Source organism: Streptomyces sp. NPDC002588 (genome assembly GCF_040295925.1).
Taxonomy (GTDB): domain Bacteria; phylum Actinomycetota; class Actinomycetes; order Streptomycetales; family Streptomycetaceae; genus Streptomyces.
Genome location: NZ_JBEOWF010000001.1, coordinates 512,364 through 596,048, shown reverse-complemented (window position 1 = coordinate 596,048; position 83,685 = coordinate 512,364). Strand labels below are relative to the sequence as shown.

Sequence of the window (83,685 nt, the reverse complement as noted above, 5' to 3'; positions counted from 1 at the left end):
AGAAGGGCTACTACGTCCCCTCCGACCTGATGGCCTGGTCGGGCGCGTTCCTGAAGCACCAGTTCGCATCGCTTGCGGATCCCGCGAACTCGTAGGCGGGCGGCGACACGCCACGGGCATGTCGCCTCAGCGGGATGGCGGTCCGCTGGGGGTTCTGTCTCCGCTGCCGGCTGGACCGCCTGGCGTGAGCCGACCCGGGAGGCGACCGCCCTCTCGCACCAGCGCTTGAGGTAGCCGGTCGGCTCCTCCACCATGGGCTTATGGGGCATATCGACTCGGTGGCGATCGTCGATCAGGGCGGCATCATCACCGGGTGGAGCGACGCGGCCCGACGGCTCACGGGTTACGCGGCCGAGGACGTCGTGGGGCGTGAGGCGAGGGAGCTGCTCGCGGACGATCCTCCTTCGGCGCACGCGGTGGCCCGATTGCACGGTGTGGTGGGCGTCCGGCACAGAGATGGGCACACCATCGAGCTGGCCTTGCGAGCCTTTCCCCTGCGGGACGCTCGAGGCGGGGCGAGGGCCTTTCTCGTCACCGCGTCGATGCCCGGCCGGCCGGAGCCCACGGTGGCGGAGCAGGTGTTCCAGCAGGCGTCGCTGGCGCTGTCCGCCTTCGACACCGAGCGCCGCGTTCTGTGGCTCAACGCCGCGGCCCAACGATTGGTGGGCCATGCCGAGGACGATCTCGTGGGGCGAGACCTCGTCGACTTCATGCCGGATGACGACAACATCGAAAGATACCTGCGTCATCAGGAGCAGGTGGTGCGGACCGGCGCCGCCGTGCACTACGAGGGCTACGGCCGTCCGGCCCCCGGCGGCCGGGAACACGCCTGGAACGTGGAGATGTGGCCGGTGCGGGACGCGTCCGGCGAGGTGGTCGCCGTCGGCACGGCGGCGTTCGACAGCAGTGAGCAGCACTGGGCCCGGCAGCGGATGGTCCTGGTGAACGAGGCCGCGGCCGCCATCGGGACCACTTTGGACGTGGTGCGGACCGCGGAGGAACTGGTGGGGCTGGTCGTGCCGCGCTTCGCTGACTTTGCGAGCGTGGACCTGTTCGACTGGGTCGTGAGGGCGCAGGGAAGCGACCCGGTCGCGGGGGAGGCCGGCATCGCGCTGCGCCGGGTCGCGCACCGGTCCGGCACCGCGGGGACACCGGAGACGGTGGCCGGCCCGGGTGAGGTGGACGCCTATCCGCCGTACTCGCCGCCGATCCGGGCGCTGAACGACGGCCTCGCGGTGCTCAGCGGGGCCGGGGAGCCGGAGTTCGACCGGTGGGTTGCCGAGCACCATGCGCGAGGCGCCGCGCTTCGGGAGCGCGGCGTCGCCGTCCACTCGCTGCTGGCGGTGCCGCTGCGGGCCAGGGGCACCACGCTGGGCGTCGCCGTGCTGGCCCGCGCCCTGCGCCCGGACGCGTACGCGGCTGACGATGTGGCCCTGGCCGAGGAACTGGCCAGCCGCGCCGCCGTCTGTGTGGACAACGCCCGCCGGTACGCCCGTGAGCAGGCGACCGCGCTGACGCTCCAGCGCAGCCTCCTGCCGCAGCGGCTGCCCGGTCAGTCCGCCGTGGCGGTGGCGCACCGTTATCTCCCCGCCGACTCCGTGGCGGGGGTCGGGGGCGACTGGTTCGACGTGATCCCGCTGTCCGGCAGCCGTGTCGCCCTGGTCGTCGGTGACGTGGTGGGGCACGGCCTGCATTCGTCGGCGACCATGGGCAGGCTGCGTACTGCCGTACGGACCCTCGCAGACGTGGACCTGCCACCGGATGAACTCGTCACCCACCTGGACGATCTCGTGGTCACCCTGGCGACGGAGAAAGGCGGTGGTGAGGAGATCGCGGAGCTGTGCGCGACCTGCCTGTACGCGGTGTACGACCCCGTCTCGCGGCTCCTGTCCCTGGCAGCCGCCGGACATCCGCCGCCGGCCGTCAGGCGCTCCGACGGCACGGTGGAACTCGTCGCGATGTCCGCGGGCCCCCCGCTGGGTGTCGGCGGCCTGCCCTTCGAAGCGACGGAACTCGTGCTCGACGAGGGCTCGGTGATCGTCCTGTACACGGACGGACTGATCGAGGACCGTGACGTCGACGCGGACCGGGGCACCGCGGAGCTGCTTCGTGCGCTCGGCGACCCGATCCACTCCCTCGAGGCCACGTGCGACGCGATGCTGAAGTCCCTGCTGCCCGAGCGGCCTCGCGACGACGTGGCACTGCTGCTGGCCCGCACCCGTGCCCTGGGTGCGGACCAGGCGGTCGACTGGGACCTGCCCCGGCATCCCGGGCACGTTGCCACTGCTCGGCGGAACGCCACCGAGCAGTTGGAGCGGTGGGGACTGGACGACATGGTCTTCGTCACCGAACTGATCGTCAGTGAACTGGTCACCAACGCCATCCGCTATGGTGATCCGCCCATCCGGCTGCGGCTGATTCGCGACCGCGCACTGATCTGCGAGGTGGCGGACGGCAGCTCCACCTCACCGCATCTGCGCCGTGCGCGGGTGGACGACGAGGGCGGCCGCGGTCTGATGCTGGTCGCCCAGCTCACGCGGCGATGGGGCAGCCGGCAGACGCGCACGGGGAAGACGATCTGGGCCGAGCAGCCGCTGCCGCCGGGGCAATAAATCCTTCCGCTGACCGGGACATGACTTCCTGCACCTTCGACGGCGGCCTGATCGCCGCCCTCGCGCACCGGACGGCAGGATCAGCGCTGGTTCAACGATTCATCTTGTTCTCGGGAATGGGTGGCTTCTATCATCAAGGCGCCGGAGATCCAGAAGTCACCCCTTGGGCAGGAGTTCCGCATGAGCACGATCCGCCGTGTCCTGCTGCCACTGCTCGTCGTGTCGGGGCTGGTACTGGGCGCGTCGTCAGCCGCGCCACCCGCGGTGGCGGCCGGTGCCGGCAGACCCTGGACGATTCCCGCACTGAAGCAGTGGACCACCTCGGCCGGCTCCGCCGGATCCTTCACCGCCGACGCCTCGACCCGCGTGGTGACCGACGATCCCCGGCTCGCCGCCACCGCCCGCACCTTCGCCACCGACCTCGGCGACCTGCTGGGCCGGGAGGTCGACGTCGCCAAGGGGCATGCCCGTCCGCACGACGTCGTCCTGCGCACCGATCCGGCCGTGCGGCCCGAGGCCGAGGGCTACCGCCTGTCCGTCGCCCCCACCGCGGTGATCAGCGGCGCGACCGACACCGGAGTGTTCTGGGGTACGCGTTCCGTGCTGCAGATGCTCACGCAGAACCGCACCCTCCCGGCCGGCACGGCGAAGGACTGGCCGGACTATCCGTACCGCGGCATCTCCCTGTGCAACTGCAGCAAGTTCTTCTCGGTGCCGTGGCTGGTCCGGCTCATCAAGGACATGTCGTACCTGAAGTACAACCAACTGCACCTGGAAATGCGGATCGCCAGTACGGCGCACCCCGAGAACGACTCCGCCACCGGTCCTGTGTACTCACCCGCGCAGGTCCGCCAGATCGTCAGCGCGGGCAAGCGCTACCACGTGCAGGTCGTCCAACAGGTCGGCACACCGGGCCACATGGACTACTACCTCGCCGCCCACCCCGGGCTGCAGGCCGCCGACGCCTCCGGCACCGCCAACCCGTCCAACCTGGACATGGCAGACCCGAAGGCGCTGCCGTACGTCAAGTCCCTCCTAGACGAGCAGATGCCGCAGTTCCCGGGCAGCGACTGGTACGGCGGCGGCGACGAGTACCTGAGTTCCGCGGCCGCCTACGAGCAGTACCCCTCGCTGGTGAAGTGGGCCCGCGAGCAAGCCGGTTCCGACGCGCCCGCCGCCGACTCCTGGGTGCTGTGGCAGAACCGGATCCACGACTACGCCGCGAGCAAGGGCCGTACCCTGCACGTCTGGAACGACCAGCTCTACGAGGGGATGCCCACCAAGCTCGACCCGGGCGTCGTCGTCGACTACTGGATCCACCAGGACGGCCGGACGACCCCCGCCGAGATCGCCGCGAACGGCAACGACCTCGTCAACGTCTCCGACTCCCTCTACTACGCCAGCGGCGGCCCGCCCAACGCCCAGTGGATCTACGAGACGTTCACCCCTTCCCTCTTCAGCGGCGGCCTCACCCTTCCCGCCGACGACCCCCACCTCCTGGGCGCCGCCATGGGCGTATGGCCCGCCGCCTACGGCGACAGCCAACACACCGTCGAACAGGGCATGTTCGGCCCCCTCCGCGCACTCGCCCAGAAGAACTGGGGCGGCACCCCGCTCGTCTCCTCGTACACGGACTTCCAGCCGGTCGAGCAGGCGATCGGTCACGCCCCCGGCTACCGGACCTCGGGCGCCGTCGCGGCGGACCGCGTCTACACCCTGCGGGCGGGCGACGGCTCGTACACCGTCGCGGACGGGGCCGAGGACCGCACCGGCTCCCTCGTCACCGCGACCGCCCCCGGCTCGGCCGGAGGCTGGCTGCTGCAGGAGGACGCCGAGGGCGTGTACACCCTGCGCTCACAGGCGGACGGACGCTGCGCAGAGGTCGCCGGTCAGTCGTACGCGGACGACGCGCGCATCGTCACGGCCGACTGCGCCGCCGACTCGGACGCCCAGAAGTGGCTCGCGGAACCGACGGCCGGCGGACTGGTGCTCCGCTCCGACCTCAGCGGACGAGTGCTGACCGCCCCGTCCGGGGAAGCGGGTACGGGGCTCGTGCAGCGCTACGACACCGGCGGCAGGGGCCAGCGGTGGACGGTGGCGGCGGCCGCCTCGCAGGTGACGGGCGCACTGACGATCGACGACCCGGTCGTCCCCGCGGGCGGCCGGACCGGCGCCACCGTGTCGCTCACCAACCACGGCAGCCGCCCGGCGGCCCTGTCGGACGTGTCACTGCACACCCCCGACGGCTGGACGGCACAGCCCGAAGGCGACGCACCGGCCCGGCTGGACGCGGGCGCCACCGCCACGCTGAAGTGGTCCGTGGCGGCCCCGGCCGACGCCGCCACCGGCTTCGCGCAACTGCGCGCCGTCGCCGTCGCGGAAGCCGGCGCCGCGGGTGCCACCGGCTCGGCGATGACCACGGCGCCGAGCCTGAAGGGAGCCACCGCGTACGACGCCGACTTCGTCTCGGGCACGGTCACCCCGATCGACCTGGCCACCGGCACCGCGCAGGACGCCATCACCGTCGGCAGACTGCCCGGCACGATCGTCGCCGACCCCTCGGGCACGACCCTGTACGTCGCCAACCAGGGCTCGGCGTCGGTCAGCGTCATCGACACCGCCACCCGCAAGGTCACCGCCACGGTGCCGGTCGGCACCACCCCGGCCGGCCTGGCGCTGTCTCCGGACGGCAGGACCCTGTGGGTCTCCGCCTACAGCGACAACGCCGTACAGCCGGTCGACCTCGCCACCCTGACGGCGGGCCCGGAGATCACCGTCGGCGCCGGGCCGGAGAACCTGGCCATCAGCCCGGACGGCACCACCCTCTGGGTCGCCTGCCGCACCGGCAACCAGGTCGTCCCCGTCGACACGGCCTCCCGTACGGCGGGCACCGCCGTGCCGGTGCCGGACAACCCCTTCGGCATCGCGATGGACCCGGACGGCGGCACGGTGTACGTGGGTGAGCAGACGGCGAGGACGGTGCTGCCCATCGACACCGCCACCAGGACCCCGGGCACCCCGATCGACGTCGGCGGCGCGCCCTTCGGCCTGACCGTCAGCCCGGACGGCAAGACCCTCGCCGTGGGCGTGAACGACACCTACACCGCGGCCTTCGTCGACCTGGCCACCGGCAAGGTCCGCAGCAGCGTCCTGCTCGGTCTGCAGCCCACCCAGATCGCCTACACCCCGGACGGGACGGTGGCGTACGCCGCCGTGGGCGCCGACGGCACCGTGGTGCCGATCCTGACCGCCGACGGCGAGACGGGCCCGCCCATCCGGGTCGGCAGCTACCCGATCGGCGTCACGGTCGTGGGCGCGTCGTGAGCCTGTCCATCGGACTCGTCGTGCACGCAAGCCGCCGTGGGGTCTTCGAGGAGGCTGTCGAGCCGCTGTCCGGAATCTCACTGAAGTGGGTCACCTACGGGCACGAGCGGGAGATCCGGCCCCGCGTGCAGAGCCTCGTTCACGGGCATGCCCTGGACGGACTGCTGGTCGGTGCCGTTCCGTATCGCGCCTGTCGCGACGTCCTCTCGCACGCTCTCCCCATCGCGGTCACCCGCAGCTCCGCCCTCGACCTGGCGCTGGCGTTGGCCCAGGCGCAGGCCCGCGGCTGGCAGGCGGCCGCGGTCAGCATCGACACCTTCGACCACGAGGTGGTCTCCGAGGTGACGGAGGCACTGCACCTCGACCGCACCCGTGTCACCTGCCTGCCGTACGCCGACGACCAGACCGTCGACGAGATCTGCGCCTTCCACCGGCGCTCCCTCCACGGCGGCGACGGTTACGTCATCACCGCACGCACCGCGGTGCTGCGGCAGTTACGCGGGGCGATGCGGGTGCTGAACGGCTCTCCCACACCGTCCAGCATCCGCTCGGAACTGCACGAGCTGCTGTTGCGCATCCGGTCCGAGCGGGCGGGTGTCGCCGGGTTCGCCGCGGGTGTCTTCTGCGTCAGCAGGCACGGCTGCCCCGGTGATCCGGAGCGCAGCCGCATGGACCTGCTGCACCTGCTGCGGGCCACGCCCGAACTCACCGACGCCTGGATCGAGAACCGCGGCCGGCGCGGCGTGGTGGTCCTCGGGCGCCGGACACTGTTCGAGCGCCTCAGCCGTGACTGGCACGTCGTTCCGGTGCTGGACCGGGCCCGGGAGTCGCTGGGTGTGGGGGTGGCAGCCGGCTTCGGCGTGGGACCTTCGGCCCGCACCTCGGTGGTACTGGCCGAACGGGCCGCCGTCCGCGCCGAGTCGGAGAACCGGCCGTGCGGCTATCTGATGGAGGACGGCGGACTGGTCATCGGACCGATCGGGCCGGGAGGGGACTCGGCAGGACGGCCGGGAGACCAGCCGCCGGTCCCGCCCCGCCGCGATCAGGGGGACCGTATGCGGGAACTCGCGCGCGCCGTCGGGCTGAGTCCGGCAACGTTGTCCAGGCTGGCCGCGATCGAGCACGACATGGCCGGACGGACCGTCACACCGAGCGAACTGGCCGACGCCATGGCCATCACCGATCCCAGCGGCCGGCGCCTGGTCCGCAAACTCCACGCGCACGGTCTGGTCATCTCCGAGGGATGTGCCCAGCCCCGTCGGAAGGGGCGGCCGACAGGGCTGTACCGCCTGGCGATCGTCGCGGCCCTGACCGGTTCGGGCGACGGACCCGCCCTCGACACCATGTGAACCCCGGGACGCGGTCCGGTCAGAGCAATGCCTCGGCCACGGCTCTCAGGTTGGCCCGGCCCCGCCCGTACGCGCACAGCCCGTCCGCCGCCTCCGTCTCCGCGTCCGGCATGCCGGTGGCGACAAGGAGCGCGTCGGGGCGGCCGGTGAGCAGGGCGGTGCGGGCCGCGGCCTGCCACGGGTGCAGGTCCGCGTCCTCGGTGGCGATCAGCAGCGGTCGCCCCTGGGCGCGCCGCAGGATGCCGGCCACGTCCACAGGGCCCTGCGTGGCCACCACGCCGTCGGTGCCGGGCATGGCCTCGCGCAGGAGCGCGACGAGGTCCGTGCGGGCCCATTCCAGCGCGGGGTGCGGGGGACGGTGGAGGTCGACGACGAAGGGATCGAGGACGGGACCGGGCAGCGGCTTCCACCGGACGGCCCGGCGCGCGGCGAACAGCCCCACGTCCCCGGAACCGGGGTTGAGGCCGGTGGCAGGCGGCTGAGCGAACCGCTCGGCCAGGGCGTCGACGCGGCGGGCGGCGTCGAGCACCCGGGCGGGGTCGAGCGCGCCGCACGCCATCGCGTCGAGCAGGGCGTCCCGGCAGCGCAGCCACAGCTGAGGCTCCGGGCGCGCGATGACGACCTGGTCGGCTCCGGCGGCGATCGCCGCGACGGCGCCGGCCGCCTCTCCCACCCCGCCGGCGATCGCCTCCATCTCCAGGGCATCGGTCACGATGACGCCCTGGAAACCGAGTTCGCCGCGCAGGAGGCCGGTGAGGACACGGCGGCTGAGGGTGGCCGGGGCTGCGGCGTCGAGCGCCGGGTAGACGACGTGCGCCGTCATGACGAGCGGGACGCCCGCCGCGACGGCTGCCTGGAAGGGCAGCAGATCGATCTCGCGCAGGACTCGCTCTTCCCTCGCGTCGAGTGCGACGCTCAGGTGGCTGTCCACGGTGGTCGAGCCGTGGCCCGGGAAGTGTTTGACGCACGGGGCGACGCCGGCGGCCAGTGTGGCCTCGATCCAGGCGGTGACGTGCCGGGCCGCGTGGCCGGGATCGGCGCCGAAGGCGCGGGTGCGCACGATGGGGTTGGCGGAGACCCGGTGCACGTCGGCCACCGGGGCGAAACTCACGCCCACTCCGCACTCGGCCAGGTGCCGGGCGAGCGCGTTCGCCACGGCGGCGGTCAGCGCGGTGTCGTCGGCGACGCCGAGCGCCCAGGCCCCCGGGGTCTCCGGAGCTCCGGCCCGGGCCAGATGGCTGATGCCGCCGCCCTCCTGGTCGACGGTGACGAGCAAGCCGGGCCGTATTGAGCGCAACTCGTCCGTGAGTTCACGCAGCCGGGCTCGCCCGGCGACGTTGCGGGTGTGCAGGATGACGCCGCCGAGCCCGGTGTCGGCCAGCCGTTTCAGCTCGCCGGGGAGCGTCGTGCCGTCGAAACCGAGGACGAGACAGCGGTTCGCGGCCTCGACCAGATCATCGGGCAGGGCGGTCACGGGGTCATCTCCGCAGTGGTCGTGTGGCCGTAGGTGTCCTCGTCCGGTTCCAACAGCAGTACGCAGCGAGCCCAGTGACGATCCGTCATGTCGACGCGTGGCGGTGGCTCCGTGCCGCAGGCGGGCCGTGCGAGGGGGCAACGGGGGTGGAAGCGGCAACCGGACGGGGGGTGGACCAGGTCCGGTGGTTCCCCGTAGTCGTCCGTGGCCGCGTCCGGCGTCGTGCCGTCACCTCGGCCCGTGCGGTCCGCCAGGAACTCCATCCGGTCGGGATCCGGCGTCGAGTCCAGCAGCAGCCGGGTGTACGGGTGGGCCGGGGACTGGGTGACGTCCTCCGCGGTGCCGTACTCGACGATCTCCCCCGCGTACATCACCGCGATCTCGTCGGCGAAGTACCGGGCGCCGGCGATGTCGTGGGTGATGTAGAGCATGGCCAGGTGTTCCTCGTCGCGCAGGATGGCGAGGAGGTTGAGGATCTCCAGCCGGATCGAGACGTCCAGCATGCTCACCAGTTCGTCGCCGAGCAGCACCTCGGGTTCCACGGCGAGCGCGCGGGCGATCGCGACGCGCTGCCGCTGGCCGCCGGAGAGTTCGTGGGGGAAGGCGTCCAGGAAACGCTCGGGCGGGGTGAGCCGCACGCGTTCCAGCAGGGCCCGCAGGCGCCGCTCCAGGTCGTCACGGTCCTTGACGGACCCGTGCAGCCGCAGCGGCCGTTCCAGCAGATACCGCACGCGGTGCAGGGGGTTGAGGGAGCCGAACGGGTCCTGGAGCACCATCTGGACCCGGCGGGCGTAGGCACGGCGCGCCCGTCGGCCTCGCGCCGAGGCCGGTTTCCCGTAGAGCAGGACGCTGCCGCCGGTGGGCTCCTGGGCTAGGGCGAGTGTCCGGGCGAAGGTGGACTTGCCGCTGCCGCTCTCGCCGACCAGGGCCACGGTGCGGCCCGGACGCAGGCTCAGCGAGGCGTTCTCCAGCGCGTGCACGGTCTCACCACGTGATCGGTGCACGGGGTAGTGGACGGTGACGTCCACGGCTTCCAGGACGGGGGCCGGCTCTTCGGTCATGCTCGCCCTCCAGCTGTCGGCGCGGGCAGTTCGTCGGCGTGCACACAGGCCACCGAGCGGCCGGGGCCGTGCTCGGTCAACTCGGGAGGTTCCACACCGCACTCGGGTGTCGCATGCGGACACCGCGGTTCGAAGGGACATCCCGGCGGGAGGCCGCGCAGGTCGGGAGGGTTGCCGGGGATGCCGTTCAGCCGGCGCATCGGCCCGCGCAACGGCGGAAACGAGTCGCGCAGCCCGCGCGTGTACGGATGTCCCGGATCCCGGTACAGGTCTCCGGCCGGCCCGCTCTCCACGATCCGCCCGCCGTACATCACGGCGATGCGGTCGGCGATCTCGAGCAGCAGTGACAGGTCGTGCGTGATGAAGACGACGGAGAACCCCAACTCCCTCTGAAGCCGGATGACTTGGCGGAGGATCTGGCGCTGCATGACGACGTCCACGGCCGTCGTGGGCTCGTCCATCACCAGAAGGTCGGGCTCGCAGACCAGGGCGAGGGCGATGGTGGCCCGCTGCCGCATTCCGCCGGAGAGCTCGTGCGGATAGCTGTCCAGCCGGGCGGCGGGAATGCCGACGAGTTCGAGCATGCGCGCGGCGCGTTCGCGGGCCTGGGCCCTGGGCATCCGGCGGTGGGCGCGCAGGACGTCGGTGAACTGGGCACTCAGCCTGGACACCGGGTTGAGGGCGTTCATGGCGCTCTGGAAGACGACGGCGGTGTTCTCCCACCGGGTCCTGCGGAGTACGCGTGGCTCGGCGTGGAGGAGGTCGACGGGGTCACCGGAGTTCGGATGGAGGACGGCGCTGCCCGAGCGGACGACCGCGGGTGGGCGCAGCAGTCGTAGCAGAGCGTTGATCAGAGTCGTCTTGCCGCTGCCGCTCTCGCCGGCGATGCCGAGGATCTCGCCGCGGTGCAGTTGCAGGGAGACCCGGGACACGGCCGGGAGGGGTTCGGTCTCCGTGCCGTAGTCGACACTGAGGTCTTTCACGTCGAGCAACAGGTTCACCGTGCCCCCTTGCGGCGGGCGCCGCGCAGCCGCGGGTTGGTCAGTTCGTCGATGCCGAAGTTGACGAGCCCGGCGGCGGCGCCGAGCACGGTGATGGCGACCCCGGGTGGCACGAACCACCACCAGGCGCCGGAGACCATCGCCTGCCGCTGCTGGGCGAAGTAGAGCATGGTGCCCCAGCTGACGGCGTTGATGTCGCCGATGCCCAGGAAGTCCAGGCCGGAGACGGCGAGGATGGAGGTGACGAGCGAGAGCATCAGTGTCGCCGAGATCACCGGCAGGAGGTTGGGCAGCACCTCCACGAGCATGATCCGCAGATTGCTCTCACCGAGCAGCCGGGCGCCCACGACGAAGTCCCGGTTGCGCAGCGACAGGGTCTGCACGCGCTTCGAGCGGGCGCCCCAGGCCCAGCCGGTCAGCCCGATGACCAGCGCGACCGCGAAGGGCCCGCCCCGCCCGCGCAGATACCCGGCGAGGATGATGACCAGGGGCAGTCCGGGCAGGACGAGGAAGGCGTTGGTGAGCGCGCCGAGCACCGAGTCGACCGTGCCGCCGTAGTAGCCGCCGATCAGTCCGACGGCCACCGAGAGCGTGGTGGAGACGACGGCCGCCAGTGCGCCCACGAGCAGAGAGGTCCGGGTGCCGACGACGAGCTGTGCGAGGACGTCGGTGCCGTCCTGGGTGGTGCCCAACGGGTGGGCGGAGGAAGGAGGTTGGAGGACCGCGCCGGTGAGTTCGGTGGGGGAGAGGCCCATCGCCGACTGCACGATCCACGGGCCGACGGCGGCGACGAGAACGTACCCGGCGATGATCGCGAGCCCGACGCGGGCCTTTCGGTTGGCGGGGATCAGCTTGCGCAGTGCGGTCCGCCAGGTCAGCCGCCCGGCCGTGGGGGTGAGCGGAGCGGTGAGCGTCATGCGTCCTCCCGGGTGCGCGGGTCGAGCAGGACGTAGACGGAGTCGGCGATGAAGTTGGCCACGAGCACGGACAGCGAGATGATCAGGAACAGCGCCTGCATCAGCGGATAGTCGAGGTTCACCACGGCCTGGTAGAAGAGGTAACCGATGCCGGGATAGGCGAAGACCGCCTCGGCGAGCAGCGAGCCGCCGACGACCGTGCCGATGGCGATGGCCAGGTTCGCCACCTGGGGAAGCATGGCGTTGCGGGCGGCGTACGCCAGCAGGATCCGCCCGCGGCCGAGTCCCTTGGCCTCGGCGAGGCTGACGTAGTCCTCGGCCACGGTGGTGATCATCATGTTGCGCATGCCGAGCAGCCAGCCGCCGACCGAGGAGACGACGATGGTCGCGGCGGGCAGGAAACCGTGCGCGATCACACTGGTGACGAACGCGAGGCCGTAGCCCGGTTCGAGGTTCAGGTCGTAGCCGTTCTGCGAGGGAAAGACCGGCAGGCTCACCGACAGCAGCAGCAGAAGCATGGTGGCGACCCAGAAGTACGGCATCGAGCCGAGGAAGGTCGCGAGCGGTGCCAGCACGCTGTCCAGACGGCTGCCGGGCCGGGAGCCGGAGACGATGCCGAGTCCGGTGCCGAGCAGGAAGGCCAGGACGGTGGTCAGGCTCACCAGCCCCAGCGTCCACGGCAGCCCCTGCGAGATCAACTCCCTTACCGGCTGCGGGAAGTAGGCGGTGGACACCCCGAAGTCGAGGTGGGCGAGTTGGGCGAGGTAGTGCAGGTACTGCTGCCACAGGTTCTGGTCGGGGACGCCGAACAACGCCCTGATGGACTTCTCGGTCGCCGGGGTGACCTGTGCGCGCTGGGCCAGCTTGTTCAGGATGACGGAGGCCGGATCCCCCGGCATGAGCCGGGGGATCACGAAGTTCAGGGTGATGGCCACGGCGGCGGTCCCGAGGTAGAAGCCGAGGCGGCGCAGCAGGACCCGGGCCCGGCCGCCGCGACGGCGGCGGGCGGGGCCGTCCACGGCCGCCGCCGGCCCCGAACCTGCCTCGCCGACCGGAAGCGTCGCCGCCGTCATCGGGCGGACTCCTTGGACATGGCCATCACTTCACCGGCTTCAGATGCGCGAGCACGTTCTCGAACGCCGGTCCGCCGTTCCAGGGCGCGCAGATGTCGTACGGGTCGCTCTTGCTGGGGAATCCGGTCCAGTTGCGGGCGCTCCACGCGCAGCCGGCGGTGATGTTCGACAGCGTCACGTACGGCACCTGGTCGACGATGATCTTCTCCAGCTTCCGGGTGAGATCGATCTGGGTCTGCTCGTCGCCGGTGTTCGCGAGCTGGTTCAGCAGGTCGTCGGTGCTCTTGTCGCGCCAGCGCAGGTAGTTGTTGGTCTGCGCCTTGCCGCCGTTCGGCGTGCCGGCGAACTCGCTGTTCAGCAGCGGGTTGTAGACCTGCCACGGCACCGCGCCGTACGCGAGTCCGTACGCGGCGAGATCGAAGTCGCCCTTCTCCCGGGTGGTGGTGTAGGTGCCGCTGGCCAGGGGCTGCACATTCACCTTGATGCCGATCTTGCCGAGCTGGTCGGCGATGATCCGCGCCCGCTGCACCGAGTCCGCGAACTCGGAGACCTCGATGTAGTTGAGCGTGAGCTGCTTGCCGTCCTTCACCGCCTTGCCGCCGCTCAGGGTGTAACCGGCCTGCTGGAGCTGGGCCTTGGCGGCCGCGAGATCGGTCTGGACGGCCTCCTTGTAGGCGGGGTCGAGCCACTTGCCCTGTGTCGCGGCGTCCAGGCCGGTCTGGCTGATCGGGTCGGCGCCGAGCTGGGTGACGAGTTGGATGAGCTGCTTGCGGTCGATCGCCAGCTCCACCGCCTTACGGACATGGACGTCCTTGAGCGTGCCCCGGTCGTGGTTGAAGACCAGGACCAGCGCTCCGTACGTGGGATAGAAATAGCCGTTCTTCGCCGGGTCCTTGTCGACGTACTGCTTCTCCAGGTTGGGTATGGCGCCGCCGCTCAGGTCCTCCTGGCCGCTGGTCAGCTGGGAGATCTCGGTGACGGAGTTCACCACCGGCAGCCGGATCTGCTTGACCTGGATCTTGCTGCGCCAGTAGTCGCCGCGCAGCGCCAGCGAGATCTGCTGCGGGTCGAACCGCTTCAGCGTGTACGGGCCACTGGCCACGGGGTCGGGGTTGGTGAAGGTGAGCGGGTTCTTTCCCGCCCAGTACTTCTCCGGAACGATGTACTGCTGGAGAATCGACGCGACCTGGGTGAAGGCGGGTTTGTCGAAATGGAAGACGACCGTCTTATCGCCCTGTGCGGCCACCGAAGCGAACGACACTCCGGACGAGTTGAGCGCCGGGTTCTTCTTCACCAGTTGGAAGGTGAACACCACATCCTTGGCGGTGACCGGTTTACCGTCGCTCCAGGTGGCTTTCTTGTCGATGTCCACGGTCAGCGTACGGCCGTCCGAGGACAGTTTCTGGCCTGAGGCGAGCCACGGTTCGAATTCGCCGCCCTTGAGGACGTCAACCCCCATGAGTGACTGGTACATGTAGATCCTGGTTCCCGGAGAAGCGTCCCCGGTGCTGGTCAGCGGGTTGAAGTTGCGCTGCAGCACGGTCTTTCCGGATGCGTAATTGATCATCATCGAGCCGCTGCCCGAACTCGCGGAACCGCTGTCCTGGCAGGCGGTGAGCGCAAGACTCATCACCACCGCGAGTGATACCGGACCGGTTCTGATGGACCATCTGAGCCGCACGGCTGACCTCCCGTCTCGGATGCCGCATTCTGTGAGCGGAAAATGTCGGCTGTCAAGGAAAGCGCGGAAATCCTCGATAAACGAACCTGGTTCCACAACACAAAAGAACCTGGTTCGTATGTCGCCGGCGTGTTCCATTCGGCGCCGTGGGAGGGGAAGAATGCCTATCGGTCGAAGCGGAGGGAATGAGAGGGAATGAATTGACGGAGATGCGTGGGGCGCCATCGGTGACCGGCTGGATGCGCGAGGCCAGGTTCGGCCTCTTCGTCCACTTCGGCGTCTACAGCATGGCCGCACGGCATGAATGGGTGCGCAGCTATGAGGAGATCGGGGACGCCGAGTACCAGAGGTACGTCGACCACTTCGACCCCGACCTGTTCGACGCGGCCGACATCGCGCGTACGGCGCGTGCGGCCGGCATGCGCTACGCCGTACTGACCACCAAGCACCACGACGGCTTCTGCCTCTGGGACTCGGCGGTCACGGACTACACCTCGGCCAAGGTCTGCGGCCGGGACCTCGTCGCCGAATTCGTCGCCGCGATGCGCGCCGAAGGGCTCAGGGTCGGCTTCTACCACTCGCTCATCGACTGGCACCATCCCGACTACGTGATCGACGGCATCCACCCGCTGCGGGGCGCGCCGGACGTGTCCGCCCTCAACTCCGGCCGTGACATGGGCAGATACCGCGCCCATCTGCATGCCCAGGTCCGGGAGCTGCTCACCTCGTACGGCCCTGTCGACCTGATGTTCTACGACTTCACGTTTCCCTGGAAACGCGGCGGAATGCCGGGCAAGGGACCCGAGGACTGGGACTCACCGCGGCTCCTGGAGATGACCCGCGCCCTCCAGCCCGGCATCGTGGTCAACAACCGCCTGGGCGTCCCGGGCGACTACGTGACCCCCGAGCAGTACCAGCCGGACCGTCCGCTGACCCAGGACGGCGTCGAGGTGATGTGGGAGGCGTGCCAGACCCTCAACGGCTCCTGGGGGTACCACCGGGACAACCTGGAGTTCAAGGACCCCGGCGACGTCGTGCGCATGCTCGTCCAGTCCGTGTCGAACAACGGCAACATGATCCTCAACGTGGGTCCCGACGGCCGCGGGAACCTGGAGCCCCGGGCCCGTGCCATCCTGCGCTCCGTCGCGGAGTGGATGCGGCTGCACGCCCGCGCCGTCCACGGGGCCGGTCCCGCGCCGTTCGCGCCGCCCGCCCACGGCGTCTACACCCTTCGCGGCAACCGCCTCTATCTGCACCTCTTCTCCTGGCCCTTCAAACACGTCCACCTGCCCGGTCTGGCCGGCCGGGTGGAATACGCCCAACTGCTGGGCGACGGCAGCGAAGTCGGACTCAGCCTCCTCGACAGCACCCCGCAGCCGCACGCCCACCTCGCCCCCTTGCCGCAGGCCGCCGACACGCTGACCCTGACGCTCCCGGTCACCCGCCCCGACGTGCTCGTGCCAGTCGTCGAGCTGTTCCTGACGGAGCCGTGAGCCGTCCGTCGCCACTGTTCGTCGGTTCGCGCGGAGCACATGTCATGTCGTCCTGGTGGGGCGGCCGTTCACACGACGAGCTCCTTGGTGATGCGGTCGAGCATGAAGGACGAGGACTCGCGGGCGCGTTCCTCCCAGGCGAAGACGCAGGCCGTGGCGACGCCGTCGAAGTGCAGTTCGCGCAGGGTGCCGAAGAAGGCGTCCCAGTCGACCTCGCCCTGGCCGATGTCGAGGTGCTGGTGGATGCGGGCGGTGGTGCCTGGCGGGTTGAGGATGTAGCGCAGGCCGGAGGAGCCCTTGTGGTTGAAGGAGTCGGCGATGTGGACGTGTCGGAGCTTGTCGCCGGCGTGGCGCATCATCGCCGCGATGTCCGCCGTCGGATCCGATCCGGAGAGGTGGAAGGAGTGCGGGGCGCAGTAGAGGTAGTTCACCCAGGGCTTGTTGATCGCGCGGACGAGGTCGACCGCCGGGGTGTTCTCCTCGCAGAAGTCGTCCGGGTGGGCCTCCAGGTTGAGCGCGATGCCCTCCCGCTCGAACAGCGGCAACAGTTCCTCCAGCGAGCGCCAGAACGCGGCCTCGCTCTCGGCGGCGCGCTCGGGACGGCCGTTGAACTCCGAGTTCATCAGCGGGCATTCGAGATCGGAGGTGATCTCGATCATCCGCCTCCAGTACCGGACGGCGGCCTGCCGCTCGGCCTCGTCGGGCGACGACCACTTGTACAACGGCAGCACGGACGACAGCTTCACCCCGTGCGTGCGCAGGGAGTTCTTCAGCCCGGTGATCCGCCCGTCGTCGGCACGCGGGTGCAGGAAGAACGGCATGAAGTCGTCCCGGGGCGACAACTCGATGTACTGGTAGCCGAGTTCGGCGACCGTGCGCACCATGTCGTCGATCGGCAGGGCGCGGAACATGTACGGGTCGAGGGCGATCTTCATGCGGCACCTCCGTAGAAGGCGGGGCGGGGCTTGAGGTCGGTGGCGACGACACGGCCGGACTCCAGGGCCTCGACGGTCGCGCTGGTGATGACGGTGGCCGCGTAGCCGTCCCAGGCCGAGGGGCCGCAGGGCTCGTCGCCGGCGGCCACGCAGGCGATCCACTCGCGGAACTCGGTGTCGAAGGCGTCCGCGAACCGGCCCACCCAGTCCGTGAGCACCTCCGTGCTGTGCTGTCCGGCGGTGCGCACGCCGGCCGAGGCCGGGTCGGGCAGCCGGACGAGACCCTCCTCGCCGACCGCCTCGCACTGGATGTCGTAGCCGTACTGGCAGTTGACGAAGACCTCCAGGTCGATGCGGACGCCCTTGGCGGTCTCGAAGAGCATGATCTGCGGATCCTTGAGGTGGGCGAACCGCTTGCTCGTGGCGCGCGGGGTGACCACCTGGGTGGAGACGATCTCGTCGTCGAGCAGCCACCGCAGCACGTCCACCTCGTGCACCGCGGTGTCCAGCGCGGCCATCGCGGAGGTGTACGCCTCAGGGACGGTCGGATTGCGGTGGGCGCAGTGCACGATCAGCGGCTCACCGATCCTGCCGGAGTCGATGACCTGCTTCATCTTCCGGTAGCCGACGTCGTAGCGGCGCATGAAGCCGATCTGGACCAGGCGGCGGCCGAGCGCCGTCTCGGCCTCCACGATCCGCAGGCAGTCCTCGGCCGTCGTGGCCAGCGGCTTCTCGCAGAACACCGGCTTCCCGGCGGCTGTCGCGGTCAGCACGTGCTCGGCGTGGGTCGGGCCCCAGGACGTCACGAGGACGGCGTCGACGTCGTCCGCCGCGATCAGGGCCGCACCGTCGGGCAGCACCCGGGCGCCGACCGGCGCCGCCGCCTCCTGGGCACGGGCGGCGTCGATGTCGGTGACCGCGGTGACACGGGCACCGGTGACGGTCTCGGTGAGCCGCCGGATGTGCTCCTTGCCGATCCAGCCGGCGCCGATGACGCCTACGCGCACAGTCATGGGTGGTGGTCCTTTCGAAGAACTTCCTGGAACAGGGGAGGTCAGGAGAAGCGCGTGCGGAGTTCGGCTTCGAGGGTCTCGAGGGTGCGGCCCCTGGTCTCGGGGACGTAGCGCTTCACGAAGGCGAGGGAGACGACGCCCGCCACCACGAAGAGGAAGAAGGTGTTGGAGATCCCGATGCCGGAGAGCAGGGACGGGAAGACCAGGCCGATCAGGAAGTTGGTCAGCCACAGCACCACCGCCGCGACACCCATGCCGAAGCCGCGCATCCGCATCGGGAAGATCTCCGACAGCATCAGCCAGGTCACCGGCGAGATCGCGCCCTGTCGGAAGGCGAGGAAGGTGACGGTCATGGCGAGCACCACGTACGCTCGGCCGTCGCCCGAGGGCGGCGCCAGGGAGAACACGCCGATCAGCAACAGGGCTGCCGTGGTGCCGATCTGACTGGTCATCAGCATCGGGCGGCGGTCGGCCCGGCCGAGCAGCCAGATGCCGACGAGGCCTCGCGCACCGGCGGGGCCGCGACGAGGAAGAACACGTACACCGCGACCGCGCCGAGGGAGACACCCACCTCGGGGCGGGCCAACAGCCTTAGCACCGGCAGGCGTTGCGAGGTTCGCCCATCGGTCTCCTTCGGGCCGGGGGCCGGCGGTGCGGACACCGCCGGCTCAGCCCGCTGGGTCATGCTCATCACCGGGTTCCCTTGGCGGCGAACGCCGCGACCGTGTCGACGTTGGTCTTGTCGATGAAAGCCGGTCCGGTGAGGACGGGCGCGGTGCTGCCTCCGCTGAAGTTCCCGTTGGTCCTGTAGAGCCACAGGGCGTCGACGGCGAGATAGCCCTGCAGGTAGGGCTGCTGGTCGACGGCGAACTCGACCTGGCCGTCCTGGACGGCCTTCACCAGGCTCTTGTTGAGGTCGAAGGTGGCGAGCTTGGCCTTGCTGCCGGCGTCGGACAGCGACTGCACGGCGGTCAGCGCGATCGGGGCGCCGAGGGTGACGACCTGGTCGACGGAGGAGTCCTGCTTGAGCTTGGCGGTGATGGTGGACTTCACGGACGGCATGTCGGTGCCGTTGACGTAGAGGATGTCCGTCTTTCCGCTGAAGCCCTTCTTCAGGCCGGCGCAGCGCGCCTCAAGGGCGACCTGCCCCTGCTCCTGGATGACGCAGAGGGCGTGCTTGGCGCCGAGTTGGTTCAGGCGCTGTCCGAAGGCCTGCCCGGCGATGTTCTCGTCCTGGCCGAAGTACTCCAGCATGCCGAGCTGCTTCCAGTCGTCCACGCCGGAGTTGAAGCCGACGACCGGGACGCCCGCCGCCTTGGCCTTGGTCACCACGTCCTTCATGGCGTCCGGCTTGGCGGCGGTGAGCGCGATGCCGTCGACCTTCTGGTCGATCGCGTTCTGCACGAGGTTGGCCTGGTTGCCGGCGTTGGGGTCGCTGGAGTAGACGAGCTTGACGTTGTCCTTGGCCGCGGCGGCCTGCGCGCCCTTGCGGACCAGGTCCCAGAAGGTGTCGCCGGGCGACGCGTGGGTGACCATGGCCACCGTCATACGCGGGGTGGTGGCCTTGCCCGCCGCGGCGTCCGCACCTCCCTCTTCGGACTTCTTGCCGCCCGAGCTGCTGGAACAGCCGGCGGCGAGCAGGGTTCCGGCGAGGACCGTGGCGGTGAGGATGGCGGCTCGGTGGTGTCTGTGCATGTCCCTTGCACCTCGCTGTGCTGGTCGGGATGGCGTCTGTGGTGGGGCGGGAGCGCGTCTGACCTCGGTGACCGGAGCGCGATCATCGAGCGGGTGACGCATCGCGCGCGGGGTGCGTATGTGCCACGTGGCGGCGCGTTGTCCGCGGTGGCCATGGGTGCGGACCACCTGTCTGTTCCACTGGAGCGCTTTAGTAGCGCGCTCTAGTTTCAGAGACTATGGAGCCGCCCCAGGGAGATGTCAACAGCTATGTCAGGACGTACCTACAAAGTGCTCGGAATGGGACCGAGTCGTGGATCCGGTCGCCGGAAGAGGGGCGCTGGGATGCGCGAACAACGGGAATCCGCCGGTGAGGCACCAGCGTCCGTCGGCGGGAGCATCGACCGGTGACCGGCCTCTGGACCTGACGTACGAGGACCCCGTGGTCATCCGCCTGGCTGACACACCTCGAACGTCGTGACCGGCCAGGGCCGGGGCTCAGTGCACCGGGAAGCCGAAGGCGTAGCCCTGCTCCTTGAGCCAGGGGAGGATCCGGCGCAGAGCTTCGACGGTCTGGGAGCGGTCGCCGCCCGCGTCGTGGAAGAGGAGCGTCGGCCCGTTGGGCAGTTCCCGCTCGACGGTGGCGACGATGGCGTCCGCGCCCGGCCGTTCGAAGTCCTTCGAGTCCACGTTCCAGCCCAGCGGGCGCATGCCCCGGGAGGCGGCCAGTTTGCGGCTGTAGGGAGTGAAAGCCCCGCCGGGCGCCCGGTAGTACATCGGTCGTACGCCCCCGGACGCCTCGGTGATCATGCGCTCGGCGTCGAGTATCTCCCGCGACTGGTAGGCCTGGGACTTGGTGTCCATGGTGGTGTCGTGCGACACCGAGTGGTCGCACAGCCGGTGCCCGGCCGCGACCACCTTCTTCACCAGGTCCGGGTGCGCCTGCGCCTGCGTCCCCACCATGCAGAAGGTGGCCTTCACCCCGTACTCCCGCAACACGTCGAGCACCTGAGGGGTCCACACGGGGTCGGGGCCGTCGTCGATGGTGATGTTGACGCCGCGCGCCCCCTTGTCCGAGGCGTGCACGATGGTCACCGCCACCGGCTTGACGCTGCCCGGCGTGGCCGACGCGGCCGTCCGGGGCGACGAGCCGCCCACGGCACCGGCCCGCGCGGCCCACACCGAGGCACCGGCGGCCAGCACCGTCACCGCGAGCGCCGCCCCGACCACCTTGACGTGCCAGCCCCGCACGCCGCCGTGCCGCGCCATGTCCGCCCCGCTTTCCCGCAGTTGCTCGCCCAACCTCTGGTCGTCCTCCGACCATTCGGCAGGACGACGGGCGGCGGCCACGGGATGCGTCTGTTACAGATCGCGGACAATTCCGGGACCGTTCGCGGACAACTCGGCGAGCGGCGGCCGGAGCGGACCGGTCGAGGCGAAGGGTTCCGCCTGTGCTGTTCGTGGAGCCGAGGGGCCGTAGCGGGCGGTTCTCCGCCCTTCACCGCACGACATCTTCGAGATGGGGCACCACACGGGTCAGCCGGAGTACGCCCCACAGGATCAGCAGCACACCGATCGCCTCGGGCAACAGCCACCAGCCCGTGCGGATGCTCTCCTCGAACAGCACGACGCCCAGCAGGAGGCTCACCGCCGCGTCACCGATGGTCAGCGCAGGCTGGGAAGCGGCCAAGGGCCCGGCCTGCAGGGCGTTCTCCAGCAGCAGGAGTGCCGTGACGCCGGTGAGCGCGAAGCCGTAGGTCTGCCAGGTGGTGAGGAAGGCCGGCAGCCCGGCGTCGGCGAGGCGTCCCATGGCCGACTTCATGAGCGCGGCTGTCAGGGCGTTGCCGACCGCGGCGGCCGACGCCAGCGTGGCCGCACGCAGCAGCGGCGAGCGCGAGGAGCGAGCGAGGAGCACGGCTGCCGCCATCGCGCCCAGAGCGAGCGCCAGTACCGGAATCCACCGCTCCATCGCGGCCTGCACCCGGGTCCCGGAGGGGTCGGCCGAGGCCAGCAGCAGGGCGAGTCCGGCCATCACGCCCCCGACAGCCCACCAGCCGTCGGCCGCCAGCCTGCGGTGCATCAGCGGCACCGCGACGAGCAGAGCGAACGGCAGTTCGAGAATGAACAGGGGCTGGACCAGTGCCATGGGGCCGTTGACCAGGGCCAGCGCCTGGCACACCGCGGCGCCCATCACACCGGCGATGCCGATCGCCCAGGCGGGCCGCCGCACGAGGGCGAGCAGCAGGCGAAGGCCGCCGCCCCGCGCCACCGTGGAGGCGGCCTTGCGCTGGAACGCCGTACCCACGGCGTTGCCGGCGGCTCCCACGACGGCGAAGAGGACGGCGAGCTCGATCATCACTCACCATGCTCCCGGACATGATCTCCCCCCGCACCGCGGGCGCCGCGGCTGTGCTCAGGAGCAGTTGAGCGCCGTGAGGTCGACGGCGTCGGCCATCGCCTGCATCCCCTTGTCGTTGGGGTGGATGTGGTCGCCGCCGTCGAGGAAGGGCAGGATGCGCTCGGGGTCGTAGGGACTGCGCAGAACGCGGTCGAAGTCGGTCACGGCGTCGAACTCGCCGCTGCCCCTGACGAAGGCGTTGACGTCCTGTCGTACGGCCTCGGCGGCCGGGTCCCATTCCGGCCAGCCCTTGAACGGGGCCACCGTGGCGCCGACGACGCACTTGCCCGCCGCGTGCACCCGCCGGATGATCTCCCGGTAACCGGCGATCATGTCCTCGGCGGTCACTCCCGTGTGCGCCTTGATGTCGTTGACGCCCTCGAAGAGGAACACCGTGCGCACGCCGGGGTGGGACAGCACGTCCCGCTGGAGCCGGTTCAGCGCGCTCTGGCCGGCTCCGTCCGCCAGCACCTTGTTGCCGGACACCCCCGCGTTGGCCACTCCCTTGACCGCGGTGTCCGCCTGCCCGAGCCGACGGGCGAGGTAGTCGGGCCAGCGGCGGTCCAGGTCCGCGGTGGACTGCCAGCCGTCGGTGATGGAGTCACCGAGCGCGACCACGGCGCCGGTCGCCGCGCCCGTCCGCACGGACACGGCGTCGAGGTAGAACCACGAGCCGGTCGTCCCGGTCCAGTGCTCGGCGCTCTCCTCGGCGGTGTGGTCGCCCTGAGCCGTGTATGACGTCTGCATCGCCATCCCGTGACCGCTCGCGGGGCCCGCCGCGTCCGGCGAGTGCAGGCTCACCACCAGGTCGGTCGCCGCGGGCAGCCGCCCGGGCAGCGGGTCGCTGAGCGCGGTCCCTCCCGCCGGGACGGTCACAGAGCCGGCGCCGCCGAAGCCGAGCCGCCGGTTGCTGCCCGGCACCAGCTCCGCCCCCTGCCGCCGGACGCCCGCGTAGACGCCGTCGAAGGTCACCGGCCGGTCGCCGAAGGCGTTCGTCAGCCGGATCCGCAGATCGCTCCCGCCGACGCTGGTCCGTACGACGAGGCGGTAGCCGCGGTCGGTGACGCCGTCCCCCAGCCGGTCGGCGGAGGCCGCCCAGGTCACGACGTCGTGGGGGGAGTCCGCGGCCTTCACGGCCGTCGCCGGGAGGGCCTGGAGCAGCGTGGCGGCGAGCAGTACGGCGACGAGCCGGCGCATCCGCGCCCGACGGGCCATCATCGGGTGAACCCCGTCAGCGTCACGGACCGTCCCGGCCGCAGGTCCACCGTCCGGGACGTCCCGGCGAACGTCACCGTCGTGGTCCGGCCGCCGACGCTGCGCACCCGCGCCGAGGTGGGCATGCCCTCCCGCCAGCGCAGGTCGACGACGAAACCCCCGCGCGCGGGCAGGCCGCTGACGTGTCCGGAGGCGGCCCAGGCATCGGGCAGGGCGGGCAGGAGCTCCAGGTGCCCGGGGCGGGAGTGGAGGAGCATCTCGGCCATCGCGGCCGGGGTGCCGAAGTTGGCGTCGATCTGGAAGATACCCCTGCCCCGTTCGGCCTCGTAGATGTCGAAGAGGTTGAAGGCGGTGCCGTTGCCGCCGCCGGTCGACGGGCGCAGGTTTGTCACGACCAGTTCGTAGGCGTTCTCCGCGTTCTTCAGGCGCGCCCAGCACAGCGCGCGCCAGGCGTTCGCCCAGCCGAAGCTGTTCATGCCGCGCGCGGTGAGGAGCGCGGTGGCGCCGTCGACGATCTCCTTCGGGGTGGAGCCGTCGGGGCGGATGCGGTCGCCGGGGAACAGGCCGACGAGCGGGGAGAGGTGCCGGTGGGTGGTCTCCCCGAGGTTGTCGGGGGACATCCACTCCTCCAGCCAGCCGGTACGCGGGCTCACCTGCGGCAGGTACAGCCGCTCGCGCAGGCCGGCGACGGTGTCCGCGTAGGCGCCGTCCTTCCCGAGTTCCGCCGCGGCGGTGCCGTAGTGGCCGAACAACTCCCACACGAGTTCCTGCGCGTAGGTGATGCCCTTGGCGTCGAGCGGGCCGTGCTCGGGGGACCAGTCGCTGTCGGCGACGAGGACCTCGCGTGAGGTGCCGGGAAGAGTCGTGGTGAGCAGCCGTGCCTCCCAGAACTCGCAGGCCCCCTTCAACAGCTGGTAGATCTTCTCCAGATGGGTGCGGGATCGGGTGAACTCGTAGTGCTCCCACAGGGTGTTGGCGATCCAGGCGTTGGCCGCGGGGTGCCACCACCAGCCCATCCCGCCGTGCGGATTGGTGGAGATCGCGACCGTCCAACCGGCGTTCTTCCCGGTGGAGTTGCGGTAGCGGTTGCGCGGATCGTTGAACAGGGACCGGGTGAGCGCGGTCCAGGACGGCAGTTGCGCGAGGCAGTAGTCGGTGAGGGCGTCGAAGCACTGCGACAGACCGGTGCGGTCGGCCATCCAGTAGTTCATCTGGATGTTGATGTCGGTGTGGTAATCGCCCATCCAGTCCGGGTCGTTGCCGTCGAGCCACAGCCCCTGCAGGTTGAGGGGCAGACTGCCCCGCGAACCGGAGATCATCAGGTACCGGCCGAACTGCAGGTAGGCCGCCTCGAGTTCGGGATCCGGCGTCCTGTCGCGGGCGCGTGCCGTGAGCCGTTCCCAGGTGTCCAGGGCGCGCTGCTCGGCGCTCGACGTGCCGAGGGAGAGGTCCAGTCGGCCGTAGAGGGCGTGGTAGTCGGCCGTATGGGTGCGCAGCAGGCCGGCGGCCGGGTGGGCTGCGGCCGCGCGGACCTTCGTGCGAGCCAGCTCCTCGGGGTCGAGGGACGGGTCGCGGTACTTCGCCTCGGCGTCCGGCGCGTAGTTGGTGCCGCCGCTGACCACCACGGTGAGCTCCGCGCAGCCGGAGAAGTCGATGCGTGCCCCGTTCACCCGGACCCGGCCGCCGGTCCCGCGCGCGGTGACGGCGGCGCCGTAGCGCAGGCCGTTGGGCAAGGACGCGCCGAACGACTCCGCCCCTGTCCGGGTCTCGCCGTGCGTGCCGTCCAGCGTTACGGACCCGGTGTAGCTGCCGCCGCCGCTCTGGCCGAAGTGCAGGACGATCACGTCGTCGGGCTTGCTGGCGAAGATCTGCCGCCGGTACGTCACCCCGGAGCGGACGTACGTCGTCGTCAGCAGGGCCTGGGAGAGGTCGAGGGTGCGGCGGTAGCCGTTGACGCCGGCCAGGTCGTGGTCGGGGATGTCGACGGTGAGCCGGGCGAGGAGGGTGAAGGAGCCGAAGTCGGCGCGACCGTAGGGGAACTGGCCGTCGGAGTCCAGCGTGTCGTTGAGGCCGCCGGTCCACATCGTGGCGTCGGTGATGAGCAGCAGTTCACGGCCGGGGTCGTTGCTCGCGAGGGCGCCGAGGCGGCCGTTGCCGACGGGCAGCCCCTGTTCGATCATGGAGTTGTCGTCGGCGGGGGCCTGCCACCACAGCGTGTGGCGCGAGGCGTCGGTGGGCGACGTCGAGTCGGTGGGGCGCTCGGGTGCGGCGGAGGCGGTGAAGGCGGGCAGCCCGGCGAGGGCCGCGGTGAGCGAGGTGGCGAGGAGGGCGCGTCTGCCGGGGTCGGTCGGGCGGGGGGTCATGGCGGCTCCGGAGGTCTGCGGGCCCGGCGCGGTGCCGGGCCCGGTGGGGTCAGTTCGCGGCCGAGGACTTCGGTACGTCGATCCGGTCGATGTCCGGCGCGTAACCGGAACCGCTGTCGAAAGTGATCGTGTTGGCGCCCGCCTTCAGCGTCACCGGAACGTGGACACTGTCGACGGTTCCCCAGTCGCCGGTGGCGGGGAAGACGTGGCGGGTGGCGCCGCCGCCGTTCGCGGAGATGTCGGCCGCACGGGAGTCACCGCTGATGTACGCGACCTTGATCTGGTAGGTGCCGGGCTTGTCGACCACGACGCCGGTGAAGGTCAGCTTGCCGCCGAGGTAGAGGTCGCCGACCTTGCGGGCGCCGGAGCAGGACGGGCAGTCGGTGACGGAGGCGTTGCCGGCCAGGGTGTTGGCCGGAGCTTCGGCCTCGTAGCCGGTCCGCTCCAGCGCGCTGCCGCGCGGAGTGACGGCGAACAGACGGGATCCGTGCGCGGGCAGCGCCTGAGTGATCCTGTTCTGGTACGTGCCGAGGTTCTCGTGGTTCCACAGATCGCGGACGGACGCCTTGCCGGTGAAGCCGAGCATGCTCCAGTCGGCGCTCACCGAGGCCGGCGCGTCGGACAGGTTGAACAGGGCCACGGTGTGGGTGCCGTCGGGATTCTCCGCGGCCCACACCCGCTGGGGGCCGGACGTGGTGAGCGGGTGGGCGGGCGGTGCGTCGCTCTGGTCGACAGCGATGACCTCACGGTTGGTGAGCAGGGACAGGCCGTAGGAGTCCAGGCGGGTGAGGTCGTCGCCGGTGTAGAGCGGGGACTTCGCGATGGCCCACAGGGTGGCGTATGTCTGCCGCTCGGCCTTGGTCAGGCCGTCCATCCCGCCGTTGCCGACGTCGAGCGAGTCGAGGTCGTTCCAGCCGCCGGGGCCGGCGTGCCTGGTCCAGGCCGGGGTGTCGTCGAAGCGGTCGTCGACGGAGTTCTCCCAGGAGACCAGGGTGTTGCAGTAGCACTCGACATCGGTGTCGATGCGCCAGCCATCGGAGTATCTCCTCCAGTCGGCGGCGTGGCCGATGTCGAGGGACCAGGACACCTCCAGATGGATCGGGCGTCCGGTGGCGGCGATCGCCTTCTGCCAGGCGGCCACGTCGGCGATGTTGTCGTAGTTGTCGCCGCTCTTGAAGGAGCCGGGGCCGACGCCGTCGAGCTTCAGGAAGTCGTAGCCCCAGTCCGCGAACAACCGCGCCTGCGAGTCGATGTACTTCTGAGCGCAGGGGTCGGAGAAGTCGATCTTGTACGCGCTGTCCCAGCCGTTGGTGGTGCGCAGGTCGGCGTAGACGATGTCGGCCGTGGTGCAGCCTTCGGCGTTCCAGATCGGGGCCTTGCCGTCGGCGTACGCCTCCTTCTCCAGCCCGGCCGGCAGATAGATGCCCGCCTTGAGGCCCTTGGCATGGACGTGGTCGGCGACGGGCTTCATACCCCGAGGAAAGCGCTGCGGGTCGGCCTTCTGACGGGCGTACTCGTCGAACCCGGGCTTCCAGGTCTTGTCCCGCCACCAGCCGGCGTCGATGTTGACGTACTCGTAGCCGGACTTCTTCAGCTTCGCCGCCAGGGCGTCGGCCTGCTTCAGGACGTTGGCCTCGGTGAGGTAGCTGTAGTCGCCGTCGGGGTTGAGGCCGGGATACTTGGACGACTGCATGCTCCAACTCGACCAGCCCATGTACGGCTTGGCGGCGAGGGCGGGAACGACGCTTTCGGCACGGGCCGCGGAAGTGACGGTCGCGGTGCTCCCGGCGTGCGCCGCCGGGGTGAGAGTCGAGGTGCCCGCGGCGAGAACCCCGACGGCCAAGGCTCGCAGGGCGCGTGGGGGCAGGACGGAGAGCGAGGGTGACCGCATGGGTCGTACCTCCTGGGGTGGGGTGGGTGCTCCTCGTACGATCAGTTCGGGGCGGTGATGAAGGACTGGATCGCGGTGGCCGCGGCACCACGCGCCCACTCCTCGAACGGCAGCGGCCGCGTCTGCACGTCGCACTGCGCGGCCGAGCCGAAGGCGGCCGCCGTGAAGGCGTCCCGGATCTGTTCGGCGAACAGGTCGTAGGCGGCCAGGCCCTCGCCGGAGATGAGCACCCGCTCCGGGCCGAGCAGGTTCGCCACGGTGGCGATGCCCCGGCCGATCGCCTCCCCGGCCCGCGCGTACGCCTCGCGCGCGCCGCTGTCACCCCCGCGGGCCAGCTCGACGGCCTCGGCGGTGTCGGCGACCTCGACGCCGGTCGTCTCACGGATGCGGGCGAGGATCGCCGGATCCGCGGCGATCGCCTCGACGCAGCCGCGGTTGCCGCAGTGGCAGAGCGGTCCGTTCGGATCGACGGTCACATGACCGATCTCCCCGGCGACCCCGTGGGCCCCGGCGACCACCCGTCCGTGCACCACCAGACCGCAGCCGATGCCGGCGCCGACGGTCACCACGGCGAAGTCCGACAGGCCCACGCCCGCGCCGAACCACTGCTCGGCGACGGTGAGGGCCCGTACGTCGTTGTCGACGGTGACCGGCAGGCCCGTGATGGTGCCGGCGAGCCCGGCGAGCGGCACGTCACGCCAGTCGAGGAACGGCGAGTAGCGCACCACACCCTCGACCCGGTCCACGTCACCGGAGGCGGCGATGCCGAGCCCCACGACCCGCACGCCGTAGCCGTCCGCTCCGGTCAGCAGCTCCAGCACGACCTCTGCGGCCGAGACCAGGACCGCTTTGGGGTCACGACGGGCGAGGGGCACGTGCCGGGCGAGCAGGATCCGGCAGCACAGGTCCGTGAGCACCCCGATGATCTCGTCGCCCGTCAGCTTGAGACCGATGAAGAGCGCGCGGCCCCCGTCGACCCGCACCAGGTTCGCGGGCCGCCCGAGCGCCGGCCGTGTCCCGGCGTCGGCGTCCTCCACCAGATACCCGGACTCGATCAGAGGCCGGACCGCCTTCGTCACGGCCGCGGCGGACAGACCGGCCCGCCGGGCCAGCTCCAGGCGGGTCAGGGGTCCTTGGGACAGGACGGTCGTGAAGACCTGCGAAGCGGCCGGCGTACCGGCGGGGAACGTCTCGGCAGGCGGCGTGGGGGAGGGCGAGGGCATGGCCGGGAACCTAGGGCTCTTATTTTCCGCTGTCAATGAAAGAAGCAAGGATTCCCTGAACACTTGCTGTGTGTCCTGATGGGCTTTCAAGAATCCGCCAGGCGTCGGGTGTTGTCCATGAAATCGAAGGATGTGTCGCACGGAGGCCGGTGGGGTGCCGTTCGTGAGAGCGGCTTTGCAGGTCAGTGACGGGGCACGGCGCCGAGTTCCGCACCGGCCCGACAGGCGGCGCCGATCGCCACGGCATCCCCGTCCAGGGCGGCGGGGAGCACCCGGACCGGGTGGCCGCTGACCGGGGGTTCGGCGGCGAGGGTGCGGTGGATCGGCGGTTCCAGCAGAGCCCAGGCGCGGCTGACGCCCCCGCCGATCACGACGGTGGTGACGTCCAGCAGGCCCGCCGTGAGGAGGATCGCGCGGGCCACGGCGGCGCCCGCGGTGTCGTACACGGCGAGCGCGTCCGGGTCCCCGGCGGCCGCCGCCTCGGCGACCCGGCGGGCGGTGAAGCTCCGCTCCGGCTGTCCGGTCCGCTCGGCGTACCGGGCGGCGATCGACCGGCCCGACGCCAGGGTCTCCAGATGGCCGCGGCCCCCGCAGGTGCACCGCAGATCGCCGAAGCCGGGTATGTGGCCGATCTCGCCGGCCGCGCCGTGCGGACCGTCGTACAGGGCGCCGTCCAGCCACAGGGCGCCGCCGACCCCGGTGCCGAGGGTCATCCCGAGCGCATGCGCCTCGCCCGCGCCCGCGCCCCGTCCGACCTCACCGCGCAGGAACGCGTTGACGTCGTTGTCCAGGTACGCCGGTACGCCCAGAGCCTCCTCGACCGTCGCCGTCACGGGGAAGCCCGCCCACTCGCGGAACGAGTCGCTGGCCACGAGGATCCGCCCGGCCTTCGCGTCCACCAGGCCCGCCGCACCGATCCCCACGCCCAGCAGCCGGCCGGGCGTGCGGTCGAGGAGGAGGCGCAGGGCGTCGAGCGCCGCCCCGACCATCGCCGCCCCGCCCTCGGCCGCCGGGGTGGGCACCCCGAGCCGGTCGAGCACCACGAGGTCGGCCGTGCACAGCACCACCTGGGTGGTCGTCCCTCCGATGTCGACACCGGCGACCACCCCGGGAGCGGCCCTCACGCGGTGGCCTCCACCCCGGGCTGGGCCCGCCGCCGGCGTTGCAGCACGGGGTCGGGCACGGGCACGGCGGCGATGAGCCGGCGCGTGTACTCCGTCTCCGGACGCAGCAGCGTGGTCATGGTCGGCCCTTCCTCCTCGACGGCCCCGGCCCGCATGACGACGACCCGCTGCGCGAACTCCTGCACCACAGCCAGGTCGTGCGACACGAACAGACATGCGAAGCCCAGCTCGCGCTGCAACTCGGCGATCACCTCGAGCACCGTCCGCTGCACACTCACGTCCAGCGCGCTGGTCGGCTCGTCCGCCACCAGCAGCCGGGGTTCGAGGACCAACGCCCGTGCCAGGCTCACGCGTTGCCGCTGCCCACCGGACAGCTCGCGTGGCCCGCGCCGAGCCAACTCCTCGGACAGCCGCACGAGTTCGAGCACCTCCGCGACCCGGGCCCGCCGCTGGGCCGCGGACATGCCCCGCCGGTGCACCCGCAGCGGCTCCGCCACGCACTCCGCGACGCTCATCCGCGCGTCCAGCGAGGCCACCGGATCCTGCAGGACCACGCCCACACCGGACAGCAGAGCGCGCCGAGCCCGGCCACGCGCCCGGGCGAGGTCGCTGCCGAACAGCGCCGCCGAACCGGAGCCCGGCCGGACGAGCCCCAGCGCGACCCGGGCCGCCGTCGACTTGCCGGAGCCGGACTCGCCGACGAGGCCCACGGTCTCGCCGGGCCGGACCGTGAGGGACACGTCGCGCAGTGCCTTGACGGTACGACGTCCACGGCCGAAGTCCACCGAGACGTCCCGGAGTTCGACCACCGGCGCCCCGTCGGCCGACCCGGCCGCCGCGTCCGCGCCCGCCGGCTCGCCCACCACCAGCCGGGGCACCGCCGCCAGCAGCCGCTGCGTGTACTCGTGCGTCGGCCGCAGCAGCACCTCCTCCACCGTCCCGGTCTCCACGACCCGGCCCTCCAGCATCACCGCGACCCGGTCGGCGAAGTCCGCGACCACGCCCATGTTGTGGGTGACCAGCAGCACGCCCGTGCCCGAGTCGGCCGCCAACTCCCTGAGCAGGTCCAGGATCTCGGCCTGTACGGTGACGTCGAGAGCGGTCGTCGGCTCGTCGGCGATCAGCAGACCGGGCGAGTTGGCGATCGCCATGGCGATGACGACCCGCTGCCGTTGCCCGCCCGACAACTGGAAGGGGAACGCGGACGCGCGCCGCTCCGGCTCCGGAATGCCGACCCTGCGCAGGAGTCCGACCGCCTCGCGGGCGGCCTCGGCGCGCGACACCGGCCGGTGGTTGCGGACGACCTCCGCGATCTGCGCGCCGACCCGGGTCAGCGGATCCAGCGCGGTGGCCGGCTCCTGGAACACCATCGACACCGTACGGCCGCGCAACCGCGCGAGCTCCGCCTCCGGGGCATCGACGACCTCGGTGCCGTCCACCGAGATCCGCCCCGACACCCGGGCGTGGCCCGGCAGCAGCCCCATCGCGGCGAGCGCCACCGTCGACTTCCCGGAGCCCGACTCGCCGACCAGCGCGAGCGTCTCGCCGGGCCGTACGTGCAGGGACACCTCCCGTACGGCGGGCACCTCGCCCGTGTCCGTCGAGAACGTCACCCCGAGGTCCTCGATCTCCAGCACGGTCCCCGGCACGCTCATCCGCGCCCCCTCACGTCGAAGGCGTCGCGCAGCCCGTCGCCGATCGCGTTGAACGCGCACACGACGAGGATGATCGCGAGGCCGGGCGGAACGATCAGCCACCAGCGCCCGGAGTACGCCGCCGTCAGACCGGCCGACAGCATGCCGCCCCAGTCGGTCGACGGCGGCCGGACGCCCAGGCCGAGATAGGACACGTACGCCACGAGCAGGATCGCGTCGGCGACCTGGAACGTCGCCGCGACCACGATCGTCGACACCGAGTTCGGCAGGATGTGCCGCCCGATCGCCCGGCCGTGCGTGCCGCCGATGGCGCGCAGTGTCAGCACGTAGTCCCGGCTCTTCAGCGTCAGCGTCTCGGCCCGCACCAGCCGGGACGGCACCAGCCAGGACACCAGGCCGAGCACGATGATCAGGCCGATGGTGTCCGGGGTGGTGATGGCGGAGACGACCAGCAGGATGAACAGCGCCGGAATGGCGATGCCGGCGTCGACGATCCGCATCATCACCGCGTCCACCCAACCGCCCGCATAGCCCGCGAGGGCGCCCCAGAGCGTGCCGATGACGGTCGCGAGGATCCCGGCGGCGAGCCCGACGAGCAGTGAGACCTTCCCGCCGTACATGAGCCGCCCGAGCTCGTCGTGGCCCACGGCGTCCGTGCCGAGCGGGTGGGAGCCGGCGGGCGCGAGGTTGACCTGGGAGAGGTCGGTGTGGGTCTGGTCCGTCGAGTACAGCAGCGGGCCGATGAAGGAGAACAGCAGGAAGAGGACGACCACCACGAGCCCGGTGACGGCGAGCCGGTTGCGGGTGAACCGGCGCAGGGAGAGACGCCCGGGCGACACGGTGGGGACGACCTGGAGTACGGCGGTCATGTCCGGCTCTCCTTCACTCGCGGGTCGACGATCCGCTGGACGACGTCCGCCAGCAGCGTTCCCACGACCGTCGCGACGGAGATGACGAGGACGCAGCCGAGCAGCACCGGATAGTCGGAGGACTGCGCGGCGCTCCAGAACAGCAGCCCCATGCCCGGATAGTTGAAGAGCTGCTCGACGACGAGGGCGCCGCCGAAGAGCACCGGCACGTAGTAGCCGAGCATGGCGATCACGGGTGTGAGGGAGTTGCGGAAGACGTGCCGCCACAGGATCGCTCCCGGCCGGGCGCCGCCGGCCCGGGCGGTGCGGACATAGTCCTCGTCCAGGTTCTCCAGGGTCGCGGCCCGCATGTACCGGCTGAACACGGCGATCATGGACGCGGCCCCGGTGACCACCGGCAGGACCAGCGCCGCCGGATCCGCGAACACCTGGGTCAGGGTGTCGCCCTGGGGCGCCTGCGAGGGGAACCAGCGCAGGGTCTGGGTGAACAGCAGGATCAGCAGGAGCCCCAGGAAGTACACCGGCGTCGCATACGCGACGAAGCTCAGGGTCGTGACGGCGTAGTCCACCGGCTTGTTGCGCCGCACCGCCTGCCACATGCCGAGCGGGACCGCCAGCACCAGACCGACGAACGCGGACAGCACGGTCAGCACCAGGGTCTTCGGCAGCCGCTGCTCGATGAGCCGGGACACGGCCTCGTTGAGGGTGTACGAGGTGCCGAGGTCGCCTCGCAGGAGGGTGCGCAGGTAGTAGAGGTACTGGACGGGAAGCGGCCGGTCGAGGCCCTGGGCGTGGTTGAACGCGGTGATCTGCTGGGCCGTGGCCTGCGGGCCGAGGATCCCGCGTGCGGGACCCCCGGGCAGGGCGTGCAGCAGACAGAAGACCACGACCGTGACGATGAGGATCACGGCCAGCGCCTGGAGGAGCCGCCGGGTCAGGTACAGCGTGGTGTCCATGCTCAGCCGGTCCACTTCCACTGTGCCGGGTGGAAGTTGGCGAGGGAGTCCTGGGAGAAGCCGCCCAGACCGCTGCGCAGGACGGAGATCTGGTAGACGGGCTCCGGCAGCCAGATCACCGGCAGGTCGCGGGCCAGGGCCGCGCTGTAGTCCTGGATCGCCTGGTTCGAACTCGACGTCGTGGACGCGGAGACGAGCTTGTCGACGGACCCGTTGGAGTAATTGCCGAAGTTGGAGCCGCCCTTGGACTGGAACAGTGAGTCGCCGGTCGGGAAGGCGTTGAAATACCAGCTGCCGGCGGTTCCGAAGAAGGACAGCTGCCACTTGCAGATCGACTGGCTCGCGGTGCACTGCGGGGTCTGCGAGAGCACCGAGTTCACCGGCGCCGTCCTGATCGAGAACTTGATCCCGGTCTTCGAGAGCGACGACTGGATCGCGCTCATCATGTTGTCGGTCACCGTGGAGCCGGACTGCGACAGGACCTGCATCTCGAACTTCGTGCCCTTGGCGACGCCTTCACCGCACTTCGCGGGTTCCGCGCAGGTCATCACCCCGCCCTGCTCGGTCCAGCCGTGGTCGGTGAGCAGCGTGCGCGCCGCGTCCGTGGAGAACGGATACGGGTCGCTCTTCTGCGCGGACGACAGGAAGTCCGACGGCTGTCCCTGCGGGATCGGACCATAGCCGGGCACGGCCGTCCCGTTGAAGACGACCTTCGCGAGGCTCGCCTGGTCGATCGAGCGCTGGACGGCCTGCCGGGCGTAGAGCTGTTTGAACACCGCCCCCATCGCCGGGTTGTTGAAGTTGTACGGCATGTAGGTGATCGCCCAGCCCGACCACGGCTCCACCTTGTAGCCCCGCGCGGTGAAACTGTCCTTCTGGTCGAGGTCGGTCGCCTCGATGTACCCGTAGTCGACACTGCCGGACCGCAGGGCGTTCTTCTCGGCGTCCGCGGTGGTGAAGGGCAGCAGGTTCACCGTCGGGATGTTCGCCTTCTCGCCGCCGTCGTACTTCTTGTTGGCGGTCAGAACCACTTTGCCGGCAGTGGAGAAGGACTTGACCGCGTAGGGGCCGCTGATGGTCTTCCAGAGCGCGTTCGAGGCGTAACCGGAGATGTTCTTCGCGGCGTTGTTGAGGTAGGTCCAGGTCTTCTTCGCGTCACCGCCCTGGTCCCAGGCGTGCTGCGGCAGCGGGTTGATGGCGCTCAGCTCGTTGGCCAGCATCCACTGCGGGTTGTACGCCTTGTCGAAGGCGATCGTGAAGTGACGGTCGTCGACCGTCTTGAAGGACGTCCAGTTGTCGGGCGCCTTGCCCGGGTTGTAGCCCGCCCACTCCGCCTTGTTCGCCTTGATGAGGTCGAACCAGAACTTCACGTCGGCGGAGGTGATCGGCTTGCCGTCACTCCAGTGCCGGTCGCCCAGAGTGATCGTCACGCTCTTGCCGTCCGCGGCGAAGTCGGCGGCGGTGGCCACCGAACCGGCCTTGTTCCAGGCGATCTTGCCGGTCGAGCCGTCGTACGCGACGAGCGGCTCCCACAGAGTGTTGGCGATGGAGATGTTGTTGGTGTTCAGGTGCGCCGCGGTGCCGATCGGCAGGATCCAGTTCGGGGTGAAGTTCGCGGGCAGCGCGTAGTTGATCGAGTCGTGCGAGGACGAGGACGTACCGGTCGACCCCGAACAGGCGGCGAGCAGCAGGGTGCCCGCGCTGAGAGCGGCGGCACCGGCAAGGAGTCTCGTGCGGGCAGGGGACATGGTTCTCTCCAGAGAGCAGCAGCGGGGGTGCAGCAAGTGAACGCCCCGTCTGTTGGAGAAAACAGGCGTGCCGTCGTAAAAAGCCTGTTTCTGCTGTTCTGAAAAAACCTCAGAAGCCGTCTCCGGGATTAGGCTCGACGCCCGGATCGCCGATTTCGGGGGTAACTTCGGCCATGATTGAAAAAAGTCCGCCTCATTTCCGGAGGAACGGCACGGGATTCTCCTCGCTCGCCGAGGGAGTCCTCGAACTCCTCGCCTCCGGGCAGGCCTCCACCCGTACGGAGCTCACCGCACTGCTCGGCGCCCCGCCGTCGACCGTGTCCTTCGCGGTGGGACAGTTGCTCGCCCACGGCCTGGTCGCCGAGGAGGGCACCCAGTCCTCCACCGGTGGACGGCCGCGCAAGGTGCTGCGGGTCGGCGGCCACGACGGGTACGCCGTCGCGGCCGACCTCGGCGGGAAGCACGCCCATGTGGGGGTGGTCCGGCCCGGCGGGAGGCTCACCGACGTCTCGACCGTGCCGTTCGCCACGGCGGACGGTCCCGAGGCCGCGCTGCCCGGACTTGTCGAGACGCTCCAGGCGCTCGTCGGCCGGTACGGGCGGGAACAGTTGCGCGGTGTGGGCCTGTGTCTGCCCGGACCGGTCGACGTCGAGCCGGGACTGGTGACACTGCCCGCGCGCATGCCCGGCTGGAACCGGTTCCCGGTGCGGGACTGGCTGGAGGAGCGGTTCGCGGTGCCGGTGGCCGTCGAGAACGACGCCAACTGCATGGCCGTCGGCGAGCACAGTGTCCGGCCCGCCGAGCACCGGCAGTCGATCATGGTGAAGGCGGGCTCCGGGATCGGTGCGGGCGTCATCGCCGACGGGCGGCTGTACCGGGGCGGGACCGGAGCGGCGGGGGAGATCACCCACGTCCGCGTCGAGGCCGCCCAGGACACGCCGTGCTCCTGCGGGAACACCGGCTGCCTGGAGACCGTCGCCTCGGGGGCCGCGCTGGTGCGGATCCTGCGGGAGCGGGGCCGCCCCGTCACCTCCACCGAGGACGTCGTACGGCTCGCCGGCGACGCCGACCCCGAGGCCACCCGCGCGGTCCGGCAGGCCGGCCGCTATCTCGGCATGGTGCTGGCCGCGAACGTCAACTTCTTCAACCCCGACGCCGTGTACCTGGGCGGGATCCTGTCCACGCTGGAGCCCTTCGTCGCCGCCGTACGAAGCCAGCTCTACGAGGGCTGCCACCCGCTGGTGACCGAGCACCTGGCGATCGAGCGGGCGAGCCTGGGCGCCGACGCCGGACTGGTCGGCGCGGGCCAGTTCGCGCTGCAACGGGCGTTCGCCGAGGCACTGCACGAGGTCACCGGCAACCACCACACCCCGTGACACACCCTGACTCACCTTGTCGACCTGTGGAGGAACCATGCCAGCCACCCGTCCCGTGATCGCCGTCGCCGGTCTCGGCATCGAGTCGTCCACGTTCTCCCCGGCCCGCACCGAGGCGCCCGCCTTCCACCCGCAGCGCGGCACCGACGTCCTCACCCGCTACCCCTTCCTGGCCCCCGGGCAGCCCCTGCTCGCCGCCGCCGACTGGCGCGGCGCCCTGGTCGGCAAGGCCCTGCCCGGCGGCACCGTGACGGCGTCGGCGTACGCCGCGCTCTCCGCCGAACTCATCGACCGGCTCAAGCAGTCGGGGCCGGTCGACGGCCTCTGGTTCGACATCCACGGCGCGATGACGGTCGAGGGCATGGACGACGCGGAGGTGGAACTGCTGGCCCGCGTCCGCGAGACCGTCGGCCCGGACGTCATCGTCTCCACCTCCATGGACCTGCACGGCAACGTCTCCCGCGAACTGGTCCATCTGACCGACCTGATCACCTGCTACCGCATGGCCCCGCACGAGGACGCCATGGAGACGAAGGAGCGCGCCGCCCGCAACCTCGTCGGCCACCTGACGGGCGGCGGACCCCGCCCGGTGAAGGCCTGGATCCCGGTGCCGGTGCTGCTGGCCGGCGAGCAGACCTCGACCCGGATCGAACCCGCGAAGAGCGTGTACGCGGCCGTCGAGGACGTGGCGGCGGCCGAAGGGGTGACGGACGCGGCGATCTGGGTCGGCTACGCCTGGGCGGACGAGCCGCGCAACCGGGCCGCCGTGGTCGTCACCGGCCCCGACGAGGCCGCCGTCGCCGCCGGCGCCGAACGGCTCGCCCGCGGCTTCTGGGACGCACGGCACGACTTCGCCTTCGTGGCCCCGACCGGCACCCTCGCCGACTGCCTCGACGAGGCACTCGCCTCCACGGCCCGGCCCTACTTCATCAGCGACACCGGCGACAATCCGACGGCGGGCGGCGCGGGCGACGTCACCTGGAGCCTGCGCGAGGTACTGGCCCGCCCGGAGCTGCGGGACCCGTCCGGCCCGACCGTGCTGTACGCCTCCCTGCCGGGGCCTGCCGCGGTCGAGGAGGCCGTACGGGCCGGTGTCGGCGCGACGGTCACCGTCACCGCGGGCGCGGAGGTCGACGACCGGCACTCCGGGCCGCTCACCCTGACCGGCGTGGTGCACGCGGTCCGGCACGGCGACCGGGACGCGCAGACGGAGGTCGTCCTGCGCGTGGGCGGCGTACACGTGATCCTGACCCGGCTGCGCAAGCCGTACCACCACGAACACGACTTCACCGACCTCGCGTTGGACCCGCGTACGGCCGACGTGGTCATCGTCAAGATCGGCTACCTGGAACCGGAGCTCTTCGACATGGCCGCCGACTGGAAGATGGCGCTCACCCCCGGCGGAGTCGACCAGGACCTCACCCGCCTCGGCCACCACCGCATCCGCCGACCGATGTTCCCCTTCGACCCGGCCATGCCCGACCCGGACCTCACGGCCCGCATCATCCCTTCCCCGGACCGCCCGCTCGGCGGGGCCGAGGAGTGAGACGGCCGGCCGACGTCTTCCGTGAGCAGGCGCGCGCCGGAGATCCGCTGCTGTTTCCGGGAGTTCCTGAGAAGCCGTGCGGAGTTCCTACCAGGCGCGACGCGTGAACTGCGGCTGGAGAGCAGCATCGACGCGCTGGCAGGCGAGAACCGGCCCCCGGGCACGACCGGTTGGATGTGCGGTGACGTCCGTTCCGACCGCTGGAGGCGTGAGTGGCCGAGCCTGCGCGGTCTGGCGGTGTATGCCATCCGAGGGTAAGTACCATGCCCAGCCATGGACTATCACCAGCAATTCCATCGCGCGGCGATCGAACGGGGCATCCCGGAGGATGAGGTCGGCAGGTTCGCCGAGTTCCTGCGATTCGCGATCTGGGCCAGCGAGCGCCCCAACGGCGTTCCGGTCGGGCGAAGCGGCGGGTTGCCCCGGCTGCCGGTGGGCATGGAATGGCCGTCCTCCCAGGACGGGCCGCTGCCGTTCGTCGCCTCCTTCGACTGTGCGGCGCTTCCCAGAGTGGACGGCCTCGCCCTGCCGGCGGACGGCTCGCTGCTCCTCTTCTTGCACCACGAGTGGGCCCACGACACCTATTCCGTCCCAGACGAGCAGCAGTTCGCGCGGATTGTGTATGTGCCGGCCGGCACCGACACCGCAATAGCGGAGGAGCCCGACCACGACGAGGACATGTTCTGCAACATCACGCTCGACTTCGTCGGCCGGGAGTACGATCTCTTCGCCACGGTCAACGCGGAACTGCCCAGCTGGTTCGAGGACGACGATGAGGCCTCGCAGTCCGACGACCAGGAGCACCTTGCTCGCAACCTGGCACACAGAGAGGAACTCTGCGCCCTGGCCAGAGAGCTCTGGCCGGAAAGCAACGGCGCCGCCGTCTATCTCGGCGGGTACTCCGCGGGCATCGGCGAGCTTGCCACCGCCAACATGTACACCACTCCGGAGACCAGGATGGCGGAGGACATCCTTGAGGCACGCGAAAAGGCCGGCGAACTCGTCGTCCCGCCGGGCGAGTGGGGTCTGCGCCTGGAGGAGGAAACTCTTCGGGTGATGCGCGAGTGGGTGCCGCTTGCCCAGTTCGTGCCGGACGAGGTCTACCAGGCGCGTTTCCTGATCCGCCACGACGACCTCGCCGCCGGTCGATTCGACAAGGCACTCTCCTTCACGGCATTCACCGAATAGGCGGCGCGTCGTCGTACGTCCCGCGACGCACGCCGATCGCCTCCTGAAGGACCACGCCGACACACACCCTGCCCCTCAGAGGGGGCAGGGCGAACCTCAGCGGGGCTGAGGCCGACACCGGCCGCAGCCCCGCTCCCGTTTTCATCCTGGACAACCTCCCAGCCCACAAGGCAAGCAAGATCCGCCGGTGGGCGGCCAGGAACAAGATCGAGCTCTGCTTCACACCGGCCAACGTGGCCTGGGCGAACCCGGTCGAGGCGCACTTCGGGTCGCTGCGGCAGTTCACCCTCGCCAACTCGAACCACCCCAACCACACAGTCTCCGCAGCGAGAAAGGCATCCGCTGGGGCGGCCGCCCTCTCAACCCAGCGGTCCGACCGCCCGCCCCGTGATCGTCGGCGGTCCAGCCGCGCGGCCTCACCCCGGGGACGAGCCCCGTCAGGACGTTTCCGGCTTGCGGGCCAGGAGGCAGGCGTGCGGTCTGTTCACGCGTCCGCCGGGCTCCTGTTCCAGCCTCGCGGTGACGACGAGTCCGGCCTGGTCCAGCAGGTCGACCATGCGGTCCAGGGGCAGGAGGTACGACTCGTAGGACACCGGACGGCCATAGCCGTGGGTCGGCTGCAGCCGCTCATCGCCGACATGGTCTCCCCAGAGCAGGTAGCCGCCGGGCGCGAGCGTGCGGTGGAACTCGGCGAACACATCCGGCAGCCACTGCGGGGGCGTGTGATGGGTGGAGTACCAGGCCAGGATGCCGCCGAGCTCGTCGTCCCTCATCTCCAGCGCGGTCATCGAGCCCTCGGTGAACCGCAGGTTCGGATAGGCGTGCCGGGCCAGCCCGACCATCTTCGGCGACAGATCGACGCCGAAGACGGACACTCCCAGCCCGGCCAGGTGCGCCGTCACGCGTCCGGGGCCGCACCCCAGGTCCGCGACCGGCCCCGGACCGGCCGTCCGCACCAGTTCGGCAAATCCCGCCGGCATCGCGCGTGACAGCGGGTCCAACTCGGCTGGAGGCGGGACGCGTTCGACGTAATCGGCGGCGACCGTGTCGTACGACTCGCGGATGGCGGTCAGAAAGGAGGGCTCAGCCATGCGGGCGACCCTGGACCAGGCAACTGACAGACCATGGCACGACCTTCAGCTGACCGGTGATCGTTTGCGTCATGGCACTAATGTCTGCCCTCATGGAGACCACGGGAATCGTTCGCCGCGAGACGGCGGAACGTAAGCACGACGCTCTGGAGCGGCTCGTTGCCGAGCGGGATGTGTGGGTGTCGACGGCTCACCCTGATCACGGGCCGCACCAGGTGCCGCTGTGGTTCTTGTGGGATGGGCGAGCAGTGTGGATGTGCACCAGCGCCACTTCCGTGACTGCGCGCAACGTCCGCGAAGAGCCGCGCGTGCGCCTGGCGCTGCCGGACACCTTCGACGTGGTGCTCCTCCAGGGGGAGGCGGAGTGCTTCCCGGACCAAGAGGTGTCCGGAGGCGCAGCGGAGGCGTTCGCCGACAAGTTCGGGTGGGATCCGCGCGTGGAAGAGGGTTCCTTTCTGTATGTACGAGTGGTCCCGAGGACTGTGCGCGCTTGGCGCGGCGAGCCGGAACTACGGGGGAGAGTCATCATGCGCGACGGGATGTGGCTGGAGTAGGGACCGTCCGTCGCCGCCTCGCCTCGCCTGCCCCGGATGCACGCGGTTGGCCGCCGTGTTGAAGATCTGCAAGCCCCTAGGCGCCGTATGCCCCGATGAAGGCGATGGTGCCGGCCAGTCCGATCGTTCCAAGGATGACTCCAGCAGTGGCGACCCACAGGCGGCCGACACCGCGGCTGGCACAGTAGATACCTGCTATGCCAAAGGTGACAGACAGGGCGCCGGCAAGGATTGACCAAGGCAGTGTGACGAAAAGAAGCGCAGGCCATGCACCCAACGCGGAGATGGCCCCGAGGACAAGCGCGGTCGGGCCCAAGGCTACGGCGGGCGTGTCGTTTCGGTCGGGCGTGGTCGGCTCAGCCATCCGGATCTCATCCTCTTGAACGCGTTCAAATCCTGCACCTGATCGTAGCAGGATGCGGCGGACCGGCTGGGATCAAGGGGCATGCCGAAGCACCCAACAAGCTCACCCCGGTTGGCGGTTGGTTGGGACAGCCGATGCGGACATGCCCAGCGCTGAAGGAGCGTAGGTGTAGGACGCACTCAGGCGGGGGTGCAGGGTTCAAAAACGCGTTGCCAAAGAGCGTTTTGCTCCGGTAGGGCTGTTTGGTAGCGATTCGGGAGTCGGAGGTTAAGGGGCTGCTGTGGGAGCAGTGGCGATGCGCGCTGGGACTTGATCGGGCCCACGCTGAAAGCCTGGCGCGCCGAGCGCAGAGGCAAGGGCCTGGACATCGGGCGCCCGCCCCAGCATGACCTGCGCCGGATCATGGGCGCCATCCTGTGTGTCGGCCGGACCGGGATGCCGTGGCGCTACCTGCCGCACGACTTCGCGCCCTGGGAGACCGTCTACGGGTATTTCGCAGCCTGGTAGAAGGACGGTCTCTTCGACCAACTCAACTGCAGATTTGTCCGCCAGTAGGCGGCGACCAGGAGCACACGGTCCTCCAGAGACAGGCTCCACGGCCTGCCCTTGCGCACCGGATCCGCACCCTCACGCCGCAGAGCGGTGATTAGCTTGCTGAACTGACGAGGGCTCATCCCGGAGAACGGGGCTATCCAGGGCGGCTCGGACGCCGTGATCACACCAGCCACACCAAGATCATCTCATCGGTGGTCTACGGGCGGGAGAAGGCTTTCACTTGTGCCCAGTGCCCAAGAGCGCGTTGCTCTCCGAGCGGATCCAGCACTGCTCGGCCAACATCTCAGCCGCGTCACCGCGGACGAGAAAAGTCGCCCATGGCTCGGTGCCTTGCCTGCCGAGGCGTTCGATGCGCGCGGCCTCGCGGGACTGAAGGGCGTCCAGCGCCTCGATCACAGCTACTGGCTGTTCCCCGTAAGCAGTACAGAGCACATGAAGGCGGGCCTGCAGGGTGCTGGAGCCAGTGACCGACGCCCGTCGCTGCTGCTCCATGGGCCGCAGCGGGACGGCGTACCAGGCGAGTTGGGCCAAGTCGTCAATGGCGTGGCCGGGCGCCGCGAAGTCCCAATCGATGAAGCCGATGAGCTGGCCACCGTCCCAGATCGAGTTCCATGGCCCGAGGTCTCCGTGCCGGATCACCATGCCTGGCTGCCACTCTTCTTCCTGGCCCTGCCAGTGGGCATCGACCGGCGGCCGGAAGGTCCGCACGGCATCGTGGTATCCCCGCAGCCAGCGGCCCAGCTCACCAACTCCATGTGAGGAGCGCAAAGCTTCTGGCCAGGGCGTGTATGCGGGCTCGCCATAGAGCATCGACAACACCTCGTCGGTGCCGTCGGTGCCCAACGCGCGGGGTGCCCTGCCAAATCCCACCGCCTCCAGGTGGCTCAGCAGGGCGTGTACGGCAGGTGTCCACGCACCTGTCGGCCTACGGATCGTCGCGCCGATCCGTCGCACCGTCGTGACACTGCCGCGGTCAGTGGAACCGTCCTCAATCACTCGGCCAGCGTAGTCCGGCTACCTCAGTAGGCGCCTTGAATATCGGGCGCGCCAGACCCGCGTCCCACGTCCGGCTGACAACCTATATGGTCATGCCGCCAGTTACGGGACAGCCCTTAGTGGTCCGTTCCGGAAATCCTTCAGGGGTTGATCACGCGGTGAGACGGTCGGAGGATTCTCCCTGTCGATCGGGTGCGTGCCGGTCGAGTCTGGCCAGCAGATCGTCCAGGTCGCAGGTGGTGAACCTCCACTGGAACGGCTGTGCCGTGGCGTTGTAGCGGTCTTCGAATGCTCTGAGCCGGTCTTGGACCTCGCGGAGGTCGGTGAAATTGTTGGGCGAGACCACCTTGCGCTGGACGATCGAGAAGAAGATCTCGATCTGGTTCGTCCACGAGGCGTGCACAGGGGTATGAACCATGGCAGCGTTCGGAAATGCCGCGGTCAGTCGGTCGATGGCCTTCTTCCCCCGGTGAGAGGAGCCGTTGTCAACGATCCAGAAGACGCGTCCGGCGCTGGCGTAGGGCTCTGTGGTCATGACCTGCTCGACCAGCTTCATGAACGGCACGATGCCGGTGCTTGGCTCGCAGCGGCCGAAGACGAGGGCGCGGTGGACGTCGTAGGCCGCCAGGTAGGCCAGGGCGCCGCCGCGCTCGTACTCGTGGTTGACGCGCATGGCCCGGGCCTGCCCGGGTGCCAGGGTCGGGTGGCAGCGGCAGCGGGCCTGGATGGAGTTTCCTCGTCCGCGCTGATGACGTACTCGTTGTCGTGGAGCGGTGTGCCCTGCCAGGTGCGGGCGTACAGGTCCATTACGCGGGCGGCCCTGGAGCGGAAGTCCGGGTTCCGGATGAAGATCCAGGATTGGTACCGCCAGGGCTTGAGCGCGTCGTTGGCCAGCCGGCGCCGCACGGTGGAGGCGGAGATGGACCCGGCGATGGCCCGGGCGATCACCTCGCGGGCCAGTTCCGGACATGACCAGCGTGATAACGGCGTGCCGGTCTCGGTGGGCAACTGGCACGCCAGCGCTTTGACCTCGGCGACCTGCAACGCGGTGAACGACGGCGGTCGGCCGGACCGTTTGCGGTTGGACAGCCCGGCAAGGCCCCGCTCGGCGAAGCGGTCCCGCCAGGTACGGACCGTGTCCAGGTGCAGGCCCGTCTCGCGGGCGATGCGTGCGTTGGAGCGTCCGCGAGACGCGTGGAGGACGATCTGGGCGCGTACCCTCAATCGGTGCTCAGTCCTGTGACCGTAGGCGGCCTTCTTCAACCGTGCGCGTTCGGAGGCGGTCAGGCCTATCGGGCGGGCGGCGCAGACCGGCATGGCGGGCAGAGTGATCAGCAGAATCGGAAGAGGGCGTGGTCGTCTGTCGGCTCAGGCGGTTTCAGGCCGTCGGAACGCGTCGGCGTTACGCGCGCACCAGTCCGCGAAAGTCCGCGGCTTGCGTCCGAGCAGTCGCTGGACGGTGTCCGTCCGGAACCCGACGGTGTCGGCGCGCATGAGGTTGAGGCCCTCGGTGACGGCGTCGGCGAGTGCCTGGGGCGCTCCGTTGGGGAAGCGGAACCGTACGGCCTCGTCCGGTGTGGTCACTTCTCGGACCTCGATGTCACGGCCGATCGTCTCGGAGATGACGCGTACCTGCTCGGTGACGGTGAACGTCTCGTCGCCGGTGAGGACGTACTCCTTGTCCTGGTGGCCGGCCTCGGTGAGGACGAGGGCGGCGACCGCGGCGATGTCCGCGGGGTCGATCGGCGCGTAGCGGCCCGGGCCGACCGGGTCGAGGACGTGGTTTCCCTCGCGGATGGTGGGCAGCCAGTCGAAGGCGTTGGTCATGAAGCCGCCGGGCCGAAGGAATGTGGCGGGTATTGCGGAGGCGCGGATGATCTCCTCGCGTTCATGGTGCCAGCGGGCCATGGAGGGCCGCGGGTCAAGGGTGACGTGGAGGGAAGACAGGTGCACGATGTGGCTCACCCCGGCGGCCTCGGCGGCGGCGATGGCGGCGGCGGTGTGGTCGGTGCCGATGCCCTGGGTGAGCAGGAAGAGTTTGTCGACGCCGGCGAAGGCCGGCGTCAGCGTCGAGGGTTCCCCCAGGTCGCCGACGGCGCGCTCGGCGCGGTCGGAGAGTCCGGCAGCGCGGGCGGGGTCGCGGACGAGGAGACGTAACTTCGCGCCTTTCGTGTCGAGTTCGCGGGTGAGTTCTCGGCCGATGTTCCCGGTGGCTCCGGTGACCAGTATCATCGTGGCTCCCCAAAGTCGTTTGCCGTCTAACGAATCACCGGGAACGTTAGCCGGTGAATGATTAGCCGTCAATCGGCTTGCTTGCGGCTCGGGCAGCCGCTTCCCCACATCACCGAAAGGACCCGATGGCTGAGTTCCTGGACCTGCACGGCAGAACGTCGAAGGCCCTCCGGGCCCTGGCCGACGCGGCCATGCGACGCCATGGGCTGCACGTCGGCCAGAACTACCTGCTCGCGATGCTGTGGGAGCAGGACGGCAGCACACCAGGCGAGGTCGCCGCCGCGCTGAACGTCACGACGCCTACCGTCGTCAAGATGGCTGACCGGATGACTACGGCCGGGCTGCTCACCCGTCGCCGTGACGACCGGGACAACCGTCTCGTCCGGCTCTGGCTCACCGACGCTGGGCGTGCGCTGCAGAAACCGGTCGAAGCCGAGCGGCGATTGATCGAGGAGAAGGTCACCGCGGATCTCACCGAAACCGAACGCGAATCCCTCTTGAGCGCCCTGGCGAAGGTCCATCGGGCGGCGAGCGAGCTACTGAGCGAGCCCATCGATTACGGCGACTCGGGCCGCACCTGACACTCCCACGCCCCTCTCTGAACAGATCCGACGAGCGCCAGGACGGCTTCCTGCCCACCGACGACTTCCTCGATCCCCCGAGGATGCCTTGGACTGCGCGACGGGCCACTACCTCGCCACCCGAGAACCCACACGCAATCTGGCTCACGTCAACCCCCGAAGGACTTCCGGAGCCGACCACTTAGGCAAGGCGATGTGCGCGCGGTCCGAATGCGCCAAGGCACCGGACGTGCGAGATCGGCCACTCGGTGGTTCCTCGACGGTGCGCAGGTTGCGGTTGGCCTTGTCTGGGTTGCGGTGACTGGTCCAGCCGCAGTCGGATCCATCGAAGCCCTCGAGGCGGGTGGCATCTGCCTGCGGAGCTTGTCCAGCTGTCCGCGTTGTGCCGAACCAGGCCGCTGCATCCGAGGTGTTGTCTGACGAAGGATCTTGGGACTTCGGCGGCTTGGTGGACAGCGAAGTCGGCCTGGGAGATTGGGGACCTCACCTAGTAGGAGGAGAGCCCCCCTGTGATCCGTGCAAAGTGGCACGCCTGGCGCACTGGCCACCGGCTCTGGAGCGAGGAGATGATCTGGTCTGGCGAGAGTGGGACTGTCTACTTCTGCTCCTGCGGTGAACAGTTCTGGCCGCTTACGAAGGAGGGGTCATACCCCGACTGGCGCGACATCCCGGTGCGCAGGGAACCACCTTGGTCAGATGAACCCTAGGGCCCGCGGCCTGTATGTCGCAGGGCCTTACGTATGGGACTTTGTGCCCAAGGGCTCAGGATGTGCTGGGGGCGGCCACGGTCGGTGGGGTTGCCGCCGAGGTTCTTGCCAGCTCTCGGCTGGAAGCTTCCACCATGGCGCGCACCATCTCGTCTGCGGATGGTCCGAGGGGCTCGCACAGGGAATCGATGCTGTAGCCGTTCGGCGCGAGTTGCAGGAGGGTGTTGGCGATGTGGTGGCGGTGTTCTGCGAAGGCCGCGTGGTAGTCGGCGTGGTGGCCTTGAGCGGGTTGTGATGCCGGTTCGGCGGTAAAGGCGTCGAGGTGGTCCTTGGCGCCGACGGCGGAAAGGACCTCGCGGAAGGTCTCGGCTTCGGACTGCCCGAGAGCTGCCAGTTTGGTCGTCAGATCGTCGGAGACCGGTGCCTTGCGAATCCGGCGTGCTTCCTTGAGGTAGCGGTCGAGGATGAGGTGGAGGAAAGAGCCGGCCGGGGGAGGAGCCTGATCCATGGCATCCAGGATGGCGTTGAGCCAGTCGACCATGCGTCGGCCCGCGAAGTTGGTGTCCCTGACGAACCGCGCGCCCGCGCAGCAGTGTCGCGGTCGTCGAGCGTCGGCGTCTCGCACTGAAGTTCACTCTTGCTGGTGTCACTGATCTTCTCTGCACCATGTCGGCCTTCGCTGTTGCCCGATGAACGCTCGCCCTGGCAAGAATGCGAGTTCCTGGGCCGCTATCTGTTCAACATCAGGGCCAGCGGCTCCGGCCAGGGCCAGCGGCCCCTTCCGGGACCCTGCCGCCGTCGAAGCCGACGAAGGTTGACGGCCGGCACTCCACCCCTTCCGGGCACGAGCTCAAGCGGGCGGCGTGACCGGGGACCGCAGGCCGATGAGCATGATGCCGTCGGGGACAACAGAATCAACATCACGCTGATAAAACTCGACGCTGTGTAGACTTTCTGACCGAAGGGGCAGTCCAGCTCCTGGCGAGACCTTTCTGGAGGAGCAGTGCAGCAGCAGAAGTGGCTCATCACCGGCGTCAGCACGGGCCTTGGGCGTGCCTTCGCCCAAGCCGCCCTGACCGCCGGGCACACCGTCGTCGGCACGGTCCGCTCCGAGGAGGACCTGCGGGCCTTCGAAGGGCTCAAACCCGGGTACGCTCACGGCCGCATCCTGGATGTGACGGACGGCGACGCCGTCTCAAGTGTGATCACGGAGGTGGAGCAGAGCGTCGGCCCCCTGGATGTCGTCGTCGCCAACGCCGGCTACGGCCTGGAGGGCACCTTCGAGGAGACGCCGCTGGCCGAGGTGCGGCGGCAGTTCGAGGTCAACGTATTCGGGACATTGGCCACGCTGCAGGCGGCCCTGCCCCGCATGCGCCGGCGCCGCCGCGGACACCTGATGGCGGTCACCTCCATGGGCGGGCTGATGGCCGTGCCCGGCATGTCCGCCTACTGCGGCAGCAAGTTCGCCCTGGAAGGCATCCTCGAGGCGCTGGGCAAGGAGGTCGCGCAGTTCGGGATCCACGTGACGGCGATCGAGCCCGGGTCCTTCCGCACCGACTGGGCCGGACGGTCCATGACACGCGCCGCGCAGTCCATCGACGACTACGACGAGCTGTTCACCCCCATCCGTGAAGCGCGGCAGAAGGCCAGCGGGAACCAGCTGGGCAATCCGGCCAAGGCCGGGGACGCCGTCGTGCACATCGCGTCGGTCGACCAGCCGCCGGCCCACCTCGTCCTGGGCTCGGATGCGCTGCGACTGGTCACCGCCGCGCGCACGGCCGTGGACGAGGACATCCGCGCGTGGGAGACACTCTCCCGTACCACCGACTTCGCCGAAGGCGCTCAACTCTGATGCCCGGCCACCACCCCGCGCGGAGCCGACGCACCACCGAACGCAAGGGTGACGTCCGGGAGCGGGCCATCCTCGACACCTGCGAAGCTCTGCTGGCGCAACAGGGCTATGACGCCATGACCGTTGGCGACATCGCGCAGGGCGCCGGCATCACACGTGGCGCCCTGTACTTCTACTTCGGCTCCAAGCAAGAAGTGGTCACGGCGCTCGTGGCCCGGACCGTTGAGCACCTGTGGGAGCGGTCCCGGGCCACCGCGCAGACCGACGAGCCGCGCCAGGCCATCGCCGCAGCCATGCGGCGCACGGTCGAGCTGTGGAACGAGCACGGCCTGGTCATGCGCACGGCGATCGACCTGTCGTTGACCGTGCCGGAGATCGGCGAGCTGTGGAGCCACACAGCTGACTTGTTCATCACAGCCATCGCCGCCGTCCTGGAACGAGCCGGCGTTGAGGCCGGCACCGAACCAGAGCAAGCGTCGGCGATGGCACGCGCCCTGTGCTGGATGATCGAGCGGACTTTCTACCACGCCTCGCAAGAGTCCCCTGAGGAGTTGCAAAAGGCATCTTCGACCTGCGAACACATCTGGCTGATCAGCGCCGGCCTGATCACCTGACGCATCTGGTGTGGGCGGTGAGGCGCGAAACCGCACCCCCTGACTGGGGCCCACCGTCCAGGCACTCCGCCGGCGGAAATCCCGCGAGGCACGACGTCCTCTCCCAGCCCGATCAACGGGAGCTGGCGTCCACAACTCCCGTGTATGGGCCTTCCGAATCAGGTTGCGAGACCTGAAAGGTCACTTACGGGACGGCCCTTAGGGCGTGCATTGGAAGTGGATCAAGTCGTAGCGGCGAGTTCGACGAGGTGCCGGGCGGTGCCGGCAGGATCGATGATCTGATGGAGGTGTGCGCCGGGCAGGTGTGCCACACGCCAGCCGCGTTCGCGCGCCTCGGCGGCGAGGTCGTCATAGGGAGGGCCGAACAGCAGGTAGGAGCAGGGGTGGTCGTCCCAGCCGTCGGGGACCGGGATGTGCTGCTCGTAGTAGGACAGCGGCAGGGTGGGCTGCTCCTCGATGACTGTCTCCCGCATCGTCGGATCAGAGAACATGGGGGCGACGTCTGCCTCGTCCCACCAATCGGTCCAGCGTGGCAGCCTGCCGTTCACCGCCATCGGCCGGAGGAACTCCAGCACCTCGGGTGAGGCGACAGGGGTTCGCCCGGTCCGGGCCGGCAGCGCGGCATCGACGAAGATCGAGCCGGTCACCGGATGGTCGAGGGCCGAGCGAATCACCGGTACGAACAAGCCCGCGTTGCTGTGAGCCACCAACGTGACGGGGCTGCCGGCCGAGACCTGCTGGAGGTCGTCGCGGACGGCGCTGACAACGCGGGGCCAGAACGGCGGGGCACCGGTGCCGATGTGCAGCACGGACGGCACCCGTACCTGATATCCCGCCGCCGTCAGACGTTCGGCCACCGGGTGCCAGGTCGAGGGACCCACCGACGGACTGTGCACGAGAACGAAGATCGGCTGCATGGGACGATCCTGGCGCCCATGCCATCGGAGTCGCGACAGTCTTGGCCGACAGCAGAACGCGTTGCTTCGAAGAAGCTCACGCGCCGCCACAACCCGGCCGTTCACAACCACTGGTCAATGGCCGCGATGAGGACGGTGACCTCGTAGCGGACGGCGAGCTTGTCGTATTGCGTGGCCACGGCCCGGTGCCTCTGTCGTACGAGGTGGCGTTGGGGGTGCTGGGCGGCCCTACCGGTCGGAGTGATCTTGCACTCCGTGTCCAGCCTGGGCGTGCTGCGCGGATGCTCGTGTCGGCCAGGCGGAGTGTCGCGGGCGACGACCCGCCCGCGACAGTTCGGGACTCCGCGTGGCGGGGTCAGAACTGGTTCTCGCCGCCGTTGACGTGCAGGGTGGTGCCGAGCATGAAGCTGCTGTCCGCGGAGGCGAGGAAGGCCACCGCGGCGGCGACCTCCTCCGGGCGCCCCCTGCGACCGATCGGCACTCCCGCCGCGAGTTCCGCCTTGACGGCGGCCGCGTTCTCCTCGCCGATGGCGATGTCGACTCCGGGGGTGTCGATCGCGCCCGGTGCGACCGTGTTGACCCGGATGCCCCTGCCCTTCAGCTCGTTGGCCCAGGTCCGCGCGAGGGACCGGATCGCGGCCTTCGACGCCGCGTACAGGCCGAAGGCCTCCCGGCCGTCGTCGGCGCGAATGGAGTCGTTGAAGATCACCGAGGCGCCGTCGTTGAGCAGCGGCAGCGCCTTCTGCACGGTGAGCAGTGTGCCCCGGACGTTGACGCCGAAGATCTGGTCGAACTGTTCCCCGGTGGCCTGCGCCAACGGTGCGAGCGTGGCCATGCCCGCGTTGGCGAAGAGCACGTCCAGGCCCCGGCCGCGGTCACGGATCGCGTCGTACAGCCGGTCCAGGTCGGCCGGCTCCGATATGTCGCCCGGCACCGCGGTGACCGCGGAACCGATCGACTCGACGGCCCTGTCGAGCGCATCCTTGCGCCGGCCGGTGATGAACACATGGGCGCCCTCGGACGCCAGCCGCGTGGCGGTGGCCAGGCCGATTCCTGTGCTCCCGCCGGTGACGACGGCGGTCTTGCCTTCCAGCTGTCCCAATGCTTGAACTCCCGAAACTTAGATACCGATCGGTGCAGAATGGAACGGTAACACTTCTGCACCGATCGGTATCAAGGCCGTAGGATGGAGCCGTGGAGATCACCCGGAAAACAGCGATCGGCCGGCCGAGAGGCTTCGACGCCGACGAGGCCCTGGAGCGGGCGATGATGGTCTTCTGGGAGCAGGGCTACGAAGGCGCCAGCCTGACCGACCTGACCCGCGCCATGGGCATCACCCGCAAGAGCATGTACGCGGCCTTCGGCAACAAGGAGGAGCTGTTCCGCAAGGCCCTGGAGCGCTACACCGAAGGTCCCGCCGCCTATGCGGCCCGCGCACTGGAGAAGCCGAGCGCCCGGGAGGTGGCCACGGCGTTCCTCGCCGGCTCCGTCAGCACGACCACCCGCCCCGGCTGCCCCGCCGGGTGCCTGGGCGTGCAGGGCTCGCTGGCCGCCGGCGATTCCGGACGGGTGGCCCAGGATGCCCTGACCGCCTGGCGCGACGACGGCCGTGCTCGCCTCCGCCACCGGTTCCAGCAGGCCGTCGACGAGGGTGATCTGCCCCCCGGCGCGGACCCGGAACTGCTCGCCCGATACGTCATGACCGTGGCGAACGGCATCGCCGTCCAGGCTGTCGGCGGCGCCACCCGCTCCGAACTCCAGCAGGTGGCCGACGCGGCGCTGCGGAACTGGCCACCCGTCTGACAGTAGATGCCCCGCAGGCGCGTGGTGGCGTGCACAGCAACCGGCCACGCTCGTCGGTGAGCGCGAGGAAGAGCCGGCCATGGGCCGCGTGTTTCCCGCTGTAGTTGCGGCGGTTGTCCTTCCCGGTGCGGCGCCGGGTGCGGATCAGGGTGCCGTCGGCCAGGACGACGTGGCCGCCCTTCTCGGGTGACTTTCTTCAACGCGCGCTCCAGGCGCTCGGCCGGGCGGCGAGCAGGCTGACCGCTTCCGGCACCCAACGGGGCGCCGGGGCAGCGGAGATGCGGTTGCCGCCCGCCATGCCGGCAAGGCGCTGGTCATGGCGCAGGACGGCAAGAACGATCGTCGCGATCCTCCCGGCCGGGAGCGTGCGCCACCGCGAGCGGATCTTCTTCAGGTGGCTGCGCGGCAGGTCGCCGAGGAAGGTGAGGGTGGCCGTGGACAGGTGCAGGCTCGGCTGGTGGACAACCGTCTCAGTGCCCCCGGCGGAGCTGGTTTCCTTTGACATGAACCATCAACTGCCGCCGAGGACACGGACGTTACGGCCCGATCCGCACGCGTGACCCTTGCGGCGGCCGGCGGGTGGCTTCCATGCCGGGTTGCCTGGAGCACAACGAAGCCTCCAGGCAACCGACTTCAGGCTCTAGAAGAAGCCCAGCTTCTTCGGCGAGTACGACACCAGCAGGTTCTTCGTCTGCTGGTAGTGCTCCAGCATCATCTTGTGTGTCTCACGGCCGATCCCCGACTGCTTGTAGCCGCCGAAGGCGGCGTGGGCCGGGTAGGCGTGGTAGCAGTTCGTCCAGACGCGGCCCGCCTGGATCGCCCGGCCCGCGCGGTACGCGGTGTTGATGTCACGGGTCCACACGCCCGCCCCGAGGCCGTACAGCGTGTCGTTGGCGATCTTGATGGCGTCGTCGAAGTCGTCGAACGAGGCCACCGAGACGACCGGTCCGAAGATCTCCTCCTGGAAGACGCGCATCCGGTTGTCGCCCTCGAAGATCGTCGGCTGGACGTAGTACCCGCCCTTCAACTCGCCGTCGAACTCAGCGCGTTCACCGCCCGTGAGCACCTTGGCGCCTTCCTGCCGGCCGATGTCGATGTACGAGAGGATCTTCGACAGCTGCTCGCCGGAGGCCTGCGCGCCGATCATGGTCTCGGTGTCCAGCGGGTTGCCGGGCTTGATCAGCTCGGTCCGGGCGACCGCCGCCTCGAGGAAGTCGCCGTAGTTGCCGCGCTGGATCAGCCCGCGCGACGGACAGGTGCACACCTCGCCCTGGTTCAGCGCGAACATGGTGAACCCCTCGAGGGCCTTGTCGCGCAGCTCGTCATCCTTCTCCCACACGTCGTCGAAGAAGATGTTCGGCGACTTGCCGCCCAGTTCCAGCGTGACGGGCTTCAGGTTCTCGGCGGCGTACTGCATGATCAGCCGACCCGTCGACGTCTCGCCGGTGAAGGCGACCTTGGCGACCCGCGGACTGGAGGCGAGCGGCTTGCCCGCCTCGGGGCCGAAGCCGTTGACGATGTTGACGACGCCCGGCGGCAGCAGGTCCGCGACCAGGCTCATCCAGTAGTGCAGGGACACCGGGGTCTGCTCGGCGGGCTTGATGACCACCGCGTTGCCGGCCGCGAGCGCCGGGGCCAGCTTCCACGTGGCCATCAGGATCGGGAAGTTCCACGGGATGATCTGCGCGACGACCCCGAGCGGCTCGTGGAAGTGGTAGGCCACCGTGTCGTCGTCGACCTCGCTGAGCGAACCCTCCTGGGCGCGCACCGCGCCGGCGAAGTAGCGGAAGTGGTCGATGGCCAGCGGGATGTCCGCCGCCAGCGTCTCGCGGACCGGCTTGCCGTTCTCCCAGCTCTCCGCGACCGCCAGCGGCTCGAGGTAGGCCTCCATGCGGTCGGCGATCTTCAGCAGGATGTCGGAGCGTTCGGAAGCCGACGTACGGCCCCAGCCCGGCGCGGCCGCGTGTGCCGCGTCGAGCGCCCGCTCCACGTCCTCCTCGGTGCCGCGTGCGACCTCGGTGAACGGCTGTCCGTTCACAGGGGACGGGTTCTCGAAGTACTGCCCGCGGGCGGGAGGCACGTACTCGCCACCGATGAAGTGGTCGTAGCGAGCCTGGTAGGAGACGATCGAGCCCTCGGTTCCGGGCGCCGCGTAACGGGTCATGCCGGTGTGCCTCCCTCAGCAGGGCCGCCCGCCGTTGGACGGCTCTGGGCGGAGGCTAGGGACCCGGACGTTGCAGCAACGTTGCGACCCGTCGTGCGCCGGCCGGGACCGGCACGCCCTAGCGGTGCGCCCGGGCCTCAGGTGCCGACAGCTCCCGCTCCAGCGCCGCCAGCCGCGCCCGTATCGGCGCCGTCGGACGGGTGGCCGCCAGCGCCCGCCACACGTCGAGGTCGTCCTCGCCCCAGGGCGCGTGGGCCCAGTCCGACAGCAGATCCGGGTCGTGACCGGCGATCAGCGCCGCGCGCAGTTCGCCGGCCAGGCGATGTCTCAGCCGTACGACCGCCGGCGCCTGGGACGCCGGCAGCAGCGGCCCGGTGTACGCCGACATTGCGGACGTGATCGCGCCGGCCGCCAAACGCCGCTCCACCACCGAGACGTCCGACTCCACGGCAGCGGTGAGCCGGTACGGGCGCGACGACAGCAGGTCCGGTCCCAACACCCCACGCAGCCGGGCCAGTTCGGCCCGCAGAGTCACCGGGGTCACCGACTCGTCCTCGTACAGTGCGCACAGCAGTTCATCCCCGCTGAGCCCCTCCGGATGACGGGCCAGCAGCACCAGGATCTCGCTGTGCCGGCGGCTGAGTCTGATACTGCGGCCGGCGGTGACCAGGCGTGCCTCGTCCCGGCCCAGCGCGGTCAGTTCGGGCGTGCCGGTCCGCGGCCGCTCTGGGGCGAGCAGCGCGAGATGGGACTCCGCGGCCCGCGCGACCGCCTGGACGAAGCCGAGGCTGTGCGGGTGAGCCAGCCCGTTCCCTCCGGTGATGTCGACCGCACCCAGCACCCGCCCGGTCCGCGGATCGTGCACCGGCGCCGCCGCGCACGTCCACGGCTGCACCCTGCGGATGAAGTGCTCCGCCGCGAACACCTGTACCGGCCGGTCAAGGGCGACAGCCGTGCCCGGCGCGTTGGTGCCCACGGCGCTCTCCGCCCACCGGGCGCCCGGCACGAAGTTCATCCGCCCCGCCTGCCGTCTGGTCTCCGCGTGGCCCTCGACCCACAACAGCCTGCCGTGCGCGTCGCACACCGCCAGGAGATGCTCGCCGTCGGCCGCGAACGTGCCCAGGAGCTCCCGGAACAGGGGCATCACCCGCGCCAGCGGGTGCTCGGACCGGTACACGCCGAGGTCGCCGTCGCTCAGCTCCACGCTCGCGGTGCCGTCCGGACCGACCCCGGCCCGCGCCGAACGCCGCCACGAATCGGCCACGACGGCCCGCACCGGCCGCGGCACCGTGCCCGCCTCGGTGAACGTCTGGTGCGCCCGGCGCAGGATCCGCACCCGTTCGTCGGGGTCGGCCCCTGACTCCAGGGCCACCCAGGGATCGGTAGACAACTCGTCCTCCCGGAAGACGACACGGCTGGGGACATCGTCACTCCGGGTGTGCGGGGCGACAACCGTTTGGACGCGGCTCGTCCGAAGGTGGGCGTCCGATTTTCGGTCCGGACCGGATCGACCGCCTCTCAGGTGCGGTTGACGAGTCTCATGTAACGGCTCCAGTCCCAGTCGCGGCCGGGGTCGGTGTGGTCGGTGCCCGGCACCTCGTAGTGGCCGATGATGTGCGCACGGTCCTTGGGGATGCCGTATGTCTCGCAGACGGCTGCCGTGAGCCGGGCCGAGTGCTCGTACAGCACGTCGGTGAAGTAGGCCGGCCGGTCCACCCACCCCTCGTGCTCAATGCCGACGCTGCGTGCGTTGTACTCCCAGTTCCCCGCGTGCCAGGCGATGTCGGACTCCCGCACGCACTGCGCCACATGGCCGTCGGCGGAGCGTACGACGTAGTGGGCGGACACCCGCTTCTTCGGGTTCTGGAAGACGGACAGGGTCTTGGCGTAGCCGGTCTGTGTGACGTGGATGACCACGCGGTCGACGGAATGGGCCGTGGGGCGGTCGGAGGGCGTGTAGTTGGAGGCCGTCGCGGGCTGCCATTCGGCCGGGCGGTAGTCGACGGCCTCGGTCTGCGCACCGGCCCGTGCGTCCGGGAGCAGGGCGTACGGCACGGCCGCGAACACGGCGCCCCGCAGCAGCCGCCGTCTGGACGGGGTGGGCGAGCATCGGGATGGTTCCACAGGGAGTTGCCTTTCCGGTCGTGCTCCTGCGGGGCGCTGACGGCTGCGCCCCACGTGGATCACGTTACGGCGATCACCCGTCGGTCAGGGGGAGGCCGCGCAGTCCGGTGGACGAGCGCCCGGCTGTGGACAACTCGCTCACTCGAACGTGGAGTTCCGCGTAACCGGCCTCACGTGCGGTGCCCTGCCACGGCGGTGCCTTCAGAGGCGCTGCCGTCACGGGCACACTGCCTCACGGTGGCGCGCGCCCTGTGTCACCCGTCGCCGGTCAGACCTGCTCCGCCACCGCGGCCGGATCGTCCAGCACGGCCCGGACCACCGAGTGCGCGGCTCCCAGCAACGGCCCCTCGGGACCCAGCAGGGAGACGGAGACCGGCCGGGCGGGCCCGGCGGTGCGCCGGGCGAGTTCGTCCTCTAGGGACGGCAGCAGCCAGGGGGCGAGCCCGGCCAGCGCACCGCCGAGCACCACACTCTCCGGGTCCAGCAGGTTGAGCGCCCCGGTCAGGGCGACGCCGAGGGCCGTTCCCGCCTCGCGCAGGGCCCGTCGTACATCCGGGTCGCCGTCCGCCGCGCGCCCCGCGAGGAGACCGACGCGGTCACCGCCCGGTTCCAGCCCGGCCGCGCGCAGCACCGCCTCCTCGCCGGCGTACTGTTCCAGGCAGCCCCGGCCGCCGCACGCGCACGCCGGCCCGTCGGGGTGGACCGGCACATGGCCCAGTTCGCCCGCGAAACCACGGGTGCCGCGCAGCAGGCTGCCGTCCACCACCAGCGCCGCGCCGATACCGATCTCCGCCGACACGTGCAGGAAGTCCCGCGGGGTGTTCGCCCCCAGCCAGAGTTCGGCCAGCCCGCCGAAGTTGGCCTCGTTGTCCACCGTCAGCGGCAGGTCGCCGGGCAGCAGCGCGCCGAGGTCGATGTCGTGCCAGTCGAGGTTCGGGGCCCGTACGACGGTGCGGGCGTCCCGGGCGACCAGGCCGGGGACGGCCACCGCGAGGCCGGCCGGCCACAGCCCCTGGCCCTCCGCCTGCTCCACGACCTCGCGCAGCAGTCCGGTCAGCTCCTCGATCACCGGCTCGGGGGCGCGGCCCCGGTTCGTGCCGTGCCGCACTGCCCGGGCCCGCACCTCACCGCGCAGATCGACGACGCACACCGCGAGATGGTCGACGCCGACCTCGGCGCCCAGCCCCGCCGGGCCCCGGCCGCTGACCGCCAGCGCCGATCCCGGCCGGCCCACCCGGCCGGGCCGCTCCGGCCCCAGCTCCTCCAGCAGGCCGGTGCGTATCAGCTCGTCGACGAGGGTCGAGACCGCCGCGCGGGTGAGGCCGATGCGCGAGGCGACCGCCGCCCGGGACAACGGTCCCTCGGCGTTGACGGCGTGGATCACCCGGGCCAGGTTGCGTCGGCGCATGCCCTGCTGGGTGTCGGGCAGCGCACGCCCCGGGCCGCCGGCGCGGGCCTCGTGCAGAGGTGACGTCATGTCTCTGTCGATTCGTCGATGCGTCGATTCATCGGGTCGTCGTCTCGCGGTCTCGTCGTCTTGTCGGTCTTCCGGTGGTCAGCGGGTGGGTTCGCTCCGCTCCAGCAACGGGGCCGCGTCGGAGAGTACTCCGGAGATCCTGGCCAGCGTCGCGTCGTCCCGTTCCACGGCGTCGAGCACCGGACCCCGGGCGGTGTTCCAGCGCCTGGCGACCGCGGCAGGGTCCTCGCCGGTCAGCAGCCCGGCCGCCTGCGCCGCCGCGCCCAGCGCGACGAGTTCCTTCGCCTCCGGGATCTGCACCGGCCGCCCGGACAACCGTCGTACGGTCTGCTGCCAGGCCGTGCCCCGGGCGCCGCCGCCGATCAGCAGCAGCGGGGCCGCGCGGTCCGCGTCCGCGTCGAGCACCAGGTCCAGCGCGCCGAGCAGCGCGTGCACGGCACCGTCGTAGGCCGCCTGCAGCAGCTGCCCCGCGGTGGTGTCGTGGCGCAGGCCGTACAGCAGCCCCGAGGCGTTCGGCAGGTTCGGGGTGCGCTCGCCGTCCAGGTAGGGCAGGACGGTGAGGTCCCCGGTCGGCTCCACGGCCTCCCGGTCCAGGCGCAGCAGTGCCGCGAGCCGGTCGACGGCGAGCGTGCAGTTCAGGGTGCAGGCCAGCGGCAGCCAGTCGCCGTGGGCGTCCGCGAAGCCCGCCACCGTGCCGGTCGGATCGGCGGGGCGCCGCTTCGAGACCGCGTACACCGTGCCCGACGTGCCGAGGCTCAGCACCGGCGTACCGGGACGCAGCCCCAGGCCCAGCGCGGCGGCAGCGTTGTCGCCGGTTCCCGGCGCCACCAGAGTGCCCTTGGCGAACGGCAGGTCGTGGCTGTCGCGCACGGTGCCCGCGACCTCGCCGGGCCGCACCACACGGGGCAGCAGCGCCGGGTCGAGCCCGACGTGCGCGAGGATCTCCGGGTCGTAGGTCTCTGTCGCGGACGCCCACCAGCCGGTGCCGGAGACATCGCCGCGGTCGGTCGTGCCCTCGCCCGTGAGCCGTTCGGTGAGGTAGTCGTGGGGGAGGCGCACGGCCTTCGTCCCGCGCACGGCGTCCGGCTCGTGCTCGGCGAGCCAGGCCCACTTGGTGACGGTGAAGGACGCGGCCGGCACGGACCCGGTGCGCTCGGCCCAGAACTTCGCGCCGCCGAGTTCCTCGGTCAGCCGACGGGCCTGGGGGGCCGAGCGCACGTCGTTCCACAGCAGCGCGGGACGCACCGGTTCGCCGTGCTCGTCCAGGGTTACGAGCCCGTGCTGCTGTCCGCCGATCGACACCGCGGCGGCCTCGCGCGCCGCGTCACCGCACTGGCGCAGCGCCTCGTGCAGAGCGTCCCACCACTCGCGCGGGTCGCTCTCCCGGCCCGCCCCGGAGGACACCGTGTGCGGTGCCTGGCCGCTGGCGACGACCTCGCCGGTGGCCGCGTCGACGACCAGCGCCTTGGTGGACTGGGTGGACGAGTCCACACCGACGACGAGCGGACCCTCGGCTGCTGACATCGGGTTCTCCCTCAAGTTTTTCCGCGGCTCTGCGGGATCTGTCTTCCCAGAGATGCGTCCGCATACTAATTTGTAAACGGCCATGACGAAATAGTTCGCCACCGTTCGTACGACAGTCTGCAGAGCAAGGAGCCGCGGTATGAGCTACCAGCCCACCCCCGAGGACAGGTTCACCTTCGGCCTGTGGACCGTCGGCTGGCAGGGAAGGGACCCGTTCGGCGACGCCACGCGGCGCGCCCTCGACCCGGTCGAGACGGTGACGCGCCTGGCCGAGCTGGGTGCCTACGGCGTGACCTTCCACGACGACGACCTGATCCCCTTCGGGTCCTCCGACAGCGCGCGCGAGGAGCACATCAAGCGCTTCCGCCAAGCCCTGGACACCACCGGCATGACCGTGCCGATGGCCACCACCAATCTCTTCACGCACCCGGTCTTCAAGGACGGCGCGTTCACCGCGAACGACCGCGACGTGCGCCGTTACGCCCTGCGCAAGACCATCCGCAACATCGACCTGGCCGTCGAGCTGGGCGCGAAGACCTACGTCGCCTGGGGCGGTCGTGAGGGTGCGGAGTCCGGAGCCGCCAAGGACGTGCGCGTGGCGCTCGACCGTATGAAGGAGGCCTTCGACCTGCTCGGCGAGTACGTCACATCCCAGGGCTACGACCTGCGCTTCGCCATCGAGCCCAAGCCGAACGAGCCGCGCGGCGACATCCTGCTGCCCACCGTCGGCCACGCCCTGGCGTTCATCGAGCGCCTGGAGCGCCCGGAGCTGTACGGCGTCAACCCCGAGGTGGGCCACGAGCAGATGGCCGGGCTGAACTTCCCGCACGGCATCGCCCAGGCGCTGTGGGCCGGCAAGCTCTTCCACATCGACCTCAACGGCCAGTCGGGCATCAAGTACGACCAGGACCTGCGCTTCGGCGCCGGTGACCTCCGCGCGGCGTTCTGGCTGGTCGACCTGCTGGAGAGTGCCGGTTACGCGGGCCCGAAGCACTTCGACTTCAAGCCGCCGCGCACCGAGGACCTCGACGGTGTCTGGGCGTCGGCCGCGGGCTGCATGCGTAACTACCTGATCCTCAAGGAGCGCGCGGCCGCGTTCCGCGCCGACCCGGAGGTCCAGGAGGCCCTGCGCGCCTCCCGCCTCGACGAGCTGACCCAGGCCACCGCCGCCGACGGCCTGCAGAGCCTGCTCGCCGACCGCACCGCCTTCGAGGACTTCGACGCCGAGGCGGCCGCCGCCCGCGGTATGGCCTTCGAGCAGCTCGACCAGCTCGCCATGGACCACCTGCTGGGGGCCCGGGGCTGAACGCACGCACGCGTGGGCGTGGCGTTCGCACGGGATACGCCGGAATCATGCCCTCCATGGCATGAACCGGTATCAACTTCCGTGCGGGGGTCGCGCCCCGAGCGGGTTCGCGGCGACGCTGGACGGTATGGCCACGCCACCCGTACCGCCCCGTCCGCCCGGACCGCCGGGTGACGCACCGCCTCCCGGCGGCTTCGGACCGCCTCCCCACGACTACGGCCACGACGCCTACGACGACGGCACGGGCGGGAGCGACTGGGGGCCGCCGTCGGCCCGGCCCGGCCCCCCGGACGGACCGGGACGGCGTCGGGGCCCCCTCTTCGCCGTACTCGCGCTCCTGGTCGCCGCCGGAGCCGTCCTCGCCTTCGTCCTGATGGTCTCGGGCGGCGAGGGCTCGTCGGACGACGATCCGGCAGGTGGGAGCAGCACCGGAACTTCTCCCACTCCGGCGATCAGCCTGCCGGTGAAACTGCCCAGCGGGCTGCCCAGCACCCTGCCGACCCGACTTCCGAGCACGCTGCCGAGCGAGATACCCAGCGACCTGCAGTCGCTGCTGCCGTCGGTGGAGGAACTGCTTCCCTAGGTGTATTGCCCTGTGAGGTTGGGGACGCGGCTGGCGGGTGGTTGGCCTTTCAGCGCGGTGTGTCCCACTGGAGGGTTCTCAGGGGTGCCTCGGGGTGGAGGTCAGGGACCTTTCAGGGTCGAGTCTGGAACCGCACGAGGCGCGGACCCGTTTTCATGACAGAGAGCGGCAGGGGCCGCGAAGGAGGCGACGCACATGTCGAGAAACGCGAAGATCGCCGCAGGAGGTGTGGCGGTCGGGCTGTTGCTGTTGATCTGGCTGCCCTGGTGGGCGGCTCTGCTGATCGTGCTGGGAGTGCCGACGGCGGCCTATCTGACTCTGGATCCTTCCCAGCGCCGCAGGCTGCGCCGTGTCACCCGCAAGGAGCTCGGCCGCTGAGAGCCGGGGCCGCGGCGTAGCGCATCCCCCGAGGGCGCCGGACGGGCGGGGCCGATGTTGATGACCCCGCCGTCCCTCGCCGGGGACCTCGTGCGGCCTCAGAGCGGGCGTACGGCCATCTTGTCGAGCGCTTCCAGAAGTCCCGGCAGCTCGGCGCCACGGCCGACCGGCAACACCTCGCCGGGCCTGTCGTCGAACAGGACGAAGGCGATGTCGTCCGTCCTGGCCACCAGCGACCACCCGGGGCCGTCGGCGCGCAGGGTCCGTGCGTCCCCGGGGGCGAACGACGAGCGCACCCGGCCCAGCGGCGGCGGGGTGTCCACATAGGTGCGGATCTCGTCGAGCACACGCCGGATGTCGCTGTCGCCCACCGGCAACGCCTTCGCGCCGCCGTCCCCGCCCTGGTCCCCGTCCGTGTCCGTGCCGTCGTCCCCGTCCGTAGCCACGGCGTCCTCGGAGGGGCGGGTGCCGTCCGAGGGAGCGTTGCCGCCGGCGGGACCGTCGCCGTCGCGCGCGGGCGTGAACTCGGAGTCGTCTATCTGCTCGCGCCACTGCGTCCACCGAACGCCGATCTCGTCGGCCCCCATGCGCCGCTGGGCCGGACCCCAGACGGTCGTGTCCGGCGGAGACAGCGCGGGGCCCTCCGCGATCTCGGGTGCGGGATCGTGCGGCGCGGGCACCCCGGGCGCCGCGACGGCGACCGACAGGGGCCACCCAGGCAGGGCGGCGACCACGGTCCGCTCGTCGGGGGAGAGCTCGTGCTCCATCCCGCAGTCCCAGGACGCGATGGCGACGGCGACCAGCGACACGTCGTCGATGGCGACCGTCCACCGCGCGCCCTCGCTGTCCTGGCCCAGCACCAGGCCGTAGCCGTCGGCGAGCGGCGGAAGGCCGAGCGCCGCGCAGGCCTCGGGGTAGTCGTCGCCGAGCACACTCGGGAACTTCGCCGGCGTCAGCAGCGCCGCCGTGAGCACGTAGAGCGCATCGTCCGCGGCGGCGACGGTGTCCTCGTCCGTCCCGGCCATCCCAGCCTCCCCATCGGTTCGTCCAACGGCGCGCACCCTAGTGCGGCGGGAAGCCGCTTGTCACGACTCCCCGACACACCCGGAGCTGCAGCTTTCCGACCTGACGGGGCGAATCGACCACCCTTCACCATCTCGTCACACGGCAGGCAGTCCCAGGAGCGCCCGAGCGACGGCCGCGGGCGACTCGTCGCGCTCCCGCGCCAGTGCCACGACGGCCCGGCAGGCGAGTTCTCTGACCCCGAAGGACAGCGCCTCCGGCGACACCCAGCCCGCCGCCTCGTCGATCCGGTCCTGATCGTCGTCCACGCTGGCAGAGACGTATGAGGCCGCTGCCTCGAACAGATTGTGCGGGCGGTTCCCCGGCTCGGTCCGCGGCCCCACGGCATCGCCCCGACCGCCGGAGTGCGGCTGGGTGCGCAGTGCGTCGAGGAACTTCCGGCCGGCCTTGCGGACGTTGTCGAGCATGGTGATGACCTTCCCCCAAAGTGGTGAGCCGAGTCGAAGTGATCGTGCATCTCCAAGGCCCAACGTAGAGTCGGAGTCACGGCGGCAGAAGGGGGCGGCGCGGTGAAGCGCTTCGCGAGGCTCGAACAGATCCGGAGCATGGATCCCTACGACGACGCTCTGGAGATCTACCGGCTCACCGCTGCGTACGAGTTCCCCTGGGACTTCACCCGTGCCTTGGAGCTGGCCCTGTACCGCACCTACGCGGTGCCGAGCATCGGCCGTCTGCTCGCCGAGACGGCGGAACTGACGGACCACACCCAGAAACGCTACGACGACACCTCACTGCTCCTCGACGCCGTCGTCGAGCACGGCTTCGACAGCGACCGGGGCCGCGCGGCCGTCCGTCGCATCAACCAGATGCACCGCAGCTACGACATCGGCAACGACGACATGCGCTACGTGCTCTGCACGTTCGTCGTGATGCCCAAACGCTGGATCGACGCCTACGGATGGCGGCGGATGTCGCGCCACGAGATCATCGCCTCCACCGTCCACTACGGCACCCTGGGCCGCCGCATGGGCATCAAGGACATCCCCGGGTCCTACGCGGAGTTCGAGGACTGCCTGGATGCCTACGAGGAGGACCACTTCGCCTGGGACGAGGGAGCGCGCCGGGTCTCGGACGCCACCCTCGACCTGATGGCCTCCTGGTACCCGCGGCCGCTCGCCCCCGTCCTGCGCACCGCCACGCTCTCCCTCCTCGACGAGCCGCTCCTGAAGGCCTTCCGCTACCCCCTTCCGAGCCCGGCGGTCCGCACCGTGGTCCGGAAAGCGGTACGCGCGCGTGGACGCGCGGTCCGGCTGCTGCCGCCGCGTCGTGCACCGCACCACGCCCGCCAGAACTGGGAGATCAAGGGCTACCCGAACGGCTATCGCCTGGACGACCTGGGCACCCGCCCGGTACCCGGTCTGCGCGGCTGCCCCGTACGGCACGTGGAGGACTCGGCCACCCAGTGAGTCTGTGAGGCCGGCGGTTCTCGTCGGCGAGTCTCAGGTGCGCGCCCTCAGCCCTCCCGGACGCACAGGGCCAGGAAACGGTCGTCCTCGTCGACGTACGACGTCAGGCGCCACCCGGAGCCGGCCAGCAAGGGCCGCAGGTTCGGCTCCGCGCGCAGATCCTCCGGGGTGAGCCGACGGCCCTGGCGCGCCGCGAGGGCCGCCCTGCCGATCGGGTGGAACAGCCCCAGCGTCCCGCCGGGGCGCACCACCCGGGCCAGTTCCCGCAGGTTCTTCGCAGGATGGGGCAGGTGGGCCACGAGCCCCGCCGCGAACACCGCGTCGAGCGACTCCGGACGCAGGGGGAGCGCGGCGACGTCGGCGAGCAGCAGCCGGCCGTCACGGTCGCGCCCGGCCCGTACGGCGGCCTCCAGCATCGCCGGGGTCAGATCGGCCCCGAGAACCACTCCCGAGGGCCCCACGGCCGAGCGCAGCGGCGTCAGGGCCCGCCCGGTGCCACAGCCCGCGTCCAGTACGCGGTCGCCTTCCCGCAGCCGGAGCTCGGCGACCGCGGCGGCGTAGGCGGGACCGTCATCGGGGAAACGGGTGTCCCAGTGCGCCGCACGCGCCGTGAAGAACTCCTGGACATGTGTGTGGTCGTCGCTCATGTCCCGCATGATCCCTCACCGACACGGAGGACGTCTCTGCGTACACGTTCGAGCGTGAGGCGATCGGTCCGGCGCACTTCTGCGTCATTTTCCAGCACCTTTCGAAATGCGCCCCCTTTGTGCTCCTGTGCCCCTACTAGCGTCCCCTGGTCATGGGACACCTGGACCACGCCGCCTTCGGCTGGCTGACCCCCGTGCTGTCGTACGCGATGGCCTGCACAGGCGCCGCGCTCGGGCTGCGCTGTACCGTTCGCGCGCTCGGAGCCACCGGCCGCTCGCGCCGCAACTGGCTGATCACCGCGGCCTCCGCGATCGGCACCGGCATCTGGACCATGCATTTCGTGGCGATGCTCGGTTTCGCCGTCGGCGGCACCGACATCCGATACGACGTTCCGCTGACCGTCCTCAGCCTCCTCGTCGCCATGGTCGTGGTCTGCTTCGGCGTCTTCGCCGTCGGCTACGGCCAGGGCCGCACGCGCGCGTTGCTGATCGGCGGACTCACCACCGGCCTGGGGGTGGCGAGCATGCACTACCTGGGCATGGCCGCGGTCCGCCTGCACGGCGACGTCTCCTATGACCCGGCACTCGTCGGACTCTCGGTCCTGATCGCCGTCGTCGCGGCGACCGCGGCCCTGTGGGCGGCGCTCAACATCAGGTCGCCGATCGCCGTCACCGTCGCCTCCCTCGTCATGGGGGCGGCGGTCAGCAGCATGCACTACACGGGGATGTTCGCGGTGAAAGTCCGCGTCACGCCCTCCGGCGAGGCGCTGCCCGGGGCCACGGCGATGCAGTTCATCTTCCCCCTCGCCGTCGGCCTCGGGTCCTACCTCTTCCTGACCTCCGCCTTCGTCGCCCTGTCGCCCACCACGGGGGAGCGCGAGGCGTCCGCCACCGCACAGCAGCCGGCGGAGAGCGTCGCCGGTGCGACCGGCCCTCGCCAGGCCCGAACCGTGTGACGGGGCCGGACGGCACGCCCCCCGAACTTCTTCCGAGCGAGGAGGCCATGCGTACACCCCGCAGGACCCACACGGCCGGCGCCGAGGCGCCGCCCCCCGTGCGCGGCCGACGCGCCCACGCCGGGCCACCCGCCGACGAGGGGCCGGACGAATGGACCGACGCGCCCGCCGACGTGACACCCGTGCACGCGGGACGCCGACGGTTCAGGCCGGGCACCGTACGGGCCAAGATCGTCTGCCTGCTGATGGTGCCGGCCGTGTCCCTGCTCGCCCTCTGGGCGTACGCCACCGTCAGCACCGCCCAGGACGTCTCCCGGCTGCGCCAGTTGCAGCGGGTCGATTCCCAGGTCCGTACCCCCGTCGCGGACGCCGTCGCCGCTCTCCAGGCCGAACGGGCGGCCGCCGTGCGGTACGCGACCGACCCCGCCTCGGTGCCGGACAGCGCACTGCGGCAGCTCGCCGAGCGCACGGACGAAGCGGTTGCGAAGCTGCGGCTGGGCGACCACAGCACCGTCGCCGACGGCCAGGGCCTGCCCGCCGAAGTGGCCCAGCGGCTCGAGACGTTCGTCTCGGGGGCCGAGGGGCTCCGCTCGACACGGGCAGCCGTGCTCGACGGCCGCGCCGGCTGGGCGGAGACGTACCGCCGGTACACGACGACGATCTCGGCGGCCTTCTCCGTCGGGGGCGCTCTGTCCGGCATCCAGGACGCCGAACTCGGCTCCGACGCGCGCGTCCTGCTCGAGTTCTCCCGCGCCGCCGAGGCCCTGGCCCAGGAGGACGCCGTCCTCGCCGCCGCGCGCCGGGCCGGCCGCCTCGACGGGGAGCGGCTCAGGCTGTTCACCGGAGCTGCCGACAGGCGCCGTACGCTGACGGAATCGGCCGTCGCCGACCTGCGCGGCCCCGAGAGCACCGCCTGGCAGCGCCTCGCCGCGGGGAGCGCCTACGCAACGCTGGCCGCGACCGAGGACAAGGTGCTCACCGCGGGGGCGGGATCGAAGGCGATCGCCGCGGCACCCGCGCGCACCTGGGACCCCGCTCACACGCGCGTGCAGGACGGCATGCGAGGCATCGAGGCGGACGCCGGACGGGATGTCGCGGAACGCGCCGACCCGTTCACCCGCGGTCTGCTCACCCCGGCCGGCGCCGCGGTCCTGTTCGGACTCGTCGCTGTCGCCGCCTCGCTCGTCATCTCCGTGCGCATAGGCCGCGGACTCGTCGTCGAACTCGTCACCCTGCGCAACAGCGCGCTGGAGATCGCCCGCCGCAAACTGCCCGAGGCCATGCGCAGGCTGCGCTCCGGGGAGGAGATCGACATCCGCGCGGAGGCCCCGCCCGGACTGCCCGCCGAGGACGAGACCGGCCAGGTCGCCGAGGCCCTGACCACGGTGCACCGAGCCGCGTTGCGGGCCGCCGTCGAGCGCGCCGAACTCGCCAGCGGCATCTCCGGGGTGTTCGTCAACCTCGCCCGCCGCAGCCAGGTACTCGTCCACCGCCAGCTGAGCCTCCTGGACAGCATGGAGCGCCGCTCCGACGACCCGAACGAGCTCAGCGACCTCTTCCGGCTCGACCACCTCACCACGCGCATGCGGCGCCACGCGGAGAGCCTGATCATTCTCTCCGGAGCCGCCCCCGGCCGGGCCTGGCGCAAACCGGTCTCCCTGACCAATGTGATCCGCGCAGCCGTCTCCGAGATCGAGGACTACGCGCGCGTGGAGGTACGCCGCCTCCCCGAGGCATCCGTCGCCGGCGCCGCCGTCGCCGACCTCACCCATCTGCTCGCCGAACTCGTCGAGAACGCCGCCCAGTTCTCACCGCCGCACACGCGTGTGCACATCAGCGGTGAACCCGTCGGCAACGGCTACGCCGTCGAGGTGGAGGACCGCGGGCTCGGCATGGGCAAGGAGACCCTCACCGAGGCCAATCGGCGCATCGCGCAGTCCGAGGCCCTCGACCTGTTCGACAGCGACCGGCTCGGACTGTTCGTGGTCAGCAGGCTCGCCGCACGCCACGGCGTCAAGGTGCACCTGCGCACCTCGCCCTACGGCGGCACGACGGCTGTCGTCCTGCTGCCGACGGCGCTGCTGCACAGCGGAAAGACGGAACGTTCTGCCCAGAAACCGCAGAAGGCCGAGCGGGCGGTGGAACACACGCACGCGCGCGTGACCGCTCCCGACCGACACGCTCCCGACAGACATGCCCCAGGCAGCCACACCCCGGACCGGCAGGTCGTCGAACAGGAAGCCGTCCCCGCGCCCGCAGAACGCCCCGCACTGGTCGCCCCCCTCCGGGCTGCCGCCGAACCGGCGACCGGCGACACCCCTCCCGCCGGAGTCACCGCCTTGCGCCTCCACCGCCCCCCGGACGACTCCGACGGATCGGACGGCCTTCCCCGCCGGGTACGGCAGACACACCTCGCCCCCCAACTGCGCCGGCCGGTCCCGGACGAGGCGGCCCAGGAGACGGGCCCGCGGGACGACGACGGACGCACCCCCGAACTCGTACGCGACCGGATGGCCGCCTACCGGGCCGGCTGGGCCCGCGGCGGCGGCAGGAAACCCGGCCGAGGTGTCACCGCGGACCCGGCACCGGGCAGCGACAGCAGCGAAGGAGACCCCGCATGATCCAGGACCCGAGCACGAGGTCGACCCAGCGGTCCGGCGAACTCGACTGGCTGCTGGACGACTTGGTGATACGCGTGAGCGAGGTACGGCATGCCGTGGTGCTGTCCAACGACGGCCTCGCCATCGGCGCCTCGACCGCCCTCAGCCGGGAGGACGCCGAACACCTCGCCGCTGTCGCCTCCGGCTTCCACAGTCTCGCCAAGGGCGCGGGCCGGCACTTCGGCGCCGGCGGCGTCCGCCAGACCATGGTGGAGATGGACGACGCGTTCCTCTTCGTCGCCGCCGCCGGAGACGGCTCCTGCCTGGCCGTCCTCACCGCCGTGACCGTCGACATAGGCCTCGTCGCCTACGAGATGGCCCGACTGGTCAAGCGCGTCGGCGAACACCTCTACACCCCGCCGCGCCTCGGCGCCCGGCCGCCATCCGCCGGATGAGACGAGACCGGCACCCATGACCGAGGACATGACCGGCGCCCCGCCCGAGCCGGGCAGCCAGTGGTACGACAACGAGGCCGGCCCGCTGGTGCGTCCCTACGCCGTGACGGGCGGACGCACCGAGCCCGGCCCCACCGGAGTGCGCCTCGACCTGATCGCCCTGGTCACCCTGGACCCGGGCGCGCCCGGCACGGACGCGGCGGCGCTCGGGCCGGAGCACGGGACCCTCATCGGCCTGTGCCGCACGGAGACCCAGTCCGTCGCCGAGCTCGCGGCGGGCGCGGACCTCCCCGTGGGCGTGGTCCGGGTCCTCCTCGGCGACCTCCTGGAAGCCGGCCGTGTCACCGTGAGCCGGCCGGTCCCTCCCGCACAGCTGCCCGACGAGCGGATTCTGCGCGAGGTGATCGAGGGGTTGCGGGCCCTGTAGACGAAGGTTCAGGCCGGATCCGGACATGTATCGGACCGGCCTCGCGCAGGCCGACGCACACCTTCGGACATCGAACGCGCAGGAGGCGGTCAGACCGGGCAGATTGCGGTCGAACCCGTCGCAAGGCGGCCTCAGTTGTCATGATGCTGGCTTCGCGCACCCGCGCCGAAGCCGTACTTTTCCGAGAGAAGTGATCCATGGTCTCCGAGCACTCCGATGCCACGGGCGGCGAGACGGCCCCCCTGGCGTTGAAGATTCTGGTCGCCGGCGGGTTCGGCGTCGGCAAGACCACATTGGTGGGGGCGGTCAGTGAGATCAAGCCGCTGCGCACCGAGGAACTGCTCAGCGAAGCCGGCCAGTTGGTGGACGACACCGGCGGCGTGGACCAGAAGGTGACCACGACCGTCGCCATGGACTTCGGCCGGATCACGATCCGCTCCGGACTCTCCCTCTACCTGTTCGGCACCCCGGGCCAGGACCGCTTCTGGTTCCTGTGGGACGAACTCTCCCAGGGCGCCCTGGGAGCGGTGGTCCTCGCCGACACCCGCCGCCTCGAGGACTGCTTCCCCGCGGTCGACTACTTCGAGCACCGGCACATCCCGTTCGTCGTCGCCGTCAACTGCTTCACCGGCGCCCGGGCGTACGGCGCCCAACACGTCTCGCGCGCCCTCGACCTGGACGGCGGCACGCCGGTCGTCCTGTGCGACGCGCGGGACCGTGACTCGGGCAAGGAGGTGCTGATCCGGCTCGTCGAGTACGCCGGGCGAATGCACACCGCCCGGCTGCTCGACTCCGTGAGCTGAAGAGGCCGAGGTCAGCCCGCGATCGCCTTCTGCGCCAGGACCTTGTCGACCGTGACACGGACGAGCAGTTCACCGGGCACACCGTTGCGGGCGCCGAACTCCTCGGCACGGTCCTCGCCCATGTACCGGGCGCCGATCCGGCCCGCCCAGTGCCGGACCTCGTCGAGGTCCTCCGAGATCCGGGCACGGCCCTGCAACACCACGTAGTCGAACGGCGGCCGGTCGTCGTCCACGCACAGGGCGATGCGGCCGTCCCGCGCCAGATTGCGCCCCTTCACCGTCTCCTTGCCGGTGTTGAACACCACGTCGTCCCCGTCGAGCAGGAACCAGATCGGTGCGATGTGCGGACTGCCGTCGGCCCGCACCGTCGACAGCTTCCCGGTACGGGTGCCGTGCGAGACGAACGCCCGCCATTCCTCGTCGGTCATCTTCTGCGCCATGCCGCCATCCTCCTTGCTCCGGCGGCCGAACCTGGGGAAGGCTGGCGGGCGATTCCTCCGTTGAGGCGGAGGACACAACACGGGGAACGCGCGGGGAGATGGGGACATGGCGCAGAAACAGGGCCTGGGCTGGCTGCTGGACGACCTGACCGAGCGCGTCGACCACGTCCGGCACGCACTGGTGCTGTCGAACGACGGGCTGGTGGCGGGCGCGAGTACGGGACTGGGACGCGAGGACGCCGAGCACCTCGCCGCCGTCTCGTCCGGACTGCACAGCCTCGCCAAGGGCTCAGGGCGCCACTTCGGCGCGGGGCAGGTGCGGCAGACCATGATCGAGTTCGATGACGCGCTGCTGTTCGTCACGGCGGCGGGCAGCGGCAGCTGCCTGTGCGTGCTCAGCGGAGCGGAGGCCGACATGGGCCAGATCGCCTACGAGATGACCCTGCTCGTCAGCCGGGTCGGCGAGCACCTCACCGTGGACGCCCGGCAGCCCGACCGAGCCCCACTGGAAGACATCTGACCTGCGCTTTCATCGGCCCCCGTGGAGTTATCCACAGGCTCGCCACGAGATCCGCGAATCCGGCTACGGTTTTTTCCGAGGCCATCGCGGACCGTGCGGGCCTGTTCCACCCACATGACTCCACACCGCTCCACGGGGGAGACCGATCATGACCGGAAACACCGTCGCAGCACAGCGGAACGCCTCCTGCTCCGCGAGCCGAGCGGCCCGCGAACTGGGGCTGAAGCGAAGCGAGTTCGACCTCGCCGTGCACCTCGGGCGGATCAGGACCGTGCCCGACGAAGGGGGAGGGGGCCGCCGGGTGGCCCGCGCGGAGATCGAGCGGCTGCTCGGAGTGTCCGGCCCGCCCGATGAACTGCGCGAGAGCGTCCGGGCCGTGGGTACCGTCGAGGGCGCCGCCCTGATGGGGGTGCCGGCTCCCCGCTTCACGCGCCTCGCCCGATCGGGCCTGCTGGTGCCCGTGAAGTTCTACCTCAACCGCTACAGGGCGGTGGTGTGGCTCTATCTCGCCGACGAACTAAGGCAGTTCGCCGCCGACGAGAACCACGCGCGCCTGCTCACGGGCCGGGCGCCCGCCCCGATGCGGGCTCAACTGGCCGCGGGACTGGATCTCAGGCCCCGGAACTGGCGGGGACGCCACCTGGGCTTCCTGCTCCGGCAGGCCGGCGACCCCTGGCAGCGGGCCGGAGCCCTGGCCGCGTTTCTCGACCCCACACACCTCGCGGAGATCGTCGAGGATCCCTACGAGCGCTCCCACCTGAACCGGTTCCGGCCCGGACCGCCGGCCCACGGCGCCCCCGGCAGCCCGGCCGCACACCTCGTCGAGAAGATCACCACGGCCGACGATCCCGACGAGATCGACTGGCTCAGGTCCGACCTGGCACGCACCCTGGACGAGGCCCGCGTACACCAACCGGCCCCGCGCCCGGCCACGCCCGCCCACCCATCGCACCCGCCACGCCCGACACGGGCACCGGAGACACCCGGCCGGCCCCAGCGCTCCCCGCGCGGTCTGCTGAGCCGGCTGTGCCGCAGAGGTTCATGACCGACCCGGTGAACAGCCCGGGTTACAGCGCCCGGAACAGCCCCTCCTGGACGACCGACACGAGCAGGCGGCCCTCCAGGTCGTAGATCTGCCCGCGAGCCAGTCCGCGGCCGCCGGTCGCGATCGGAGACTCCTGGTCGTACAGGAACCACTCGTCCGCACGGAACGGCCGGTGGAACCACATCGCGTGGTCCAGCGACGCCATGTCGAAGCTCCGCGGGCCCCACAGAGGCTCCACCGGCAGACGGACGGCGTCCAGGAGGGTCATGTCACTTGCGTACGTCAGAGCGCAGGTGTGCACGAGCGGATCGTCGCCCAGCGGACCTACCGCACGCATCCACACCGCGCTGCGCGGCTCGGCCTCCTCGAGGTCCTGCGCGCTCCAGCGCAGCCGGTCCGCATACCGGATGTCGAACGGCTGACGGCGCGCCATCCGCTCCAACTGCTCGGGGAGCGCGCCCAGATGCGCCCGGACCTCCTCCGCCACCGTCGGCAGGGACTCCGGGTCCGGAACCTTGCGGGCCGACGGCAGCTGGTGCTCGAAGGGACCTTCCTCAGGCTTGTGAAAGGAGGCGGTGAGATTGAAGATCGTGCGGCCCTGCTGCACGGCGGTGACCCGGCGGGTCGTGAACGACCGGCCGTCCCGCACCCGTTCGACCTGGTACACGATCGGAACGCCCGGCCGGCCCGGGCGCAGGAAGTACGCGTGCAGCGAGTGCACGGGCCGGTCGCCCTCGGTGGTCCGGCCGGCCGCGACCAGCGCCTGCCCCGCCACCTGCCCGCCGAAGACCCGCTGCAGGGACTCCTGCGGGCTGCGGCCGCGGAAGATGTTGACCTCGATCTGCTCCAGGTCGAGCAGGTCGACGAGTCTCTCGGCCGGATTCGTCATCGGTGTCCTTCTCCTGTGCCTCGTGCTGTTGTCACAACTGGCCGACGTCGGTGACGCGGACGATCGCCCGGCCCTCCGCGTCGGAGGCCGTGAGATCGATCTCCGCGCTGATGCCCCAGTCGTGGTCGTCGTTGGGGTCGTCGAAGATCTGCCGCACCCGCCACAGACCGTTCTGCGGCTCCTCCTGGATGACGAGCAGCTTGGGGCCGCGGGCGTCCGGTCCGGTCCCGAGGTCGTCGTACTCGTCCCAGTACTTGTCCATGGCCTCGCCCCACGCCTCGGCGTCCCAGCCGGACTCCGCGTCCATCTCGCCCAGCTGCCCGACCTGGTCGAGGGCGGCCAGCTCGACCCGCCGGAACATCGCGTTGCGCACCAGGACCCGGAAGGCGCGCGCGTTCGCGGTGACCGGTTTGACCTCGTCGGCCTTCTCCTGGGCCTCCTCCGCGGTCATCTCCTCCGGGTTGGCGAGCTGCTCCCACTCGTCCAGCAGGCTGGAGTCGACCTGGCGCACCATCTCGCCCAGCCACTCGATCAGGTCCTGCAGGTCCTCGGACTTGAGATCGTCGGGGACGGTGTGGTCGAGGGCCTTGTAGGCACTGGCCAGGTAGCGCAGCACGATCCCCTCGGTGCGGGCCAGTTCGTAGTGGGACACCAGCTCAGTGAAGGACATCGCCCGCTCGTACATGTCACGGATGACGGACTTCGGCGACAGCGGATGGTCGCCGACCCACGGGTGGCTCTTGCGGTACGTGTTGTACGCGTGGAAGAGCAGTTCCTCCAGAGGCTTGGGGTAGGTGATGTCCTGGAGCCGCTCCATGCGCTCCTCGTACTCGACGCCGTCCGCCTTCATCAGGGCGACCGCCTCGCCGCGCGCCTTGTTCTGCTGGGCGGCCAGGATCTGCCGGGGGTCGTCCAGCGTGGACTCCACGACGGAGACCATGTCCAGTGCGTACGACGGCGATTCGGGATCGAGCAGTTCGAACGCGGCCAGTGCGAAGGTGGACAGCGGCTGGTTGAGCGCGAAGTCCTGCTGCAGGTCCACGGTGAGCCGGACGACACGGCCCGTGGCGTCCGGCTCGTCGAGTTTCTCGACGATCCCGCCGTCCAGCAGCGAGCGGTAGATCGCGATCGCGCGCCGGATGTGCCGCAGCTGCTGCCTGCGGGGCTCGTGGTTGTCCTCCAGCAGATGGCGCATCGCCTCGAAGGCGTTGCCGGGGCGGGCGATCACCGACAGCAGCATCGTGTGCGTCACGCGGAAACGCGAGGTCAGCGGCTCCGGTTCCGACTCGATGAGCTTCTCGAAGGTGTTCTCCGTCCAGCCGACGAAGCCCTCCGGCGCCTTCTTGCGGACCACCTTGCGGCGCTTCTTCGGGTCGTCGCCCGCCTTGGCGAGCGCCTTCTCGTTCTCGATGACGTGCTCGGGCGCCTGCGCGACCACGAAACCCGCCGTGTCGAAGCCGGCCCGCCCGGCCCGGCCCGCGATCTGGTGGAACTCACGCGCCCGCAGGGTGCGCACCCGGTTGCCGTCGTACTTCGTCAGCGCCGTGAACAGCACGGTGCGGATCGGCACGTTGACGCCGACCCCGAGCGTGTCCGTACCGCAGATCACCTTCAGCAGACCGGCCTGGGCGAGCTTCTCCACGAGACGCCGGTACTTGGGCAGCATGCCCGCGTGGTGGACGCCGATTCCATGCCGTACGTAACGGGAGAGGTTGCGGCCGAACTTGGTGGTGAAGCGGAAGTTGCCGATGAGCTCGGCGATCTGCTCCTTCTCCTCACGCGAGCACATGTTGATGCTCATCAGCGCCTGCGCCCGCTCCACCGCCTGCGCCTGCGTGAAGTGCACGATGTAGACGGGTGCCTGCCTCGTCTCCAGCAGGTCGGTGAGGGTCTCCGTCATCGGGGTGTAGCGGTACTCGTAGGAGAGCGGCACGGGCCGGGTCGCCGAGCGGACCACCGCCGTGGGGCGGCCGGTGCGGCGGGTGAGGTCCTTCTCGAAGAAGGACACGTCGCCGAGCGTGGCCGACATGAGGACGAACTGCGCCTGAGGCAGTTCCAGGATGGGGATCTGCCAGGCCCAGCCGCGGTCGCCCTCGGCGTAGAAGTGGAACTCGTCCATGACGACCTGGCCCACGTCCGCGTTCTTGCCGTCGCGCAGCGCGATCGAGGCGAGCACTTCGGCGGTGCAGCAGATGACCGGTGCGTCGGAATTGACGGACGCGTCGCCGGTCAGCATCCCGACGTTCTCCGTGCCGAAGATCTTGCACAGTTCGAAGAACTTCTCCGACACCAGCGCCTTGATCGGAGCCGTGTAGAAGGTGACCTCGTCCCGGGCGAGGGCCGCGAAGTGCGCGGCCGCCGCGATCATGCTCTTGCCGGAGCCGGTGGGCGTCGACACGATCACGTTCGCCCCGGAGACCACCTCGATCAGCGCCTCCTCCTGGTGGGAGTAGAGCGTGAGACCGCGCTCCTGGGCCCAGGACTCGAAGGCTTCGTACAGGGCATCGGGATCTGCGGTCGGCGGCAACTGATCGATGAGGGTCACGACCCCATCTTGCCTGCCCGCGCGCCCGATGGGGGAATCGGCTGTCGGCCCGAAGATCACGGCAGCTACGCTGTGTCGCCGACGGAGCGTCATCGCACCCGGTCAACTGGACAGCGGCACACGAGGAATGGGGCGGGCAACGGCCATGATGGGACCAGCACACTCACTGTCGGGCGCCGCGGCCTGGCTAGGCGTCGGTGCGGCGGCCGCAGCGGCCGGGCACACGATGCCCTGGCCGGTCCTCCTCTCCGGTGCGCTGATCTGCGCCGGTGCCGCGCTCGCTCCGGACCTCGACCACAAGGCCGCCACCATCTCGCGCTCCTTCGGTCCCGTCTCGCGATGGCTGTGCGAGATCGTCGACAAGCTCTCCTACGCCGTCTACAAGGGCACGAGGAAGCAGGGCGACCCGCGTCGCTCGGGCGGGCACCGGACCCTGACGCACACCTGGCTGTGGGCGGTCACGATCGGCGCGGGTGCCTCGGCGCTGGCGATCGCCGGGGGCCGCTGGGCGGTGCTGGCGATCCTCTTCGTGCACATGGTGCTGGCGATCGAGGGCCTGCTGTGGCGGGCGGCCCGTGGTTCCAGCAGCGATGTGCTGGTGTGGCTGCTCGCCGCGACCAGCGCCTGGATCCTGGCCGGCGTCCTGGACAAACCGGGCAACGGCGCGGACTGGCTGTTCACGGACCCGGGCCAGGAGTACCTGTGGCTGGGGCTGCCGATCGTGCTGGGCGCCCTGGTGCACGACATCGGGGACGCGCTGACCGTCTCCGGCTGTCCTGTGCTGTGGCCCATCCCGATCGGGCGCAAGCGCTGGTACCCCCTGGGCCCGCCCAAGGCGATGCGGTTCCGGGCGGGCAGCTGGGTGGAGCTCAAGGTGCTGATGCCGGTGTTCATGGTGCTCGGCGGCGTGGGCGCCGCGGCGGCCCTCAACGTCATCTGAGGCACCTGGCGAACGTCCGCGTGCGGAGCGGCGCCGGCTCAGGCGGTCGTGCCGTCGCCGTAGCGCCGCTCGAAGCGGGCGACCCGGCCCTCGGTGTCCACCGTGCGCGCCTTGCCGGTGAAGAAGGGGTGGCTCTCCGAGGAGATCTCCACGTCCACCACGGGGTAGGTCTCGCCGTCGTCCCAGTCGATCGTCCGGTCGCTGGTCGCGGTGGAGCGGGTGAGGAAGGCGTAGCCGGCGGCCCGGTCGCGGAAGACGACCGGGTGGTAGTCGGGGTGCTGGTCCTGCTTCATGGATTCTCCTGGTCCTCGTGCGGTGACCGAACCTGCGGTGACGGAACCGGGGCGGGCGGGTCAGCCGGACAGGCCGTCCTCGTCGACGATGTGCATCGCGGCTTCCTCCGCGGAGGCGGCCGCCCCGTCGATGCCGACGTCGGTGGCGACCAGGGCGCTCTCCTCGTCCTCGTGGGTTCCCTCGTCCGGTGCCACGAGGCGGCCGGAGCGGACCGTGCCCACCTCGTTGTCGAGGAGTTCCCCGTCGGTGCCGTCGCAGTCGCCGAGGCCGTCCCCGTCGGGCACGGGGAGGTCGGGCACCTCCTCCGCGAGCCGCTGGTCCAGCGTCTCGCCCTGCCGGCGCTCCGCGGCCGTCACCCCGGAGTGCTCCACGGCCCAGGGCCGCTCGGGAGGGGACCAGCCGCGATCGAGGGGGTCCTCGACGCCGTCGTCCACGAGCGTGTCCTCGGTGTCGAGCAGCCCCGTGTCCTCCTGGATGTCGGAGGCGTCGGGCTGGTAGACGTCGTCCCCCCATCCGTCGACGCTGTTCACGGGTACCTCCAGGGGGTGACGGGCCCGTTCTCACCGCGGTCGGCGATGGGGTACCGCCGCACGGGGCACCGGCCGGGCCCGGCGTGCACCGGACGGATCCGGGCCGTTTCCCGCACGGGTGCCGGTATCCAGCGTTCCATCCCGCTTCGGGACCGCGCAACGCCAGAGACACGACGAACGCCGGAGGGGACTCTCGGGGCCGCGGTCAGGGGGCGCCGGCGTGCGGCTGCCCGCAGGGCCGGGCCCCCTCCGGGGCGAGCACGGGAGCGGTCCGCCTCACCCGTGCCAGGACCGCCACAGCGCCGCGTACGCGCCCTCAGCCGCGACCAGCTGGGTGTGGCTGCCCAGCTCGCTGATGCGGCCGTTCTCGACGACGGCGATGACGTCGGCGTCGTGGGCGGTGTGCAGGCGGTGGGCGATGGCGACGACGGTGCGGCCGTCGAGGACACGGGCGAGGGAGCGCTCGAGGTGCCGGGCGGCTCGCGGGTCGAGCAGCGAGGTCGCCTCGTCCAGGACCAGGGTGTGCGGGTCCGCCAGCACCAGCCGGGCCAGCGCGATCTGCTGGGCCTGTGCCGGAGTGAGCGCGACGCCGCCCGAGCCGACCTCCGTGTCCAGCCCGTCCTCCAGTGCCCGCGCCCAGCTGTCCGCGTCCACGGCGCCCAGCGCCGCCCAGAGCTCGGCGTCCTCGGCGCCGGTCCGGGCGAGCCGGAGATTGTCGCGCAGGGAGCCGACGAAGACGTGGTGCTCCTGGTTGACGAGTGCCACGTGGGAGCGGACCCGTTCGGCGGTCATCCGCGACAGTTCGGCGCCGCCGAGGGTGATCCGGCCGTCCCGCGGGGCGTAGATGCCGGCGAGGAGCCGGCCCAGCGTGGACTTGCCGGCACCCGAGGGGCCGACCAGCGCCAGCCGGGTGCCGGGGGCGACCTCGAGGGACACCTTGCGCAGCACGTCCACGCCCTCGCGGTAGCCGAAGTGGACCCGGTCGGCGTGTACGTCGCGGCCGTCCGGCGCCAGCCCGGTCTCCCCGGCGTCCGGCTCGATGTCCCGCACGCCGACGAGGCGGGCCAGCGACACCTGCGCCACCTGCAGCTCGTCGTACCAGCGCAGGATGAGGTTGACCGGGTCGACGAGCATCTGTGCCAGCAGCGCGCCGGTCGTCAGCTGCCCGACCCCGATCCAGCCCTGTATGACGAACACACCGCCGAGCATCAGGACCGAGGCGAGCACCGTGACGTGCACGAGGTTGATGACCGGGAACAGCACCGACCGCAGCCACAGGGTGTAGCGCTCCCAGGCCGTCCACTGCCGGACCCTCAGTTCGGACACGGCGATGCGGCGGTCGGCGAGGCGGTGGGCCTCGACGGTCCGCCCGGCGTCCACGGTCTCGGCGAGGGCGGCGGCCACGGCGGCGTACCCGGCGGCCTCCGAGCGGTAGCCGGAAGGCGCCCGCTTGAAGTACCAGCGGCATCCGGCGACGAGCAGCGGCACCGCGACCAGCACGGCCGGCGCGAGGGGCGGCGCCATGACGACGAGACCGCCGAGCAGCAGCCCCGCCCACATCACGCCGATGGTCAGCTGGGGCACGGCCTCGCGCATGGCGTTGGCCAGCCGGTCGATGTCCGTGGTGATGCGGGACAGCAGGTCACCGGTTCCGGCCCGTTCCAGGACGCCCGGCGGCAGGCCGACCGACCGCACGAGGAAGTCCTCCCGCAGATCGGCCAGCATCCGCTCGCCGAGCATCGCGCCGCGCAGCCGCACCTGACGGACGAAGAACGCCTGGACGACCAGGGCGATGACGAACAGCGTGGTGGTGAGCTGCAGATGCAGTTCGTGAGCCCCGTCGGAGAGCCGTTCCACGAGGTCTCCGAGGAGCCAGGGGCCCACCATCGAGGCGACTGTGGCGACCGTGTTGACCAGCAACAGGATCACGAAGGCCCGGCGATGACGGCGCAGGAGTTCGGACACGTAGGCGCGTACGGTCGCGGGTGCGCCGACGGGCAGGGTGCTCGCCGTCGTCGGTGCCGCCGGGTCGAACTCGGGTGGCGCGACGCCGATCATGCCGTCTCCTCGATCTCTTCTCGTTCGTCCAGCGTGTTCTTGCCGAGCACCGACAGTGCGTCGCTCAGGCCGGCCGCACTGCTCAGACCGGCCGCTGTGTCCCGCGCTGCCTCGTCGTCGGTCTCGCGGGTCACCACGGCCCGGTACCGGGGCTCGGTGTGCAGCAGTTCGCGGTGGTTCCCGACCGCGACGACCTCGCCGTCGTCCACCAGGGCCACCCGGTCCGCCCGGTCGAGCAGCAGCGGGGAGGAGGTGAACACCACTGTCGTGCGCCCGGCGCGCAGTTCCCGCACGCCTTCGGCGATCCGCGCCTCGGTGTGCGAGTCGACCGCGGAGGTGGGCTCGTCCAGGACGAGGACCTCCGGGTCCGTGACGAGCGACCGGGCCAGGGCCAGCCGCTGCCGCTGGCCCCCGGACAGGGAGCGGCCGCGTTCGGTGATCCGGGCGTCCATCGGGTCGTCGGCCTCCAGGGAGCCCTGCACGAGTGCCTCCAGGACGTCCCCGCACTGTGCGGCGGCCAGCGCCGCGGCCGCGTCCACCGTGCCCGAGGAGGGCACGTCGAGCAGGTCGCGCAGCGAACCGGACAGCAGCACCGGGTCCTTGTCCTGGACGAGGACGGCCGTGCGCGCGGAGTCCAGCGGGAGTTCGTCCAGCGGGACGCCGTCGAGCAGTACCGACGTGCCGTCCTGCGGCGGGTGTCCGCCCAGCCGTTCCGCCAGCCGTCCGGCCGCGTCCGGGTCCCCGCACACCACGGCGGTGAGCCGGGCGGCGGGGGCCCGCAGCCCGGTCGCCGGGTCGTACAGATCGCCCGAGGGCAGATCCGCCGCGCGTGACCCGCCCGCGTCCCTGACCCGCTCCAGCGACAGCACACCGGCGGCACGTTTCGCCGACGGCTGGGAGAAGGAGTAGGCCATCGCGATCTCCTCGAAGTGCCTGAGGGGATACGTCAGGACCATCACGGAGCTGTAGACGGTGACCAGTTCGCCGACGCTGATCCGGCCCTCGCGGGCCAGATGGACGCCGTAGACGACGACCGTGATCAGCAGCAGGCCCGGCAGCAGCACCTGTATGGCGCTGATCAGGGACCACATACGGGCGCTCCGTACGGCCGCGTGCCGGACCTCCTGGGAGGCGCGGCGGTAGCGGTCGAGGAAGAGCTCCTCACCGCCGATGCCGCGCAGCACCCGCAGACCGGCCACGGTGTCGGAGGCCAGTTCGGTGGCGCGCCCGGCCTTCTCGCGCTGGAAGTCCGCCCGGCGTGTCGCGCGGGGCAGCAGCGGCAGCACGGCGAGCGCGAGGGCGGGCAGGCCCACGGCGACCACGATGCCGAGCGCGGGCTGGTAGACCACGAGACCGACGCAGACGAACACGACGGTGAGGGCGGCGGCGGTGAAGCGGGACACGGCTTCGACGAACCAGCCGATCTTCTCGACGTCGCCCGTGGACACGGCCACGACCTCGCCGGCCGCGACCCGCCGGGTCAGCGTCGATCCCAGCCGCGCGGCCTGGCGGGCGAGCAGCTGCTGGACGCGGGCGGCCGCGGTGATCCAGTTGGTGACGGCGGCCCGGTGCAGGAAGGTGTCCCCGATCGCGGTGGCGGCGCCGCAGAGGGCCATCAGGCCGCCGGTGAGGGCGAGCCGGCTGGCGGACCGGTCGACCACGGCCTCGATGGCCAGGCCGACGCAGAAGGGCTGCGCCGAGACGGCGACGAAGTGCAGCAGGCCCCAGGCCAGAGCCTTCAGCTGGCCGCCGAGTTGATTGCGGCCGAGCCACCACAGGAAGCGAGGCCCTGAGCGTACGTCCGGCACGCCCGGGTCGGGATACGGAAGGTCTTGGATCTGCATGGCGTCCCAGGGCTCGGTTCAGGGGGTGGGGAGAATGGGTCGGGGAGAGCGGATGGGGGGAACCGCAAGGCGCGGCAACAAACCGTGAAAGGTTCGCGTCACAGCGTGGTCAAAATCAACCTGTTTTCTCCAGGGGGCGTACGGATCCGGCTGCTCACCGACACGGGCTGTATGTCCGCAACGTCACGTAAACGCCCGGAAAGTGATGGGAGCATGGGGCGATGCGACATGGTGCTGTGCGATCCCTGACGGCCGCGACGACGGCCGGAGCCCTCCTTCTCGCGGCGCTGTCCGCATGCGGCGGCGCGGACCTGAAGACGGCGCGCCGGGCCGGGGCGGCGGCGGGAGCCGAGGGCGTGCGCGCCACGCCGAGCCCGGTCGACCGGACCCGGATCCCGGACGTCGGGGACCGGCTGCTGCGGCGCATCCCCGCCGGCTCCCGTCAAGTCCTGGCGGTGTACGGCGACTCGGAGGACTCCGCGAAGTCCACCGCCGTGCTCTACCTGAAGCGGGGCCCGGCCTGGGAGCGCGTCCGCAGCTGGCCCGCGCACAACGGCAAGAAGGGCTGGACGTGGGACCACCGCCTGGGGGACAAGCGCAGTCCCGTCGGCGTGTTCACGCTGACCGCCGCGGGCGGTGTCCTGGACGACCCCGGGACCAGGCTGCCGTACACGCAGTCGGAGGACTTCACGGCGCCGAGCGACTGGGGTCCGTCGCACGCGCACGACTTCGACTACGTCATCGCCATCGACTACAACCGCGTCAAGGGAACGCCGCCGCACGACGCGGAACAGCCGTGGGGTGAGGAGAAGGGTGGCGGGATCTGGCTGCACCTGGACCACGGCAGCGGCACGCTGGCCTGCGTCGGTCTGGCCAGGGAGGCGATGAAGCACCTGCTGCGCACGCTCGACCCGGAGCTGGAGCCCGTGGTGGTGATGGGGGACAGGGAAGCGCTGAAGGCATAGGGCTCGTGGGGGAGGCGTCATTGCGGGGAGGGGGCGACTCGCCGTAGAACACGGGCCATGAAGAGTCGGTTCATCATGTCCATGCTCGCCGGGGTCAGTGGGTTGACCCTCGTGGTGGGCACCCTCCTGGGGGCTTCTCCGGCCCGAGCGGCCGATGTCCCCGCCGAGTTCGGCAGCGACTGGCACGACCCGGTGACCGCGGCGCCGCCCGTGGACAGACCGTCGGGCAGGTCGTGTCAGGTCACCCTCGCAGAGGCGCAGTTCAAGGACTTCACCCCGTACAGGGGCACGTACACCCCGCCGGAGCGCTGCGGCGACCGCTGGAGCAAGGTGGTGCTGCGGCTCGACGGCAAGGTGAAGGGGCGGCAGTTCGACCGGCTCGGCTATGTGCATGTCGGCGGGGTGGAGGTGCTGCGCACGTCCACGCCCGAGCCTTCGCCGGACGGGATCGAATGGTCCGTGGAGAAGGACGTCACGCGCTACAGCGACACGTTCCGCACCGGTCACGACGTGGAGATGCTCATCGGGAACGTCGTCGACGACACCTACACGGGCGTGATCGACGTCAAGGTCACGCTCACCTTCTACGCGGGCAGGCAGGCTGCCGACACACCCGACCGCGTCCTCACCCTGGATGACGGCGTGGCCCTCACCACGCCCCGCAACAGCGAACGCGTGGTGGCCGAGGTGTACGCCACCGGGTCCGGCGGCGGCTGCGAGGAGTACTGGTATCTGACGGTGCCCAAGAAGGCGCCCTACTCCTGTCAGGCGGACGACGGGCCGTACCGCGAGGTCCAGGTCAGGGTCGACGGGCGACTGGCAGGCATCGCCACCCCCTTCCCGACCGTCTGGACCGGCGGCTGGTCCAACCCCTTCCTCTGGTACGTCGTCCCGGGCCCCCGTGCCTTCGACGTCAAGCCCGTCGAATACGACCTGACCCCGTTCGCCGGGATCCTCAACGACGGGCGCCCACACCGCGTCGAGGTGTCGGTCGTCGGGGTGCCCGAGGGGCAGAGCGGCTGGAGCACGCCGGTCAACGTGCTGGTGTGGCAGGACGCGGGGAAGGCGGTCGTGGGCGGGAAACTCCTCGGGAGCGACGTGGGCGACCTGGCCGACTCCACGGTGTACACGCCCGGTACGGAGCACCGTCTCGACAGCGAGGGCGGGCACCGGCTGACGGTCGCCGGATACCTCGACACCTCGCACGGCCGGGTGACGACCACCGTCTCCCGGACCCTGGCGGCCACCTCCGCGCACCGCTGGACCGACGGCGAGAACGTCGACGGCCTGGACGCCACCTGGACGGACGACGAGACGGTCACCGTGGACGGCCGCGGACCGGCCGTCACCAGCCGCACGCACCGCACCTACACGATGAACGGCACCACCACCGTGGGTGCGGACGACCGGCTGCGGACCGTGCTGACCCTCGGCGACCGGGCCGACGCCGTGACGGCCCGAGGCGGCCGGCGCACGGCGTGGTCGCGGCTCGACGACACGTACACGGGCGACGCCACCTACACCGTGAACGTGCCCCGCGACCAGCGGCACGCGGTCGGCACGACGGGCGAGCACTACCGGCTCCACGGCTCAGAAGGCTGCTACGACCGCCGACTCACCACGGTGCAAGGGCTGTTGACGGAGGACCGCAGGCGCTGCTGACGCGGCGCGCGTGCGATGCGTCACTCGCGGCGGGATTTACACGGCGGAAACGGGGCGGTCTTGTGCGCGATCAACGGCACCTTCAAAGTTGTCGTTACGGAAGCCGCTTTCCGCATCGCAGAAGTCCTCCCCCTCCCCTCGGGGCCTCTGCGCGCCGTCGTCCCCCCACAAGGAGTGCCCGTGCCGCCGTCCGTCCCGTCCCTGCCGCGACGCGTCGCACGCATACTGCGTACCTCACTCTTCGCGCAGGTCCTCTGCGCGCTCGTGCTCGGAATCGTCGTCGGGAAGCTGTGGCCCGGCCTGGCCGCGGACCTTCAGCCGCTCGGCGACGGCTTCATCCGTCTGATCAAGACGATCATCTCGCCGCTCGTGTTCTGCGTGGTCGTCGTCGGCATCGCCAAGGCCGGTGACCTGAAGGCGTTCGGCCGGATCGGACTCAAGGCGCTGATCTGGTTCGAGGTCGCGAGCACCTTCGCCCTGCTGATCGGACTCGTCGCCGCCAATGTCGTCCAGCCCGGCTCCGGGATGCACGTCGATCCGTCCACCCTGGACGCCTCGGCGGTCGACGCGAAGACGGGCGGCGGCTCGCTGCCGT

General features: G+C 70.7%; 70 protein-coding genes and 5 pseudogenes (1 of these 75 cut by a window edge). 29 read left to right on the top strand and 46 right to left on the bottom strand.

Annotation, left to right across the window (positions count from 1 at the left end):
* Positions 1–260: 260 nt before the first annotated feature.
* The 3 genes from ABT057_RS02685 (at position 261) to ABT057_RS02675 (ending at position 7,285) form a co-directional block, all read left to right on the top strand.
* Positions 261–2,612 carry a SpoIIE family protein phosphatase gene (locus ABT057_RS02685; RefSeq protein WP_352340568.1) on the top strand — a complete coding sequence of 784 codons (2,352 nt, stop codon included), beginning with the start codon at positions 261–263 and terminating at the stop codon, positions 2,610–2,612.
* A gap of 180 nt (positions 2,613–2,792) precedes the next feature.
* Positions 2,793–5,936, top strand: coding sequence for a family 20 glycosylhydrolase (locus tag ABT057_RS02680; RefSeq protein WP_352340567.1), 3,144 nt, complete (start codon positions 2,793–2,795; stop codon positions 5,934–5,936).
* Positions 5,933–7,285: a MarR family transcriptional regulator gene (locus ABT057_RS02675; protein WP_352340566.1), complete on the top strand. Its 1,353-nt coding sequence runs from the start codon at positions 5,933–5,935 to the stop codon at positions 7,283–7,285. Before ABT057_RS02680 ends, ABT057_RS02675 begins: the two co-directional genes overlap by 4 nt.
* A gap of 19 nt (positions 7,286–7,304) precedes the next feature.
* On the opposite strand, the gene ABT057_RS02670 is transcribed toward ABT057_RS02675, so the two are convergent.
* From ABT057_RS02670 to ABT057_RS02645, 6 genes are read right to left on the bottom strand one after another with little or no spacing between them, the layout of a single operon-like run.
* The gene (locus tag ABT057_RS02670) at positions 7,305–8,759 is read right to left on the bottom strand and encodes a glycoside hydrolase family 3 N-terminal domain-containing protein (protein WP_352340565.1); all 1,455 of its coding nucleotides are present in this window, start codon (positions 8,757–8,759) and stop codon (positions 7,305–7,307) included.
* A complete protein-coding gene (locus ABT057_RS02665; protein ID WP_352340564.1) occupies positions 8,756–9,820 on the bottom strand; it encodes an ABC transporter ATP-binding protein in 1,065 nt (354 codons plus the stop codon). Before ABT057_RS02665 ends, ABT057_RS02670 begins: the two co-directional genes overlap by 4 nt.
* Positions 9,817–10,821 (bottom strand): ABC transporter ATP-binding protein, encoded by a 1,005-nt coding sequence (locus ABT057_RS02660; protein WP_352340563.1) that lies wholly within the window; start codon positions 10,819–10,821, stop codon positions 9,817–9,819. Before ABT057_RS02660 ends, ABT057_RS02665 begins: the two co-directional genes overlap by 4 nt.
* Positions 10,818–11,738 (bottom strand): ABC transporter permease, encoded by a 921-nt coding sequence (locus tag ABT057_RS02655; protein ID WP_352340562.1) that lies wholly within the window; start codon positions 11,736–11,738, stop codon positions 10,818–10,820. Before ABT057_RS02655 ends, ABT057_RS02660 begins: the two co-directional genes overlap by 4 nt.
* Positions 11,735–12,811 carry an ABC transporter permease gene (locus tag ABT057_RS02650; protein ID WP_352340561.1) on the bottom strand — a complete coding sequence of 359 codons (1,077 nt, stop codon included), beginning with the start codon at positions 12,809–12,811 and terminating at the stop codon, positions 11,735–11,737. Before ABT057_RS02650 ends, ABT057_RS02655 begins: the two co-directional genes overlap by 4 nt.
* A 25-nt stretch (positions 12,812–12,836) precedes the next feature.
* Positions 12,837–14,441 carry an ABC transporter substrate-binding protein gene (locus ABT057_RS02645; RefSeq protein ID WP_352340560.1) on the bottom strand — a complete coding sequence of 535 codons (1,605 nt, stop codon included), beginning with the start codon at positions 14,439–14,441 and terminating at the stop codon, positions 12,837–12,839.
* 260 nt (positions 14,442–14,701) lie between these two features.
* On the opposite strand from ABT057_RS02645, the gene ABT057_RS02640 reads away from it, so the two are divergent.
* Positions 14,702–15,985: an alpha-L-fucosidase gene (locus ABT057_RS02640; protein ID WP_352340559.1), complete on the top strand. Its 1,284-nt coding sequence runs from the start codon at positions 14,702–14,704 to the stop codon at positions 15,983–15,985.
* Between the two features lie 68 nt (positions 15,986–16,053).
* On the opposite strand, the gene ABT057_RS02635 is transcribed toward ABT057_RS02640, so the two are convergent.
* The 15 genes and pseudogenes from ABT057_RS02635 to ABT057_RS02565 all read right to left on the bottom strand — a co-directional run bounded on the left by ABT057_RS02635 (position 16,054) and on the right by ABT057_RS02565 (position 35,049).
* Positions 16,054–16,920: a sugar phosphate isomerase/epimerase family protein gene (locus tag ABT057_RS02635; protein WP_352340558.1), complete on the bottom strand. Its 867-nt coding sequence runs from the start codon at positions 16,918–16,920 to the stop codon at positions 16,054–16,056.
* Positions 16,917–17,933: a Gfo/Idh/MocA family oxidoreductase gene (locus ABT057_RS02630; protein ID WP_352340557.1), complete on the bottom strand. Its 1,017-nt coding sequence runs from the start codon at positions 17,931–17,933 to the stop codon at positions 16,917–16,919. The genes ABT057_RS02635 and ABT057_RS02630 overlap by 4 nt, the downstream gene beginning before the upstream one ends.
* Positions 17,934–17,974: 41 nt before the next feature.
* Positions 17,975–18,594, bottom strand: a pseudogene (locus ABT057_RS02625) (MFS transporter).
* A gap of 29 nt (positions 18,595–18,623) precedes the next feature.
* Positions 18,624–19,628, bottom strand: a complete 1,005-nt coding sequence (locus tag ABT057_RS02620; RefSeq protein ID WP_352340556.1) for a sugar ABC transporter substrate-binding protein — start codon at positions 19,626–19,628, stop codon at positions 18,624–18,626.
* Between the two features lie 477 nt (positions 19,629–20,105).
* The gene (locus tag ABT057_RS02615) at positions 20,106–20,876 is read right to left on the bottom strand and encodes a polysaccharide deacetylase family protein (RefSeq protein WP_352340593.1); all 771 of its coding nucleotides are present in this window, start codon (positions 20,874–20,876) and stop codon (positions 20,106–20,108) included.
* Positions 20,877–21,105: 229 nt separating this feature from the next.
* Entirely contained in the window at positions 21,106–21,963 is an 858-nt protein-coding gene (locus ABT057_RS02610; RefSeq protein ID WP_352340555.1) for a DMT family transporter, read from the bottom strand.
* A gap of 57 nt (positions 21,964–22,020) precedes the next feature.
* Positions 22,021–23,223, bottom strand: coding sequence for an SGNH/GDSL hydrolase family protein (locus ABT057_RS02605; protein WP_352340554.1), 1,203 nt, complete (start codon positions 23,221–23,223; stop codon positions 22,021–22,023).
* The gene (locus tag ABT057_RS02600; RefSeq protein ID WP_352340553.1) at positions 23,220–25,583 is read right to left on the bottom strand and encodes a glycosyl hydrolase family 95 catalytic domain-containing protein; all 2,364 of its coding nucleotides are present in this window, start codon (positions 25,581–25,583) and stop codon (positions 23,220–23,222) included. The genes ABT057_RS02605 and ABT057_RS02600 overlap by 4 nt, the downstream gene beginning before the upstream one ends.
* Positions 25,584–25,632: 49 nt before the next feature.
* Positions 25,633–27,474 carry an alpha-galactosidase D gene (locus ABT057_RS02595; protein ID WP_352340552.1) on the bottom strand — a complete coding sequence of 614 codons (1,842 nt, stop codon included), beginning with the start codon at positions 27,472–27,474 and terminating at the stop codon, positions 25,633–25,635.
* 41 nt (positions 27,475–27,515) lie between these two features.
* Positions 27,516–28,697 carry an ROK family transcriptional regulator gene (locus ABT057_RS02590; protein ID WP_352340551.1) on the bottom strand — a complete coding sequence of 394 codons (1,182 nt, stop codon included), beginning with the start codon at positions 28,695–28,697 and terminating at the stop codon, positions 27,516–27,518.
* Positions 28,698–28,879: 182 nt separating this feature from the next.
* Positions 28,880–29,821, bottom strand: a complete 942-nt coding sequence (locus tag ABT057_RS02585) for an ROK family protein (protein ID WP_352340550.1) — start codon at positions 29,819–29,821, stop codon at positions 28,880–28,882.
* Positions 29,818–31,476, bottom strand: a complete 1,659-nt coding sequence (locus ABT057_RS02580) for a dipeptide ABC transporter ATP-binding protein (RefSeq protein WP_352340549.1) — start codon at positions 31,474–31,476, stop codon at positions 29,818–29,820. Before ABT057_RS02580 ends, ABT057_RS02585 begins: the two co-directional genes overlap by 4 nt.
* Positions 31,473–32,345, bottom strand: coding sequence for an ABC transporter permease (locus ABT057_RS02575; protein WP_352340548.1), 873 nt, complete (start codon positions 32,343–32,345; stop codon positions 31,473–31,475). Before ABT057_RS02575 ends, ABT057_RS02580 begins: the two co-directional genes overlap by 4 nt.
* On the bottom strand, positions 32,342–33,301 hold the full coding sequence (locus ABT057_RS02570) for an ABC transporter permease (RefSeq protein ID WP_352340547.1): 960 nt from the start codon (positions 33,299–33,301) through the stop codon (positions 32,342–32,344). The genes ABT057_RS02575 and ABT057_RS02570 overlap by 4 nt, the downstream gene beginning before the upstream one ends.
* Before the next feature lie 2 nt (positions 33,302–33,303).
* The gene (locus ABT057_RS02565; protein WP_352340546.1) at positions 33,304–35,049 is read right to left on the bottom strand and encodes a peptide ABC transporter substrate-binding protein; all 1,746 of its coding nucleotides are present in this window, start codon (positions 35,047–35,049) and stop codon (positions 33,304–33,306) included.
* Positions 35,050–35,222: 173 nt separating this feature from the next.
* Between ABT057_RS02565 and ABT057_RS02560 the strand changes: the two genes are divergently transcribed.
* The 4 genes and pseudogenes from ABT057_RS02560 to ABT057_RS49150 form a co-directional block, all read left to right on the top strand.
* Positions 35,223–36,425: an ROK family transcriptional regulator gene (locus ABT057_RS02560; protein WP_352340545.1), complete on the top strand. Its 1,203-nt coding sequence runs from the start codon at positions 35,223–35,225 to the stop codon at positions 36,423–36,425.
* Between the two features lie 37 nt (positions 36,426–36,462).
* Complete coding sequence (locus ABT057_RS02555; RefSeq protein ID WP_352340544.1) at positions 36,463–37,971, top strand: M81 family metallopeptidase; 1,509 nt, start codon at positions 36,463–36,465, stop codon at positions 37,969–37,971.
* Positions 37,972–38,244: 273 nt separating this feature from the next.
* Positions 38,245–39,159, top strand: a complete 915-nt coding sequence (locus tag ABT057_RS02550) for a DUF1963 domain-containing protein (RefSeq protein WP_352340543.1) — start codon at positions 38,245–38,247, stop codon at positions 39,157–39,159.
* Positions 39,160–39,227: 68 nt separating this feature from the next.
* Positions 39,228–39,404 (top strand): annotated as a pseudogene (locus ABT057_RS49150) (hypothetical protein); the annotation flags it as partial.
* 192 nt (positions 39,405–39,596) lie between these two features.
* Here the strand turns inward: ABT057_RS49150 and ABT057_RS02540 are convergent.
* Positions 39,597–40,250: a class I SAM-dependent methyltransferase gene (locus tag ABT057_RS02540; protein ID WP_352340542.1), complete on the bottom strand. Its 654-nt coding sequence runs from the start codon at positions 40,248–40,250 to the stop codon at positions 39,597–39,599.
* Positions 40,251–40,342: 92 nt separating this feature from the next.
* On the opposite strand from ABT057_RS02540, the gene ABT057_RS02535 reads away from it, so the two are divergent.
* A complete protein-coding gene (locus ABT057_RS02535) occupies positions 40,343–40,804 on the top strand; it encodes a pyridoxamine 5'-phosphate oxidase family protein (RefSeq protein ID WP_352340541.1) in 462 nt (153 codons plus the stop codon).
* A gap of 658 nt (positions 40,805–41,462) precedes the next feature.
* Positions 41,463–41,672: pseudogene (locus ABT057_RS02530) on the top strand (transposase); the annotation flags it as partial.
* Between the two features lie 26 nt (positions 41,673–41,698).
* On the opposite strand, the pseudogene ABT057_RS02525 reads toward ABT057_RS02530, so the two are convergent.
* The 5 genes and pseudogenes from ABT057_RS02525 to ABT057_RS02505 form a co-directional block, all read right to left on the bottom strand.
* A pseudogene (locus ABT057_RS02525) lies at positions 41,699–41,896 on the bottom strand (IS5/IS1182 family transposase); the annotation flags it as partial.
* A gap of 43 nt (positions 41,897–41,939) precedes the next feature.
* On the bottom strand, positions 41,940–42,719 hold the full coding sequence (locus ABT057_RS02520; RefSeq protein WP_352340540.1) for a phosphotransferase: 780 nt from the start codon (positions 42,717–42,719) through the stop codon (positions 41,940–41,942).
* A gap of 151 nt (positions 42,720–42,870) precedes the next feature.
* Complete coding sequence (locus tag ABT057_RS02515; RefSeq protein WP_352340539.1) at positions 42,871–43,392, bottom strand: transposase; 522 nt, start codon at positions 43,390–43,392, stop codon at positions 42,871–42,873.
* A 230-nt stretch (positions 43,393–43,622) separates the two neighbouring features.
* A pseudogene (locus ABT057_RS02510) lies at positions 43,623–44,036 on the bottom strand (helix-turn-helix domain-containing protein); the annotation flags it as partial.
* Between the two features lie 51 nt (positions 44,037–44,087).
* A complete protein-coding gene (locus tag ABT057_RS02505) occupies positions 44,088–44,951 on the bottom strand; it encodes an NAD(P)H-binding protein (protein WP_352340538.1) in 864 nt (287 codons plus the stop codon).
* 125 nt (positions 44,952–45,076) lie between these two features.
* Between ABT057_RS02505 and ABT057_RS02500 the strand changes: the two genes are divergently transcribed.
* Complete coding sequence (locus ABT057_RS02500) at positions 45,077–45,532, top strand: MarR family winged helix-turn-helix transcriptional regulator (RefSeq protein WP_352340537.1); 456 nt, start codon at positions 45,077–45,079, stop codon at positions 45,530–45,532.
* A gap of 762 nt (positions 45,533–46,294) precedes the next feature.
* On the opposite strand, the gene ABT057_RS02495 is transcribed toward ABT057_RS02500, so the two are convergent.
* Positions 46,295–46,780 carry a hypothetical protein gene (locus tag ABT057_RS02495; RefSeq protein ID WP_352340536.1) on the bottom strand — a complete coding sequence of 162 codons (486 nt, stop codon included), beginning with the start codon at positions 46,778–46,780 and terminating at the stop codon, positions 46,295–46,297.
* Positions 46,781–47,242: 462 nt separating this feature from the next.
* On the opposite strand from ABT057_RS02495, the gene ABT057_RS02490 reads away from it, so the two are divergent.
* Positions 47,243–48,091: an oxidoreductase gene (locus ABT057_RS02490; RefSeq protein ID WP_352340535.1), complete on the top strand. Its 849-nt coding sequence runs from the start codon at positions 47,243–47,245 to the stop codon at positions 48,089–48,091.
* A complete protein-coding gene (locus ABT057_RS02485) occupies positions 48,091–48,705 on the top strand; it encodes a TetR/AcrR family transcriptional regulator (protein WP_352340534.1) in 615 nt (204 codons plus the stop codon). Before ABT057_RS02490 ends, ABT057_RS02485 begins: the two co-directional genes overlap by 1 nt.
* A gap of 221 nt (positions 48,706–48,926) precedes the next feature.
* Here the strand turns inward: ABT057_RS02485 and ABT057_RS02480 are convergent, their stop codons facing one another.
* On the bottom strand, positions 48,927–49,622 hold the full coding sequence (locus ABT057_RS02480) for a lipase family protein (protein WP_352340533.1): 696 nt from the start codon (positions 49,620–49,622) through the stop codon (positions 48,927–48,929).
* 355 nt (positions 49,623–49,977) lie between these two features.
* On the bottom strand, positions 49,978–50,724 hold the full coding sequence (locus ABT057_RS02475) for an SDR family NAD(P)-dependent oxidoreductase (RefSeq protein WP_352340532.1): 747 nt from the start codon (positions 50,722–50,724) through the stop codon (positions 49,978–49,980).
* Between the two features lie 92 nt (positions 50,725–50,816).
* On the opposite strand from ABT057_RS02475, the gene ABT057_RS02470 reads away from it, so the two are divergent.
* Positions 50,817–51,425, top strand: coding sequence for a TetR/AcrR family transcriptional regulator (locus ABT057_RS02470; protein WP_352340531.1), 609 nt, complete (start codon positions 50,817–50,819; stop codon positions 51,423–51,425).
* A gap of 196 nt (positions 51,426–51,621) precedes the next feature.
* Here ABT057_RS02470 and ABT057_RS02465 read toward each other — a convergent pair whose 3' ends face one another.
* The 6 genes from ABT057_RS02465 to xylB all read right to left on the bottom strand — a co-directional run bounded on the left by ABT057_RS02465 (position 51,622) and on the right by xylB (position 58,714).
* Positions 51,622–51,930, bottom strand: coding sequence for a hypothetical protein (locus tag ABT057_RS02465; RefSeq protein WP_352340530.1), 309 nt, complete (start codon positions 51,928–51,930; stop codon positions 51,622–51,624).
* 135 nt (positions 51,931–52,065) lie between these two features.
* Positions 52,066–53,589 (bottom strand): acetaldehyde dehydrogenase ExaC, encoded by a 1,524-nt coding sequence (exaC, locus tag ABT057_RS02460; protein ID WP_352340529.1) that lies wholly within the window; start codon positions 53,587–53,589, stop codon positions 52,066–52,068.
* 118 nt (positions 53,590–53,707) lie between these two features.
* Positions 53,708–54,979, bottom strand: a complete 1,272-nt coding sequence (locus tag ABT057_RS02455; protein WP_352340528.1) for a GAF domain-containing protein — start codon at positions 54,977–54,979, stop codon at positions 53,708–53,710.
* Between the two features lie 128 nt (positions 54,980–55,107).
* Positions 55,108–55,713: an N-acetylmuramoyl-L-alanine amidase gene (locus ABT057_RS02450; protein WP_352340527.1), complete on the bottom strand. Its 606-nt coding sequence runs from the start codon at positions 55,711–55,713 to the stop codon at positions 55,108–55,110.
* Between the two features lie 268 nt (positions 55,714–55,981).
* Positions 55,982–57,190, bottom strand: coding sequence for an ROK family protein (locus ABT057_RS02445; protein ID WP_352340526.1), 1,209 nt, complete (start codon positions 57,188–57,190; stop codon positions 55,982–55,984).
* A gap of 78 nt (positions 57,191–57,268) precedes the next feature.
* Positions 57,269–58,714 carry a xylulokinase gene (xylB, locus tag ABT057_RS02440; protein WP_352340525.1) on the bottom strand — a complete coding sequence of 482 codons (1,446 nt, stop codon included), beginning with the start codon at positions 58,712–58,714 and terminating at the stop codon, positions 57,269–57,271.
* A 139-nt stretch (positions 58,715–58,853) separates the two neighbouring features.
* Here xylB and xylA point away from each other — a divergent pair, with 139 nt between their 5' ends.
* The 3 genes from xylA (at position 58,854) to ABT057_RS02425 (ending at position 60,981) form a co-directional block, all read left to right on the top strand.
* Positions 58,854–60,020: a xylose isomerase gene (gene xylA, locus ABT057_RS02435; RefSeq protein WP_352340524.1), complete on the top strand. Its 1,167-nt coding sequence runs from the start codon at positions 58,854–58,856 to the stop codon at positions 60,018–60,020.
* Between the two features lie 127 nt (positions 60,021–60,147).
* Positions 60,148–60,603 (top strand): hypothetical protein, encoded by a 456-nt coding sequence (locus ABT057_RS02430; protein ID WP_352340523.1) that lies wholly within the window; start codon positions 60,148–60,150, stop codon positions 60,601–60,603.
* Between the two features lie 195 nt (positions 60,604–60,798).
* The gene (locus ABT057_RS02425) at positions 60,799–60,981 is read left to right on the top strand and encodes a tail-anchor membrane protein (RefSeq protein ID WP_352340522.1); all 183 of its coding nucleotides are present in this window, start codon (positions 60,799–60,801) and stop codon (positions 60,979–60,981) included.
* A 98-nt stretch (positions 60,982–61,079) separates the two neighbouring features.
* Here ABT057_RS02425 and ABT057_RS02420 read toward each other — a convergent pair whose 3' ends face one another.
* Both ABT057_RS02420 and ABT057_RS02415 read right to left on the bottom strand, forming a co-directional pair.
* Complete coding sequence (locus ABT057_RS02420) at positions 61,080–62,006, bottom strand: hypothetical protein (RefSeq protein ID WP_352340521.1); 927 nt, start codon at positions 62,004–62,006, stop codon at positions 61,080–61,082.
* A 135-nt stretch (positions 62,007–62,141) separates the two neighbouring features.
* The gene (locus tag ABT057_RS02415) at positions 62,142–62,471 is read right to left on the bottom strand and encodes a hypothetical protein (RefSeq protein WP_352340520.1); all 330 of its coding nucleotides are present in this window, start codon (positions 62,469–62,471) and stop codon (positions 62,142–62,144) included.
* A gap of 102 nt (positions 62,472–62,573) precedes the next feature.
* Between ABT057_RS02415 and ABT057_RS02410 the strand changes: the two genes are divergently transcribed.
* Positions 62,574–63,470, top strand: coding sequence for an oxygenase MpaB family protein (locus tag ABT057_RS02410; RefSeq protein WP_352340519.1), 897 nt, complete (start codon positions 62,574–62,576; stop codon positions 63,468–63,470).
* Between the two features lie 47 nt (positions 63,471–63,517).
* Here the strand turns inward: ABT057_RS02410 and ABT057_RS02405 are convergent, their stop codons facing one another.
* Positions 63,518–64,117 carry a class I SAM-dependent methyltransferase gene (locus ABT057_RS02405; protein WP_352340518.1) on the bottom strand — a complete coding sequence of 200 codons (600 nt, stop codon included), beginning with the start codon at positions 64,115–64,117 and terminating at the stop codon, positions 63,518–63,520.
* 152 nt (positions 64,118–64,269) lie between these two features.
* Between ABT057_RS02405 and ABT057_RS02400 the strand changes: the two genes are divergently transcribed.
* The 5 genes from ABT057_RS02400 to ABT057_RS02380 all read left to right on the top strand — a co-directional run bounded on the left by ABT057_RS02400 (position 64,270) and on the right by ABT057_RS02380 (position 69,358).
* Positions 64,270–65,073 (top strand): MHYT domain-containing protein, encoded by an 804-nt coding sequence (locus ABT057_RS02400; RefSeq protein ID WP_352340517.1) that lies wholly within the window; start codon positions 64,270–64,272, stop codon positions 65,071–65,073.
* 47 nt (positions 65,074–65,120) lie between these two features.
* Positions 65,121–67,694, top strand: coding sequence for a sensor histidine kinase (locus ABT057_RS02395; RefSeq protein ID WP_352340516.1), 2,574 nt, complete (start codon positions 65,121–65,123; stop codon positions 67,692–67,694).
* Entirely contained in the window at positions 67,691–68,128 is a 438-nt protein-coding gene (locus tag ABT057_RS02390; RefSeq protein ID WP_352340515.1) for a roadblock/LC7 domain-containing protein, read from the top strand. Before ABT057_RS02395 ends, ABT057_RS02390 begins: the two co-directional genes overlap by 4 nt.
* A 16-nt stretch (positions 68,129–68,144) precedes the next feature.
* Positions 68,145–68,555 carry a DUF742 domain-containing protein gene (locus ABT057_RS02385; protein ID WP_352340514.1) on the top strand — a complete coding sequence of 137 codons (411 nt, stop codon included), beginning with the start codon at positions 68,145–68,147 and terminating at the stop codon, positions 68,553–68,555.
* Positions 68,556–68,752: 197 nt separating this feature from the next.
* The gene (locus ABT057_RS02380) at positions 68,753–69,358 is read left to right on the top strand and encodes a GTP-binding protein (RefSeq protein ID WP_352340513.1); all 606 of its coding nucleotides are present in this window, start codon (positions 68,753–68,755) and stop codon (positions 69,356–69,358) included.
* Positions 69,359–69,369: 11 nt separating this feature from the next.
* On the opposite strand, the gene ABT057_RS02375 is transcribed toward ABT057_RS02380, so the two are convergent.
* Positions 69,370–69,798 (bottom strand): PPOX class F420-dependent oxidoreductase, encoded by a 429-nt coding sequence (locus ABT057_RS02375; RefSeq protein ID WP_352340512.1) that lies wholly within the window; start codon positions 69,796–69,798, stop codon positions 69,370–69,372.
* A gap of 106 nt (positions 69,799–69,904) precedes the next feature.
* Here ABT057_RS02375 and ABT057_RS02370 point away from each other — a divergent pair, with 106 nt between their 5' ends.
* Positions 69,905–70,318, top strand: a complete 414-nt coding sequence (locus ABT057_RS02370) for a roadblock/LC7 domain-containing protein (protein ID WP_352340511.1) — start codon at positions 69,905–69,907, stop codon at positions 70,316–70,318.
* A 148-nt stretch (positions 70,319–70,466) separates the two neighbouring features.
* The gene (locus tag ABT057_RS02365; protein WP_352340510.1) at positions 70,467–71,363 is read left to right on the top strand and encodes a DUF6397 family protein; all 897 of its coding nucleotides are present in this window, start codon (positions 70,467–70,469) and stop codon (positions 71,361–71,363) included.
* 22 nt (positions 71,364–71,385) lie between these two features.
* Here ABT057_RS02365 and ABT057_RS02360 read toward each other — a convergent pair whose 3' ends face one another.
* Complete coding sequence (locus ABT057_RS02360) at positions 71,386–72,252, bottom strand: acyl-CoA thioesterase (protein WP_352340509.1); 867 nt, start codon at positions 72,250–72,252, stop codon at positions 71,386–71,388.
* A 31-nt stretch (positions 72,253–72,283) separates the two neighbouring features.
* Positions 72,284–74,797 (bottom strand): DEAD/DEAH box helicase, encoded by a 2,514-nt coding sequence (locus tag ABT057_RS02355; RefSeq protein ID WP_352340508.1) that lies wholly within the window; start codon positions 74,795–74,797, stop codon positions 72,284–72,286.
* Between the two features lie 145 nt (positions 74,798–74,942).
* Here ABT057_RS02355 and ABT057_RS02350 point away from each other — a divergent pair, with 145 nt between their 5' ends.
* Positions 74,943–75,737, top strand: a complete 795-nt coding sequence (locus tag ABT057_RS02350; RefSeq protein WP_352340507.1) for a metal-dependent hydrolase — start codon at positions 74,943–74,945, stop codon at positions 75,735–75,737.
* Positions 75,738–75,775: 38 nt separating this feature from the next.
* Here the strand turns inward: ABT057_RS02350 and ABT057_RS02345 are convergent, their stop codons facing one another.
* From ABT057_RS02345 to ABT057_RS02330, 4 genes are all read right to left on the bottom strand, one after another.
* Positions 75,776–76,030 carry a type B 50S ribosomal protein L31 gene (locus ABT057_RS02345; protein WP_352340506.1) on the bottom strand — a complete coding sequence of 85 codons (255 nt, stop codon included), beginning with the start codon at positions 76,028–76,030 and terminating at the stop codon, positions 75,776–75,778.
* A gap of 60 nt (positions 76,031–76,090) precedes the next feature.
* Complete coding sequence (locus tag ABT057_RS02340; RefSeq protein WP_352340505.1) at positions 76,091–76,561, bottom strand: DUF5709 domain-containing protein; 471 nt, start codon at positions 76,559–76,561, stop codon at positions 76,091–76,093.
* Positions 76,562–76,837: 276 nt separating this feature from the next.
* On the bottom strand, positions 76,838–78,619 hold the full coding sequence (locus ABT057_RS02335; protein ID WP_352340504.1) for an ABC transporter ATP-binding protein: 1,782 nt from the start codon (positions 78,617–78,619) through the stop codon (positions 76,838–76,840).
* Positions 78,616–80,463, bottom strand: coding sequence for an ABC transporter transmembrane domain-containing protein (locus ABT057_RS02330; RefSeq protein WP_352340503.1), 1,848 nt, complete (start codon positions 80,461–80,463; stop codon positions 78,616–78,618). The genes ABT057_RS02335 and ABT057_RS02330 overlap by 4 nt, the downstream gene beginning before the upstream one ends.
* A 221-nt stretch (positions 80,464–80,684) precedes the next feature.
* On the opposite strand from ABT057_RS02330, the gene ABT057_RS02325 reads away from it, so the two are divergent.
* From ABT057_RS02325 to ABT057_RS02315, 3 genes are all read left to right on the top strand, one after another.
* Entirely contained in the window at positions 80,685–81,428 is a 744-nt protein-coding gene (locus ABT057_RS02325) for a L,D-transpeptidase family protein (RefSeq protein WP_352340502.1), read from the top strand.
* A 57-nt stretch (positions 81,429–81,485) separates the two neighbouring features.
* Positions 81,486–83,090 carry a peptide-N4-asparagine amidase gene (locus tag ABT057_RS02320; protein WP_352340501.1) on the top strand — a complete coding sequence of 535 codons (1,605 nt, stop codon included), beginning with the start codon at positions 81,486–81,488 and terminating at the stop codon, positions 83,088–83,090.
* A gap of 180 nt (positions 83,091–83,270) precedes the next feature.
* Positions 83,271–83,685 carry the beginning of a cation:dicarboxylate symporter family transporter gene (locus ABT057_RS02315; RefSeq protein ID WP_352340500.1) on the top strand. It continues 971 nt past the right edge of the window, so the window shows 415 of its 1,386 coding nt (coding positions 1–415); the start codon lies at positions 83,271–83,273; its stop codon lies beyond the right edge, outside the window.

Excerpts from the sequence above, each read along its gene's own strand:
- xylA (WP_352340524.1), top strand. The coding sequence starts at position 58,854 with ATGAGCTACCAGCCCACCCCCGAGGACAGGTTCACCTTCGGCCTGTGG.
- ABT057_RS02495 (WP_352340536.1), bottom strand. The coding sequence starts at position 46,780 with ATGGTCGACTGGCTCAACGCCATCCTGGATGCCATGGATCAGGCTCCT.
- exaC (WP_352340529.1), bottom strand. The coding sequence starts at position 53,589 with ATGACCCGTTACGCGGCGCCCGGAACCGAGGGCTCGATCGTCTCCTAC.
- ABT057_RS02465 (WP_352340530.1), bottom strand. The coding sequence starts at position 51,930 with ATGTCAAAGGAAACCAGCTCCGCCGGGGGCACTGAGACGGTTGTCCAC.
- ABT057_RS02350 (WP_352340507.1), top strand. The coding sequence starts at position 74,943 with ATGATGGGACCAGCACACTCACTGTCGGGCGCCGCGGCCTGGCTAGGC.
- ABT057_RS02550 (WP_352340543.1), top strand. The coding sequence starts at position 38,245 with ATGGACTATCACCAGCAATTCCATCGCGCGGCGATCGAACGGGGCATC.
- ABT057_RS02635 (WP_352340558.1), bottom strand. The coding sequence starts at position 16,920 with ATGAAGATCGCCCTCGACCCGTACATGTTCCGCGCCCTGCCGATCGAC.
- ABT057_RS02445 (WP_352340526.1), bottom strand. The coding sequence starts at position 57,190 with ATGACGTCACCTCTGCACGAGGCCCGCGCCGGCGGCCCGGGGCGTGCG.
- ABT057_RS02405 (WP_352340518.1), bottom strand. The coding sequence starts at position 64,117 with ATGAGCGACGACCACACACATGTCCAGGAGTTCTTCACGGCGCGTGCG.
- ABT057_RS02385 (WP_352340514.1), top strand. The coding sequence starts at position 68,145 with ATGACCGAGGACATGACCGGCGCCCCGCCCGAGCCGGGCAGCCAGTGG.
- ABT057_RS02345 (WP_352340506.1), bottom strand. The coding sequence starts at position 76,030 with ATGAAGCAGGACCAGCACCCCGACTACCACCCGGTCGTCTTCCGCGAC.
- ABT057_RS02395 (WP_352340516.1), top strand. The coding sequence starts at position 65,121 with ATGCGTACACCCCGCAGGACCCACACGGCCGGCGCCGAGGCGCCGCCC.
- ABT057_RS02370 (WP_352340511.1), top strand. The coding sequence starts at position 69,905 with ATGGCGCAGAAACAGGGCCTGGGCTGGCTGCTGGACGACCTGACCGAG.
- ABT057_RS02325 (WP_352340502.1), top strand. The coding sequence starts at position 80,685 with ATGCGACATGGTGCTGTGCGATCCCTGACGGCCGCGACGACGGCCGGA.
- ABT057_RS02335 (WP_352340504.1), bottom strand. The coding sequence starts at position 78,619 with ATGATCGGCGTCGCGCCACCCGAGTTCGACCCGGCGGCACCGACGACG.
- ABT057_RS02380 (WP_352340513.1), top strand. The coding sequence starts at position 68,753 with ATGGTCTCCGAGCACTCCGATGCCACGGGCGGCGAGACGGCCCCCCTG.
- ABT057_RS02400 (WP_352340517.1), top strand. The coding sequence starts at position 64,270 with ATGGGACACCTGGACCACGCCGCCTTCGGCTGGCTGACCCCCGTGCTG.
- ABT057_RS02535 (WP_352340541.1), top strand. The coding sequence starts at position 40,343 with ATGGAGACCACGGGAATCGTTCGCCGCGAGACGGCGGAACGTAAGCAC.
- ABT057_RS02505 (WP_352340538.1), bottom strand. The coding sequence starts at position 44,951 with ATGATACTGGTCACCGGAGCCACCGGGAACATCGGCCGAGAACTCACC.
- ABT057_RS02360 (WP_352340509.1), bottom strand. The coding sequence starts at position 72,252 with ATGACGAATCCGGCCGAGAGACTCGTCGACCTGCTCGACCTGGAGCAG.
- xylB (WP_352340525.1), bottom strand. The coding sequence starts at position 58,714 with ATGTCAGCAGCCGAGGGTCCGCTCGTCGTCGGTGTGGACTCGTCCACC.
- ABT057_RS02480 (WP_352340533.1), bottom strand. The coding sequence starts at position 49,622 with ATGCAGCCGATCTTCGTTCTCGTGCACAGTCCGTCGGTGGGTCCCTCG.
- ABT057_RS02680 (WP_352340567.1), top strand. The coding sequence starts at position 2,793 with ATGAGCACGATCCGCCGTGTCCTGCTGCCACTGCTCGTCGTGTCGGGG.
- ABT057_RS02560 (WP_352340545.1), top strand. The coding sequence starts at position 35,223 with ATGATTGAAAAAAGTCCGCCTCATTTCCGGAGGAACGGCACGGGATTC.
- ABT057_RS02420 (WP_352340521.1), bottom strand. The coding sequence starts at position 62,006 with ATGGCCGGGACGGACGAGGACACCGTCGCCGCCGCGGACGATGCGCTC.
- ABT057_RS02595 (WP_352340552.1), bottom strand. The coding sequence starts at position 27,474 with ATGCGGTCACCCTCGCTCTCCGTCCTGCCCCCACGCGCCCTGCGAGCC.
- ABT057_RS02375 (WP_352340512.1), bottom strand. The coding sequence starts at position 69,798 with ATGGCGCAGAAGATGACCGACGAGGAATGGCGGGCGTTCGTCTCGCAC.
- ABT057_RS02650 (WP_352340561.1), bottom strand. The coding sequence starts at position 12,811 with ATGACGGCGGCGACGCTTCCGGTCGGCGAGGCAGGTTCGGGGCCGGCG.
- ABT057_RS02620 (WP_352340556.1), bottom strand. The coding sequence starts at position 19,628 with ATGCACAGACACCACCGAGCCGCCATCCTCACCGCCACGGTCCTCGCC.
- ABT057_RS02615 (WP_352340593.1), bottom strand. The coding sequence starts at position 20,876 with ATGGCGCGGCACGGCGGCGTGCGGGGCTGGCACGTCAAGGTGGTCGGG.
- ABT057_RS02590 (WP_352340551.1), bottom strand. The coding sequence starts at position 28,697 with ATGCCCTCGCCCTCCCCCACGCCGCCTGCCGAGACGTTCCCCGCCGGT.
- ABT057_RS02655 (WP_352340562.1), bottom strand. The coding sequence starts at position 11,738 with ATGACGCTCACCGCTCCGCTCACCCCCACGGCCGGGCGGCTGACCTGG.
- ABT057_RS02575 (WP_352340548.1), bottom strand. The coding sequence starts at position 32,345 with ATGACCGCCGTACTCCAGGTCGTCCCCACCGTGTCGCCCGGGCGTCTC.
- ABT057_RS02570 (WP_352340547.1), bottom strand. The coding sequence starts at position 33,301 with ATGGACACCACGCTGTACCTGACCCGGCGGCTCCTCCAGGCGCTGGCC.
- ABT057_RS02665 (WP_352340564.1), bottom strand. The coding sequence starts at position 9,820 with ATGACCGAAGAGCCGGCCCCCGTCCTGGAAGCCGTGGACGTCACCGTC.
- ABT057_RS02430 (WP_352340523.1), top strand. The coding sequence starts at position 60,148 with ATGGCCACGCCACCCGTACCGCCCCGTCCGCCCGGACCGCCGGGTGAC.
- ABT057_RS02390 (WP_352340515.1), top strand. The coding sequence starts at position 67,691 with ATGATCCAGGACCCGAGCACGAGGTCGACCCAGCGGTCCGGCGAACTC.
- ABT057_RS02425 (WP_352340522.1), top strand. The coding sequence starts at position 60,799 with ATGTCGAGAAACGCGAAGATCGCCGCAGGAGGTGTGGCGGTCGGGCTG.
- ABT057_RS02640 (WP_352340559.1), top strand. The coding sequence starts at position 14,702 with ATGCGTGGGGCGCCATCGGTGACCGGCTGGATGCGCGAGGCCAGGTTC.
- ABT057_RS02555 (WP_352340544.1), top strand. The coding sequence starts at position 36,463 with ATGCCAGCCACCCGTCCCGTGATCGCCGTCGCCGGTCTCGGCATCGAG.
- ABT057_RS02485 (WP_352340534.1), top strand. The coding sequence starts at position 48,091 with ATGCCCGGCCACCACCCCGCGCGGAGCCGACGCACCACCGAACGCAAG.
- ABT057_RS02610 (WP_352340555.1), bottom strand. The coding sequence starts at position 21,963 with ATGATCGAGCTCGCCGTCCTCTTCGCCGTCGTGGGAGCCGCCGGCAAC.
- ABT057_RS02645 (WP_352340560.1), bottom strand. The coding sequence starts at position 14,441 with ATGAGTCTTGCGCTCACCGCCTGCCAGGACAGCGGTTCCGCGAGTTCG.
- ABT057_RS02685 (WP_352340568.1), top strand. The coding sequence starts at position 261 with ATGGGGCATATCGACTCGGTGGCGATCGTCGATCAGGGCGGCATCATC.
- ABT057_RS02605 (WP_352340554.1), bottom strand. The coding sequence starts at position 23,223 with ATGATGGCCCGTCGGGCGCGGATGCGCCGGCTCGTCGCCGTACTGCTC.
- ABT057_RS02580 (WP_352340549.1), bottom strand. The coding sequence starts at position 31,476 with ATGAGCGTGCCGGGGACCGTGCTGGAGATCGAGGACCTCGGGGTGACG.
- ABT057_RS02540 (WP_352340542.1), bottom strand. The coding sequence starts at position 40,250 with ATGGCTGAGCCCTCCTTTCTGACCGCCATCCGCGAGTCGTACGACACG.
- ABT057_RS02515 (WP_352340539.1), bottom strand. The coding sequence starts at position 43,392 with ATGCGCGTCAACCACGAGTACGAGCGCGGCGGCGCCCTGGCCTACCTG.
- ABT057_RS02565 (WP_352340546.1), bottom strand. The coding sequence starts at position 35,049 with ATGTCCCCTGCCCGCACGAGACTCCTTGCCGGTGCCGCCGCTCTCAGC.
- ABT057_RS02330 (WP_352340503.1), bottom strand. The coding sequence starts at position 80,463 with ATGCAGATCCAAGACCTTCCGTATCCCGACCCGGGCGTGCCGGACGTA.
- ABT057_RS02365 (WP_352340510.1), top strand. The coding sequence starts at position 70,467 with ATGACCGGAAACACCGTCGCAGCACAGCGGAACGCCTCCTGCTCCGCG.
- ABT057_RS02630 (WP_352340557.1), bottom strand. The coding sequence starts at position 17,933 with ATGACTGTGCGCGTAGGCGTCATCGGCGCCGGCTGGATCGGCAAGGAG.
- ABT057_RS02500 (WP_352340537.1), top strand. The coding sequence starts at position 45,077 with ATGGCTGAGTTCCTGGACCTGCACGGCAGAACGTCGAAGGCCCTCCGG.
- ABT057_RS02415 (WP_352340520.1), bottom strand. The coding sequence starts at position 62,471 with ATGCTCGACAACGTCCGCAAGGCCGGCCGGAAGTTCCTCGACGCACTG.
- ABT057_RS02600 (WP_352340553.1), bottom strand. The coding sequence starts at position 25,583 with ATGACCCCCCGCCCGACCGACCCCGGCAGACGCGCCCTCCTCGCCACC.
- ABT057_RS02320 (WP_352340501.1), top strand. The coding sequence starts at position 81,486 with ATGAAGAGTCGGTTCATCATGTCCATGCTCGCCGGGGTCAGTGGGTTG.